Here is a 115,343-nt window from a genome sequence, read left to right as displayed (position 1 = left end):
CATTCTCACACTGGATCTTTCCGGTTACCACCCCGGTTTTTCCGATCACGATCTTTCCGGAAGTCATGATGGTGCCTTCTACTTCTCCATCAATTCTGATATCGGCCTCTGAGGTGATATCTCCTTTGATCTTGGTGTTCTCTGCAATACGGTTGTTTAAAGCGTTGGTAGGTTCCATTTTGGTTTTTTTAGATTCTGCAAACATATTCTCTAGTTTAGATTTGGGGATGGTTGCTCCGAGAGAAGCAAATACGCTTCCAAATTCTTTTTTATCTGAATTACCTTGTAAGCGTCTCGCGAAATTACAAAATTCTCTCTGTCAACCAAATACTCTTTATTAATAGCTAAAAGTTCTGCATACCCTTCTGCCCGCAACCTGGATCCTGCATTGTGAATTACCAGGAACACCAGATCCCTGTTATATACATCTACAGAATAGGTATACCCGCGCACCTCGACCTCCGCCAGGGATCGCTCTACCTTTTTAATCAGCGTTTCCAGGGCTGCGGTATCGGTTTTCTTAAATGGATAAACCACCTTCCAGTGATCAGCAGACTCATCGTTGTCTTCTAAAGAAAGAGCTTCCAATGCCGGAATACTTGTTTCCAGCAATTGTTCTGCCCTGATACCTTCGGGCTTTGAAGGATGGTTCAGGCTGATATCTGTTAATGCCTTCTTCAGGGATTCTACTCCTTCGAGTCTCCCGAGGGCCTGTGCCTTTAACAGATCGAACTTGGCCGCAATGGCCTCTCCATTATACTGACGACTGTATTGTGTGGCTGCAGCAATAACCTGCTCATACCGTTGGTTCTCATACAACCTGTACAAATTCGTATAATTACTTTCGGGATCATCCGCCTCATCGGCTGCAAATCCTTCAGGATCCAGAATAAACCGCGTATAACGGGAATCGGGATAATTGGTTACCAGGTCACTTTTCATTTCTTCAGCCAGGGGTGAACTGGTCTCCAGGTAGATCTGATACAGATTGTATTTAGCAGGTAGTATTAATCGCTCAGCCGGGTAAAAGCTTAACAGGTCCTGCAAGCGCTGAGCAGCAAGGAGGTATTCCCGAAAACGCTCCTTATACAATATCCCCAATTGGTAATAGGCGAGATCTCTCTCTTCCTGGATACTGTCAATCTCTTCCGGCGTATCAGGAAGCTGAGCAAGGTAAAATTCTGCATCATATACATTAGCTGTATTACCCTGAGCAAGATCTTCAGAGATCACTGAAGCTGTATTTCCCAACGGGGCCTGCCCACCGTATTTCCAGTTATCGGTTAGATCGATATTTCCCCAAACACTTTGAAACTCCTGTTTTCCATAAGACACACTGGCCTCATTGTAAAAATAGAATGCATCGGTATTTCCCGATCTTGAACCAAAAGCATTACTGCCCCTCTTATTTTTTTCCAAAGCTGCTGTTCGCTCTCTTTCCCTCTTTAAAGCTTCTTCTTTTTGGATAGAATCTATATAATTTTGGAAGTAAGCCGTTCGCTTTTCAGGCTCCATTCCAAGAACATTCAAAATACTATCGTTGCGCTTTCTCACAGCCTCATAGGTAATGACCTCCTGAAGATTATCTCTTTGCCGTTTCAGCAATCGGAATTCCTTGGTCTTTTCTTCCATCTGGGTCAGGGTACTGTCATAATAGGATCCGGCCAGGGTATAATCCCGGGCGTCAAAGGCCATTTGTCCAAGCGCCCTGTAGTTCTTAGCGTTTAATATTCTGTCCTGCGATTCAGCTCTTAGTGACTTATTGTAATACACCTCAGCCAGGCGCAAGGAGTCCTGATCTTCATGAAATAAGGCTATTTGTCGGTATACAAGACCCAGATAAGGTCTGTTCTCCCGATTCTTTTCCATTTTAGTCAGTAGCTTTAACAGCTCTTCTTTATCGTAGCCTGTATCATAAAGATTCCTGATCTTAAAAATTTTGGCGTTTACATGATAAATTCTGGCGGTTCTCCTGTTCAGATCAATTACCTTATCAAAGGCGTAATTGGCACTGTCTAAATAACCGAGCTCGTTATACAATTGACCAATAATGAACAGGTAACGCCCTTCTTCTTCCTTATTCCGGGTATATAAAGAGGCTGTTTTTAATCGTTGCAGCGCAGAATCTTTGTACTTCAGGTTAATGTAGGCCTGCCCCATCATGGCATTGGCATCTGCATAATCCTGATCGTCGAGGTTGGGGGCGTATTTAAGAAGTTTCTTTAAATTTTCCAGAGCCAACTCCTCATTTTCCAGCCTGATATGGGTTTTTTCTCTCCAGATCATCGCCTGCCCGATAATGTCACTGTCCCTATATTTGTTGAGGATATAATTAAAGGCTTCCAGGGAAGGAATAAATCGCTGATCGTAATACCGGGCCTTTCCCAGCAGCAAATAGGCCTCATCGATCTGAGAATTTTTTTCGCTTCCACCTATATTCATTCCGTGCTTTTGAATGGCTTTGGCAGCCTTTTCTTCGGCCCGTTCAAAGTTAGGAGTCAGTTGGGTTCCGTCGAGGATCACCTCATCTCTCACCTCCATCCGTTCCACCGGGAGAATATCCCAGTAATTATCGCGATAATTGTTTATGAGGTCCTGACGCCCGTCGGCCAAGGCGTTCTTACCATTATAAATGGCATTATACCGGGCATTCATAGCATGCCACTTCCTGTTTATGAAGGCATCTTTCCTGGTAGAGCAGGAAGATATTGCGATCAAAAAGAGGACCGGAACAAATAGTATTTTAAGTAGGTGCTTCACCTGATTCGCTCTGGAGTATTATTAACCGATACGCAACAAATTTATTGTCGGTTCGGGGTAAAAATACATTTCTTTTGCAAGAATAGCGATAAACGCCCAAAAAAGCATATCAGGAAGCCGGTACGTTTTCCTTAAGCTCCCCGGAGAAGAATACTTCAAGCTCTTTCAAAGTCTCGGGAGAGGTCTTGATATCTTTGACCACGACACCCTTCTCCAGTACAACGATCCTTTCGCATACCTCAGTAACGTGCATAAGGTCATGGCTTGAGATCAGTACGGTTACTTCTGTGGTTTCCTTTAATTCTCTGAGAATCTTCTTGAGGCGTATCTGAGTAGTAGGGTCAAGATTGGCAAAAGGCTCGTCAAGAATAATTACCTCCGGATTTCCGATCAACGCAGCCACAATACCCACTTTTTTTTGATTTCCTTTAGAGAGGTCTCGCAGGTATTTCTTCACCCCCAATATCTCCCCATTGAAAAAATCTTCAAACCCCTTCAGCAGTCGGTCTACATCTGCCTTGTTCTGACCGCGAAGCTCTCCGATGAAATAGAAGTATTCTTCAGGGGTGAGGTACCCGATCAAAAAAGACTCATCGAGAAAGGCTGCCGTAAAAGGTTTCCAGGCTTCACTTTGGTCAACACGAACGTCATTGTTCATGATATACCCGGTGGTTGGACGAACCAGGTCAAGCAGCATACTAAACATGGTGGTCTTCCCTGCCCCATTATTTCCTACAAGTCCGAAACTCTGCCCTTTAGGTATTTCAAGTGCTTCCACATCAAGCACGCGTACTTTCTTATATTCTTTTGCTATCTGATTTAAGGTGATCATGTTCAAGTTGATTTTTTAGGATTTTTGTTTGTAGGCTACCAGGGTCTTATACTTCTCTGACTTATATACCTTTTCAATTACATTAAATACGCGGTCTTTAAAAGCAAAACCGGCCAAACCAGCCACTACTACAAGAATATAGCCGAAGTTAGGACCCAGGGTGTAATGTCCGGCGCCATAAAGAAGCAACGGTAGTATCAGTTTCGGTATGGTCAATAATAGGGTCTTTACATTAAATGCCTGCTTATCGCCAAAGGCTTTTTTATTGGAGGTAAGATCTATAGGTGTCTTAATATAGGCGCCACCCCATAACACGACATGGGAGTTCACCCCTATATTATAAATTGCAGAAACAACTATGGCCAGGTATACCTCCCATCCGAAATACAGATAAAAAGAGGCTACCACGGTGGTAAGCAGGGTGGCAATGACCATTAACCACCACTTGCTGTTCAGGTAATCCCTGTATTTGATATTCTGACTCATCATTAACGGATAGTAGGAGCTGTCCCAGCTTGGTACGAATTGCCCGAAGGTAAACAGGAATCCACCGGTAACAAATATCCCGGCAAAGATGCGCCATACCGGTCCCTCATAAACCTCGATACCCCCACTGAAGAACAGCAACCCATAAAAAATAAAGGCAAGACTCATAAAAATAGTGGTGCGGGAACGTTTGTTTCGTTTAATAAGCTTGATGTCATTCTTTAAAAACACCGCCAGGCCTCCAAATCTGTTCAGCCAGGTAAGATCTTCTGAGGTTACCGTACTCGTTTTACCCTTCAACCCATCATCAAGGTACAATCTGTTTCTGAAGTATTTAAAAGCCGTCAGGTATAAACCAACCAGTATAACCACCGGTACTACACTCCAGATTGGGTGGTCATACACCCAGGTAAACACCGGCCCCGTATATTGGGTTATGTCGAAAACCTGATAATACGTAAGACCTGCCAAAAGTAAGAGTGCGGTAAGTACTGTATAGAAAACGGTATCTATATCGTTCAGAAAAACATTGAGAAAATTATTGGAATAGATCAGTGCCGTTACCATAACCAGCCATGCGACCGCATTTGCAGCAGGATACCCTTCGGTTAAAAGTACAATGAAGAAGGGAATAAAGAAAAACGCATGAACAATATTGAAGAATGAAATTACTGTTTTCCAAAGACTGAAATGAACGATCTTGTTCTTGCTGAAAGGCAGAGACAGCAGGGGTTTGATATTGACCACCGGCATACGCTGCATCAGGTACCTCATCACCAGGTCGCCTACCAGGTAGAACACCAGAAAACGATTCAGCACCATTAATGGGTCTTGATTGAGCTGTTCCTGAATGATCTTATAGGAAAAGGCTCCTAACATGGAAAAAACAAAAATGAAATACAGGGCCAGGAATCCCATTAGGATCTTCAGGGCAAGATTTGTTTGAAAAGAAGCCGACCTGATAAAGGAACGCCACTGGAGGGTGATGAATTTTTTAAGCATAGGTTGATGGTTTGCAGGCTATTGGTATAGATGGTAATGAAAATGTTACATCCCGTCAGCTATAAAAGTAAAATTTCATAGTTCATTACTAAAGTTCCTTCTACGAATTGACTTAATAATTCTCTAAAAAACAATAGTTAAAACAAAACACATATCATGTAGATATTATACTAAGGGAAAGTCAACAATTATTTAATGCCTGTATCATAAGCGGTTTACAATGCTTATTTTTGAAAAAATTTTTTCGAATGGACCGATTTAAACATCTTAATATCAACAAGGTTGAACGGCTGACTCCTAATGCCGTCAAGATCGCTTTCGAGATTCCGGAAGCTGAAGCAGAGAACTTTAAATTCACCCCGGGGCAATACATTACCATCAAAACTCAGCTCAACGGAACCGAGGTGAGGCGCTCCTATTCTATTTGTTCGGGAAGAGACGAGCATGAAATTGCCGTGGGTATCAAAAAGGTTCCTGACGGATTATTTTCAAAATACGCCAACGACCAGCTAAAAGCCGGGGTACAACTGGCGGTTCACCCTCCTGAAGGGCGATTTACCTTTAACACTAAATCTGATGACGCCTCCACCATTGTGGCCTTTGCCGCCGGAAGCGGAATCACTCCTATTATGAGCATCATGAAGGAGGTGCTGCATCACACAGATAAGAAATTTATCCTGGTGTTCGGTAATAAGAAGCTGGAAGAAACCATGTTCCATAAAGAGATCGCCGAAATGGTCGCTGCTTATGGAGATCGTCTGCAGGTACAATTCGTATACAGCAGGGAGCAGGAAGAAGATGCTATGTTTGGTCGTATTGAACGTTCTACAGTGAATTACATCCTGAAAAACAAGGTAAGCCAACCTAAAGATTGTCTGTTTTACCTCTGCGGACCTGAGGAGATGATCAACAATGTATCTGATACGCTTGCTACCCAGGGTATCGCCAAAGACAAGATCAAGTTTGAGCTCTTTAATACCTCTGATGAAGGGGGTGAAAAAAGCTCAGAAGACATTCCTGAAGGGAAGACTAAGGTGAATGTACTGGTTGATGATGAGGAATATAGTCTTGTGATGGACAAAAAGCAGCGCGTTCTTGACGCTGTACTCAAAGAAGATATTGATGCGCCTTACTCCTGCCAGGGGGGTATTTGCTCGAGCTGTATTGCACGGGTTACCGAAGGGAAGGTGGAGATGGTAAAGAACCAGATCCTCACCGACAGCGAGTTGGAAGAAGGACTTATACTTACCTGCCAGGCACACCCTGTTTCAAATACATTATCGATAGATTACGATGATGTGTAAATGGATGAAGGAACAAAGACGAACCACCCTGTCTGCCGACAGGCAGGCCCGTCCATGGTATTCACCATGGACACCCCTCCTTTGAAAGGAGGGGGTATATTCCTATCTATGGTTCATCTTATCTAACCGAATAACGGCTTAACGGCTTAACGGTATAACTGAAATAAAAAAAGGGAAGCTCAACGCTTCCCTTTTTTTATTTCCAATACTCAGCCACCCAGGGGGCGGGTCGTACGTAGCGGTACCATTTTCCACGGCCACCTTCAATAGCTTTATGCGGATTGATCTCTCCGTGAAATATAATGATCTTGGCTCCTTCTGGAATGATCGGTTTCTTCCAAAATGCCAGGGGAAAACGCGACACACAGTCATATTTAAAACTCGGGCACCATGGCTTGGGCCAATAATTCAAATACCCTTTTTCGTGCACTGCCCAGGTAAGGTATTCCTGTTCATTGCGATGCTGTTTCCTGATCTCATCAAAGTTCTCTTTGAAGTAGTCGAACACATACCCGTGTTTCCCGATCTCAAAACGATACACCGAAGAGTTTCCGGTAATTCGCCAGGTTCTCCAGGAATGATCTTTGATGATCCGGAAAGGGGCATCATCTTCAAAGAAACAATCAATATTATCAACGATCACTATATCAAGGTCCAGGAAAAGAGCTGTTCCTTCCAGTCCGTAAAGATCAGCTTTAAGGGTGGTTAGTTTTTTCCACATTCTTTCCGGAAGATTCCCGGGAATATCGATCTCCGGGATGGGGAAACATTTGATATCCTCATCGATCCCTTCTTCGTTATCGGTAAAACACACCATGGTAAAAGGCAGGGTTAGATTCCTCTTTACCATGGCGTGCAAGCGATTCACATATTCCGGACCATAGAGGGTGCCCCACTTCATACAGAAGATGTGAATGTTCTTGTCTTGAGCCATAATCGTTTTATTGTAAACCCAATGGGGTCGTTATTTTTTATTCTTGTAAAGTACCGGATTCAGCTCATCATCATTATACATCTTCATTTGCTTGTACACTTTCATGTACTTGTCGCCATTCTCAATATCTGCCAGCAGTTGATCGATGGCTGTAGAAAGATCTTTTTTCTGTTCCAGAAGTACATCCAGTTTGGCCTGACATTTCGCCTTATGGTCTTCTGAAGCACCTTCCCGCTCAACCTCTTCCTGCATGTGGTAGATCTTTAAGGCAAGAATGGATAGTCGGTCAATAGCCCATGCCGGACTTTCAGAATTGATGGTAGCCTCCGGCTTCGGGGTAACATCCTTGTATTTATCCAGAAAATAACTGTCAATATACTCTACCATATCGGTACGATCCTGATTAGAAGCATCGATCTTTCTTTTCAAATCAAGAGCCGCTACGGGGTCGATCTCCGGGTCACGAATAATATCCTCATAATGCCATTGAACGGTATCGATCCAGTTCTTACGATATAAAAGGTGTTCGATCTTGTCGTTTGGATACGGGTTTTCAAAGGATTGGTATACATCATCCTTTATATGGTATTTCTCTATACTCTCCTCAAAAATCCTGAATGCTTTTTCGCTGAACATGTAGTTATTTATTTGGTTACGCAAATATAATTCATTCAACACGTTTTTACCCTGAAATTCCGGAATTAGATACCCAAGGTGAGGTTGTCCACCTATTCAAAGCAGCCACATTAAACACGTGAAAAGTAGTAAGCAGTATTTACAAGACTGTTATTAAATATTTTTACTAATTAATTGTAAATTAGATAGTTATAATTCAAGACTTAAATCCTGCGGTAATGAAGAAGATTTTAAATTTTATAAAAACAACCATCATTGGCGGTATCCTGTTCATGGTGCCCATCGTTATCATTATCATCATTGTCACCAAGGCCTTCCAGATCATGCTCAAAGTGGCCCAACCCATAGATAAGCTTATCCCTATAGAATCTGTTGGAGGTGTTGCCCTTGCCAATCTCATCGCCATTTTCGCTGTTCTTGTTCTGTGTTTTTTGGCAGGCCTGCTTGCCAACGGAAGAAACCTGAAAAAACTTCAACGCACCCTGGAAAGCAAAGTGCTCATCAATTTACCGGGCTATCGATTCGTAAAGGGTATTACAGATGGTATCAAAAGCAATGAAAAGGCCTCCGAGCACTTTCTACCTGTATTGGCCGAATTTGATGATAACGCCCAGATCGGGTTTGAGATCGAACGCACCGATACCGGCCGGGTGGCTGTATACCTTCCCAGCTCACCGAACCCCTGGTCGGGCACGGTGGTTTATGTAGATCCTGAACGCATCGTGAAGCTCGATATGACCCCGAAAGAAGTGATCAAAACCGTACAACAACTCGGGAGAGGGTCGTATCAGTTTGGCACTTTAGATTCGGTTGAAGGGAAGGTGACAGGTGACAAGTAATAGGCAACCATGCCTGCGGCTTGGCAGGCAGGAGACAAGTAATAGGTGACAGGTAAAGAGTGAAAAATCGAGTAATTCAGACCGACTCAGGGTTACACCCTGAGCGCCCTCGCGCCCCCTGGCTCCTTCACTAAAAACAGCCACTGGCTGTTTTCTTAACGTTCGGCCCTCGACTCCCTAAAAAAACCTAACTTTAAGTCATGAAAATTCATCACCTGGCCAAAAGCCCTTCTGTTTTAAACAATTACCTGGCCCAATTGCGGGATAAGGAACTCCAGCAGGATTCCATGCGCTTCCGCAGAAATCTTGAACGTATCGGAGAGATCATCAGCTATGAGATTAGTAAGGAATTGCATCACAAAGAAGAGGTGGTGCACACTCCCCTGGGCAGAAAGTCCACAGTTACCCTTCAGGATCGCATCGTGATCTGTTCTGTATTGCGCGCAGGACTGCCATTGCACCAGGGTATTCTCAACTATTTTGACTGGGTAGAGAATTCATTTATTTCAGCCTATCGCTATCATACCAGCGACACTGAATTTGAGATCATTGTTGAGTACCTGGCTAGTCCCGACCTGGATAATAAGGTTTTGATCCTGGCTGATCCCATGCTGGCCAGCGGTCATTCCCTCGTGGCCACTTTTGAAGCCCTCTCAAGAGTAGGATTGCCTAGAGAGATTCACCTGGTAACAGCCATAGCCTCTCAAGAAGGCGTCGAATACATCAGCAAGCATTTTCCGCGCGGCACCCGGTTATGGGTGGGCGATATTGATGAGGAATTAAACGATTACTCCTATATCGTTCCGGGATTGGGAGATGCCGGAGACCTGGCATTTGGGAGGAAATTACAGAAATAGCACCAGCACCGGGAGTATTAAAAATGCCCATAGAAACGCTTCCTTGAGCCATTTTCTCTTAATGGATTGCAGGTAGTTGGTCATCATTACACAAAGGGGAAAGCCTGCGAAGATCAGTTCTGAGGTATTCGCACTCTCCACCAGGGCTACCAACAAAGCCGCCAAAGCAAAGAATAACAATACCAACCACCCGGGAATACGAGCCTTATACGCCCTTCCTCCTACTTTCATAAAGTAATACACCCCCGAGATAAGGGCGATACCGGAAATAAAAATAACAGGGAAAACAAGTCGCAGATCGGTATATTTATCAAAACTGAGGGTGGGGGTCATATCTACAAACACCCGCCAGTCCAGCTCCTGCCCCATCCACAACTTCCATGTTACGCCCAGGATAGCAACAATAAGTAAGGCTACAAATGGCACCAATAGATTTTTATAGTAATTAACCCCATAAAGGAATATACCCGCAAAGACCAGGATCAAAAAAAGTACAGACCAACTGTAAAACATCGCGGCAACAAACACCCACAGGGAACCATCAAAGATCTTAGAGCGCACATCCTGTCCGCTGCGAATACTGATGATCCTGCGAAAAGACAACAACACAAAAATGTGGGCTACGATCACCTCGACGTCGGCGAAGATCTTCGGAAACATACAGAGATACAGCAGGAAGAAAAAAGTCAGGTACGAATTATCCTTGGTAAGAGTATTCTTCCGATTTATAAATTCAATAAGCAGCATGGTAAAGGTCACCAGGGCTGCGGTGATCAGAAAATCAGGTAATTGAGCCAGGGTAAATCCGTTGGTATTCCCCAGAAAATAATACCCCAGCAGAAAGCATAAAGCAAAAAGAGCCAGAAAAATAAAATTTATAGGTTTAGTTCTGCCGAAAATGCTTGATATCATGGGTGCTTTTTGTATTTTTGCGGGGTAAATTTAATATAACTTTTACTCATGAGTGATTTTTTCTACGGTATCCAGTACTTATTTGAAGAAATATTATTCGCCCCCCTGCATGCATTAAGGGGTATGGAGAATTGGTGGACAGCCAACACCTTAAACTGGATCTTTATGATCATAGGTGCGGTTGCCTTTGTTTACTGGATGGGACAGTTAAAGAAATTTAACGATAACAACGAAGAGAACAAGGATATCACTGCGCATTCTTACCTGTAAGAAAGCCATCCATTATAGCATCTAATCGTATACAAAAAACCCGCAGTTGAAGAAGCTGCGGGTTTTTTTGTTTTTAGTTCATTCATGGAATACTTTACGCTTCCAGGTCAAACCCCAGATCTTTACGGTAATAGATACCGTCAAAACACACCTTATTCAGGCTTTCGTACGATGAATCAAGAGCCTCTCTGAAATTTTTGCCGAACGAGGTGAAGGCCATCACACGACCGCCGGAAGTAACCACCTTATCTCCGTCCATTTTAGTTCCTGCGTGAAACACAATGGAATCGTTTACCTCATCAAGCCCTGATATTTCTTTGCCTTTCTCATATGCTTCCGGGTATCCTCCTGAAACGGCCATTACTGTGGTAGCAGATCGGGTATCAACTTCAAGGGTCTTTTGATTCAAGGTGCCGTTGGCAACTGCCCGAAACAGATCTATAAGATCATTCTTTACCCTGGGTATAACCACCTCAGTTTCCGGGTCTCCCATTCTTACGTTATACTCAATAACATAAGGCTCTCCGGCCACCTTGATGAGTCCGATGAACACAAAGCCCTTATAATCAATATTATCTTTCGAAAAACCTTGAATGGTTGGTTCTACAATACGCTCTTCCACCTTTCTCATAAAGTCTGCGTCTGCAAAAGGTACGGGAGAAATGGCCCCCATTCCACCGGTATTCAGTCCGGTATCGCCTTCTCCGATGCGCTTATAGTCTTTAGCTGTTGGCAGGATCATATAGTCTTTACCATCAGTAAGTACGAAAACGCTTAATTCTATACCACTCAAAAATTCCTCTATGACCACCTTAGCACTGGCATTACCAAACTTAGCGTCTACCAGCATTTTTTTCAGTTCAGCTTTGGCCTCCTCCAGGTTGTCGATGATCAACACTCCTTTTCCTGCAGCCAATCCATCGGCCTTTAATACATATGGAGGTTTAAGGGTTTCCAGGAAAGCATAACCGGCCTCCAGGCTTTCAGCTGTAAAGCTTTGGTAAGCCGCCGTTGGAATATTATGCCTTGACATGAATTCCTTGGCAAACTCCTTACTTCCTTCCAGAATTGCTCCCGATTTTGACGGACCGATAAGATGTACGTATTTCAGAGCTTCATCCTGGGCAAAGAAATCAGCAATACCTTGCACCAACGGATCTTCAGGCCCCACCACAACCATTTCAATATTTTCTTTAAGAACCAGGTCCTTGACCGCATCAAAATCAGTTGGCGCAATGCCCACATTGGTAGCTATGGCCGCAGTTCCCGCATTCCCGGGAGCTACAAATAATTTATCCAATTGATTACTTTGAGCAATTTTCCAGCTCAGGGTATGTTCGCGCCCTCCGGAACCGAGTACAAGGATGTTCATTGAATGTGCTTTTTACGTTGATAATTGCGAGTGCAAAGATAGGGATTTTCAGGGACGAGTTTGAGGAACGAGTTTGAGTTTGAGGGACGAGTTGCAGCGACGAGTTGCAGGGACGGGACGCAATACATACTTAGGCAATGAAAGCCCCTTAACAAAAAATTGGAATTTGGAGTTTGAAAATTTTCCTTTGGGTTTATTCCTGTTCATTAGCCTCGGCGGTAAGGGCCGAATACAAAGGCCGGTCTACCACATCATTTTTCAAGGTCTCTATAGGGGTAAGAAGGGAAATGTCAAGATCATTCTCTTTTAGAATGCGCACTGAAAAATCATACCAGTTCATCACCTCTTCATCACTGAAATGCTTTATTCCATAGGCAGGGGTCTCCTCCATTAATTGGCAGATATAAGCTGCCAGGTTATGAACATCTGTGGGTGTCCCTTTTTGAGAAGTAATAATATTCATGGGTTTCCCCTTCTTCGCATTTTCCAGAATAGTACGGTAAAAATTTTTCCCGTAGTTTCGGTTGTAAAGCCAGGAGGTTCTGACGATATAATACCTGGAACAGTGCTTTTCAATATTTTGCTCACCTTCCAATTTCGAGGCTCCGTATACATTCAAAGGTCGGGGCGCATCGAGAATAGTGTAAGGGGCGTCCTTTTTACCATCGAACACATAATCTGTAGAAATGTGGATCAGGGTGGTTTGATATTCTTCACAGGCCCGTGCCAGGATCCCAGGAGCATCAGCATTCACCTTATAGGCTTTATCTTTCTCTGTCTCAGCCAATCTCACGTTGGTATAGGCTGCGCAATTAATACAGAAATCCGGCTCATATTTCTTAAAAGCATCGGCTATCTGCCCGGGAACAGTAATATCGAGATTTGACGATGAAGTGCATATAACCTTGTAGTTAGCCTTCAATTCCAACAACTCTTTTAAAGCTTGCCCTAATTGACCGGTGGCCCCTGTGATCAGCACTGTCGGTTTATTGCTCTTCATGTAAGAATTGGTTTAAGACCGGGAGTTCCTTGTCTTTTCCGGAAAGTATCAGCTCTTTTTCATTCATCATCCATGGAATGCTAAGTTCAGGGTCATTGTACATAATGCCCGCTTCTGCCTCCGGTTGGTAATAGGCATCACATTTATACTGAAAAACTACCTCATCGGTTAAGGCAAGGAATCCGTGGGCCATTCCTTTGGGAACAAAAAGCTGATAGCCATTCTCTTCACTTAAAACAACAGAGACATATTTCTTGAAGGTGGGCGATTCGGGTCTCAGGTCAACTACCACATCCTGTACCTTTCCCTTAATAACCTGAACGAGTTTAGCTTGCGCGTGGGGCGACCTTTGAAAATGCAACCCTCTTAAAACCCCCTTGACGGAATAAGACAGGTTATCCTGGCAAAAATTTAAAGACCTGCCCAACATCTTCTCATAACGGGCTTTATTATACCCTTCAGAAAAAGACCCTCTTTCATCGTAAAACCTTTTTGGCTTGATCAGGAAACAACCTTCAATCTCTGTTTTTTCTACCTCCAATTCGTTTAAATTTTTATTTCGTTCCAACCTGTTAAGGGGTGACGTACTTACTTCAATCCGAGCAGATACTCTCCATAACCGCTTTTCAACAATGGTCGGGCCAGTTCATCCATTTGTGCCCTGCTAATGAGTCCCATCCTCCAGGCGGCCTCCTCTATGGCTCCGATCTTTAATCCCTGCCGGTCTTCTATGACCTGAACAAACTGCGAGGCCTGCATCAGCGACCTGAAAGTACCTGTATCCAGCCAGGCCGTACCCCTGTCAAGTATACTGACTTTTAACTTTTTCTTCTTCAGGTAGGCCTTATTGACATCTGTTATTTCCAATTCTCCCCTTTTACTCGGGGCAATGGTTTTGGCGATGGCTACGACCTCATTGTCATAAAAATAGATGCCGGGTACTGCGTAGTTACTCTTGGGGTTTTCAGGCTTTTCTTCGATCGAAAGGGCCTCCTTATTTTCATTGAACTCCACTACACCATAGCGCTGTGGATCATTCACATGATATGCATAAACGATACCCCCATCAGGGTCATTGTTTGCCTGCAACAATTCGGCTAAACCGGTGCCGTAAAAGATGTTATCTCCCAGAATGAGAGCCACTTTATCATCGCCAATGAATTCTTCTCCTATAATAAAGGCTTCAGCCAGACCCCTGGGTTGTTCCTGTACGGCATATTCAAAGTGACATCCGTACTGCCTGCCATCCCCGAGAAGGTCTTTGAAAAGAGGAAGGTCTTTTGGGGTTGAAATGATCAGGATCTCCCTTATTCCTGCATAGATCAGGGTAGATAAGGGATAGTAGATCATGGGTTTATCGTAAACCGGCATCAACTGCTTACTCACCGCAAGGGTAAGCGGGTGCAATCGCGATCCGGTGCCTCCTGCCAAAATGATTCCTTTCATGGGTATCTGGTTTAGACCTTTAAAATAAGTTCTTTTCTACAACTTTTGCGGGGGAGGCCATTATATTTCCTCCCGGTAGGTGCCACTGGTGATATCTTTTAACCATTGAGGATTGGCCAGATACCAATCTATGGTTGCTTCCAGGCCATGTTGAAAATCAACAGAAGGCTCCCAACCCAATTCTCTGTGGATCTTTGAAGCATCAATAGCATATCGTTTATCATGACCCGGGCGGTCTTTCACATGGGTGATCAAAGACGCTGCCTTTCCGGAGGGTTGTTGCAGTTTCCGATCCATGATATCACAGAGCAACCTGACCAGGTCGATGTTCTTCCATTCATTAAATCCACCAATGTTGTAGGTTTCCTTATTTCCTCCCTTATGGTATACCAGGTCAATGGCCTTTGCGTGATCGATCACATAAAGCCAGTCACGTGTATAATTCCCGTCCCCGTATACCGGTAAAGGCTTTCCGTCAATACAATTCTGAATGAACAACGGGATCAGCTTTTCAGGAAATTGATTGGGCCCATAGTTATTTGAGCAATTGGAGATCACATAGGGCAGATCATAGGTTTCGCCATAAGCCCTCACAAAATGATCTGAAGAGGCCTTAGATGCAGAATAAGGACTGTTGGGCTCGTACCTGCTTTCTTCGGTAAACAACCCTTCCGGCCCAAGACTTCCATACACCTCATCAGTGCTGATATGATAGAACCTGTTCTTACCTCCCTTCGTCCAAAACTCTCTGGCCGTTTCCAATAGTTGCAGGGTCCCGATAATATTGGTTTGCGCAAAGGCCATAGGGCCGCTTATAGATCGGTCTACATGTGATTCTGCCGCCAGGTGGATCACTCCCCCGGGATTGTATTTACGGAATATTTCATGGAGCAATTCCCTGTCGCAAATATCCCCTTTAATAAATTTATAGTTAGGCTTATCGGCTATATCCCTCAGGTTTTGAAGGTTCCCGGCATAGGTTAATAGGTCGAGGTTGATCACCAGGCAATCGGGATAGGTGTTCACCCAATGTCTGACCACATGAGAGCCTATAAAACCGGCACCTCCGGTAATAAGTATACTTCGTTTTGGTGTCATTCTCAGTTAGGTTTCGCTTCAGTTCAGGAATCTTTTTGAAGGATCTGATCCAGGATCTTTTCAGTGATCAGATAGGTAGGTTTTACCCCGGTGATACCAAGACCCCCTGAAGCCAACGTACTCCCGGTTTCCAAAGGATTATCAGAGGCGTAATAGGCATATCTTACTTTTACCTTATCAGATATACTTTTTCTGATCCTCGAAGCCGACTGAATGGCTTTCTGATAGTGAGCGCCTTCCATTTCAAGTCCGATAACATTCCAGGTACTGTCATGAAAGAATTTCAATATATCTCTGTTTTGAAGCGAAGTGCCCAGTACAGTGATCATGGTTCCTTCAAATACTTTCAGACCATGGCCCTTAAAATCTGCTGCGCAGAGTTCATTGTCAAAAGGATAATTATCGGCTGTTCCTTCAAAGATATGGGCAGTAGGGATCATCAGGTCGCCCTTACCTCCTTCCAGGATGCCTGCCTTACCCATAATAGATACGGAAGCAAGGTTCAGGTACTCCTTTATACCATCATCTTCACGGTATGGTTTCAGGAATTCATCAATGGTTTCATAGGCCTGCTCTCCGAATGCGTAATCCATAACGAATAGTACCGGGATTTCTTCCTCATTGGCAGAAAAATGGCCGGAAACTTTCAGGTCAAATAACTGAGCGTTAATATTTGCACCCGAGGTGTCGGGAATGGAAGTCATCCCATTCTTTTCTGCATAAGCAACCACCTTTGATCGTAACCCCTCATTTTCAGGTTGACTCAGTTCTGTATAGAGATCAAGATCTGACTTATCTTTTACACTATTACCCAACGCCTTTCGGGCAAAAAGTGTATTCATAACCGAATGCATATTGGCACTGATAATATGCAGGGGCCTGTTCTGCATTCCTTTTTTCCGGATGACCTTTTTTATTTCATTGGCCCAGCGTTCACCGTGGATATGGTGCCCCAGCCTTTCGCGAAGAATAGGACTGAAAGTTATGGTTCGCTTATTACCTTCCCTGATCTCTGAAAGTCCGATCTTTCCTAACCAGTAAATGATCTTTAAGAATCGATCGGGTTCTTCCTTGGTTCTGAACACCTTATGCGCATGCTTTAATTCTTCAAAGGTGCGCCCTAAAATATTTGTCATATGACTCAGGGCTACCTCTCTTTCATTAAGTGAAAGTCTTTTTTTCTGAATGGCCTCCTCCAGTTTTTCCCAATCCCTGAGAATGGTCTTGTCTTCTTCATCATAAATCCGGGTGGCAATCTTGTGAGATTCAATGAACATGAAGGTCAGGTGGGTCAGAATATCATAGATATCCGATCGTCCACGGGTGATCTCAATATTCATCTGCTCATCATCAATTCGATAGCAATTACGTCTTCGCTTTGGTGGAATGATCACTTTAAAGCCCGAGTTCTTATACCCCTCATCACTGGTAAGGTTAATATAGCTGCATTGCTCTATGCCGTATGGCAAACGATCCAGGACATAGACCAGGCCGTCGAGCTCTGTTTTTTCTTCAGCCACAGACCCGTAGATCTCCGGACGCAGCTGCAACAGTGCTTCGATCAGGGTCTCTCCTGACACTCCCATGGGTTTATAAAATCCTCTGTTAAAAAGATGGCGCATAGTGATATACATGCGCTCAATGGCCGCTGTAGATTCCTGGGCCCGGGTACGTTTTGTAATGGTACTCATTTCAGATATTTCATCCCAAAAATACGAGTTCTTTTTAAACCCTTATCAAACAAAATGTTAAGGTATTGATATGCAAGGGTGTACTTCCCTTAGGAAGTCACTAAAAATGTTGTTTTCCGGGGGCGGTCAACAAAAAAGGAGGATTTAAAAGTAAAGGTTTTGAATAGTCAAGGGGTCTTCGGTCTTCCATACGAACCATTATTGCTCCAAGGGCTTCACAAAGGGCTTGTCCGGCCGCTGTATCCCATTCCATACAAGGAGCAAATCGCGGATATACCTGGGCTTTCCCTTCTGCGATCATGCAAAATTTAACTGCACTGCCCCGGTACAATAACCTGACCTCCTGCCCTTCCGAATGCTCCTTGATCTGCTCAATGAATTCAAGTGTCTCTCCTTTGAGATGAGATCTGCTGGCTACAATGGTACAATCTTCTACAGGGGTAAGCTTCGGCAAAGATTGCCAGGATGTTTCATGCAGATCAGCCCATTCCAAACGATCAAGGGTAGTCTTCCAACCCTTTTGCTGAAGTTTATCACCGAGATATATTTCTTTTGAACACGGAAGTAACAAAATACCAAGTACGGGCTGGTGTTCTTCCATAAGGGCAATATTTACGGTAAAATCAACCCCCTTATCAATGAATTCCTTGGTACCATCAAGTGGATCTACCAGCCAATACCGCTGCCATTTTTTTCGAATCTCATGGTCGGGGAGATTCATTTCCTCACTGATCACGGGAATCCCGGTGGTTTGAAGGGTTTTTGAAATGATGTCATGTGCCCTTCTGTCGGCCAGGGTTACCGGAGAATCATCGGCTTTCAGTTCGGTTTCAAGCTGCCCTCCATAAACCTCCATAATAACCTTACCGGCCTCAACCGCCGCCTTTAAGGCCGTTTTTACATGGTTAGAAAAAGCACCGTCAAGCCATTTCATGTTTTGAATATTTGATCCTGTCTCAGGCTAAAAATTCGGAGAGTCCATCGGCCACTTTGCGATCATTTGCCAACCGCTGCACCTTATTCTGTCCGCCCAGTTTTCCCATCTTTTTCATAAATCCGTTAAAACCATCATGGCGTACAGGGGTTACCTTTAATGGTTGAAGCACCTTACCTGCTATCAGGTCAAAGTAATACGAGTTCTGCTTTTGCATCTCTTCATCCAGGCGTTTAGCCATTAGGTCCAGGTTTTGCGGAATATCTTCAAACTCAATCAGCCATTCATGGTAGGGCAATACCCCATCTTCAACGTTTAGTTGTGGGGCTACTGAAAACTCTCTCACCTTAACTTCCAGCTCTGCAGATACCACCTTCATAGCCTGTTCTACCTCCTTGGCAATAACATGCTCTCCAAATGCAGAGATAAAATGTTTTATTCTTCCGGAAACGATCACTCGGTAAGGATCGGTGGAAACAAATTGTACCGTATCACCCAGATTATACCCCCAGAGACCGGCATTGGTGGAAATGATCATCACATAATTCACATTTTTCTCTACCTGCCCTACGGTAAGACGCTGCGGGTTCTCATCAAAGAATTCATCAGCTCTGATAAATTCGTAAAAGATCCCACTGTTAAGCAGGAGCAGCATACCCGGATCTTTTTGAGAATCCTGGTAAGCAAAAAATCCTTCACTGGCAGGAAACAGCTCAATACTGTCTACCTTTCTCCCGATCAGGCCTTCAAATCGCTGACGATAAGGTTCAAAATTAACCCCTCCGTAAATAAAGAGATTAAAGTTTGGGAAGATCTCGCCCACCTTTTTCCCGGTTCTTTGCTGAAGACGTTCAAAATACATCTGTACCCACGACGGGATTCCGCTGATCACCGTCATATCTTCCGGCAGGGTCTCATCTACGATGGCTTCTACCTTTGTTTCCCAGTCTTCAATGCAATTAGTGTCCCAACCGGGCATCCTGTTCTTTTGCAAGTACGGTGGCACGTAATGGGCCACGATACCCGAAAGCCTTCCAAGTTTAATTCCATTCTTTTCTTCCAGCACGGGGCTCCCCTGCAGGAATATCATTTTGCCATCAACAAAATTGGCATTCCCGGTTTGGGCAATATAGCAAAGGATAGCATTCCGGGCGGCCTCTATATGAAAGGGCATCGATTCTTTGGTAATAGGAATATACTTGGCCCCGGAGGTCGTTCCTGAGGTTTTAGCAAAATAGATCGGTTTGCCGGGCCAAAGTACATCTTCTCGTCCTTCCACCACCTGGTCTACCCAGGGCCTCAACCCTTCGTAGTCGCGAATGGGTACACGGGCTGTAAAATCTTTATGGGTCCGTATATTTTCAAAATCGTGATCCTTCCCAAAGGTCGTCTTTGAGGCCTGATCTATAAGTTCTCTGAAAACCTTTTCCTGGGTGGCTTCAGGCCGGGAGGCCCATTTTTTAATACGGTGTTTTACGATCCGGGCAAATATCCTGGCTCCAACTGCTTTTATCGACATACTATTCAAAGTCTATATAATCTGACGGATCTACCGGTTGACCTTCACTCCAAAGTTCAAAATGCAAGTGAGGCCCGGTAGTAAACTCTCCTGTATTTCCTATGGTGGCGATGACCTCTCCGGCGATAACCAGGTCACCCTGCTGTTTACCTAAAGAGGCATTGTGTTTATATACAGACAGCAATCCATAGGGGTGTTCAACAATGATCACATACCCGGTTTCGGTAGTCCATTCTGCAAAGATAACGGTTCCGTCGGCAACAGATTTTACCGGGGTTTGGGCAGGAGCGGTCAGGTCTACAGCAAAATGCTTTTCTTCAACATTATAGGCTTGAGAGATCTTTCCTTGCAGAGGAGGAAAGAGTACATAGTCTAATTTAGAGGATGCCTTTTGAAAAAGGTTGTATTTATCTTCCATAGCCACCTTTTCACGTAAGAGTGAATCCTGTTTACTGGGTTCAAGATCAACCTGGGTGGTATCAAGGCGAAAGGCTTCAAAAAGTGAATCCCGGTCCAGCTCTTCAGTATTGATCTCTCCTTTTAATACTTTTTGTATCTCCCCAAAATAGGCTTCATTCACCGCCAGCTTATACTCCAGTGAATCTACCTTAAAGGCCAGGTCGGTTGCCTGGATACGCAGGGCCGTTGAAGAATAACCCGGTATATATTCCTTAAGCGGGGTAAAGGCAATCAGCAAAATAGTACCGGCAATCAGGAAGGTGGCAAAGAGGGTTCCCAATACAAATACATTTAACCGGTTGAGTTTAAAAGAAAGGCGTTCTTCAAAGGTGTCCTCGTTGAGGATCACCAACCTGTATTTGTGCAGGAGCTTCCTTTTAAGTTGTTTCCTTTTTTGTTCCTTTTCTGCCATATCGAACAAATATAATACATCACGAACGTAAATCAACCCGGGGATATCTGCTTTTTATCAGGAAGTATCAGTAGTTTAGACATTAATTCTTACCTTTGTTGCGAACTTAATTTTAATATCATGGCATTGACATTTTTTCTTGCAATTGGTTGGCAACAGGTTCTGATCATAGCAATTGTGGTTTTACTGTTGTTCGGTGGAAAGAAAATACCCGAGCTTATGCGTGGACTTGGAAGCGGTATTAAGGAATTTAAAGATGCTTCTAAAGAAGACAGTACTGAAACTGAAAAAAAGAATGATTAAATCATCATTGAATTCATAAAAAAAGCCTTCCATGTCGGAAGGCTTTTTTATTGCGTTACAGCTATTCTATTCGTTGCTGGCCAACTCACTCTTCCCTTCTTCTTCGGCAAATTCAAGAGTCTTTATAATGGCCTCCAGTTCAAACATATAATCCCTTTTATTGGTGGAGGGGGCAAAGGTAAAGCCTTCCAATACCAGTAGCCTGTCATTCGGCTTGTCTTCTACGATATAATTCAGGAAGGGTCCGGCCATAAAGAAATTCTTCACCTCCCACATCCCTTTGGTCTCAATAGCTTTGCGACCTGCCAGTTCTGCGTCGAAAACATAGGGTGCATATGCTTTTTCTGTGATCATATACATACCCTCTTCTCTTCCGGGCACATATTTCTCACCAATACTGTCGCGCATCTTTATGATGGCCTCTACACGGGTGGAATCATTTGGAATAGACCCTAAAGGCATTTCATAAACCAGGATGTTCATGGTACCCTTATGAATAAGCCTTTCTATCCAGTAAAAGTTATCTTCTTTCTTCGCCATCTTATAAATGGACGGCATGGTGAGCGAAATTCCCAGTTCTTCCAGGTCTTTCTCTTTGTTGAGAGACCGGTTGAATCGTTTCTGAGATTCTTCGAGCTCCATTTGCTTAAACTCTGAAATGATCTGCTGAGAATATTGAGCTACCTGCTCCATCAACCCTTCTTCAGTGGTCGACTTCAGAATAGCTACCTGTTGTGGTTTTGCGAACATATCGTTCTTTATCCCTGCAGATTCGGTAGAATCTACCTTGGCAATAAGCACGTTTCTGCGGGTACGAACAAAGTCGGTAAATACCTCAGGACTTACCTGGCGAATGGTGAATAAGGGTTCGTCCCATGGCAAACCATCTACCGGCGCCGCAAAATATCTTCTTAAGCTGTCGCCCACAGCGCCTTCCCAAAGATCGTTCTCGATCACCAGGGAAATTTCGTTGATAGCACCTACAGATTTTGGCAGCACCTTCTCAGAATCCTGGCAGGCACCCAGGGCTAATCCAAGAAAGAGCAGTATTCCTAATTTTTTCATTGTGATCATTAAAATTTAAAGTTTGGTTCTCATCCGCTTTCCCTGCGAATATCGTTCCATTCTGAATAATACCAGGAACAAATTTAATAAAAAAGGCTTCCATGCCCGAAAAACGGGGCTAAAGGAAGCCTTGTTGCTATTTGTTAGATTCTTACCGAATCTTAGATCCTTCGCGGATAAATAATCAGTCGCTGCCCTTCCCGGATATTATCGCCTTTTAATCCATTCCATTGTTTGATCTGGCTTACCCGAACCCCGTACCTTTTGGCGATGCGCCCGAGATAATCGCCACGCTTCACACGGTATCGTATGCTGGCATTTCGCTTCACTAGTTCCGGAAGCGGCTTTTCTCTTTGAGCCAGCTCCTCTTTTACATGCTCATAGATCAAGGCCTCATTGGCTACAAAAGGCCCCAGCTTGTGTATGGGGAGTCTGAGGGTATAGTTCTTACCCTTAATATGTGGTATGATATTCAGTTTATAGGATGGGTTAAAAAATTCCAGCTCTTCCACATCCATATCGAGTACCTCTGCCACATGATCAAAGGTGATCAAATGCTTTACCTGTACCGTATCTGACTGGTAGTAGGCCCACTTCGGGTTCAGGTCCTGCAATCCGTGCTCTTTGGCATATTCAAAGATATACAGGGTTGCCTGGAAGGCAGGTACATATCCTGCAGTTTCCCGCGGTAAAAAAGGTCTGAGGTTCCAGTAATTCTTACTGCCGCCACTACGTCTGATGGCTTTTGACACGTTACCCGGACCGGAGTTATAGGCCGCCAGGGCCAGGTCCCAATCGCCGAACATATCGTGAAGTTTTTCTAAAAACTCCGCTGCCGCCTGGGTTGATCGTACCGGGTCACTGCGTTCATCAACATAACTACTCACATCAAGATCGTAAGAAATACCGGTGGTATACATGAATTGCCACAGACCGGTAGCACCTACTCTTGACTTCGCCCTGGGATTCAGAGCAGATTCTACAATGGAAAGGTATTTCATCTCCAAAGGAATGTCATGACGATCAAACTCCTGTTCAAAAAGCGGGAAATAGTACTTGCTTAAGGCGATCAATCGGGTCAACTGCTTCTGACGGTGCTTCAGGAAATTGTTGATAACGCTCTCCAGGATAGGATTGTACTCAATATTAAAAGGTGTCTTGCTGTTCAGACGCTCCAGACGCGCTTTAAGCGTATCGGTAGGCAGCTCAACATCGGCTACCTTTTCGAATTCCATAGTCTCAATATCCTTGTAGATGGTATCGAACATGCCCGAACCATAAAACTGTTCGAGCCAGAGACTGTCAACGTTTTTGGCAAAGGCATCATCGGGTAAGACATAACGGCCTCCCTTTTTAGTTAAACCGTTTGCAGTAATGGTATCACCTTTTATCATTTTGATATTGTCGGTGATCTCTAAACTATCTGCCTCTGTTGTTTTAGGATTCTCTGGCGTTGTTTCATTGGCATTTTCCTGAGCCAGCACGGTGGTAAAACAACCTAAGAGCAGAAATATAAAGTAAATGGTTTTTCTCATGATGACGGTACTGATTAGGGCTTGCAAAAATCGTAGTTTTTTTAAAAACAACAAGTTATCTAATGTTAAATAACAAACCCCTGTACCGGGTACAAGGGTTGGTTTGTATTATCAACGCAGAATAGCCTTTCTTATTTTAAGATCGCTGCTATTCCGGGTAAGGTTTTACCTTCCAGGCTTTCAAGCATGGCTCCACCCCCGGTAGAAACATAGCTTACTTTATCTTCAAAACCGAATTGCTTCACGGCAGCCACAGAATCACCGCCACCTACGAGTGAAAATGCACCGTTGGAGGTGGCTTCGTCAATATAGTTACCCACTGCAATGGTTCCTTTGGCAAAATTTTCCATTTCAAAAACACCAACCGGTCCGTTCCAAAGGATGGTCTTTGATTGAAGGATCACCTTTTTAAAATTCTCAAGGGTTTGCGGCCCGGCATCGAGACCCTGCCATCCGTCAGGAATTTCCCCTACCGGACAGAACTTGGTTTCTGCATTGTTATCAAAAGCATCGGCTGCCACCACATCAACAGGAATATGTACATGTACGCCTCTTGCCTTGGCCTTTTCAAGGATGCTTAGCGCCAGGTCTTGTTTGTCATCCTCACAAATTGAGTCCCCGATCTTTCCTCCCTGGGCCTTTACGAAAGTATACGTCATTCCACCACCAATGATCAGGTGATCAACCTTGTCAAGGATGTTCTCTATGATGGTGATCTTAGAGGATACCTTGGCCCCACCTAAAATGGCGGTAACAGGTTTCTCACCGCTCTCCATCACCTTTTTAATCGATTCGATCTCCTTGGCCAGCAGGTACCCAAAACATTTATGATCCGGGAAAAACTGTGCTACAATAGTGGTCGAGGCATGGGCTCGGTGGGCCGTACCGAAGGCATCATTCACATAGATGTCACCCAACTTTGATAATTCTTCTGCAAAAGCTTCATCGCCCTTCTCCTCTTCTGCATGAAACCTGAGATTTTCCAACAGCAACACTTCTCCGGGTTGCAAGGCAGAAACGGCCTCTACTGCCGAAAGTCCCACACAGTCTTCTGCAAATTTTACCTTCACCCCAATGATCTCAGAGGCTTTATTAACGATATGCTTCAGCGACATAGAATCATTCACCTGCCCTTTGGGGCGCCCAAGATGACTCATCAGCACAGCGCTACCACCATCTTCAAGCACTTTGATAATGGTTGGTTTGGCTGCTTCGATCCTTGTGGCATCGGTTACTGCAAACTTGTCGTTCAGCGGTACGTTAAAATCTACCCTGATCAGGGCCTTTTTATCTTTAAAATTAAAATCGTCTATTGTCTTCATAAATGAGCTTATATAAGGCGCAAAGTTACATATTTCTCACAAGGAGAAAGAAGGCTTTACGATAATCTAGTGGTGAGCATCGACAAAGGCAGGGCTCAGCTCAAAAAAAGATCAAATCCTTGTAGATACCCCCAATATCAGTTATTTTTCCGGCTGAAAACCTTCCTTATGCAATTCGAAGATATTACCGGTCAGGAGCACATTATCAACCATCTGAAACAAAGTGCAGACCACGGGAGAATACCTCACGCCCAACTCTTTACCGGGCCTGAGGGGTGTGGACTCCTGCCTATGGCTATTGCCTATGCCAGGTACGTGATCTGTGGGAATGCAGGCGCCAATGCAAGCGCCTGCCAGCTGAAGTTCGATAACTTTGCTCACCCGGACCTGCATTTCTCCTACCCGGTAAATACCAGTGATAAAATAAAAAAAGATCCTACCAGTAAGGATTATGCCAAGGAATGGACCGCCTTTTTAAAAGAGCAGCCTTACGGCAATCTTTTTGACTGGCTTTTGAGCATTGGCATCGAAAAAAAACAGGGAAATATTTCCGTTCACGAGGCCAAAGACATCGTGAAGAATATGTCGTTAAAGGCTTATGAGGGCGGTTATAAGGTAAACATTATCTGGATGGCAGAGAACATGAATATTCCCTGCGCCAATAAGCTGCTTAAACTTATTGAAGAGCCGCCGGCTAAGACGGTATTCATTCTTCTAGCTGAGGATGAGGAAGCCCTGTTGCAAACCATTCGTTCCCGTTGCCAGGTGATCCATTTCCCGCCTCTGTCAGAAGCAGCCGTAGCCGCTGCCCTGCAGGCAAAAGGTATGGAGCAGGCCCAAGCTTTAAAACTGGCTCACCGTGCGGACGGAAACCTGAATAAGGCTTTTGACCTCATGGAGCACCGCTCTGAAGATGAGGTTTTCGAAAAATGGTTCGTTACCTGGGTGCGCACCGCCTTTAAGGCCAAAGGGAATAAGCAGGTGGTGAACGACCTGATCGCCTGGAGTGATGAAGTCGGAAAAACAGGCAGGGAAACCCAAAAGAAATTTATCCATTACTGCATTGAAGTATTCCGACAGGCCCTGGTGTACAATTACAATGCAAAGGAACTGGCCTTTATGGAATTCGATACCGGTTTTCAACTGGAGAAATTTGCGCCATTTGTTCACGGAAACAATATTACCGACATTCATAAGGAGCTTGAAACGGCCCTTTACCAGGTAGAGCGCAATGTGAACAGCAAGGTGATCTTTACCGATCTGTCACTGTCGCTAACAAGATTACTGCATAGAAAGAGTGAATAGCAGTATGAGTTCACCAACCTTCGTTGAAACTACGGTTGGTAAAAGGGACGAGTTTCAGTTTGAGGGAGATCGTCATAACCTGCTTTTCCCCAGCCCGCCGGCAGGCCCCTTCGCTAAAATGGTTCACCGAACCATTTCTATACGCTCGGTCCTCCTTGGGAAGGAGGGGATTAATTCTACAATATGGTTAACTCTGTGGTGGAAGTCTTAAATAAAAATGACTCAAAAAGATTCATTCTCCTTCCCCCTTCGAAAGGGAAGCCTGAAAGGTTGTTAGTTAATCTTCTCCGGTATTCAAATCCTTCAATAATTCCTCTACCGCCCGATCGAGCTGTTGGTCAATACCCTGGTCAATCTGGCCCGGCATATTCTTGACAATAATTTGAGGCTCGGTTTGGTTATTTTCCATCCATTCGTTGGCTTTATTTTTAGCAGATACGGGCACTACTCCCCATCTGGAGCCATTAGGCAACCCTTCCCATCCGGCAAAACTACAGGTGCCCGGCACCGGCATCCCAACCGTTTTACCAATTTCCAGATCAGTGTAACCACTGGCGAAACAATGACCATCAGAATACATGCTCTCATTGAACAGTGCCAGTGTAGGCTTTGTCCATCGCGAAGTAGGCTCTCCGCCAACCACAGCACTTTCAGTGGCATAGGTAATAAAAGGCTCCCCCGTAAAGAACATGGCCAGATCAGCCACCAGGTCGCCTCCACCATTAAAACGGGTATCGATAATTACAGCTTCAGATTCAAAATACTTACCCATCATCTTCTCGAACATATCACGGTAGGGACCATCACTCATGCCGGGAATGTGGACATAGCCCAGTCGGCCACCCGACTTTTCCGACACCTCTTTCTCATTAATGCGCACAAAGCGTTTATACAGCAATCGACTTTCGGCATTCAAAGAAATGGGCTTAACCACTACTTGCTTAGTTTTACCGGCAGGGTCTGTCACCTCCAGGAGAGTGAATTTATCCGCCTTGCGGTTAAGAAGCATCGCCACGTCTATAGACGGTGTGATCTTTTCCCCGTCAATAGCAGTAATCACCATACCTTTCTCGACCTTCAACGCTGCTTTATCCAGTGGGCCTCCTTTGATTACTTCGGCAATTTTTACTCCATCCCCTTGGTGATTCCAGTCCATAAATATCCCCAGAGAGGCGGTCTCATCCGGGTTTGACACTTCTCGCCCGGGATACCGACTTCCGGCGTGTGAAACATTCAATTCACCAACCATCTCAGAAACTAACTCTGAAAACTCGTGGCCATTGCCTATTGAAGGCAGGTACTTTTCGTACTCCGTACGCAGCAACTCCCAATTTACCCCATGAAAGGTTGGTTCATAAAAGATGTTTTTGGTACGAATCCATACATGATCAAACATATGAGCAAATTCAGCCTCTTCATCATAGGTCATCTCTCCTTTAATGGTGACATCCTTCTTTTTACCCTCATCGGGGTCGATCTTGGAAATACGTCCATCACTCAGAAGATAAAGATTCTCTTTTTTCGCATCCCAGGTAAGGCTGCCCCTTTTAGCGTCTAAAGACAGGGCCATTTTTGTTTCTTGCGTTCGAAGATTGGTTACCCAAAGGTTTTGCCCCTTTTCAAAGGCAGCCAGGTAATACAATTTCTCTCCGTCTTTTGACAACACAGCATCGCCTAAATTTGAAGAATGGATCGTTAAACGTACTTTACGTTCCCGCATCTCCTCCCAATCAAAGGTCAATGCTTCTGTCTTTGGCTCCTTCTCCTTCTTATCCTTATTCTTTCCGTTTTTCTTTTCGTTCGCTTTCGCCTCCTCTTGAGATTCCTCAATGGCCTTTTTCAGGTCATAGTCTTCCTTACTCATCATGAATTTATCATATGCTTCCTGTTCAAAGAACATGGCATAAGCATCCATCTCGGTACGGCCACTGGTGGCATAACTTTTTAACCCATTTCGGTTGCTGAACCAGATCATTTGCTTTCCATCATTAACCCATTTCGGACTCGCATCATAAAATCCGCTTCGGGTCAGATTTTCCCTTTTTTCACCGTCTGCCGAGATCAAAATCACTTCAGAATTATTCAGCGATTTTCTCCATCCTACCAGCAACCACTTGCTATCAGGACTCCAGCGATAATATTTATCTCCGTCACGCATATGAATCATCTCGTCTGCCTTAAATAGTATGTTCTCTGATCCTGTCTTCAGGTTGCGTACTACTAAATTTCTTCGGTTCGCAATAAAAGCCACCTTGGTACTGTCAGGAGAAAAACGAGGCAGGTAATTATCTACCTCACTCTCAATCATTGGTTGCTCCTCAATTAGAGTAGCCGCAAAGAAAAAAGGCTCTTCTTTACGCAATTTATGAGATTCATATACAGTCCATTTACCGTTTCTTTCACTCGAATAGACCACCGACTTACCGTCAGCAGAGAAGGTAACAAAGCGCTCCTGCTCTGGGGTAGTAGTAATTCGCTTAGTCAACGAACCGTCGACAGAGGTGACAAACACCTCACCCCTTGCTATAAAAGCAATTTCTTTACCATTCGGGTGCACGGCCATCTCACTGACCCCTCCATTGATGGTGATAAACTTGTCATTATTATGGGCAGACTGCGTTCTGATCGACACCGGTAATTTCATGGGTTCTGCTCCGGCCTTCATAGTATACATTTCACCGTCGTAACCAAACGAAAGGGTCTCATTTGCATAACTCAGAAAACGAACGGGATGATCTGCGAAAGAGGTAATTTGCACAGGATTTTCAGCATCTTCAACAGATGCCTTCCACACGTTGAAGGTGCCACTGCGTTCACTTAGAAAATAAAACTCCTTGTTATTAATGAATACCGGCTGCCTATCCTCGGCATCATGACTGGTAAGCATTTTATGGGCTTTGGTTTCTGTATTGTATGACCAAATATCACGGGTAATCGATGAGGTGTGATGTTTACGAAACTCGTTCTCCCCGCCTTTCTTATCGTGATACAACATGGTTTTCCCATCAGGACTCACCTGCACATATTCTGCAGGAATGGTAAACAGCTGATCTACCCTTCCGACAGACACCGGCACGGAATAAAGCTCAGGTTGGGAGGATGTTGGGAATTGCCTGTGATTGACAGCATCCTGACGCAATCCTCCAAAAATAACCCGGCTGCCATCATGGCTAAAGGCAAATGGCTTTTCCGGATTCGAGTGGTAGGTTAAACGCCTGGCTTCACCCCCCATGGCCGGCATTACAAACACATCAAAATTTCCGTAACGATCAGAAGCAAAGGCTATCTGTTTGCTGTCCGGACTCCAGACAGCCATAAAATCGTGGGCCTCATGAAACGTAATTTGTTTGGCCTCACCTCCGGTTACCGGAATGGTATACAGATCACCTTTATAGGTAAAAGCAATAGTTTTTCCATCGGGTGAAATACTTTGATAACGCATCCAATTGGGTTGTTCCTGAGCCATCACCTGGCAGGCAGTAGCCAGAAATAGCCCTAATACAAAGAAGAGTCTCATAAACAGTTTTATTAAGAGTAATTAAATTTTGATCTAAATGCGGACTTGAAAATAGCAGGGTAGTTAGTAATGTGGCAGTTATCAGGGCTTAAATAAGTTGGGTGCATAAATATATAAAAACATTCAATGTTTGTAGGAAAAATATCATCTTTCAACTTCGTTTTACCGTCAGTCTTAACTCTTCTACGTTCCCGATCTCTCCATCAAAAGGTATTCGCAAAATGGTGAGAAAGGGGTTTGAGTTCGCCAACCTTCGTTGAAGCTACGGTTGGTAAAAGGGGCGAGTTTCAGTTTCAGGGATGGGCGAACCACCCCGGCCTTTCTGCCAGCGCGCCAGCTGGCCCCTTCACTAAAATGGTCCACAGGACCATCTATTAACGCTCGGTCCCGCAAAGACGATTATTCTGTATCACCGGATAACTGTATAACAAAAAACCCGCACTTTTCAGTGCGGGTTTTTTTTTGGAGGCATCGAGCGGATTCGAACCGCTGTACAAGGTTTTGCAGACCTCTGCCTAGCCACTCGGCCACGATGCCCTTTTGTGGTGGGCAAAAATAAGAAATTAATTCTCTTTTATCCAAAACAATTTACACTACCTGCTTAGGGTCATTTCGATGGTCACCTGTTCTACATTTCCACCGATAGGGGGGTTGATCTTGGAAACCGCTACTGTGGCTTCCATGGCAATAGGGATTTCGCCAAAAATCCGGTCGAGCATTCGTTTTGCCACATGTTCCAGCAATTTAGAACGAACGGCCATTTCTTCCTTTACAATACGGTTAATGTGCACGTAATCTACGGTATCCTTCAAGGCATCGCTCTTTGCAGAAGGCTGGAGATTGGCTTTAACCTCCACATCAACCCTGTAATCGCTCCCGATCTTCCCTTCCTCGGTCAGGCAGCCATGATAGGCATATACCTGGATGTTCGTCACCTTAATTGTTCCCACAGGCTCTTATTTTGGGTCAAAAATACGTCAATAAGCCTGTTTGAAAAAGCACAACCCATTTTATCTCATGGTACATTTACAATTACTCACTCCCTGGAACAGGTCTACCCCCACCGTTAACACGTGGGTTCCGGTACTGTAGAGCTGGATCTCGTTAAAGATCACCTGGTAAGAGTACCCTACGTAGAAGCCTCCTTTTTTCAGGCCGCCCATGGGGCCGATATTCCACGGATTCAGGAACTGATCGTTCAGGAAACGATACGTAAGCCCGAACCAGTAGTACTCCTCATCACGCTCATCCTGGAACTTCCAGTAACGTACCTTGAAGTTCACATCGGTACTCGAACGTCCGTCACTCTCAAACAACTGGAAGAACACCGAGGGTTCGTACTCCCAGCTCGAGGTGATCTTCTCCTTGTAGCGATACCCGGTATAGAGGTAGTAGTTTCTCAAACGGTTAGGCTCTGAAATGGCAAATACATTCAGGTCTTTATTCAGAATATTCGCCGCATTCAGGCTCGCAAAGAAGCTTCGGTGACGGTAGAGTAACCCCACATCAAAGTTGTGGTTGGTCGTAGCCCTGTCGTCCGTAATAGAAGGATCGGCATTGGGGTCAAACTGGTTGATGTCTATACGAAACTGGTTTACGTTGTACGACAACCCGAACGAGAGGAACTTATCATCCATATTATTCAGGGTCAGGTGGTGGGCAAACGACAGGCGTGCCCCCATCTGGCTGGTAAAGCCGTTACGGTCGTTATAGAACAGCACCCCGGTACCGGAGCGTTGTCCCAGTCGCACATCTCCAACCAGGGTCTGGGTATCGGGCGCATCCCGGATACCCACCCATTGGGTCAGTGCATTTCCTCTCACCTTCACAAAGTCTCCGATGCCCGCGTAGGTGGGCGAGATCACAAACTCATTGTCTGAGGTGTACTGGGTAAAGGTCGGAAGGGTAAGCTCCTGGGCTGAAGCTGTGGTTGCGAGCAGGGCGATGGCAGCATAACTCAATTTTTTCATCATGGTAATCCTCCTTTCGTTATCTGTATAAGGTAAAATGCCCTACAAATTCCCTGGTATCTTCATCCTCATTAAAGCGGACAACGTACCAGTAGTCTCCTGTAGGCAGCTCTGAGCCGTTATAGGTGCCATCCCAGTATTCTCCAATACGCATCTCCCCCACTACACGCCCGTAACGGTCGTATACAATGGTTTTAATGCTTGGAAAGGCCTCTGTATTATTAGGCCCCCAGACGTCGTTATTACTGTCGCCGTCGGGCGTAAAGAAGTTCGGGATCTCTATATCGTAGAACTCCACAAAGATCGAAGCGCGGTTCTCACAACCATTGGCATCCACCACCACGACCTCATAAGTACCGGTTTCCTGAATACGATAGGTGGTATCGTCACCTACGTATTCCCCGTTCACGTAGTACGTATAGGGAGGTACTCCGCCAACGGCACTCATTTCTATGAGGTTAAACTCTTCATTGGCAAGCGATAGTTCCAGGGGTTCAATAGCATCGATCTCAAAGTCGATGGTTCTCACACACCCCTCATAGCTTGCTGTTATAGTGTGAGGGCCTGGAGCCACATCCACAAAAACAGTTTCAAACTGATCCGGTCCGCCATCCAGGTTATAGATCACATCGGTAATGGATGGATCACTTACACTTACGATCACCTCATTGCTGGAAGTATTGCCTATACAGGTATACACCACTTCAACAAGCGGGTCTAAAGGCACGGGAGCTTGTAAGGTTATAGAAACGTTCTGCTCACATCCATTGGCATCTCTTACAAAAATGGTATAGGTTTCTCCTCCTGAAAGTCCTTCAAACAAGGTCTGTCCTTCCACAAAATCGTCCGGATTATTAGAATTTAAGGAAGTGAAATAGGGAGCTGTACCCCCGGTAATATCCAGTGAAATGATCCCTGAATCTTCCCCTTCACAATATTCCTCTGAAATGATCTCGGGAGTCAATAATAAAGGAGCAGGAGCTACGATATCCACTTCAAAGATAAAAGGCAGACACCCGTTGGAGTCCTGGGCAATAATGGTATAAGTACCCGGTTCCAGGTCATAGAAAACATTCTGATCCTGAAATTGGTCCAAACGCGGAGAGATGGCATATTGATAGATCCCGGTTCCTCCTTCCAGTTGCACCTCTATAGCACCGTATTCTTCTGCACAGGCGGGCTGGGTTACGATGGGTTCACTGGCTGAGATCGGATTTCCTTCTCCCAGTTCAACGCGAAGCACTTCATTACAGTCTTCACTGTCTACCCTTACATAGTACACTCCGGCTAACAGATCATCAAATACATTGGAGGTTTGTGCAGGTCGCACCGGGTTATTGGTATCCATGGTCTCGTCTAGGAGGGTATATACATAATTTCCTAACCCGCCGGTGGCTCTTACCTGGATAAAGCCCGTGGCTTCCTGGTAACAGCTGGCATCGGCAGCGATCTCAGCATCGATCTCGATGGGGGCCACCTCTTCAATACTCACCGTATTGGTTATTTCAGCAATACACCCGTTGGCATCTCTTACAAAGTAGCTGTACTCGCCGGCAGGAACCGTAAGGGTGATGGAACTTCCGGTAAAGGGTATAAAACTACCTGAGGGTGTGGCAGCGTAACTATAGGGGGCGGTACCTCCTGAAGCTGTCAGGGTAATGGTGGCATCATCCAGACAGGTGTTAACCGTTTCCAGGCGAAGCTGTGCCCTTACCTCCTCAGGTTCTGCAATAGTGATCGGAGCCGTTGTATCTTCACAACCCCAACCATCAGTCACGGTAACACTGTAATTCCCAGCCCCCAGGTTCGTAAAGGTTCCGTCAAAAAGCGGTGCTGTACTGAACAGGATGTTTGCACCGGAAGCATCGAGGTAATTCAGCGTATAGAGGTAACGGGCAGCAGGATCCAGTTCGGGCAATCCTCCACTTATACTTGAGGCATCTAAAACTATGGAGGCGGAAGAATCGCCTGCACAAAGTATGGGGGTAGCCGATGGCATTCCTGCTGAAATAGGGTTCGGTGCCACCATTGATACATCCTGAACAACCTCACAGCCTAAGGCATCTCTTACCGTCACCCGGTATTGTCCGCCGGGAAGTCCTGTAAACTCCGAAGCCGGACCAAAAGTCACCACAATGGTTTCCGGCACGGTGGAAACTTCAGAAAGCTGGTATTCATACGGGGCTGTTCCTCCTGAAGCATAGGTGATAATGGCACCAAGCGAGGTACAGGTTGGCGTTTGAGAAACCTCAGCATCCATTGACAGCAGGCTGATTGATTGGGTGATCTCAAACGCCACAGAGCTCACCGAACAGGCATCATAGCTGCCTCCCACCTCTGAAAATAAAATATAATAGGTGCCCGGAGGTAAACCGCTAATGGTTCCTGAAGTGGCCGATCCCGACCTGGGAACACTGCCAACTACCCCGGTGGACGCATTGGTTTCAGGGACAAATACCTCATAGGCAATATCCGTGGTTAAAGAATCATAACCGGTTACGGTGAAATCTACACTTCCGTCGGCAGCACCAAAACAGGTTACGTTTCTCACCAGGTCAAGGGCGTGACTCATAGCAGATGGACTGTCTACAGGTCCGGTTGCTGTTTCAAAATAATAGCAATCTGTTACCAGGTCGTGTACCACAAAGGTATAGGTAACCCCCGGGGTTAACCCGGTAAATGTTTTTATATCCCCTCCGGGGGTATCTGGCACCTGGTAGTTTGTTGAATAAGGTGCGGTATAACTCTCCAGAATAGCAAACTCATAGCTGCCGCTACCTGTCAGGGTTGAGGAGACGCTTACCACCGATGTTCCCCCTGCGCTACAGTCAAGGGTCGGTGTTGAAGTATCTATGATCAAGTCATCCGGCGGCGTGGCGATAATTACTTCTGTTGGCGGTCCTCCAGCACATCCCTGAATATCCGTCACCTCCACATAGTAAACACCATAATCAAGATCTGTAAAGGTGTGTGATTCTGCAGGGGCAGAAACAGTTGTGTAAGACAAATTAAAGCCATCCTGACGTGTCAGGGTATAGGTATATTGAGGAATGCCTCCGTTCACATTTTCTACCGTAATACTTCCCAGAGACCCGGTGGCACAACTTATTTGTTCATCAGATAAAGTATAGGTTATTTCTGTAGGTTGATCTATATCGATAGTTTCGGAAAAGATACACCCATTGGTATCGGTGGCTGTCAAAATGTATTGTCCGGCCGGCAGGTTTTGAAAATTCCCTGAATCATTTCTAAGGATGATGCCATCGGGATATTCCAGCTCATAGGTTTGGCTGTTACCTCCCGTTCCTGCAACTACATCAATGGTTACGTAACCGTTGTCAGCACCAAAACACGTTACGTCACCACTATCAACCGTATATTCTGTTACCGGCGATGCCATGATCTCTACAAGGTTCGAGAAGGCTGCACAGTTGTTTCGGTCAACGACCACAAATTCATAGGTCCCTTCAGCCCCGAGTGCCACCTGAAAATCTTCATTTCTCGTGAAGGCATTCGATGGAATGTCATCTATGCTACTGTAATTAATGGCCGGGGCTGATGCACCGGGGGCAGGGGTATAGCTCCAGACAGCAAAGAAATACGGTTGTAACCCTCCCGTTGCATTCAGCCTGATCAAGCCATTGGCTTCACAAATGATCTGCTGCTCAACCAAAGCAGTTATATCAAGATCAGAATCACTTACAATACTCACATTTTCGGTATAGGAACAACCATCTGCCGTTTCCGCAATGACGCTATAATCACCCACCGCTAAGTTGTTAAAGGTGTAGTTGTTGTCGTTATCAGGTCCAAATACATCAACCGTAACTCCGGCATCATCTAAGAGGGTGTAGGTATACTGGGGTTCGGCATTGTTAATGGTTATCGTGATGCTACCGAATCCCGTGGGACAGGCAGGGTTGGTAACCGCCACATTAGTGATAACGTTTCTCGCTGTGATCGCAATATCAGGGACTGTGAACAGACAAGGCTGTCTTCCGTCAACACCCGGATCATTTCCGGCCTGACGAATAAATACGGTGTACACCCCCGGAGTGGTTATGTCAAAGGTATTTGCCATTTGCCAGTTGGCGGCATTGGCATCAAAACCTGCGGGATCTGCGGTCAAGGCGTACTCATACCCTGCTGGTACATTGGTGATGGTAATGTTACCCGGAGTGGCACAAAGGATGTCTCTGGAGTTGACCTCCGGATCCAGGGTATTTTCATAGGCCTTAAAAGGAAAACGATTAAAACAGCCGTTCTGATAGACTACCACGAGGCGGTATTCACCCGGACCTTCCAGGGTATAATCTTCTTCGGTTGATACGGTGGTCCAGGTACAGGTATTACCACGGGTGGGACAGTCGTCAGAGGCTTCATCAGCACAACCACCGTCCAATCGCTGCCATTCAAAAGACCGGGCATCGTTAAAGGAAATATCTAAGAACCGATCGTCATTGGCCCCGCACAGGTAGAATTTAGGAAGGTCGCTCCCATCGTTCGGACAGGTAACCACCTCATCGGCAATGGCAATAAAAGGATTCACGGCATTGTTGCTGAAGGGTACCACGTTAATGGTCTCCTCGTCAGAGATACATGGTTGTGGGGCGGTCTTTACCACCCTATACGTACCGAACCCTGTAGCAGTAAAAGTTTGTCCGGTGGCTCCGGCAATATCGGTAAAGTTTCCGTTGCCATCACCCCGCTGCCATTGATAGGCAATGTACCCGCTACCTGCAGTCAATTCAATACTGGAGCCACAGAGGTATTCATCTCTTTCAAAGTCACAATCTTCCAGGCCAACCAGGAAGTTGGTAGAGCCCGGGGTAGGAAATCCGCAGTTGTTGAACCGACTCACACTGGGGTCATCGGTGATCTGGTTATCGTTTATTACACCCCGATAGGTAGCGTAGGCCAGGTTCTCTATGATATTAGAACAGGCATCCCGCAACCCATAACAGTCTTCCAATACCTTCACCTTTATCCTGATAGAATAACTGCCATCTTCGATCTCGATATAGGAATCCGGAATTTGAAAGGTCAATTCATGATTCTCCTCGTCGTATTGCACATCAATGACATCCCCGTTGGAATCATAGGCCAGTTCATCCAATAAAGGGTCTACGTTTATGGGGAGCTTGTCTCTTATAGAAAAATCTGTACCGTCATCATTCCCAACATTGTCGAAGGTTAGTACGTAGTACATTTCCTGACCGAGGGTGACATTCCCGCCTGTAATATCATTTCCCGTGAGGTCTTCTACGATCTTGGTAAGCTGAATGTTGGGCTCAATAATATCGATAGAAAGGGTATTCAGAAATACTCCATAACCATCTCCGGTGGTTTCCACCCTCGCTGTTAAACCTGTTTCATCATTACTGATAACACTGTTGTTAGGGTTGTCAAGATCAAAGATATCGGCATCAAAGCCAAGGGCATTTATCCCTGCAGGCTGCCTGGTGGTCACATTATTCCCATCTACGGTAATACTACTGTTAAAGAAGTTGTTGGTTGCACCCACATCATTTCGCAGTGCCGTAAAGGTGGCATTGCCATCGGCCCGAATCTCCATTCGGTCATTTACCTTTCCATAATCGCCTTCCAGGGCTCCAACTCCCAATCGGGCGCGAACCGGACCATTGGGAATGGTTTGAAAACCGCTGTAGCTGAAATCCTGGATATTATTACTCCCACTACCTCCAACCGCAGCATAACCATCAAAGGTTGAGATATATCTTCCGGGAAGGTTAGGGTCTTCATACACCAGTACCAGGATCCATCCTCCTCCTGAACCCCCGTTCTTTGTACCCTGGTTGGCCCGGATATTGGCCAACATATAGGTACCGTTAGGATCCGGTAAGGCCGTAACCACATCGGTTACATCTTTGTAACAAACATAGGATGTCTCGTTAGCCCGGTTGGTGGGAGAGCCATAATACTTCCAATCTGCCAGGAGGTCTATATAGGGTTGACCCGGCACCATGAACTTAACCTGGTCATAATCATCTCTGGGAGGTGTTGATTCATCCATATCGTGAGGGTAGATGGCTGACCAATACAACCCGGCATAAACAATACGGGTACAGCCATCAAGATAAAGATCAGAACTGGATGAGCTGAAGGTGGCAGGGTCACCGTCGATGTCTATATAGGCAACATCAACATTATTGTTGTCCTGATTCCCGTTATAATCTGAATTAGGGTCATTTGACGGATTAAGAATGTTATTGGCCAGCATGACCAATTCTCCTCTCACATTGGTAGTAAAACGCTGTTCAAAGGGTCTTCCGATCTGTGCAGTTAAAGACCCGATTCCCGCCCATAGTAAGCAGGCAAACAGGATCATTTTTTTGAAGTAGGTAGTTGTCGCGTTCATAGCATGATGATTTTATAATCACAAGAGTTGGGGCTTCTTGCAGTTAATGATCAGCATCCATAATATTTTCAGAACGTTGAAGAATCCTTAGACAGGATAAGAAGAAAGTCTTTGTAGGTTCAGGGCATAATGACTAAACTCGACTTACCCTAGTAAAGGAATCATTAATGGCGCAGAAAGAATGGCAGCAGGTTACGGGTAGTGAAATTGCCTGGAAAAGAAGGCAGGACGGTTCACTGATTTGCCATTAACTTCTGATAAAGATTCGTTCCCGATAAAGATTTGTGGATAGCGTAATGTTGTTTATAGGCTTGGTGGTTATGGGTTCATAAATTTAAATCTCTCATTATGTAGTAATTATACGATAATTTTGAGATGTTTAGTGCATTTCGACGTAAGTATTTTACATTTAATCGATGAAATACACTGATCGAACCGGGTGAAAACTTCTTCAAGGGTAAAATCTTACCTGAAGTCATAAAAAAACCCCTCTTTGAAACACAAAGAAGGGTTAAGTATTTAGTAATAAAACTGTTAGTCGTCTTATCAGGGATTATTATCTCATGGTACATTTACAATTACTCACTCCCTGGAACAGGTCTACCCCCACCGTTAACACGTGGGTTCCGGTACTGTAGAGCTGGATCTCGTTAAAGATCACCTGGTAAGAGTACCCTACGTAGAAGCCTCCTTTTTTCAGGCCGCCCATGGGGCCGATATTCCACGGATTCAGGAACTGATCGTTCAGGAAACGATACGTAAGCCCGAACCAGTAGTACTCCTCATCACGCTCATCCTGGAACTTCCAGTAACGTACCTTGAAGTTCACATCGGTACTCGAACGTCCGTCACTCTCAAACAACTGGAAGAACACCGAGGGTTCGTACTCCCAGCTCGAGGTGATCTTCTCCTTGTAGCGATACCCGGTATAGAGGTAGTAGTTTCTCAAACGGTTAGGCTCTGAAATGGCAAATACATTCAGGTCTTTATTCAGAATATTCGCCGCATTCAGGCTCGCAAAGAAGCTTCCGTGACGGTAGAGTATCCCCACATCAAAGTTGTGGTTGGTCGTAGCCCTGTCGTCCGTGATCGAAGGATCGGCATTGGGGTCAAACTGGTTGATGTCTATACGAAACTGGTTTACGTTGTACGACAACCCGAACGAGAGGAACTTATCATCCATATTATTCAGGGTCAGGTGGTGGGCAAACGACAGGCGTGCCCCCATCTGGCTGGTAAAGCCGTTACGGTCGTTATAGAACAGCACCCCGGTACCGGAGCGTTGTCCTAAACGTACATCTCCTACCAGGGTCTGGGTATCGGGCGCATCCCGGATACCCACCCATTGGGTCAGGGCATTTCCTCTCACCTTCACAAAGTCTCCGATGCCCGCGTAGGTGGGCGAGATCACAAACTCATTGTCTGAGGTGTACTGGGTAAAGGTCGGAAGGGTAAGCTCCTGGGCTGAAGCTGTGATTCCGAGCAGGGCGATGGCAGCATAAATAAGTTTTTTCATCATGGTAATCCTCCTTTCGTTATCTGTATAGGGTAAAATGCCCTACAAAATCTCTTGCGTCTTCTTCTTCGTCAAATTTGATCACGTACCAGTAGTCACCGGTAGGCAGCGGTGCACCATTGTACGTTCCATCCCAGAACTCTCCCACGCGCATTTCGCCCACTACTCGTCCGTAACGGTCATAAACACGTGTTTTAATACTTGGGTAGGCTTCAGAATTTCCGGGGCCCCAGACGTCGTTATTACTGTCGCCGTCGGGCGTAAAGAAGTTCGGGATCTCTATATCGTAGAACTCCACAAAGATCGAAGCACGGTTCTCACAACCATTGGCATCCACCACAACCACCTCATAGGTGCCGGTTTCGCGAATACGGTAGTCGGCATCATCGCCACGGTATTCCCCGTTCACGTAGTAGGTGTATGGGGGTTGACCTCCGGTTGCGTTAAAGTCAATGACATTGAGTTGCTCGTTAGACAGCGACAGTTCAAGCGGCTGGTAATCGATGATCTCAAAGTACTCTTCAGCAGGCATGATCTGAGAACATCCTTCATGGAAGATGGTTACGTACTGACCTGCTCCGGCAGGAACATTTCTCACGATTCCTCTTCCGTCTATGATCTCATCAAACAATACAGCCTGGTTAATATCATCGGTGTTCAGGGCGTATAAGACCTCTGAGATGTCCATAGCTGAATTGGTGAGGGTTACCTCTATATAATTCTCCGGAAGGTTGGTAGAACACTCGTAAACCACATTTACAGCAGCGCTCAGGTCCGGTCCGGTTGGTATCATAAAGGTGATCTCATTGGTACAGGTATTGGCGTCGGTTACCACGATACGGTAATCAACATCTCCTTCCAGATCCCAGAAGGTGGCAGTTTCAGCCAGGCCAAGACCACTAAGGCTGTCAACCGGCGTATCACTGTCTGGGTGATACAACGCTGCCGTAAACGGCGCGGTACCTCCTGTAATGTTAAACTCGTAGTACCCGTCAGTAGTACCGAAACATACCACATTTGGCTGATCGGTCGTAGTGATAACAATGGCCGGGGGTTCAGCAACCACGATAGGTCCGGCTATATAATCACAACTCCAGGCATCAGAGATCTCGATATAATACGTTCCTGCAGCCAGATCTGTAAATAAAGGATCCTGAACTGTTTCACTTATCGGATTCTGTCCGGCATCCATCAGGGTATACCAGTAGCTGCCTTCTCCGGCACCTCCCAGTACATTGGTTACAAAGGCCTGTCCGGTAAATGCACCGTTACAGGTAGCCGGTTCAGAACCAAAGTCAGCGGTAATGAACTCGGGTCTTACCAGGGTTTCTTCTACAGTAGTAAAGGCACAACCTTCCTGGTCGGATATAACGGCTGTGTAGATTCCTTCAGAAAGTCCGGTAAATACATACCCGTCAACATTGGTCACACTTTGGTATAACACCCCGTTAAAATACAGGTCGATGTTATAGTATGGGTAGCTGCCTTCGGCATCTACATAGATCTCTCCTTTGTCGTTGGTACAGGTTACATTGGCCACTTCTTCGATGGTTGCCGTAAGCGGAGTCAACGGCTGAGTGATCGAGAACGGCGGTGCTGTTACCTCACAATTCAATCCGTTAATGGTAGCCGTTACCTCATAGTTCCCTGCCGGGAAGGTGTCGGGCACCAATTCTACCGCACCACTACTGGTGTAAGGTCCATATACGGTACCATCATCCATATTCGTGATCTCATAGGTAAAGGCGCCTGCCTGGTCACCATCTCCCTGGAAGGTATCGATCATGGTCAGGGTAACCGTACCGTTGGCCTCACCGAAACAAGCCGGATCGGTTTGCAGGGCGGTCAGCACAAAGGTGTTTGGTTCCTGAACTGTAAATCCTTCTGACACCTCACATCCGGTATCAATATTCCTGATGTTCACGAAATAGGCACCTACCGGGATATTAGAGAATGTTTCTGTAGTATTCGAAGAAACGATCGGGGCGACTGGATTTCCAAAGAAATCATTCGCCGGGTTTCCGGCAGTATCTGTAAGGGTGTATTCCAGCTGTACATTCAAGGGATCTGTAACCGTTACAGATACCTGGATACTTTCTCCTGTATCACAGGTCGCAGTCGACAATGACTGAATAACAGGATTACTGATCGCATTAAATGGCGCTACGGTAGCAGAGGTGGTTCCCAAACATCCATTAGAGTCATATACGGCAACATCTACCGTTCCTCCGGCGAGGTCAGTAAAGATAAATTCAGGGTTGCTGCTATCCTGGGTAATGGTTCCATAGGTAAACACATAACGTACAAATGAAGTGCTGCCTCCTGTTATCAAACTTGGATCTACTGTAACACGGGCATAGTTGGCCGCATTACTTCCGGGATCACACCCGAATGGGGTTACTACCGGGGTCGGCACCACTATAGGAGCCGGAGCATTGATCGTTGCATCTATAGTCACAGGACAGTTATTGGCATCGGTCACGGTCACGGTGTAGGTGATACCTGCGGTTGAACCAGGGAGTCCACTAAAGGTAGCGGTGTTTCCACTGCTTCCGGCGTCTGCAGGGATTGGCGTTGTTACCGATCCATCGCTTGCACTTGTTATTTCAAAGGTAAACGGTGGGGTACCCTGGGTAGCTCTTACGATGATCTCTCCATCGGCACCGGTATCACAGGTCTGATCAGTAACAGAAATAATTTCCAGCAGCGGATCAGGGATCACAGGGATCTCCACATCATAATTTACGGAACATCCCAGGGTCAGGTCACTAACCTCTACGTTATAAACCCCCGGTTGATCTGCGTTTGGCCAGATAATTCCGGTCGATGGCATATTACCGGCATCGGCCCGTGTTCCATCCTCATATTCTATCACATAATAGTAGTTTCCGGAACCGGTTAGATTACTGATCTCAATAACTCCATCGGCAGCACAGGTAATTCCTGAAACCGGGGTCAGATCAAACTCAAAAGGTGTGATGGTTATCGGGGTCGCCACGGCGTCAGTACAACCGTTGGCGTCGATCACCTGAATATCGTGATCTCCTGGGGTCAGGCCTGAAATGGTAATGCTGGTTCCTGAGGCATCCAGGGGCACATTGTTGTACTCGAGGTTGTCTACCATTACCGTATAAGGTGGCAGCCCCAGTTGTAAAGGATCAAGCTCTATGGTAAGATCAAATCCGTTGGTCGGATCACAGCTGTCCGGAACCGAAGTGCCAACAATAGCAGGCGGAAGTGGCTCGGTCAGGGTTACTGTACCCAGATCAAATTCACATCCTTCAGCATCTCTAACCCATACGTAATAAGTGGTAGCCGTTAACGGATTGTCAAGTCTAGGGTTGGCCGTATAGGTTGGGGTTGCCGCAGTACCGATATAGTACTCGTATCCACCCCATCCGCCGGTCACATCAAATATCTCAATGAATCCTCCCTGCTCACAGGTTGGATCTTCATAACGAACATTGGCCTGTAATGGCGTGGCTGGTTCCTCTATGGTAAAGCTATCGGTTTCCACACAAAGTGGGAATGCCGTTTGGGTTACTTCCAGGTCATAATCTCCGGCTGCAACAGCAATTCCGGAACTATTGGTGTTATCACCGGAATCGACAATGTTGGTGGTGCCGGCCTCGTAAATTACCCAATCATAGGTGCCGGTATAATCGGTTACCACGATATCAAGCAAGGCGTTGTCGCCAACACATGCAACCTGCTGGGTTACCTGTGCTTCCACCCCAAACGGATCAGGAGCAGATAGGCTCACAGCTTGTTCGATATAACAGTTGGTAATATCATTAGTAACACGTACTACATAATCTCCGGCAGCAAGTGCGCCAAAGGTCTCTGTTGTATTAGCCGAACCCGTAAAGTCAGCAATTGATGTAGTAAGATCTGAGGTTAAGAACAACTCATACGTAAGTTGAGCTGATGCCGTCGCCGGGTTCAGGGTTACATTCACCTCGATGCTGCCGTCGTTGTTGTTACAGCTTGGGTTTGTTGGAAGAAGGGCAACATCCTGTAGTTCCACGAAAGGCGCAATTGTTGCATTGGTAGAAACCGGACATCCGTTTTCATCAGTTACATTGATGGTAAAACTTCCACCGTTTGTATCCGACCATATCAACTCATTGCCAGGCCCTCTTTGTACTGTTGTACTTGTGGCATCGTTAATAAATTCATAAGTGTAAGTGCCTGATCCGGTTCCTCCTGTTACCCCGGTTACCACAATTCGTGCGGCATTTTCTGAATTCCCCGCTGTACAAGCGAATTCGGTAACTACTGCCGATATTCCAGTAAGTTCTTCAGGTTCTAAAATTGTTTCCTGTACAGTAGTAAAACAGTTGTTGGTTGTTGAGGTTACAGTTATGGTATAAGTAATTCCAGTTAGGCTTCCTGCCAGGTTGGTAAATTCTGCATTATATCCTCCTGCGGTAGCCGGTGCAATAGGACTGGTTACTGAACCGTCAGAAGCTGAAGTGATTGCGAATGTAAATGGTCCTATCCCGTTATCAACAGCGCTTACACTTATTGTACCGTCATCTGCCCCGAAACAAGTTACGTCAGTGTGAGCAATAACATTAGCTGCTGGTTGAACCAAGGTAGGAACGTTCACGGTTGCAGTTACCTGACAGTTGGTAAAACCGTCAACTACTGTAATTAGATAATCTCCGGCAACATTTGCATTGGTAATGATCTCCGGATTGGTCGAGAAGGAAGCTCCGATGATATCGGTATACCCTGCGGGCCCATCGATCGAATAGGTCATATTTGACAGGGTGGCCGAAGTTCCACCACTAATCTCAAAACTGAATTCAGCGTCTTCATCCCCCACTTCACAGTCAAGACCTTCTATTAATACAGTATCTAATCGCAATGGTTCAAAGATCTCTACATCCACTGTGTCGGTACATCCGTTTTCATCTCTTACGGTAACAGTATATGTGCCGGGAGTATTAACGGTAAAGGTACCTGAGGTCTGGAAACCTGTTCCGATGCTGTATTCGAGTGTGCCGAGACCAGTACCCGCAACCTCGAAGGTGTAGGATCCGTTTGCACATTGGTCAGGAGGGGTTAAAAGGCTTATGGTAACATCAGGATCAGCCGCAATGGTAACATCAAGACTTTCTGTACACCCGTTGGTGTCCATCACCCATACATCCCAGTTAATGTTAATCGCAGGATCTAAAACAGCAGAGGCACTAGGGGTATAGTCTCCCGCTACCGGAGCGACTCCATCTTGTACGAAGGCATAGGTATAAGGAGCCGTACCGCCTCTACCACGAACTACAACCTGAGCTCCGATATTACAGTTTGCATTGGTTTGAGATAACAGGTCGATACCGACTGCTGTAGGTTCAGTAATCCTGAAGTCAAATACTGCGGAACACTGGGTTCCGTCGTTTTCAGTTATGATCAGGGTATAATCTCCCGGAGGGATATCATTAATAGTACCTGAAGTGATATTACTTGCGTCAGCCGGCAGGTTACCAATATAGGTGCCTGTTCCGACTACTGGAGTCAAGGTATATCTGTTTACCACCTCATAATTGAGTTGAGTGGTAAATGAATCATAATCTGTTACCTCAAAGTTTAACACTCCATTTCCATTAGTATTACAGGTTACATCTGTTGTTGTACCCGTAATGCTCATCGTAGTTAACGGAGGAATGGCGACTTCTACATAACTCGTACATCCGTTACTATTGTCTGTAGCTCTAAAGGTATAGGTAACCCCTGGCGTCAAATTGTTAAAGGTTGCTGTTTCCTCATTCGGTCCAGGCCCAGCTACTTCAATATCAGGACCTATTCCTGATCCATAAATTTCGAAACTATAATCACTTGATCCGTTTGAAGCAGTGATTTGAGCAGAACCTCCAGTAGGGCAATCCGGCGCGGCTACTATAGCATTAAGTGACAAGAAAGGTGCTGCAAGAACATTGACTGAACCAATGGTACTTTCACATCCGTTGGCATCTTCAACTTGCACATAATAGAACCCGTAATCTAATCCCGGGAAATTTTCAGTAGTATTAGACGAGTTATTGATTTGATTGATCAATGTATTGGTACTGTCGTACAGATAATAGTTAAATGGAGCTGTTCCTCCTGAAGAAATGGTAGCATCAACACTTCCAAGAATATTACCGCTCGGACCACATGTTACCGGATTGGCTGATAAGCCTAACACAATTGGATCAACCGGATCGATGGTAGCATTGCCATCATAAGTACAGCCATTGCTATCTCTTACGGTATAATTATAGGTGCCTGCCGCTAACCCGGTATAAACGGTCTGAGCGGTAAATAGTCCTCCCTCAAAACTTATTTCGTAGGGTGCCGAACCAACAGTGTTATCTACATTGATTATAATGACCCCATCATCGTTGGAAGCACAAGAAATAGGCTCCACTGTTGCCGTTGCAAATGGGTTCGTAATAGGTTCAACAGTAATTACCCCGGTTTCTGTAATACATCCGGCGCTATCAGTAATCTGGAATTGATAGGTTGTTGTGGCTGCAGGATTAGTATAACTGTAGGTAAAGGAGGTGTTCCCGACCCCAACATTTGTAGAAGCACCATAAGGCGCACCGTCAACACTTACCTGGTAACTGAAGTCTGCCAGACCCCCATTAATATTAACGGTGATCTGTCCGTCAGGAGAAGTACTACAATCCAATTCTTTAGTTATAGTAGCATTTGCAGAAATCTGACTAGACAAAGTTACATTCTGAGTGTCCTCACAGCCATAGGCATCACGTACGGTAATAGTATGTGGCCCATCGCCGACATTTGTAAAAGTATGATTTGTGGCATCTACATTTGGTGACACAAAAGGTCCTCCATCGATACTAACCACATAGTTGCCATTTCCGGCAGTGATAGCCACACTTATTTCTCCGGCATTTGAAGGAGTAGCACAAATTACTGGTGATAGAGTAAACGCTACCGCCTCATTGGGGACAATTGTGACATCTGTCGTTGCAACACATCCATTTACATCTCTTACTTCAATGGTATAAGTACCTGCGTTGATCGCGCCTGTGATGTCAAAAGTATTCGTAGTTTGATAGGTTGATCCGCCATCAATACTATATTCGTATGAGCCTGATCCCCCTGTTGCTACTGCAGTAATGGTAGAAACCTCCCCATTGCTACAAGTCATATCTGTTGCGGTAGCTGTAACACTTACGGGGGTTGGCTCCACAATATTTTCATTCAGTGTAATTACACAAGTCCCTGTGATATCAAATTGTACATCAATAGAAACCGGTCCGGCAGATAAGCCATTAATGGTTTCGGAAGTGTTGGTTGAAGCTATCCAGGCCCCACCATTAACCCGGTACTGATACCCCGAGGTTACGGCAAAATTACTTACACCAAATGTCAGGCTCCCATCGGAAAGTCCGTTACAAGAAACATTTGTTATAGCGGTTACTGAAGCTGTAGCATTTTGTCCTGCATTAATAACCACAGGAGCACTGGTCGTACAATTGGGTCCGTAGGTAACCTCAACGTTGTAGGTTCCCGCTGCCTGGGCAGTGAATACATTATTTCCGGGCTGCGTTGCAATAACCCCTCCTGAATTATCATAAAGGGTGTAGGTATATGAAGCATCTGCCGGATCAACGGTAATGATACCGCCTCCCGTACAATCATAACTCACTGTCGGGGTTAGGGTTGGCTCTGCAGGTAAGGGTGCAACGATAATGCTTGCTTGCTCAGAACACGTATTGGCAGCGGCATCTCTAACTCTTATTACATGGGTGCCGTCGGTTACATCGGTAAAGTCGTAGGTAGCTGTTCCGTTAGTTACCCATGCTCCACCATTGAGGCTGAACTCATAGGCCCCGCTGCCACCACCGGCAGTTGCCTGAATAGTAGCTCCATTGTTTGAACAGTCGTAGGCCACGGTTTCAGCCAATCCGATAGTCAGGGCATCTGGTTCGGTGAGGGTGATTCCTTCAGTGATAGAACAGCCCTCACTGTCGGTTACCGTTACCTCATGGTAACCAGCCGAAAGGTTATTGAACACGTCTGACGTTTGAGAAGCTCCGCCATTGATGCTGTAAGTATACGGAGGAGTGCCTCCGGTCAGGTTGATCACCCTAATACTTCCGTTATTACCTCCATTACAATCAATATTTACAGGGTCAAGACCAAAAGTCAAAGCAGGATCCTGGGTCACCTCAACTGTAGTCATGGTTTCACAGAAAACCGGAGTTCCATTGCGATCTCTTACATATACATCATAAAATCCTGCTGCAGTAGCCGAAAAAGTGCTGTTTGAAGCATTGTAATCTGTATCTGCAGGAGTCGTTCCCGAAGGAACCACGGCAAACACATAATTCCCATCACCTCCATTGGCAGAAGCATTAATGTTTACAGACCCTCCACAGGAAGGAAGTACGCCTCCGGTGGCAGTAAGGGTTAAGGCAGGATTCAGCGTTAGGGTTTCTTCATAGGTACAGTTCAACGCATCCCGCACATATACGGTATAGCTTAATTGATCTATATTCTGATCAAAAACGTATTCATTGGGTGTTGCCGGATCTGGAGAAACAAAATTCACTCCATCCAGGCTAAACTCATAATTTCTGTCTTCCGGATTATTTACTGTTACCCTGATACGGTTATCGCTTCCGTTATAGCAATTTTCAGCGACTACGCTTACATCCAGCTGTTCCGGTTGTGTAATGGTGATCGTCTCTGTATCCTGGTTGACACATCCATTGGCATCAGTAACCTGAACATCGTAATCGCCCGGCGCAACATTAACAAAATTAACGGTACCGCTTCCGGTTCGCGGACCAATACTGGCACCTGCAGAATTAACCAGGGTTACCGAATACGGAGGTGTTCCTCCCGTAGGCGTTACTTCGATCACCGCAGACGATCCGTCACACAAGGCTCCGGAGGTGACATCGGCTGTCGATTCAACGGGCTGTGGTTGGACGATGTCAACGATCTGATCGATGGTAAAATCACAGGTAGGATCATCAATATTGCGGACCATGATCTCATATGATCCGGATGTCAGACCGATCCCGACTGTTACCGGTTGTGGTCCTGTCAATGCAGGGTCCAGGGTTATATCATTCCATGTTACCCCATTATCCACACTATACTGGTAAGAAGCGTTGATGTCGTAATTGATCAGATCGAAAGTGATGGTCCCATCATTTCCTCCGAAACAGGTTACATCTTGCGTGCTGATAATAGAACCGGCAAAGGCCTGGTTGTCTTGCACCACCACGGCCACCTCTACAAAGGCGGTACAGATCTCCGGGGTCTGGTAGATCCTTAAGTTGTCAAAAGCCAGGGCATTCGAGGCCGGATCTGTGCAGGAATTACCGTATTTAATTCTGAATTGTAATTGGTTGTTCCCTGCGGTATTCAGGGTTACGGTATTTCGATGCCATGCCTGGTCGTTGGCAATAGCCCCAAGACTCACCTGGTCTACCTGGGTTCCGGTAACATCGAGTACTTCCAGGATCACTTCAGGATCGCAGGCAGATGAAGAGCTCGGCAAGAGGTTGATCGTACTCAGATCGATGGTCAGATCGGCACCCCCGGCAATATCTTCGATCATGCGATCATAGATCACGGCTGCACTACCCTGAATTGAATTGGCGTTAATAGCCAGGTATCTTCCTCCTGAAGGGTCTACTGGGCTGATCAGGGAGCCACCGGACTGTAAGTTGGAAGTAACCACATATTGTCCCGGGCTCAGTTGCTGACCGGCATCCTGGGGTTGGTAAGTATAATCTCCGTTTACATCCAATAGGGAGGTATTACTTCCCGTACCGAAGCTGTTCTCGAAAAGAATACCCGGGGTAGGATTATCAGGCGTGGTGTTTTCGTAGTAAACACGGAACGAATAATTTCCGGGCGCAAGATCAGGAAACACATTATCTGTTACAGGCAGTTGCCCGTTCATGCTGTATTCGTATTCGTAGATCAGACTGGAGTCAGACAAAGTAGCATTAAGGGTAACGGTTCCCAGGCCGTCACAGGTATAGGTCAGATCCGGGGTAATGACCGGGATCTCATCAGCAGCATTTACATCTACAGGCATTTCAAATCTACATCCGTTGGCGTCAACTACGGCTACAGTACCGTCATTGTACATGATGCCTTCATTATCTGAGGTCAGGCCTGTACTTGGAAATTCAAACTGGTAAGGAGGGGTTCCTCCTGTTGGATTGGATATTTTTACGATAGACCCTTGCTCTCCCTGAATACAAGACGCATCGGTGATAACCCCCGCAAAGGCTTCAAGAGGGGCATCGGGTTGATTGATCGTAAAGTTCCTGGTAAAGGTACAAGAGGTGTTGTTCTTGATAAAGATCTCAACCTCCATCTGGTAATCACCTGCCGCCAGGTTAGGAAACACCCCACTTTGGTTGGAGGCACCCAACTGGGTTCGGGTACCGTCTTCGTTCAGCTGAAATAGGGTGGCAATGATCTCTCTTTCCCTGTTGTTATTACCGGTTGTTTGGTTAGTGAACTGAAACTCCACCACCCCGTTTTCTTCCCCATAACACAAAACATCGGTGGTGTCCAGGTAAAATTCATACAGCGGATCCAGTTCTACTGCCAACGCATTAGAAAGTGCGTACTTTCCATTCTTATCCCTGGTAATAAACTGGTAGGTTCCTTCTCCTATGTAGTCAAACTCATAGATGGTGGTTTGATTGGCAGGCAGGGACTCAAAGGGAACCTCTGCCAGGGAGTCGTATAAGGGCACCCCGTTAAAACTCCATACCGCGAACTGGAAGGGGGTCTGCCCGTTTTGATTTAAGAGATTTCTTCGAATCTGTACCTGTACCCGGTCACAGGTTACGTTATTACCACGATCGGTTTCCAGGGTAACCTCAAAAATAATATCATTGTTATCCGGAATAGTAATTGTATCTGTAAAAGAACACCCGGAATCGCTGGTTACCAATACATCATAAACCCCATCGGTTAAACTTTCAAAGGTATGGGTATTCTCTTTGGTGGGCCCGTAGGTAAACGTATTATTGGTCTGGTCTGTTACCGTATAGGTATACTCCGGCCCTATTCCTCCGGCATCGATGGTGATCGACCCCAGGGAAGAGGTAGAATAACTACTATAACTGGTACTTGCATTCAATTGGCCATTGTACACATTAAATTCATAGGTATCCTGACATCCGCCATCAAAAACAATTCTCAACGTATAGCTGCCTTCCTGGCTTACCACGAAGGTGTCGGTGGTTGAAACCACTCCCACCCCTGCCTGGGTCCAGGTAATGCTTTCTGCGGAGTCAGCAAATCCACTAAACAATGCTCTGCTGGTTTCAGTACCACACAATAAAATACTGGGAATACGATCCCCGTTATTCGGGTTGGTATCTATATCATCTGCATAGTTAATAATCGGGTTGGTAATCGTGAGGGCGTCAATGACATTGATGGTCTCGAAATAAGTGAACTGCTGTCCGTTACAGTCATTCACTGTTTTTTCTACCGTAAAAGTGCCTGCCGAGGTTACATTCAGGGTTTGCCCTGCCCCTACCTGGGCGCCATTCCGGGTCCAGATATAAGTGTCAAACCCCGGAGCTGCTGTTAAAGTAGCATTTCCGGCACAGATGGCTTCTGTACGGGTGTAGTTCAATTCATCAGGATTCACATAGAACACCGATGGTTCTTGAGTCGTGGCCGTTGCACTGTTATAACTGTCTTCGGTAAGGCCATTCGAGGTTACTGTAGCCGTATTGCTGATCGCATTGGCACAACCATCTCTGAAGATAGCAGGATCGGCGCTTACCCGTACCCTGATGGATATGGTTCCGCTGGCATTCGCGCCTAAATTCCCCAGATTAAACGTTAGATTTCCGTTGTTGTTGGAGGATGGAGCAGGGCTTGCGCTTACAAACTCCAAACCGGTTGGTAAAATATCGGCAATACTTACTCCGGAAAGCGGACCCCCGGAAATGTTTTCATATTCGAGATTGTAGAGGAGCTCCTGTCCGGGATCGGCATAAAAAAGCTGTCCCCCTCCGGTATTGGTAACCGTTTTGTTCAATCGCACATTAGTAGCAAATAAGGCGGGAGCCGCATTCACTTCTGAAGAGCTCGGTGTAAATACCTCCTTCAGGTTTACAGACTCACTAATCCTGGATAGCCCTGCAGACAGATCGGATGACCAATCTGAAAATTCATCACTAACGGAAGCAGTAAATTCCGTCCATGAAGACCGCTGTTCTTTGGTCAAAAGTTGAGGAGTGACCTTAAACGCAAAAGTGCTTGCAAAAATTATACAAGCAAGCAGCAATAGGTTGGTTAAGCTGGTGTAGTTTCTATTCATTGGGTAATTTTTTGGGGCGGCACTAATTGATCTGGGGGCTTCAATCAGCTGCTCTATGAACTTCCTACCGGCATGATCCAAATGTCTTTGTCATAGGTATAATTGACATTAGATCGGTACGAGCTCATGGCCTTTCGCCAGGAGTCGTGCTTTTGCAGGTAAACGTATTTGTATTTATTTCTAGGGTTAATATAAATGTTCGCTTCTATGCCCTGCTTTTTAAGGGCGTCTACAAATTTTTGAGCATACTCATCGTTCTTGAATACATTGGCAACGATGTAATACCCTTTCTTTTCTAATTTAGGCTGAGGTGCTGTCTCCCTGTTTTCGGCATAGAGCACTTCACGATCTTCACGTTTACGGAAGGTACTGATCAGATTATTTACATACCGATCGGTACATTCAGAAAGTATCGCCCTTTGTTTATTGATGTAATCATTGTACTTTGAATCGCCTTCAGGTGTATTGCCTGTTGTTGCCTGCTTGATGGTCTTAGCCCTTTTACTTGTGTTTTGAGCCAGACGGGTATCATTTTGCACTGCATTGCTGTCTTCGCGAACCTGCAATACCCACGACTTTCCGTCATACAATCCGTTAAGGTCGGTTTTATAGGCCTGTTTCGCAGAGGCGATATCGTCAAATCTTTCAAGGTATACGTAATTCAAACCGTTCTTCTGGAATGACGAGGCTTCAATACCTTGCGCCTTCAGCTTTTTGAGGAAACGCTCCAGGTTACTTTTGCTTCTGAAAACATTTGCTATCAGGTAGTATCCTCGTGAAGCCCCACTCACCCTGTCGGTAGAGGTAGCGGTAATTGGCTTTTTAGCAACCGGTTTTTCTGCCTCAGGTTCTTCCTGGGCTATTCCCATATTAGGATCGTTGGCAGCATAAAGATCTTTTGCGGGATCTTCTTCTTTAGATTGCGTTGATCCTGATGGTTCAGTTGCGGCCAGATCAGCTTTACGGCTATAAGATACAGGTTGTTCCAAAACAGGCTCTCTCTTTTTATACCGATTGGTATCAATGCTCGGCTCCGTGAAGGCAACACCTTCATCCATATCTTTTTTGAACTGTTGCAACTGCTGGTTTATCTCTTCCCGGTTATCCCTGTCTGCATAATCTTTCACGAACTTCTGCATGTAGGCAAAACGGCGGTTGATGTCCTTTTTTCTAGCCTGTTCCATAGAATCCTGACGGAACATCATTTCTTCGATGATCATGTTGTTCTCTTCTACCAGGTCTTTCAGGCGAGCGATCTCTGCATCTTTATCGGAAACCACTTCCTCCTCGGACTCTTCAGAATATACCATTTGGTTTTCTTCCTCAAGATCCTCAAATACACGGTTCTCAGTAAGGGTTGGTGTAAACGAGTAGGCGAAGTTCACCTCATGGGTTACCCCAAGGTTGGCGATCTGATCTTCGATGCCCTTTTCAAAGGTATACCCGATAGAGATCCTGTCGGTCAGATTAAACCCGAGACCGGCAGCCAGTCCGAATACATCATCATAACCGGTTTGTATCCATCCCAGTTTGGGCAGGTCGAGTATAAGGCTTCCCGATAGGTTCAGGTCGTCACCTGCTATACTTCTTGCCCTGGAAAGCATGCTCAACTTTCCGTTCTCAAAAAGGCCGTCATAAGCATTGAATTTACGGGTATACATCAGGTGGCCTGTCCAGGTCTTCTGATCAAATTCAGTAAGCGACTGATTTGTTTTGAGGTTGTAATCAAAAAGGTTTTCGGCATAGACCCCCACGTCAAAACTTCCCAGAGAGAGGTTTACCCCCGGCTGGAAACTGATCAATGAATTCCCGTCTACTGCCAGTAAAAGCGGATCATCGGGTTGGGCGATATTCACATTGCTCTGATCGATACCGCTATCGTAATAAGAAAGGTTAAATCCGAAGGTCAGGTTACTTTTTTCGGCCAGCTTTACCCCATAAGCATAATTGGCCATCACCCCAAAATTGGAGATGGTGGCAAATCGCTGGTGGTATACACTAAGGCCTACTCCCATACGGTCTCCTATTCTCCCGGAGTAACTCCCCAGATAGGTTTGATAGTTATCGTCAAACCGCACCCATTGATTCCGGTGGTAGAGATTCAGGTATGATTTATCTTCCTGAACCGTTGAAAAGGTAGGGTTAATAACAAACCGGTTAAACTTCAATAAGTTTTGCCCGGGTATTTGAATAGTGGCAACAGGCGCCTCCTCCTGGGCGTATACCCAGGCTCCAATCAACATCATCAATATGTAGCTCCACTTTCTGATCATCAAACCAACGCTTCTACTTTATCACTGTTATCGTTCCTCGTTTTACAATGTCTTTCCCTTTACTAATGGTATAGTAATAGATAGGAGGTCGGCCTCCTTTATAGTTCATATTATCTGACGACTGTGGCCAGTTGTTCTGATATTCCAACACATTAAACACCTGTATGCCACTCTCGTCATAGATGGTTACCTGTATATCCGGCTGATATGCATAGGCCGAAGGGAGGATCCACAGATCGTTAAATCCGTCCCCGTTCGGAGTTACGGCATTGGGCACACTATAGCTAAGCTGATAGGTGAGCTCTACTGTTTTTGAGATCTCACAATTGCCCACCACAGCTCTTACCATATACTGTCCTTCCAGCGATAATTCAACAGAGGCAGCAGTACTTAATTCGTTCATGGCTGCATCATACCAAATATAGCTGTCTCCTCCGGTAGCCGTTACCACGCGGGTTTCTCCTTCCGGAATGGAAAATGTTTGAGGTACATCAAGCTGCACCATATCCTGGTTGATCTCTGAAATAGTTACTTCGTTAGATGCTACGCTGCATCCATTAGCGCCAACCTCCAAACGGTAGGTGCCCGGGAGGGTGGTTTGAAGGTTTGGTGAAGCCTCTGTCATGGCCACGCCGTTTCTGTACCAGGTATAGGTATAGGTGGTAGCGGTCATGTTCGAGGTGATGTCCAGCATGGTGCCATCATTACAGGTTACTGCCACAGGAGCAGTAATTACAGGAGATTCGGTAATCCCCATTTTTACATTCAGCACTGAAGAGGTGTAGGCCGTTCCGTTGATCGTAGCGGCTAAAGCATAATTTCCGGAAGCCTCGATCCCACTCAGAGTAATCGTTCTGTTGGTTTCTCCGGCTATGGCTGCTCCTTCTAAAGTCCACTGGTAATTGAAACCGGCCAGCACACTTTCCTGTAATGAAAAGGTTTCTGTTCCTGACACGGCGTCTATTCCTGCAAGTTCCAGGTTCAATGTTCCGGTCATACATTCGGTATATCCCGAAGTATTCAGGTATACAACAAAGGTATCCGGAACCACTACCTGGGCTTCAGGCGTAAATTTTTCTGTAACACAACTTCCGGAACCAATGACCTTAGCTTTATATGAGCCAGGCGTACTCACGATGAGTTGAGACCCGGTCTCTCCCGTCATCAGCACATCATCCTTGTACCATTCATAAGTCGGATTGGTTGCTGTGGTGGTGGTCTCAAGGGTAATACTTTGTCCGGGCAGCAATACATTGCCATTGGGCGTATTTAGTCCGGTCTCGAAACCATTAGAGCCTACCGAAATAGTATTGGAAACCTCGTCACACCCGGTCAGCGTATTTTCAATCACCAGGTAATACTCTCCTTCAAATCCGGTGGTATTACCATCTACCAAAAAGGTATTTTCATTATTCTGTACTACTAACTGACCGTCTTTGTACCATTTGTAGAGCAGGGTATTATCGTTAATATTGGCGGTAAGTGTATAGGTCTCTCCCTGGCACAGGGTAATGTTGGGTTCTCCCATCAGGGTAATACCCAATGAATTTTCTGCATATACTTCCACCAGGTTAGAGGCTGTGTTTACCGAACAATAATCTCCGTAATCAACCTCGGCGAAATAAATACCCGGTTCGGTTACTTCCAGAAAGGCTTCTTTTTCTCCGGGGATTAGCATCATATCCTTGTACCAGTTATAAGCGGCTTCCTCAGGATAATTATCCACACTAAGCACATAGGCAGAACCATTGCAAATAGATGCTTCCTGGTAATTATTAATGACCAGGGCATCGGTAACTGACATGTAGTAGGCAGAAAAGGCGTCGCTTTCGGGACTGGTGAGGCTCGGACTGGTGCTTCGTACTCTTACTTTGTACGAATCTCCTGCCGTATCTTCAGGCCAATTAATGTTGAATTTAAATTCATAGGTTGTATTCTTATCTGACAAAGTGCTCAATACGGTTGGATTGTTAAATGAACCGTTAGCGTCAGATAATTCCAGAATAAACTGGTTGTCAGATGCTACTGCCGGTGACTGCCAAGTAAAGGATATAGAGAAGTCGTTAAAAGAAGCCGATGCACAGGCATAAGTGAAGTCAGGCGTGGGCTTGTTCAAGGTTTGGGCAGCGCAGACAGCGACCCCAGCGAGCGATAGTACGAACGCCAGAAGGAAGTTAATTCGTTGGGGCTGTAAGGCTTTCATTATAAATTAGGTATTAATTTGGGTAATCACAAAGTAACTCTTTTTGCAATAATTATCCTAAAGTTATTAGAATTTTTCAACAATTTTTGGCGAATGTGGTGAAAGCCTCTAAATTATAGGACAACGTTTTGATTATAAGAGTTTTCTGAATAGTGCTAAATTAAAATACCGGTCGGTATTAAGGGTTTCTTTCGATTATTGTTGTTAATAACTCTCCAAAATCTCCATATTTCGTAATTTTGCCGCTATAATTTTTTACAATGGCAGAAGACGTTAAATCACTTAATTTCATTGAACATATCATCGAAGAGGATCTTCGGGAAGGATTTGATAAAAAAGCCCTCCGTTTCCGGTTTCCGCCGGAGCCTAACGGTTACCTCCATATCGGACACGCCAGCTCGATCTGTTTGAATTTCGGACTCGGTCTGGACTATGAGGCCCCTGTAAACCTTCGTTTTGACGATACCAATCCGGAAAAAGAGGAAAAGGAATTCGTAGAGGCTATAAAGCGCGATGTGGAATGGCTTGGATTTGAATGGGAGAATGAATGTTATGCTTCCGATTACTTTCAACAATTATACGACTGGGCTGTAGCGCTGATCAAGCAAAACAAGGCCTATGTAGACAGTCAGGATTCGGCGGCCATCGCCCAGCAGAAGGGTACACCTACCAAGGCTGGAACTGACAGCCCCTACCGAAATCGTTCGGTAGAAGAGAATCTCGATCTTTTTGAACGTATGAAGAACGGGGAGTTCAAGGCAGGAGAACATGTTTTGCGGGCCAAGATCGATATGGCCCATCAGAATATGCTCATGCGCGACCCCATTATGTATCGCATATTACACAAGGCACATCACCGTACCGGGAATGATTGGTGTATTTACCCCATGTACGACTGGACACACGGAGAGAGCGATTATATTGAGCAGGTGTCTCATTCCTTCTGTACCCTGGAGTTTGCTATGCACAGAGAGCTATACGACTGGTTTTTAGACCAGGTATATACCGAGGGGAAGGTACGCCCTAAACAGCGCGAATTTGCCAGAAGAAACCTGAGTCATACGGTTGTGAGTAAGAGAAAGTTACTACGCCTTGTTGAAGAGGGAGTGGTAGAGAGCTGGGATGACCCAAGAATGCCTACCATCAGCGGACTTCGAAGAAGAGGTTATACGCCTGAATCTATCCGAAACTTTGCAGATACCGTTGGAATTGCCAAACGGGAAAACCTGGTAGACGTGTCCTTACTGGAATTCTGCGCCAGAGAGCATCTTAACAAGATCGCCCCAAGAGTTATGGCAGTACTTGATCCTTTAAAGATCGTGATCACGAACTATCCGGAAGGACAGGAAGAATGGCTGGATGCCGAGAATAATCCTGAAGAAGAGGAACTCACTTACCGCAAGGTGCCGTTTTCAAGGGAATTATATATTGAAAGGGAAGATTTCAAGGAAGAAGCCAACAGGAAATTCTTCCGATTAAAGCCCGGCAAAGAGGTTCGGCTAAAGAACGCCTATATCATCCAGGCCGACAAGGTCATCAAAGATGAGGCAGGCAATATTCTGGAAGTTCATTGTACCTATGACCCCTTGAGCCGAAGCGGCAGCGGCACTCCTGAAAGTATGCGTAAGGTAAAGGGTACGCTTCACTGGGTATCTGTAGCTCATGCAGAAACTGCAACTATACGTCTTTACGATCGTTTGTTTAGTGTTGCCGAGCCCGAAGAGAATAAAGAAAAGGATTTTATGGAATTCATTAATCCCGACTCCCTGCAAACCGCCACGGCCTACCTGGAGCCTTCCTTAAAAGAGGCGCAACCCGGAGACCGCTTTCAATTTCAACGTCTTGGATATTTCTGTGTAGACAAGAGCAGTTCAGAAAACGAACTCATCTTTAACAAGACCGTTGGCTTAAGAGACAGCTGGGCCAAGATCGAAAATAAAGGCTGATAATTGTTAAACATCTATTAAAAGAAGCACCCTCATCGGGTGCTTTTTTTATTTCATCGTAATTATCTCATAATTAAGGAATTGCTGTACAAATTCCATGGTATTTGCATTTAAAATTCTTATTTTAACAAGAGAATTAATTAAATGCTATCATTATGAACAACAACACTGGAAGTACTATTGTAGCCCTGTTAACCGGTGCACTGATCGGAGCGGGGATCGGATTGCTCTATGCTCCTGAAAAGGGAGAGGATACGCGAAGAAAGTTAAGAGAGCAGGCCAGAAAAGCCCAGGAAGATATGGAAGCACAGCTCAATAAGACCAAGGCAGACATGAATGCCAAGATCACTGATGCCAAGGCCAAGTTCGATGCTAACCTCGACAAGGCGCTCTCAAGTATGAGCTATAAAACAGAAGATGTTATCGATGCACTGGAGTCCAAACTACAGGACCTGAAAGCAAAGAATGCCAAACTTCAGAAATAAACTGATGGCTTTTGTTATCGTTTACTAAACTAAAACCATACGCGATTTGAATACCATACGGGAGCACGCCGAACATATTAATGAACACGGCCAGGAATACCTTGAAAAACAACTGGAGTATTACAAGCTCAGTCTTTTCAAAAAGATCATGAAAGGCGCCAGTGCCATGGTGAATTTTTTGATCGTAGGAGCAATACTCTTCAATACCGTGATATTTATTTCCCTGGCAGGGGCCTGGCAACTGGCCGGATGGCTTGACAATATTCCCCTGGCCTTCATAATCATGGGGGGCATCTACGTTTTCTTTCTCTTACTCTTCATTTTTGTGATCAGGAAGAAGGTAGAAGGCCGTATGCTGAAAGAATCGTCTAAAATATTTTTTGAATAACACCCGGAATTATGGATAACAGGATATACGGATCTTTTGAAGAGATCGATCTGCAACTGGAGATCTACAAAACAGAAGCCGAACTCGAAAAAGCAAGGATAGGTCATCAACTTCAGGTAGCTAAAGAACAACTGGGCATGTTTTCCATTGTGGGTACGGCAGTAAGTTTCGTTGCCAAACGGGCCCTGCTGCTCAAGATCCTGAAAAAATTCATGAAAAAATAAAGCCCGGTTTCCCGGGCTTTTTCTTTATGATCAATCTTCACTCTTATCGCGGTCTTTATTCTGCCGTTTCATGGCCTCTCCTATTTGATTACTGGCCGTAAAAGAAGCTACCATATTGTTCAGCATGTCACTGCCTGCCTGGGGTGAATTAGGCAGCAGGATCAGGTTGCTGTTGGTTTCTTCACCAATGGCCTGCAAAGTATCGTAATGCTGGGTAACCACAATAAGTGCCGAGGCTTCCTGAGAATTGATACCCACCTTATTCAGCACTTCCACCGATTCTTCCAAACCTCTGGCGATCTCTCTTCGCTGATCAGCAATACCCTGCCCCTGCAAACGCTTGCTCTCAGCCTCAGCCTTGGCTTTTTCCACGATCAAAATACGGGCCGCATCACCCTCAAACTGGGCGGCTATCTTCTCCCGCTCCGAAGCATTAATACGGTTCATAGCCGACTTTACCTGGGCATCAGGATCAATATCAGTAACCAGCGTTTTAATGATATCATATCCGTATTCCAGCATGGCGTCCTGTAATTCGGCCTTTACGGCAATGGCAATGTCATCTTTCTTTACAAATACGTCATCGAGCTTCATCTTAGGTACCTCTGCCCTTACCACATCAAATACGTACGAGGTGATCTGTTCATGAGGATATTCGAGCATATAAAAGGCTTCATAAACCTTGTTTCTGATAACCACGTACTGCACCGATACCTTCAGCTTAACAAATACATCGTCGAGGGTTTTGGTCTCAACGATCACATCCAACTGTTGAATCTTAAGACTTAGCCTGCCGGCCACCCGGTCTATAATGGGGATCTTGAACTGGAGTCCTGAATTTCGTATGCTATGAAAGCGTCCTAAACGCTCCACTACAGCAGCGGTTTGCTGTTTTACAATGAAAAAGACCCCGAATAACAGCAGGACGGTTAGCCCTGCAATAATGGGAAAATAGAAGAAATTCATAGTTATTGTACTTTTTAAAGAAGTTTAAATTACGACATTATGTATCTATATGTAAGAGTTATTCTTTAAAAGTTACACCGGGATCCATAAAAAAAGCCGGAGGTCTTCCCCGGCTTCTTTTCTTTTATATTTCACTGCACTTAGCTGAGCTGGTCGCAAATACGTTCTAAACGCTTCAAAGCCTCTTCCTTTCCTAAAAGTTCAAGAATGTCAAACACATGAGGTCCCTGCATAGCACCCACTAACGCCAGGCGCAATGGGGGCATAACCATTCCGAAGCCAAGCTCCTGCTCGTTGATCCAGGCTTTTACCACTTCTTCGGTATGGGCAGAACTGAAATCCTCTGTTTGCTCCAGTAACTGAGCCACTTCCTTAATATACTGATCGGTATTTTCTTTCCATGATTTTTTAACGGCTTTGGCATCATAGGTCTCCGGGGCTGTATAGAAATAGTTGCCCAGATCCCAAAGATCCTTTACAAAAACAGCTCTTTCCTTTAAAAGGCCTGCTACTTTTTCATTGTACTGAGGGTTTGAGAGGATACCTTTTTGCTCCAGTAAATGGCCGAAGATCTCTGCAACCACTGCATCATCAGTCTTTTGAAGGTAATGCTGGTTAAACCATTTTATTTTTTCAGGATCAAATCGCGCACCTGAACGGTTTACTCTGGCAATATCAAAGGCTTCGATAAGTTCCTTCATGCTGAAGATCTCCTGCTCTGTTCCGGGATTCCAACCCAAGAGCGCCAGGAAGTTTACAACTGCTTCCGGGAAGTATCCCTCTTCCTTGTAACCCATAGAGGTATCGCCCGAAGCCGGATCTTTCCATTCTAGGGGAAATACAGGAAAGCCGAGTTTATCACCGTCTCTCTTACTGAGCTTACCCTTACCGGTAGGTTTTAAAATAAGGGGTAAATGAGCAAATTCAGGAGACTCCCAGCCAAAAGCCTCATAGAGCAATACATGCAGGGCCAAAGAGGGCAACCATTCCTCTCCCCTGATCACATGCGATATTTCCATCAAATGATCATCAACGATATTAGCCAGGTGGTAGGTTGGCATACCATCACTTTTAAATAAGATCTTATCATCCAGCACATTGCTGTCTATTTCCATTCTCCCTCTAACCATATCCTCCAATTGCACCACCCTGTCTTGAGGCGATCTGAAGCGAATCACATAATGATCTCCTTTCTCCAGTCGTTGGGCAACTTCTTCTTTCGATAGTGCAAGAGAATTTTGAAGCTCCATCCTGTTATGCCAATTATAAATGAAGGTTTCTCCCCTTGATTCATAATCCTTTCGAATGGTGTTCAATTCATCAGGAGTATCAAACGCATAATAAGCACTACCGTTTTCTATCAGGGTATCGGCATATTCCTTGTACAGATGCTTGCGTTCACTTTGCCTGTAGGGTCCGAAACCACCATCTTTCCCGGGACCTTCATCAAAAGGCATCCCACACCAATTCAAGGCGTCTATGATATACTGCTCAGCTCCTTCTACATAGCGGTTCTGATCAGTATCCTCAACTCTCAATATAAAGGTGCCGTTTTTTTTCTTCGCGAAAAGGTAGTTAAACAAAGCGGTTCTGACCCCTCCAATATGTAAGGGCCCTGTGGGACTCGGTGCAAATCGTACACGTACTGGCTTACTCATCTCAAAATTTTTGGCAAAGATACGTGTTCAATCTAACATTTGAGAACTCCGGGTTGGGTTAGGCTGCCTGAGGCTTCATATCGGCAGGGATCAACGGATTCATGATGCGAAACCAAAGCGGAGGAAAAAGTGATAACACCATGGAAGTAGGGTATCCGTAGGGCATTTGCGGACTTTCCTGATGGTAATCCAGGAGTTGATATTTTTTGGACGCCCGATAGTGGTGATCACTATGGCGTGTAAGTTCATAAAGCATGATCCTGCCCATCACGTGATTAGAATTCCAGGAATGAATAGTTTGAACCCTCTCATAACGTCCTGTATTCATCTTATGGCGCAACAGCCCATAATGCTCAATATAATTAATGGTTTCCAGCATCAAAATACTGACCAGGGCCATGATCACAGCAAAGAGGGCTATTTGCCAACCTGCCATAATACCTATCAATACTAAATAGACACACTCCAACAGGCCTCCCCATAACATATCATTTTGCAGCGAAAAAAAACCCTTATTATCCTGTTGTAGCAGGCGCATTTGAATTTGCCATGCACTGCGATACTGTCTTAATACAGAAGTGATCCAGAACGAGTATACAGACTGGTTAAACCTTGCCGTTGCCGGATCTTCTTTCGTGGCAGCATGCAAATGATGCCCAAAATTATGCTCTACGTAAAAATGCATATACAAACTGGGCAATAAAAGCACTTTCGCGAGGGTCTTTGATAACCGATCGGGTCGATGACCCAATTCATGAGCCACATTGATACCGTTGGATCCCATCGCTATACCACATGAAAATATGATCCCGGCGATCTCTAAAGGCGTATGTTCACCGAATTTGAGAAGGTAAAGGGTATAGAAAACAATGGCATACACCATAAGAATGTTCAGGTAGAGCAGCAGGTCAAAGAGAACCAGCTTCTTTTTCTGCTCCCGCTCAGTTTGGTTAAGGTTGCCGGTATTAACCGGAAGAATCAGTTCCAATACAGGAACCAGGCCAAAGGTATAAACAGGGGTCAACCAGTAGAAAATACCCCCGGCATAATAGCCAAGCAGTACAGATAGAGGTATACTGTAGGCAGCCAGATATTTAAAATCCATCCATTTCATAGGCTTCTTTAACAGAAACTTAGTCCCTTACAGAAGTAAAGTTCCTGTCTATTATTGTAATTTTAATAGCAATTAGGTTCAAGGTAAATACAAAGATTTGTATTTCTCTAATTTAAAAATTATTCATCACACTGTGATGACATTCTGAATATCACCTTACTATGGAAAGTCAGATCGGGCTCATTAAAAAGAAATTATCAGGATTTCTGAAAAAGTATTACACCAATATGCTCATCAGGGGTGTATTGTTGTTTACGGCTATCGGAGGATGCTATTTTTTGTTCAGCGTTGGAGTAGAGTATTTTCTTTGGCTTTCACCAAACGTCCGTACTGTTTTATTCTGGCTGTTCGTAGCTGTTGAGAGCGTGCTGTTTTACAGGTTCGTGATAACTCCGCTGCTTTATCTCTTTAAAATTAAGCAAGGATTAACAGAGAAAACGGCCTCTAAACTAATTGGGAAGCATTTTAAAGAAGTAGATGACAAGCTGCTGAACCTTTTACAATTGGCTCAACAACCGGAGAAATCAGAATTACTATTGGCAGGTATTGAAAAACGATCCCGGGAGCTCAGCCATATCCCGTTTAACAAGGCAATAAATTTCAGCACAAATACCAAATACCTTAAATTTTTGTCGATACCCCTGATATTAATTCTCTTGGTATGGTTAAGTGGTAAGGCGCTTTCTTTTAAGGACAGTTATAAGCGAATGGTAGATTACACCACCGTATACACCCCACCGGCTCCTTTCAGTTTTAAAATTTTAAACGATTCATTAACCGCTTTAAGCGGGGTGCCCTTTCTGCTTAAAGTAAGTACGGAAGGTACCCTGGCACCGGCCGCAGTACAAATTAAAAACAGGGGAGCTTTCAACTATATGCAGCCTGACGGAAATGGAAATTTTGAATACCTGATTGATCCCGGCCAGGAAGAGCTGTCATTTCACCTCACTTCGAATGACGTAAGTAACGGCCCTTATACCCTTAAGGTGCTTCCGGTTCCTGCCATGCTTAACTTCAAAATGACCCTCGATTATCCTGAATATACCGGGCGCAGAGATGAATCTTTAAATAATACCGGTAATGCTACCGTGCCTGAAGGAAGCAGGATAGGCTGGGAAGTAGAAACCAATAACACCACAAGGGTAGAATTGTTGCTGAAAGATTCGGTAATTCCTTTTGAAGGAACGGAAGATCAATTTAAATTATACCAAACGGTATTTAAGTCTCTTTCTTATGAACTTGCTACCGGAAATGATATATTAAAACAATTTGAAAAGATCGGATTTAATCTAAGGGTTATAAAAGATCAGTATCCAAAAATAACTACAGGTCGTGAATTAATAGAGCAGGATGCAGCCTCCGGCAACATTATTACCGGAGAGATCAGTGACGACTACGGCTTTAAAAAACTCGAATTGGTTTATTATCCGGAGGAAGATCCTGATACAAAAAAACGAGTATTACTCAGTAATCCAAAAGGAAATATAGATCGCTTTCGCTTTAATTTTCCCGGTAATCTCAGTTTAAAGGAAGGGGTAAATTATCTCTACTATTTTTCAGTAACCGACAATGACGCTCTAAGGAACGGTAAACAGGCTAAGAGTGAAGTTTACTCCTATTACAAGCTGCGTGAAAATGAGCTTAAGGCGAAACAACTTGAACAGCAGAAAGAACAAATACAGAAATTAGGAAATACCCTTAAGCAAATAGATGAACAGGAATCAGAGTTACAGGAGCTAAAGAACGTCAATAAACAAAAAGACAATCTTAGTTATAACGACAAAAGAAAGTTGAACAACTTTCTAAAACGACAGGAACAGCAGGAGGAAATGATGAAGTCATTCAGCAAGAACATGGAGCAAAACCTGGAGGAATTTTCAAAAAACCAGAAGGCTGATGACCCTTATAATGATCTCTTAAAAGAACGCCTGGAACGGCAGCAACAAGAAATTGAGAGAAATCAAAAGCTCCTGAAGGAATTACAGGAGTACACTGAAAAAATAGACAAGGAAACCCTAACCCAAAAACTCGAAGAACTGGCTAAAAACCAACAGAGCAATAAAAGGAGCCTGGAGCAACTATTGGAATTAACCAAACGCTACTATGTACAGGCGAAGGCCGAAAATATCAGAAAGGATCTGGAAGAATTAAGTAAACAACAGGATACCCTGAGCACAAAAAGCGAAACCGGAGAAGCTGCAAAACAGGAAGAATTGAACAAAGCATTCAAAGAGATCCAAAACAAAATGGAAGATCTCACCAAAGAGAACGATGCTTTAAAGAAGCCCATGGAGCTCGGCCGCAACAAATCGGAAGAAGAAAACGTCAACCAGGAACAAAAAGAGGCTCTCGAGAAACTTAATGAAGAAGAAAGTCCGAAAGGCAGCGAAAACCAAAATCAGAAAAAGGCTTCACGAAATATAAGAAAAATCGTACAAAATATGCAATCTTCTATGAGTATGGAAGGCGCGGAGATGATCAGTGAAGATGCTGCAATGTTACGACAAATACTGGAAAATCTCATCAAATTCTCATTTGACCAGGAAGATATCATGGAAGAATTAAACCGATTCGACCAAAACAACCCGAACCTACCCTATTATTTAAAGAAACAAAATGATCTGAAAATTCTATTTGAGCATGTAGATGACAGTTTATTTGCGTTGAGTTTAAGAAGGCCTGAAGTAAGTGAAGTGGTAAATACCAATATAACGGAGGTATACTACAATGTAGATAAATCATTAGAGCGCTTTGCCGATAATCAATATTTTCAAGGTATCACCCATCAGCAATATACCTTGACTGCGGCTAATAATCTTTCTGATTTTCTAAGTGATCTGTTAGATCAGATGCAAAACATGATGATGGGATCCGGTAAGGGAAATCAGGATTCTTTTCAATTACCGGACATTATACAATCTCAGGAACAGCTCAATCAACAAATGCAGGACATGTTGTCTAAACCAAAACCCGGAGATTCCGACCAGGAGCAGAATGGGCAGGATGGAAAGGAACAACAGGGTGAAGGCAAACAGGAAGATAAAGAGGGTTATGGAGAAGGAATGTCTGAACAGCTGTATGAGATCTACAAACAACAACAACTGCTTAAGGAATCTTTGCTTCAGCAATTAAGGCAAATGCAGAATGAGCAACAATTGGAAGATGTTCAAAACAAAGAGTCTGCAAAACAGAAAACGGAGGCCTTGGTGCGTCAGATGGAGCGCATTGAACGAGATCTTTTAAACAAGGGTATCAATGAGCAAACTTTAAAACAGATGCAATATTTAAAGCATCAATTACTCAAACTGGAGCAGGCCGAACAGCTACAGGGTGAAAAAAACGAACGAGAAAGTACTACCAACCGTAAGGAATTCACTCAAAACACTTCTAATCAATCATCTGAAGTTCAAGATTCTTTTCAGGAGCTTGAGATATTACAGAGACAAGTCTTACCTTTGCGCGAAATTTACAAACTAAAAGTACAGCGCTATTTCAAAGTCAATGATTGATTTTCATTACGAAACCGATTTCCAGCTGGAAGATGAAAACCGCTATCGCGAATGGATCAACAAGGTGGTCGCCTCTGAAGACCTTCTTCTCGGTCCGGTAAACTACATCTTTTGTAACGACGAATATCTTCATCGTATCAACCTGGAATATTTAGATCACGACACCTTAACCGATATCATCAGTTTTGATTACAGCGAAGGCGATCGTATCAGCGGCGATATTTTCATTTCTGTGGAACGGGTAGTTGAAAATGCCGAAACTTTCCGCACCTCATTTGAGAATGAATTATCACGGGTTATGATTCACGGTATATTACATTACTGTGGTTACAAAGACAAAACAGAAAAAGAAGAATCTGAAATGCGCGCCAAGGAAGAAGAAAAACTGGCGCTGTTTCACGTGGAACCAAAAAAATAAAATTGCCTTATGTTCAATAAAACCTATGATGTTATTGTAGTGGGTGCGGGCCATGCCGGATCTGAAGCTGCTGCCGCTGCTGCAAACATGGGTGCTTCTACCCTGCTTATCACCATGAATCTGCAAAACATAGCACAGATGTCATGTAATCCCGCCATGGGTGGTATTGCAAAGGGACAGATCGTAAGAGAGATCGATGCTATGGGTGGTTATTCGGGGATTGTTACCGATAAAACGGCCATTCAATTCAAGATGCTCAATAAGTCTAAAGGTCCTGCCATGTGGTCACCGCGCGCTCAAAGTGATCGTATGCGATTTGCTGAAGAGTGGCGATTGATGCTTGAACAAACCCCCAACCTGGACTTTTACCAGGATATGGTATCAGGTCTCATCATTGAGAACGATCAAATAAAAGGGGTAAAGACCTCACTCGGTTTAGAGGCGTATGCAAAAACCGTGGTACTGACCAATGGAACCTTTTTAAATGGTCTTATTCATATTGGAGAAAAACAATTTGGAGGAGGCCGTGCCGGTGAAAGAGCAGCAACAGGTATTACTGAAGACCTTGTTAAAATCGGTTTTGAATCGGGAAGAATGAAAACCGGTACCCCACCAAGAGTAGACGGAAGATCGCTCGATTATTCAAAAATGACGGAGCAACCAGGCGACGAAAATCCGGAAAAATTCTCTTTCTCCAACAGTACTCAGCCTTTAAAAACACAAAGAAGTTGTCATATGACCTACACCTCTCTTGAGGTTCATGACTTACTAAGAGAAGGCTTTGATCGATCGCCTATGTTTAACGGACGTATCAAAAGTATTGGTCCGCGCTATTGTCCTTCCATCGAAGACAAGATCAACCGTTTTGCTGACAAAGACCGTCATCAGCTTTTCGTAGAACCCGAAGGCTGGAATACTGTAGAGGTGTATGTAAACGGATTTTCTACTTCTTTACCGGAAGATGTACAATACAAGGCACTGCGATCTGTAGTAGGCTTTGAAAATGTCAAATTCTTCAGACCGGGATATGCTATTGAGTATGACTACTTCCCTCCCACGCAACTTAAACACACCCTGGAAACGAAACTGGTCTCCGGCCTCTATTTCGCAGGACAAATAAACGGAACCACAGGATACGAAGAAGCCGCTGCTCAAGGAATGATGGCTGGCATCAATGCTGCCTTACAAACCCAGGAAAAAGATCCATTTATTCTTAAGAGGAACGAAGCCTACATCGGGGTTTTAATTGATGACCTTATTACCAAAGGAACGGAAGAACCTTACCGTATGTTTACCTCAAGGGCCGAATACCGAACCTTGCTTCGACAGGATAATGCCGATCTTCGACTTACCCCTAAATCTTATGAGATAGGGTTAGCCTCGGAAGACCGTCTGCGACGCATGGAAGAAAAACAACAACAGTCTAAGGCCTTTGTAGATTTCTTTAAAGATACCAGCGTAAAACCAGAAGAGATCAATCCGATACTTGAAGAACTGAAATCTTCTCCCCTTAAACAATCAGATAAGATGTTCAAGGTATTCAGCCGACCCAAGGTTACCTTGAACCACATGCGCAAATTAGCCACGGTGGAATCCTTTATTCAGGAAAACACCCTGGATACCGAGGTACTGGAACAAACCGAGATACAGGTTAAATATTCGGGTTATATAGAAAAAGAAAAGAACAATGCAGATAAGCTTAACAAATTAGAAAGTATTATAATTCCAGATAACTTCGATTATGATAAACTTAAATCTCTTTCATTCGAAGCAAAGGAAAAATTAAAATCTATTAAACCAAAAACACTTTCCCAGGCTTCTCGAATTAGCGGAGTTTCTCCGAGTGATATCTCAGTCTTATTAGTCTATATGGGCAGATAAAAAATCTAAAAATACCATCAATAAAAAAAAGAGCGTTCCACGTGGAACGCTCTTTTTTTTATCCCAACATTATCCTAAGTTTACGCCATGAAAACAGCCTACCCAAAAAATATTAAGGATCATTTTTTAAGTCAGGAAAACTTTCGCCTGGAACAGGATGCTACTTACGGATTTTTGAAAACAGTCCCCCAACCCAGACCAGACAGAATAAAGTTCTATTATGAAAGTGATAAATATCTTTCTCATGACGATAGTGCAACCGGGTTGTTTGCAAGTCTCTATCGCTGGGTGAAATCAATGAACTTAAACCGTAAAACAAGGTTGGTTAATTCTTACCACCCATCCTATAATTCCATCCTGGATATCGGCTGTGGAACAGGAGATTTTCTTGCACAAATACCCGCCAATAAAAAACGTCAAGGAGTTGAAGTAAGTCCCAAGGCGGCATCTATAGCCCGGTCCAAAAACCTGGACATAAAATCTGATCTTGATCAACTAAAAGAACCCTATGACGTGATCACCCTATGGCATGTTCTTGAACATCTTTATGAACCGGACAGGATGATCCAAAAAATTAGCACCCATCTCAAGGATGATGGACTTCTCATAATAGCACTACCCAATTATAAATCATACGATGCTCAACACTACAAATCCTACTGGGCCGGATACGATGTACCTCGACACCTTTACCATTATGATAAAACAGCTTTAACCAGGTTATTGTCTTCCCAAAACTTAAATGTAGTAAAATTCTTACCAATGTATTGGGATGCCTATTATGTAAGTTTACTGAGTGAAGGTTATCTAAAAAACATATTAGCACCTGTAAGAGCTTTCATTATTGCCACTATTTCCAATCTTAGATCACTATACACCAAGCAACCCTCCTCCATCATCTATATTATCAAAAAAAGCTAAAATAAGGCGATTTAATGATGCTGTGGAGTCTCAACTATATATAGACCTTCTTAGAAAGAGAACGTGGCTTATATCTCATTTATACGGGTAGAAAATAATTGAAAACAATTATGGTAATTTAGTTTAGTATAGTTAAAATAAATAACACTTAATAACTAAAATAGATCAGGATAAAAACCCTTCTTTTCCTATTTTTGGCCTTCGAGAACAAATTTTACGACATGAAGAAAATTCCATTACTAATCGCTACAGCCATTATGGCTGTTTCTTGTCAGCAAGACAAAATAGCCTATGTTGACAACACCGAACTCATTAAAGAATACCAGGAAAAAATAGACCTGGAAAATAAATACAAACTGAAATACGAAGAGTTTCAGAAAAAGTACGACAGTGCCTCTACCGCATTCACTAAAGAAGCTGAAGCTTTCCAAAACAGCGCTAAAGGAATGAGCCAGTCCAAACAACAGGAACAATACAATGCCCTGATGCAAAAAAGACAACAAATGGCTCAAACCCTTCAACAGGAAGAACAAGCTATTAACCAACAAAGTGCACAGGAGGTTGATTCACTGGTGAAAAAGATCAGAACCTTTGTAAAAGATTATGGCCAGAACAATGGATATACCTTTATTCTGGCAGAAAACGAAGGTGGTAATGTTTTTTATGGAGAAGAAACTAAAGATATTACAGAAGAAGTATTGAGAGAATTGAACAACAATTACAATAGTAAAAAATAAGGTCTTACCCTCTTTTTTAATTCATATAAAACCCTCATTCTGAGGGTTTTATTTTTTAACTTCAAGGTTCACTTCATTGAAAATGAATCGGACCAGGATTTTAAAGTATTCTATTCTTACCCTTCTCATCCTTGCAGGAAGCCTGCTTTCATTTCTATTTTACAAAATACATCGCATTGAAAAGGACCTTGAAAATCTTCGGATATCTAACTTCCATATACATGCAGATAACCCAAAGCTGAGTTTAATAAAGGGAGAATTACTCAGCGATAAAATTCTAATCAGGGGGCTCCTGGAAAAGGACTCCTTATACATTTCCACGAGCTCTTTGATAATAGAGGGACTGGACATTTTACCGTTTTTAGTAAATAAAGAGATTCTTGTTAACAAAATAAAGATAGATTCACCTACGATAACAGTACAGGCTCTAAATTCCAATTCAACGAAAAAAAGGTTTGTTAAGCAACAAAAAATTAAGGAGGTTCATATTAAACATCTAGAGCTTTCACAAGGGAAATTCTTTAGAACTTCCTTAAATAAAGACACCATACTGACCGCAAAATACCAAATACTTTTATCCAATACTTCCTTTAATCCGTCCATTCAATCTTTTCCCATACCTAAGGAATATAAAATTGAAATGGAACATATAGAATTTGAACCTGACCCCTTAAACAAAATACGAATCCCATCCATTCAAATGGATACTTTGAAATGGAGTCTTTCAGCGTTTCATCTTATACCAAAATTTAACAAAACACAATATTCACGCCAATTGACTAATCAAAAAGACCGTATTGAACTCAAAACTGATACAATAGTTATTCACCACCCAGAATTTGCCAAGGAACCGAATTCCATTTGGAAAAGTTCCTTTGTAGAGATCAACCAATTACATACAGATATTTATAGAGATAAAACCCTACCCCCTGACCTCTCCTATCGTCCTATGATCTCCAAAATGTTACGTACACTCCCCATTACATTAGATATTGATAGTCTTCAGGTAAAAAAAGGTTCCATAACCTATGGTGAATTACTTAAGCATAAAGACAAAGCCGGAGAAATAGCGATCACGAATTTGGATCTAAACATAAGCCGATTGAATAATACTTTTAAAGATACCATGAATATAGAATTTACCGGCTCCTTTATGGACCAGGGTCAACTCTATATTCATTCCAAGATCCCGGTATGGAACACCAATGATTATTTTATTACAAATATTTATCTCAACGATTTTGATACCAAAAGACTGGATGCCTTTACTTCAAAGAATCTTCAAGTGAGGAACACAGGATTTTTGCAACATGCCGTGTTCCAGATAAGCGGTAATGAGAACAACGCCACGGGCACTGTGGTCATGTCATATAAGGATCTGCAGATAAGGGTGATGAATAAAGAAGGATCAAAGGAAAAAAAATTATGGAGTACTATTGCTAATACCCTAATAAGAAAAGAAAATAAAAACCTCAAACAACAAGCATTTGAGGTTACAAGAAATAAAACAAAATCCTATTTTAATTATATGTGGTTATGCGTACAAAAAGGTTTGATAACCAGCATGATCTACTGAGTAAATAAATATAGTCCGAAGAATACCGGAATAAGATATATTACGATCGTTCTGGCACCATCATAATCCTTCGCCAGGCGTTGACCCAGCAATAAGAACAAAAGGGTAACACCCGAAAGCAACAAACTGTATACAGCTAAGGTTTCATTTTCTTCACTTAAAATGAACCATATTCCTCCCACTGCGGTTAAGGCAGCCAGCATTTCCAAAACCAGGATGATCCCAAGGGAAAAAGCTACTTTTCCGTCAAGCAGACTATCTTTAAAATGTTCTTTTAACCATGCTATATTACCCTTCCAATCGGCGATTTTATCCACCGCGCTCTGCAGAAAGGTGATCACTACAAAAAATAAAATCAGGTATTTCAGGTATAACATATATAAAATATTTAGTTGGTTCTAATATCCTCTATCACCCCCTTGATCTTTTCTTTCTCATTCGGAAATAATCCCTGGAACATCAGGAAGAAACCGAAGACCACCAGGATGATACTGATCATGCGTTTGATCCTGAAGATCAGATATGGGGTAAGCCTGTGCTTTAATTGCTTAGCAAGCAATATCTTGATACAATCTACCAATATATAGGTGATCAGGATGGTAGCTATAAAAACCGTGATCCTGTTTTCATCCATTTCCATTCGCGGACCAAAAATAATGATGATACCTAACCAAAATCCCAGGACCCCAACATTTATAAAATTCAACAAAAAACCTTTTAGAAAAAGATTCAGATAATTATTCTTTTTAATAACCTCTTCCACATCCTTATCCAATTCCTTTTTATAGGCTTTACGACTTCTAATGAACGAAATAATACCATAGGTGATCAATAAAGCTCCTCCAAAAATGAAAAGCGAAGGATCATCTTTTATACGTTCCAGGATACGATTGGTACTGAAATAGGCAATTAGAATAAAGACAACATCTCCCAGTACCACTCCGAGATCGAAGCTGATAGCGGCCCTGAAACCTTTTAGTGCACCCGTTTCCAGCAACACGAAAAAAACAGGACCTATAGTAAAAGAAAGCAAAATGCCCAATGGTATGGCAGCAGCAATGTCTTCCAGCATGAGAAGTTTTGGATTTAGTTCAAAAGTATAAAATCCAGCTGTCTTTTCAGATTTTGAGCCCCTATACCTGCAGCGGCTATTGAATTTCTTTTATAGTACCACCCAGAAACTTGGTCTGATCTATAACTCCGGGTTTTCCGTAAATATTGATGTTACCACCGGCATTTACCCTGGCATTCACATACTTAGAAGCTCTGATATCGGCATAGCCACCTGCATTCACTTTTACATCTGTTTGCTCGGTTTCCAGGTTCCCGGCCTCGTAACCCCCTCCTGTATTAACATTCACTTCCTGGTTGGTAGATCTACCTGTAACTCCGATCGTACTACCGCTGATAACCTTGATGCGGAGTATTTCTAAGGCCACATCCAACTGGATCTCTCCTCCCTCCTGTGCCCTGAGCTCAAGATCTACTTGTTTTAAGGTTTCTTTCGAGGTGATCTTTGCGTTTTCATTGACATCAAGTACCGACAGCGGTCCTGAATAGTACAGATCTGCAGAGGTATCGTGATCTTTAAACAGGGTGGTAACTCCCAGCCTTAATTTTAAGGTACCATTGCTGTTCTTTGCTACAACATTTTCTGCGTACTCCCCTGTGATCACTAATTTGTTTACATCTGAAGGAATCAGGTTGACTGAAATACCATCAAATACCTTCAGCTCTGAAAAACGCTCCACATTCATTTCATTCGTCTCCTGGGCACTTCCAATAACAGCCCAGCAAAAACATACCACAGCAATCAAATTTTTCATCATGTAGAATTTAATTCGGTTTATCTTCTTTCTTTCCTATCAGGCTAAAATCGAGATGACGCTTTACAAGGTCCGTATTTTTAACCTGCACATATACTTCATCTCCTAACTGGTATTCATTTTTGGTAACCTCTCCCACCAGGGCATAATTCTTTTCGTCAAAAACGTAATAATCGTCTTTAATATCCCTGATGCGTATCATACCTTCACATTTATTTTCAACGATCTCGACATAAATACCCCATTCTGTTACTCCGGAGATCACCCCCAGAAACTCTTCGTCTTTATGATCTTCCATAAATTTGATCTGCATATACTTTATGCTGTCGCGCTCGGCCTGGGCCGCGAGACCTTCCATATTTGAAGAGTGCCTGCACTTATCTTCATATTCTTCTTCTTTTGCAGAAGCGCCCTTATCTAAATAGTGCTGCAACAACCGGTGCACCATGACATCCGGATAACGCCGTATGGGAGAAGTAAAATGCGTATAATAATCAAAGGCAAGTCCGTAATGACCAATATTATCAGTGGTATATTCTGCCTTACTCATGGATCGAATGGTCAGGGTATCTACCAGGTTTTGTTCCTTCTTTCCCTGAACTTCCTGTAATAAGTTATTTAAAGAGCTTGTAACGGTCTTTCTGCTCTTCATGTTAATACTGTACCCAAATCGCTTTATAACGCCCTGTAGGGTGAGTAATTTCTCTTCATCCGGCTCATCGTGTACCCTGTACACAAATGTTTTCTTCTGCTTTCCGATAAAGGCAGCTACCCTCCTATTGGCCAAAAGCATAAATTCTTCGATCATTTTATTGGCATCCTTAGAAGTTTTAAAGAATACACCTACCGGTTCATTTTCTTCGTTCAAATTAAACTTAACCTCTACCTTATCGAAAGATATGGCTCCGTCCTGCATGCGTTTCTTACGCATGATCTTGGCAAGCCGATCCATATGCAGTACGGCGTTGGCAATCTCCTGATCAACCTCATAGGTTTTTCCGGTCAGGGAAACGTCTGAAGGCACTTTATTCTTACCAGACTCTATCATGGCCTGGGCTTCTTCATAGGCGAATCGCTGATCTGAATAGGTCACTGTTCTTCCGAACCATTGCTTTCTGATCTCTGCTTTACTATTCATTTCGAAGACCGCAGAGAAGGTATACTTTTCTTCATGAGGTCTCAAAGAACAGGCCTTATTCGATAATATTTCAGGCAACATGGGTACGACCCGGTCTACCAGGTATACAGAAGTTGCCCTGTTATAGGCTTCATCATCAAGCAGGGTGCCGGGTTGTACGTAGTGAGAAACATCGGCTATATGTATCCCGATCTCTACCCAGTCGTCTTCCAACTTTTTAAAAGAAAGAGCATCATCAAAATCCTTGGCATCCTTAGGGTCTATGGTAAAAGTAGTTACCGAACGCATATCCCTGCGCTTTTTGATCTCTTCTTCCTGTATAGAGGTATCCAGCTTATTGGCTTCGTGTTCTACCTCCGGCGGAAATTCATAGGGTAAGCCGTATTCGGCCAGGATGGCGTGCATCTCTGTCTGATGATCTCCGGGCTTTCCGAGGGTTTCTATAATGGTACCATAGGGCGAATCGGCATTAGCCGGCCAGTCATTGATCTCCACGATCACCTTATCACCGTGTTCTGCATCCTTGATCCTGTTCTTGGGTACAAAAATATCGGTATACATCTTATAATCAGACGGTAATACAAATCCGAAATTCTTTTGCATTTGCAATACCCCCACAAAGGTCATTTTTTTGCGTTCCAGGATCCTGGTGATCTCCCCTTCCAGTTTTTTGCCTCTGCGCTTTCTTGGAAATACATAAACTTCAACCGTATCACCATTCAAGGCCTTGTTCAAGAGAGATTGAGGTACGAACACATCGGTATCCAGCTCTTCACAAACTACATAAGCATTGTTCCTGCCGGTCATATCAACGACTCCGGTATAGTAATTCTGACTTACGATCAATTTGTATTTACCGCGTGCTACCTCCGCTATTTTTTCGTTGCCTGCTAACTGCCCGAGGCGTTTTATGATCGTATTCCTTCCGGCGGGGTCAGATATACCTAACTTCGAAGCAATTTGTTTGTAGTTAAAACTTTTATCGGGATCACTTTCAAGAACAGAAAAAATTCCTTTCGTAATTTCACTTTTCCGCTGTTTATCTGCTCTTTTTTTTCGTTTTGACATATGTTAATTTTATAGTCCGAAAGTACGAATTAATACGATGGTTTCCTGAAAATCAGGCTGAGTTAAAATAATATTAAATTTTTTGTAACGTTCTCACTATATATCCGTCTTTATATTAAAGCACACTTACATTTTTGAAAAGATTTTATAAGATATTACTCCTCTTTGTCATCCTTTTTCTATTGGGAATAGGTGCATTTGCCGGTTATATAAACTACACCCTGGATAAAAAGGAAAAGGCCAAGGCAGCAGAGATCGAAAAGGTGGCCACCACCCATCACCTTAACGTATAATTCACATTATACCTACTTCTTTTTTTCTTACTTTTACTCTGAATCACAAGACATTAAGCGTGAAAAATTTTAGGCTGGTAGCTACTTTTACTTACCCTCATGAGTACCTGGTACTGAAGTTCCTTCTGGAGAAGGAAGACATTCCATTCGTTTTTGAGAATGAAACCATGGTCGGTATTTCTCCATTTTACTCCAATGCCCTTGGAGGTATACGTCTTTTGGTACCGGAGGCCTACGTAGAATACGTGATCGAACTTATCAACGATCTCAACGCGCCCTCCTCTCCGCTGCGCGTGGTTTAACCCCTTTCCCCTTCAAAAGAACAACAGTCACTTTCTTATCAGATCTCTTTCCAACCCTCCATTGCTCTAATCCAAAAAAGAGATCTCAACCTGAACAGGCTTATTCACTTATTAACCATATTCATATTATTATCTTTTTTCTTTTTTTAAAAATTAAATTTTTTATGGTGTATTATGGCTTGTTAATAACGGGTATAACTTTTTAGAGAATTGTTTGGTAAATCGAACAAAAGAAGGTTAATAAACGGTTATTAACAACTTATTATCGATTTAAGTGATTTATTTTCAGCTCTTAGCCATTTTACATCAACAGTTGTTCACAACAAAATATCCGGAAGATTTTTTAATATCTTAAGGTTGTTAACACTGTTCATTTTACTGCCATTCGGGTTTAAGAATTGTCAATTAAAAAGTAAAATTAAGGCTTGCATAAATGGGATATTTTTACAAATTGAGAACCCATTTTACCCGACCAAATTTATTTAAAAGAAATAACGGTCTACTTATCAACAATTCTGTTGATCTCTTAAGTGTTTCATCTTTAAGTTTTTATGTATTTGCATTTAACACGGCTGTTTATAAGTGTAAAAAAGCCTTATTTACTACCTTTGTCTTGTTATTTAAAACCTCTTATTTATGAAAATTGCCATCGGAAATGATCACGCAGGAACAGCCTATAAGTTTGCCATTGTTGAAATGTTGAAAACTATGGGTATTGAGGTGATCAATTGCGGAACAGATGTTTCTGACAGTGTTGATTACCCTGATTTTGTACACCCTGTAGCTTCTGCGGTAGAAGAAGGAAAGGTTGATTACGGAATTTTGATCTGTGGCAGTGGTAATGGTGTAGCCATGACAGCTAACAAACATGCTAATGTTCGCGCAGGATTATGCTGGACCAAAGAATTGGTAGAACTAACCCGTTCTCATAACAATGCCAACGTACTTTGTTTACCGGCAAGATTTACTGCCAAGGAGCAGGCTCTGGAGATGGTAAAGACATTTTTGGAAACTGAATTTGAAGGAGGAAGACACCAACGCAGGGTAGATAAAATTCCATTAGGATGTTAATATGACCCATCAGCATGACCACAGCTTGCATCAGCCTTTAAAGGGGAGGAATCTTTTGATCTCCATCCTGTTGAATGTGGGTATTACCCTGGCCCAGGTAATAGGTGGTATAGCTTCGGGCAGTCTGGCATTACTTTCTGATGCCCTCCATAATTTCACCGATGTTATTTCTTTGGTCATAAGCTATGTGGCCAACCGGCTGGCGCGCACAAAGGCGTCTACCAATAAGACCTTCGGTTATAAGCGGGCAGAGATCATCGCTGCATTTGTGAATGCTGTTTCACTTATTGTGATCGCTGTTATTCTGATCATTGAGGCGGTTAAAAGACTTCTGAAACCTGAGCCAATAGGCTCTGACCTGGTTATCTGGCTGGCGTTGCTGGGTATCGTTGCCAACGGGATCAGCGTTTTGATTTTAAAGAAAGACGCCGGAAAGAACATCAATATGCGGTCGGCTTACCTGCATTTACTGACTGATATGATGGCCAGTGTAGCTGTTTTGATAGGCGGTATTCTGATGAAGTTTTTCGGCATATACTGGATAGACAGCCTCCTTACTTTTTTAATAGGTATCTACCTCATTTATGTTGGTTATGATCTGCTGAAGAATTCTACAAGAATGCTCATGTTGTTTACTCCCCGTCATATAGATATTAAGGCGCTGGTGCGTTCTGTACATCAATTGGAAGATGTGAACAAACTTCATCATATTCATGTTTGGTGTCTCAATGACGACGAGTTGCACCTGGAAGCCCACCTGGATTTTAAAAAAGATGTTACGCTGAGCAGGTTTAATGAGGTACTCTTGGAGATAGAAACGATTTTAAAGGAAGAATACGGGATCAACCATGTGAATATTCAACCGGAATACAACAAGGAAGATCCAAAAGATTTTATTGTTCAGGATTAATAAAAGTACCATGGAAATACGAGTAAAGACCTTTGAGGAATTATCTATTGAAGAGTTGTATGAGCTGTTACGTCTGCGTTCAGAAGTTTTTGTAGTAGAACAGGATTGTGTTTACCAGGATATTGATAACAAAGACCACAAGGCCTTGCACGTCATGGGGTTTAACGAAGACAGACTGGCCGCCTACACACGTATTTTCCGCGCAGGAGATTATTTTGCTCAACCGAGCATTGGCAGGGTTGTGGTTAGAGCATCACAAAGGGGAAAAGATCTGGGGCATAAAATACTAAGGGCTTCCATCGAAACGGTGGAAACCCGGTTTGGTACAACATCCATTGAGATCTCTGCACAGACCTATCTGGAAAAATTTTACAATGATCATCAATTTCGTGCGGTGGGTGAAACCTATCTTGAAGATGGTATTCCCCATGTTAAAATGATCCGCGGTTAATTGATCTTGATCATGTTCTTTTCCAGGTTCAGGTCGTGTAACATCGTGTTGGTAAACTTGTAATGACCTTTCGTGGTAATGATTTTGAAGCGGGAGGAGTTTCTTTTGCTCAAGGCGTCGAGAAACATCCATTTAGATTTAAGAAGGTTTGGTTTTTCCGATTTTACACTGATCTCAAAATAATGCTTAATGCCCATTTTCTCAGCTACTATATCCGGAGTAACACTTACATCACTCCCTTTTTTAAGGAATGATTTTGGGCTCTCATAGCCCTCTAAAGCGGTTTTGATATTCTTAAATCCGCGGTTCTCCAGATAGTTCACAGTTTGTGTCAAAAAATCCTGATAATTTTTTCTGTCAAGTGCTATCATAACAAGTATGATACAATTTTTACAGCTAAATATCAAGTAATCACAGTGTTAAAATCCTTTAACATTTAGCAGAACCTTCTCAGGTACAGCCAAATAACGACCTTTATTCATCAGGGGCGGTGTGTTGGGAGTCCAGTTCGATGTTAATGGTATCGTAAATTACCTTTTTTACTTTTCTTTTACCCAACACTATAAACAGCAGGTAAAGAAAAATATTTTTAATGACTCCACCTGCTAATCTATTCAGTCGTTTATTCAACAATTTCCCATAATCTTCCCTGAATTTCTTAGGATCAAATTCAGGATGATCGAGGTATTCATTTGCATTCGTAAATTGGGGAAGGGTATCATTTTTACAGGCTTTACGAAGTCGTATATCGGGAATGATGGGAAAAAACGGATTTTCAGCCACCGGTTGCTCCTTATCGGGGTTTATACCAAATCGTAGCATCATAGCGTCATTAGGATCAATTCCAAGGCGTTCAGCTACCATTTCAAGGGGTAAACACAGATGAAATCTCAGGAAGTCCCTACAGTTCTTTCTTCCCAGTTCATAGTCATGTGCACGTCTTTTCTTTTCGATAAATCCTGCAAATCCGCTCAGTGGAGCCGATGCAAGGACGTAATTGTTTTTAGCATCCAATTTCAGGTTGTCTGTACTTTTCTTAGGCGCTATCAGAAACCGGGTGCGGTCTTTAAGGGCAATAGCCTGTACAATACCTTCCTGGTTCATCATAACTTCATTTCTCAGGGCTTTGAACATGGCCATGGCTGTTTTAAATATACCGGAGATGGAGGGATCTTTGGTTTTCGGCTTGGATGAAGGCAGCGGGTCTATCATAATAACCGCATACCGGTTTTCCTTTAATTCAGTCTTACAATTTTCTCCTAATATCTTTACTCCCCATCCATAGGGTTCATTGTTAAGCAATCCCCCGTCTATGCTGTCGAATGTACGGGGCCATTCTACTTTCCAGTTCAGGGTCTCCTCTCCTTTCAGATAGGCATCAAACTTTAAATAGGGTTTATGAGGCAGTTCGGCCTTTTTGGAGGGCAGACCAATAGGAAAGGCCGAAGTACTCAAGGCTGCATTTTTGAGGTAATCAATGGCAGTTTCCCGGGTAAGGTCTATGGTATAATAATCTGCTTCTGCCGGGTTTTCTTTAGTATTGTTTTGTTCACCCAGTTTAAATCGGAATACACTGCTGTGTTGGGTCATAGCATGTCCCTGGTCTTTTTTATCAGCTCCGTTAAACCCGATATCAATTTGCAGTCCGTCAAGATTGGTGGTGGTTAACAATAGCTCTGCCTGCTCAGATACCCAGGAAGGCCTTTTAACGTTTTTAAGGGGTTTAAAATGGCGGTTTGCCAGGTCATTGATCGGCTTGCCATTGAGCAGTGATGACGGAGTTTGGCGGCATTTCAGATCGGAACTGTTCAACAGCTTTTCAAGGGTACCGGAGTGGTCATCATCTGCCATGGTTACCCAGCACTCTTTTAAGATCTTATTATCTTCCATGGCTTCATAAGAAGCATCTAATATCTTTTGCAGGCTCAGGGCTGCTGCGATTCCTCCAGCCGATGCCCCGCTCATTACTTCCAGGCTCACCTCATGCATGGGAATGCTGTGATCGTAATCAGGATGGTCGGTACCCAGTGCGGCGTTCTTTTGTTTTTCTTGCTCCCACAGATCAAGAACATGAAAGAGCTCATCGAGCACCCCGGCGGTATAGGCTCCGGCCGATACGGCCCCTGCCATGGTAAGGCAAAGCTTAAAGGATTTTTCAGACATGGTGGCGATTTTATGTTAAGATAATGGAAATTGGGGATATGGGGATATGGGGATATGGGGATGTGGGGCCAGCTGACGGGCGGGAGGCTGTAGAGCGTAGCAGGGGAAGTGGACTTTTGGTGAAGAAGCCCCCATCCGGCTTTGCATCCCCACACCATCTGGCCCCTCACTATGCAAGGTTCACTGAACCTTGCATAACCGTTCGGTCCTCCCCTTAGGGAGAAGGATTTTAACCTTTGTGGAATCATTTGTTGATGTCTTTGGATACATAATCAACCATGTAAACGAATTAACCCCTCCTTTTTAAGGACGGGTGTACACGACAACAGTCGTGTACAGGGTGGTTTCATAAGATAAAATACATCAGACGTAAGAATCGTGCTCAAATAAAAAACCCGCAACTCTGCTGTTCTGTGTTACGGGTTTTTTTTGCATGGATGCAGATTGTTATTGTAGAATGCCCTGGTATCTTTCGGTATCCTGAAGTACAGAAAGGGCTTCTCCTATGGTCTTATCTTCCTTGAGGTAGTAATTGTAAAGTCCTTCGCGGTAGCCATAGCGTACTACCAGTTCATCTGTAATGTCTTTAATGATTCGGTCACTTGCCGTGTCAAGTGCATTCTTTTTACTGTTGGCAATACTGCTGAGCAGTTCCTGATATTCTTTTTGAACCTCGCTGCCCATCACAACCAATTCCTCAGCATTAAGTTCTGTTTCCAGCACATGTTCTGCCGGTGTTTTGTATTGAAGGTCTTTGCTGTTTACGTACTGTTTAAAAGCAATGTAGTCCTGGGTGGAGAAACTGAACGATTGCAACTCTTTATCGGGATGTTTAAAATAGTAGTCGGTGGCAAAATCAAAGATCAGCATATCGTTATTTAAAGCCTGAGTAAGTGCGTTTTGTTCCAATTCTTTAATAGCCACATCGGGGGTAACCCCACCGTTGTCGAACACACTTCGTCCGTTTCTGGTTTTATATTCCCTGAATGAATTTTTAGATACAGCGTTGCCTTGTTCGTCGCGGTTCCAGTAGTCGGTAGATTGAATACAGCGACCGCTGGGGGTGTAGTATCTTGAAATGGTGACCTTTAACTGGGTGCCATAGGTGAGTTTGATAGGGCGCTGCACCAGGCCTTTACCGAAACTCCGGGCACCTAATACCACTGCCCTGTCGAGATCCTGCAGGGCGCCGCTTACGATCTCACTGGCAGAAGCACTGCGTTCATCAATAAGTATGGCCAGGGGTATTTCAGTATCTACCGGGGTTTTTCGGGTCTTGAATTCCTGGTTGAATTTTTTCACCTTAGAACGGGTGCTCACAATGAGTTCGTCTTTTGGAACAAAGAGATTACAGATATCGATGGCTTCACTGAGCAGCCCTCCCGGATTACCTCTAAGGTCAAGAATGATGTTCTCTGCACCTTGTTCTTTCAGATCTTCCAGGGCTTGTTTGGTTTGTGCAGCGGCTTTTCGATTAAAGCGCGATAGTACTATATAACCGGTATTGCCATCGGCCATTTTATAAAAAGGTACAGCATCTACTTCGATATCCTCTCTTTCTACGGTAGTAGTGTTGGTAGCCCCCTGTCGTTTATAAACCACTTCAACAGTTGAGTTTTTAGCGCCTTTAAGCAGTTCTGTGGCATCATCTTTAAAATCTGACACCTTGATATCTCCGATCTGAACAATCTCGTCTCCGGCTTTTAAACCGGCTCTGTCTGCCGGGTAACCTTCGTAGGGTTCAATAATGAGGAGTTTATCATTATAACTGCGCACCATGGCACCGATACCGGAATACTCCCCGTTGTTATTGATCTTGAATGATTCTACATCCTGCTCGTTCATAAAGCGGGTATAGGGATCCAGATCATCGAGCATACTTTTAATAGCGTGATCCATAAGCTCGGCAGGATTGGTTTCATCAACATAGTTCATGTTGAGTTCCTTGAACATGGTAGTGAAGATCTCTACTTGTTTTGCGATCTCGAAATAGTCGTTGCGATAACTTGTTGCGGTCAGGAGGACAGCTACAACCAGAACAGGGATGAGCAGCTTTTTTTTCATTCTCGTTTGCACTATGATTAATACACCTTCTACTAAAAGTACCAAAATTGATGCTTACTCAAAAAGAATATCCGGCCACAACGGGGTATTTAACGTAATTTTTTAGTTATTATTCGTTGAATATCAAATATTTACGTTGTTCTTGAGAAACTTCTGAAACAATTGCGCCATTTTTTTATTCAATTGCTGTTGTTCCGGCAGGTCCCTGCCGGTATAGATAAAAACGAAGGCGTAAGACTTTTGAAGTTGGGGTAACCATTCCCATTTTTGAAGTCGCCAGCTTTCACGCATCAGTCGCTTGATCCGGTTGCGGTCTACAGCTCTTTTAAAACGTCTCTTGGGTACTGATACCGCTGCCTGAACTGGTACTTCTTCGGGCAGCTCGGCGGGAAGGTAAACCAATTTTAAGGGGTATGCAGATACAGACGACCCTTCAGTGAATACCGCTTCGATGAGTTTTCTGCTTTTTAGTTTTTCTTTTCTGGGGAAGGACCTGTCCATATAAGGAATTAAGGGGTAAAAATAAAAAAAACCTCCCTAAAAAGAGAGGTTTTAAATAGTAATACCTAAGAATGGTATTTAATCATTCTTAGCTGTATCAGGTTGTCTGTAGATGTTGTTTTCTCTGTTGATGTCTGCCATTAATCCTGAAGGATCAAGGTAGATGGTTTTAATTTCTGATGAGTCGCGATCTATGGCAAAAGAATATTCAGGATACACCCATGGCCAGTCTTCCATCACCGTTCTTTCAATATTCTCATAGGGATTATCCTTTTCGCCACGCATCATTCTCAGGGGCGCATAGAAAGATTCTACACTTCCATCTACATACTCTACCATGAGATCAACAGGCATTGGCATTTTCCCTATACGTTCCAGGGTTATCCTGGTTTTCCCTTCATTTTCAGCCTCAACACTTTTAATGCTGTAGTCAATCGTATGTGTGGTTTGTGCCCACTCATTGAGGTACCACCATAATTGCATGCCCGACACTTTTTCTGCTGTTCGGATAATATCATTGGGGGTTGGATGGGTGAACTTAAAATCGTCATAGTATTTTTTCAGGGTTTGCATCAGCTTATCCTGGCCGATCACATATCCCAGTTGACTTAAAAACACCTCCCCTTTACTGTAAGCCGAAATACCATAAACAGTATTCATACTGTAACGATCTGCCTGGGTAGACAGTGGCTCTTGTTTATCTGAGTTTGCAAGTTTCAGGTACCCGTTGTAAGCACCTTCGAACGGATTTTCATTTTCTCTTTCCATCACCTGGTTCTCAGCCAGGTCAGAGATAAAGGAAGTAAACCCTTCATCCATCCACTCGTGTTTGGCCTCATTGGTAGCCAGGATGTGCTGGAACCAGGTATGAGCCAGCTCATGGGCGGTTACCCCTACCAGGCTTCCAAATTTACGCTCCCCGGTGATCAGGGTACACATGGCGTACTCCATACCACCGTCTCCACCCTGTATCACAGAGTATTGTTCCCATGGGTAGGGCCCAACGTTTTTGCTGAAGAAATCCATCAGTTCAGCAGTTTTAGGTTGCAGGTTCTTCCAGTTCTCCCTGATCTCGTCATTGTCTTTGTAGAAGAAATGCAGGGTTGGTCCGTTTTCCATTACAAAGGTATCGTGCACGTACTCAGGGTCTGCTGCCCAGGCAAAATCGATCACATTCGGCGCCTTGAAATGCCAGGTCAGTTTTTCGCCTTTTGGGCGTTTAACCTTCATTCCTTCCGCCTCATAACCATGTCCGATCTCCTGCGGATTCTGAAGGTATCCGGTACCTCCTATCACGTAGTCTTTATCAATGGTGATCTTTACATCAAAGTCGCCCCATACGCCTTGAAATTCGCGGGCGATATACGGGTGGTCCTGCCATCCTTCAAAATCGTATTCAGCCATTTTAGGATACCACTGTGTCATGGAAAGGGCTACCCCTTCTTTGTTGTTTCTACCACTTCTTCTGATCTGTACCGGTACCTGACCTTCAAAATCCATGTTGAAGGTTACGGTTTCTCCGGGAAGAATTGGCTGAGCCAACGCTACTTCCAGGATGGTTCCTTCGGTGTGGTGCTCTATTTCAGTTCCGTTTTGCTTCAGGCTGTTTACCTTTACATATCCGATCTCATCAGGCCCTAACTCGCTGATCCTTGAACCAACACGTCGATCCGGATCGGGCAGATTTCGGCTTCTCACATCCATCTCACTTCCCGGTTGAAAAGCGTTAAAATACAGGTGGTAAAATACCGTTTGGAGGGTGTCAGGAGAATTGTTGGTATAAGCCAGTTCCTGCTCTCCGGTGTAACGGTAGGTTTCTACATCCATATCCACCGACATTTTGTAATCTACATGCTGTTGCCAGTAATACGGTCGTTCATTTTTTTGCTGGGCAAAGGTTGACATTGTAAACCCTAGACTCAGCGCTGCAAATAATATCTTTCTCATAGAATGGTTTTAAGTAAATAAGGCTCATAACTTTTTCCATTGAGCCCGGTAGTCATTATTTGGTATTAGAGTTTAATTTTTTTTCGCGATACCTTGTCGGCCATGATCAGGGCATTGTATAAATTCACCATGTTACCTGACCTTGACAATTCACTGAATTTTTGTTTGTTGTTCGGATCACCGGCAACGATCACTTCCTGATCTGAGGTCAGTCCTGATTCCATGATAATGGCTTTTACCTGGGAGGCTTTTAACTTAGGAAAATACGACCTGATCAGTGCTGCCACCCCTGCTACTCCAGGAGCGGCCATCGAGGTACCCTGAAGGTATTCATAGGTATCATCGGGGGTAGTGGCATAGATCTTTGTACCAGGGGCAAATACATCCACATTGATCTTCCCGTAATTGGAAAACCCGGCTATCATTTGTTCTCCATAAGCCCAGTTCAATGCCCCGACGGTAAGAACATTATCAACAAATTCAGGGCCGTTGTTTTCCTGGTCGTTCGGGTAGTTCTCTACTTCATCCAGAAAACTTCCGTCATTACCGGCCGCATGTACGAATAATACATCGTGTTTTGCAGCGTATTTTAAGGCGTCGTATACCCATTCTTTGTTTGGAGAAAAGCTCTTTCCAAAGCTTCCGTTAATCACCTTTGCGCCATTGTCAACGGCATAACGAATGGCCAGGGCAATATCCTTGTCGTACTCATCGCCATCGGGCACAGCTCTCAGGGCCATGATCTCCACGTTCGTGGCTACCCCGTTCATCCCGATATTGTTATCGCGCTGGGCAGCAATGATCCCGGCTACATGGGTACCGTGTCGGGTACGTTCAAGATCAGTGATCACATCATTGTTTCCGTAATTGGTATCGTTGATGTCATAGGGATCATCTCCTACCTCACTCCTGCCGTCAAAATCAGGGTTAAGGTGATACTCGTATTGAGAGGTCAGAATTTCCATGTCTTTTTCAAGCAGGTCTTTAAACTCTTCCACTGAGCCATATTGCGACATGTAGAATTCTAAAAATCGCTTGGTTTGCATCATTTGCTCGTCCTGGGCATCAATACTTCGCAACTCTTCCAGGGTATAAGCGTCTTTTCCGAGTTCTTTTCTGACAATGCTATCGGTCAGGTCGGTAATGGCCATCATTTCTGCATACCTGTTCAGGGTGTTCTCGGTTTCATTAAATTCCTTATCGTATTGGGCTTTAGCAGCCTTATACATTTCAGAACCGTCATCACCTCGTTTTACGATACGGGTCATTTCCAGGTTTTCATGAACAGCGGTTCCGAGGAAATTCCATCCGTGAATATCATCTACATATCCATTGTTGTCGTCGTCAATATTATTGTTCGGAATCTCATCTTCATTCACCCAGATCACATTTTTCAGATCTTCATGATTAATATCCACTCCTGAATCAACTACCCCCACAATGACCTTCTTTCCTTCTCTTGAGGCTAAGATCTCCCGGTAAGCTTTCATGACGCTCATTCCCGGGATGGTATCTGTAAAAAGGTCGGCATGTCCCCAGTCTTTATACTGTTCTTCAGTAAACTCTTGTTTATTAAGATCTCTCTGACCGGTATTGGTAATAGGATCCAGATCAATAGGAGCTGCCCCGCATCCGGCCAGCAAGCCCATGGCCACTATACCTGAGGCCAATGTATACTTCATGTTCATCATCGTCAATTTAAATTATGTCTTCAAATTTTAAAGTTTTGTCCAGTCTGATCCCTTTTTCGGTTTCCTTTAGGGTACAGATCTCATTATGGGCATCGTGTTCAAGGAAGAGAAAAAACTCTTTATCCACGGCGTTTTTCAAGAATCTGGCCTTTTCATCCAGGGTGAGTAGTGGTCGGGTATCGTAGCCCATGACATAGGGCAAGGGAATATGCCCGGCGGTGGGCAAGAGGTCGGCAGTAAATACGATGGTTTTGCCTTTATAATTAATATGGGGGATCATTTGTTTATCGGTATGTCCGTCAACAAAAAGGATCCCAAATCCAAGTTCAGAAGTTTCAGCAAAATCTCCCCTGGGGGTATCTGTAAAATGCAATTGTCCGCTTTCCTGAAGCGGCAGAATATTCTCAGATAAAAAAGAGGCCTTTTCACGGGCATTAGGGTTTACGGCCCATTCCCAATGGTCTTTGTTGGTCCAAAAGCGCGCGTTTTTAAAGGCAGGCCTGTACCCTTCTCCGTTCGGATGTCGTTCTACACTTCCGCCACAATGATCAAAGTGCAAATGAGTCATAAAGACATCGGTAATATCATCGCGATGAAAGCCGTGTTTGGCAAGAGAGCCATCAAGGGTATGATCTCCCCACAGGTAATAGTAGCTGAAAAACTTATCAGACTGCTTATTGCCCATTCCGGTATCGATAAGAATAAGCCGATCGCCATCCTCGATCAAAAGTGACCGGGCAGCAATATCGATCATATTATTGGAATCTGCAGGGTTGGTTCTCGACCAGAGTGACTTAGGTACTACCCCGAACATTGCCCCCCCATCTAACTTAAAGTTTCCTGTTTCTATCGGGTATAACCGCATAGCGCATTTTTGAGGTTAAAAAAAGGTTATGCAAATTAAGAAAAGCATGATAGAATGGTAAAAAGGCCCATCTTTATTATCCTATTTTTAACATTTTTATATTTTTATAGACCTTAATTTAGACACAGAACCGAACTTATGTTAGAACTCGCGGGTATCATTATATTGGGAATTATTGCACAATGGGTAGCCTGGAGGTTCAAAATACCCGCTATTTTACCGCTTATCCTTATTGGTTTGGCCGTGGGCCCGATCGCCACCCTGTATACCCATGATGGCACAAAACTTATAGAACCGGTTTGGCATCCGGAATACAATAAAGGGCTTTTTCCGGGCGAATCGCTGTTTCACTTTGTATCGCTCGCTATCGCGGTGATCCTATTTGAAGGCGGACTGACCCTGAAAAGAAATGAGGTGCTTAATGTAGGCCCTGTGATCATTAAACTGATCACTGTGGGCACCCTGGTAACCTTTTTACTGGCCGGGGTTGTTTCGCATTTCCTGTTCGATCTCAGCTGGCCCATATCTTTTCTTTTTGCCTCTTTGATCATCGTTACCGGCCCCACGGTTATTACTCCCATCCTCAGAAATATTCCTTTGAAGAAAGATCTATCTGCTGTATTAAAGTGGGAAGGTATTCTGATCGATCCCATCGGTGCAGTAGCGGCCGTATTGGTGTTTGAGTTTATCCGTGTAGGTCAGGGAGAAGAGTATACGCGTCAGGCTTTAATAGAGTTTGGTAAAACAGTGGTAGTAGGTTTATCTGAAGGTTTCTTTTTTGCCTATGCCCTGTATTTTGTGATCAAAAAGAAGATGGTGCCTCATTACCTGATGAATGTATTTACCCTCTCGGTGGTGTTGGGTGTTTTCGTGCTTTCAGAGCAGTTTGCCCATGAATCCGGGTTGCTTTCTGTAGTGGTTATGGGAATGGTTCTGGGTAATATTGACCTGCCTAATATCAAGGAACTTCTTTATTTTAAAGAATCGCTGAGCGTACTCCTGATCTCCATCCTGTTTATACTGCTGGCTGCCAATATTGATATGAATGATCTCTACCTGGTGTATAATTGGGAAACCCTGCTCCTGTTTGCCTCTGTGGTATTTATCATAAGACCGCTTGGGGTATTTTTAAGTACCCTCGGCTCAGGCCTTAAGTTCAATGAACGGCTTTTTATAAGCTGGGTTGGACCCCGTGGTATCGTTGCTGCAGGTATTGCATCGCTTTTTGGTACCCGCCTTGCTTTAGAAGGAGAGCCGGGCGCAGAGTATATTACCCCCCTGGTTTTCGTGATCGTGCTGGGAACCGTATTACTTAATGCTGCTACGGCAAGGATCTTTGCAAAGATCTCGGGGGTGTTCCTGAAAGAATCTACCGGAATTCTCATTGTTGGTTCGTCAAAGGTATCGCGCTTAATAGGGAAATACCTTCAGAAAAATGACCGTCATGTGGTGCTTATCGACAGTAATAAGGAGAATATTGAAAAAGCCAAGGCGATGGACCTTGACGCAGAGGAAGCCAATATATTTTCTGACGAGCTTACCGATAATATCGAGTTCAATGATATCGGATACCTCATGGCATTAACGGCCAGTGAAGAGGTAAACAAACACGCTATTGAGCGTTTCAGGGAGCAATTGGGAGAGAATGGAGCCTTCAGGCTTATTACCTCTGAAGAAATGATGGATCCTTCAGAAGCCAATGACGAGCTCTTGTTCTCTAAAAAAGATGACTACATCAACCTGAGTGAGGTGGCGAGAGACTATCCGAAGATCAATGAGATCGATCTTAATTCAAGAGAGGAGTACCTGGAGTATATGCATCGGCTGAATAATCTAAAAGATTCCATCCCTATTTTTGTAAAAGACCTCTCCGGAGAAATTCATATCATAGCCTCATTTACCGATATGAAAGAGATCGAACCCGGTTATAAATTGGTGTATCTCGGTAAACCGGTAAAACTCATTAAGGAAGAAATTCAGAACGATGTTGAAAACGAATCTGAAGACAAGGCATGATCTATGAAAAATAAAAGTATTTTCCCTGCTCTATTAGCATGCTTCGCCTTGATCATGGTCACTGCCCATATCGATATTTTAAAAGATCAGTTCCTGTTGGATGATGAGGAAAAGCCCGTGGAAAGTACAAGGTTAGCCATTGAAGATCAGGGGGCGTTTGAGTTTAAAAAGACCACAGACATTGTATTATCTAACAGGTTTCGTTTAAAGAACACCATTGTTCATTTACAGGATCATCCGGAGATCTCATACAAGGACCGGGTGTTGAATGCAGCCCGACAACCCATTTATGACAGTATAGCAGAAGTTTATTTTGATGACAAAATACTTCTCAAAAGCAATTCATTAAAGCAGTTAACGACCTCCTATCACAAAGACCCCGATTTTTGGAAAAATGCAGGGCTGGAGAGTTTTGAAGTTGACATGATAAAGAGTGATGCGAACACCCTGGTGTGCCGTTATACGTTTGTGTCTTACAACTTACAAGAGTACAGGGCGTTTGAAATCCGGGTAGACCGGAAGGGAGAAACAGCTATCGAACAAGTATAAAAAAACCCCGGATTTCCGGGGTTTGAAGTTTTAGTCGTTTAGTTTTAAAACAGCCATAAAGGCTTGCTGAGGTATTTCTACATTTCCTACCTGTCGCATTCGTTTTTTACCTTTTTTCTGCTTTTCCAGAAGCTTTCTCTTACGTGAGATATCTCCACCATAACATTTAGCCGTTACGTCCTTACGAAGCGCCTTAATGGTTTCTCTCGAGATGATCTTGGCTCCGATGGCTGCCTGGATCGGAATATCGAATTGCTGTCTCGGAATGAGTTCCTTCAGTTTCTCACACATCTTCTTCCCAATGTTATAGGCATTATCCGTGTGGATCAGTGCTGAAAGGGCATCGACTGAGTTTCCGTTAATGAGAACATCTACTTTTACCAGCTTGGATTCACGCATTCCAATAGGGGTGTAATCAAAAGAAGCATACCCTCTGGAAACCGTCTTTAACCTGTCGTAGAAATCGAAAACGATCTCTGCAAGGGGCAGGTCAAAGTTCAGCTCAACTCTTTCCGGAGTCAGGTAATTCTGATTGGTGATCTCTCCCCGTTTTTCGATACAGAGCGACATGACCGGACCTACAAAATCGGCCTTGGTAATGATGGAAGCTTTGATATAAGGTTCTTCGACTCTGTCAAGCTTTGAAGGCTCGGGAAGGTCAGAAGGATTGTTTACAATAATACGTTCGTCCGGTTCTTTTTTGGTGTAGGCATGGTAGCTTACGTTAGGCACCGTGGTAATCACGGTCATGTCGAATTCGCGCTCGAGTCGCTCCTGAATGATCTCCAGGTGAAGCATTCCGAGGAATCCGCAACGGAAACCAAAACCAAGAGCTGCCGAACTTTCAGGGGCAAACACCAGGGAGGCATCATTGAGCTGAAGCTTTTCCATAGCTCCTCTAAGTTCCTCGTAATCTTCGGTGTCAACAGGATAGATCCCGGCAAATACCATAGGTTTTACATTCTCGAACCCTTCGATCATATTGGCGGTTGGGTTTTCGGCATCAGTAATGGTGTCTCCCACCTTTACTTCTCTTGCATCCTTGATCCCTGTGATCAAATAACCCACATCACCGGTTTTGATCTCCTGCTTTTTAACCTGGGAGAGCTTCAGGGTTCCTACTTCATCGGCATAATAGCTCTTCCCGGTAGCAAGGAACTTGATCTTCTGTCCCTTGGTGATCTTACCATTGATAACCCGGAAATAGGTTTCTACCCCGCGAAAAGGGTTGTATACGGAATCAAAGATCAGGGCCTGAAGCGATTCATCAGGATTCCCTTTGGGGGCCGGAATGCGCTCTATAATGGCTTCCAGGATCTCTCCGATCCCGATCCCTGTCTTAGCACTGGCCGGGATCACATCAGAAGGATCACACCCCAGCAGGTCTACGATATCGTCGGTAACTTCTTCCGGATTTGCCGAAGGAAGGTCAACCTTGTTCAATACTGGAATGATCTCCAGGTCATTTTCAAGAGCCAGGTAAAGGTTTGAAATGGTTTGTGCCTGTATACTCTGGGCGGCATCAACCACCAACAGGGCTCCTTCACAGGCCGCAATAGAACGCGATACTTCATAAGAGAAATCCACGTGTCCTGGAGTATCTATGAGGTTGAGAACATATTGCTCTCCTTTGTAGTTGTATTCCATCTGGATGGCGTGACTCTTAATGGTAATTCCACGCTCTCTTTCCAGGTCCATATTATCGAGCAGCTGATCCTGTTTTTCACGTTCGGTAACACTACCGGTGAAATCCAGCAAACGATCGGCCAGGGTGCTTTTCCCGTGGTCAATATGCGCGATAATACAAAAGTTTCTAATGTGCTTCATAGCCTTACTTAACATCCAATATGACTGCAAATATACGCTATTTTAATACGTAGCATGAGGATAGATTTTTCCAACAGTTAACAATTTAAAAGAGTTGGGTTTGATATTGTTAATAATATGTTATTTTTAAACCAAATTAACCATCAACCTACAGTATGCGCCAACCTCTTCTGTATGCCATTAGCATATTTTTCTTATATATATCTAAGGGTTACGCCCAGGAATATGAGCTTTCCGGCAGGGTGGACGATCAGGAAGGAAGACCGATGTCTTTTGTGAATGTACTTCTGTTGAAAGTGGAAGATTCTACCATGATCAAGGGGGTATCTACCATGGATGATGGGGGGTTTTTGTTTGAGAATGTGGCTAATGGCAATTACCTTCTTAAGTCTTCTTACGTTGGATTTCAGACCGATCTTCGCAACATCACGGTAAACGGAAATACTGATGCAGGAAGCATTTCCTTACTTCCCGCCACCGAAGACCTTCAGGGGGTTACGGTAAGCTACCGGAAACCGAGTATTGAGAAAAAGCCCGACCGACTGGTTTTTAATGTAGCCAACACCACCCTTTCTGCACTTTCCGGTTATGAGATCATAAAGCGTACCCCGGGAGTTATTGTGATGAATGATCAGATCATAGTGAAGAACACCAGCCCTGTAATTTATTTAAATGAAAAAAGGGTTTATCTGAGCGATAATGAGCTTAGAAGTTTGTTAAACGGATATGCCGGGGCCAATATTGAAGCCATTGAAGTGATCACCAACCCACCTGCCCGATATGATGCCGAGGGGAGTGTTGTATTGAACATCATTACGCGCAGCAATGTCTCTATAGGGTATAAAGGATCGTTGGAAGGCAGGGGTACCTACGCCGTATTTCCTAAATACAATTTTAACACCCAACATTACTACAAAACCAAAGGCATAGATTTTTTCTTCAACTATAATTACAATCGTGAAAAGCTAAACAAGAACGATAATAACTATATAAATTTTTCGGACGAAGGTTCTGGGCAGGAGTTCTGGGAAACCGATCTGAACAGGATCACCAGAGTCAACGACCAGAGTGTAAACTCTATCCTGGATATAGCTACCGGCGAAGAAAGCTCATTAACTTTGAGTGCAAACCTGTCCTGGTCTCCTGACAAACGATTCAATAACACCGCTAAGACCGAAATAATCAATGCAGAGGGTCTGACCGATTTTTCTTTTGACACGGAGAGTTTCCTTGAGAATGACACCTATAATTATGTTTTTGGTGCCGAATACCAGTCAAATTTTGGAGAGGGAGCCAACTGGAATACCAGGGCTAACTATATCTATTTTCAACAAGAGCAGTTTCAGGAGTTAGCCACCACTTTTTATGATGCCGGTGATAATATAGCCCAGATAAGTTACTTTGAAACGGACGGCCGTCAGAAGAACAATATTTTCACCCTCCAGTCTGACCTTATCGCTCCTGTGGGAGCAGGTACATTTAGTACCGGACTTAAATATGCAAAGATAGATGGGAGCAGTGGGATCGATTTTACGGGGATCTCAATTCCGAACGGGGCTATTTCTGATGATTTTGAATACGGAGAGAAGACCTATGCCGCTTATATGGATTACAGCTGGTCTGCCGATGCGTGGGACTTTCAGCTGGGAAGCAGGGTAGAGCACACCGATGTCATCGCGAATTCAATTGCCCTGGGAGAAGTAAATACTCAAAAATATTTAGTCTTTGTACCTTCTTTAGGAGTTCAGTTCACCCCTGGTGAACATCAAAGTTATGGGGTGAGTTACGGGCGAAGCATTTCAAGACCCGGCTACCAGAGCCTTAATCCTTTTCGATACTATATTGTTGAGAATCAGTATAGAGAAGGAAACCCATTATTAACAAGGACTTTAGGAGATAAAATAGCATTAAGTTATTCCTACAAACAACTTTCTTTTGAGCTTTCCTATGAACATATTAAGGGCGCTCTGGAACTTCTTCCGTTTCAGAATAACACTTCACGAGAGTTTTATGCATCCCGTTATAATATCGATTATTCCAAATTCTACAGTTTAGATTTTTTAGCACCACTAAGTCTTAACAGGAATTGGTTTGCTGTGTTTTTTGTCTCAGCATTCTACGCTGAAAACAGCTTTCTTGCCAAAGAGAGCGGCAATGTCAACGTACAACTGAATACACCAGGGCTGCAAGCCTATACAAATCATTCTTTTACCCTAGGAAAAAAGCAAGGCCTTACCCTGGATGCCATTTATATATATCTCAGCAATTACCTCACCGGATCCAGGACGTTGGAAAACCAACACTTTCTTAATCTATCTCTACGTCAAAGGTTATGGGACGGGAGGGCATTTCTGTCCTTAGGGCTTGATGATGTATTTAATACCCAAAATGTACCTTTAGAATCCAGGTACCTGAACCAAGACAATGGCTTCTTTGCCCGTGAAGAAACCCGGAGATTCTTCATTTCCTTTCGTTATAATTTCGGGAACTTCAGGCTTGACGACAATAACCGAAATACCGATCCTACTGAGGTTAAACGTGTAAGAGAATAGACGGCCTAAGGAAATCTTAATCTTCATGATATCTCATAAAATCGATTATCTTTGCACCGCAAATCCCTAAAAAAGAGGAAATTGGTAAAGATAGCTGACATAGAATTAGGAGAGTTTCCGTTGTTATTGGCTCCCATGGAGGATGTGAGTGACCCGCCGTTCAGGAAGTTATGCAAGGAACAGGGGGCTGATGTGGTATATACCGAGTTCATCTCTTCTGAAGGACTCATCAGGGATGCAGCCAAGAGCGTTCAAAAGCTTGATATCTATGAAAAGGAGCGTCCCGTTGGTATTCAGATATTTGGGTCTGAGCTCGATTCCATGCTGCAGGCTATCGATATTGTAGAAAAATCAAATCCTGATATTATAGACATCAACTTCGGGTGTCCGGTAAAAAAGGTGGTTTGCAAGAACGCCGGGGCCGGAATTCTTCGCGATATTCCGTTGATGGTAAAGCTTACCGAGGAAATGGTAAAACGCACCAACCTGCCTGTAACGGTAAAAACCCGCCTCGGGTGGGACCATAACTCCATTCAGATCGTTGAGGTGGCTGAGCGTCTTCAGGACGTCGGGATCAAGGCGATCTCCATTCACGGACGAACCCGGAAGCAGATGTATAAGGGAAATGCCGATTGGGGACCTATTGCTGAGGTAAAGAACAATCAACGTATGCATATCCCTGTATTTGGAAACGGGGACGTAAATACTCCTGAAATGGCGGTAAAGATGCGTGATGAGTACGGACTTGACGGGGCCATGATCGGTCGTGCCAGTATCGGCTATCCGTGGTTCTTTAAAGAAGTAAAACACTATATCGCTACCGGAGAGCACCTTCCGGCACCTACTATGGAGGAACGGGTAGATGCCGCCAGACGTCACCTGCAAATGGCGATCGACTGGAAAGGAGAGAAGCTGGGGGTATTTGAAACCCGTCGTCATTACACTAATTACTTTAAAGGTATTCCACACTTCAAGGATTATCGCACCAAAATGGTGACCAGCGATGAGGCTGCCGATGTCTTTGCCACCTTTGATGAGGTACTGGAGAAGTTCAGTGACTTTCAGTTTGCTTAGTTGAGTTTGGGGTTACGAGGTACGGGTTACGGGTGCGTGGGTTTATATAATCGTCTTCGCGAAACCTGCAATGCAGGCCAGTAGCGATCTCCTAATTAAAATCTAAGGTCAATTCGGAAGGCCCTTCTTTTTGCTTTGCAAAACTCAGGATCTAGTGCTTTATGAATGCTCCCGGGAAAGATGCCTATACCACCTCATAACTGCAACAAACTCCTGTTGATCCTTGCAGAAGCGATCTTTGAGGCGATCATCCCTAAAACAAAAATGGTGGCAAATACAATAAGTACATTGCCTAATTGGAATTCTACCGGGTAGGGCAGGGAAGGGGTCAGGCGGATCCACTGAAAAACGAGTTGGCTCCACACCAGCAGAGCCGCCAGGAGAATCCCGAGGATGCCGCCAACGGAGGTAACCAATAAGCCCTGTAAAAAATAGATGCGCCTCAGCTTTTTGACGGGCACACCCAGGCTGAACAGGGTTTTCAGGTTGCTGCGTTTGTCGAGGATCATCATGATAATGGCGCCCACCACATTAAAGAGGGCTATGATTAGTACCAGGGTAAATATCAGGTAGATCACCAGGTTTTCGGTGTTGAGCATCTTGTAGAGAGCATCGTTGAGCTGAGCCCTTGTTTTCATAGTGATATTATCTCCCAGAACCGACTTTATCTCTGATGAGACCACCTCCATATCGGCGGTTGGGTCCAGTTTAAAGTTGATGCCGGTGATCTGGGTGCTGTCTTTTTCCAGTAAGGGCTGCACCACCGCCAGGTTGGCAAAGATGTATTTCTTGTCGAGCTCCTCATTGATAGCGTAGACGCCTGAGAGGGTTACCGGCAGTACATTATAAGGCTTGGTAGCCCCGGTAATGCTTCCTTCTCCCGGTTTTGGCGCGAGGATCTCTACAGGACTCCCATAACGATTAGGTCCGGTATTGAGTTGTTGGGCGATAGTAAATCCTGAAACAACCTGGTAGGGGTCTGAACCAAACCAATTACCTATATAGAGCAGGGTATCTACCTTAACCACCTCCCGGTAGTATTCGTCTACTCCTTTTACCCAGGCCACATAGTTCTTTTGCTCGTGGGTAAGAAACACCCGTTCTTCGATCTCTTTAGAATATGCGGCTACCCCATTAATAGCCTTAAGTTCTTTTTCTTTATCCGGATGGAGAACGAAATACTTCCCTGTAGCGGCCAAAGCTTTGAGGTCGGGGTCGAAATCATTGGCAAAAGAAAGGCTGAAAGTTTTCAATCCGGCGAAGGCCGAAAGTACTATAAATAAGGCTGCAGCCCCGATCACGGTTACCAGGAAGGTCACCATGTTGATGATGTTCACCGCATTTTGACTGCTTTTAGATACCAGGTAGCGTTTGGCTATGTACAGGGCAATGTTCAAGAATCAGCTTTTCTTTCTTTTATCAAGGAGATCAGGATTTTCCAGGGGGTTATCGTCTCCTTTCAGCGATTTTTCAATACGGTTAATATACTCTAAAGAATCGTCAATAAAGAATTCCAGCTCGGGAACCCTTCTCAATTGATTTCGGGTACGCTGCGACAGCTCGTGCTTGATAAGCGGCTGGTTCGACCGGATGCCCTCGAGAAGCTCTTTGCCCTTGTCATGCGGAAAAAAGCTGATATATACCTTAGCGATAGAAAGGTCGCTGGTTACTTTTACCTTGGTCACTGTCATGATAATATTGGTGAGTCCACCACCCTGGGCTGCTCTTTGTAAGATCTCGGCCAGGTCTTTTTGTATGACCCCGGCGATCTTTTTCTGTCTGTTCGTCTCCATGATACAAAAGTACGAAATAAAGTTACGGGGTTATGAAGTTATGAGGTTATATGGTTACGGAGTTACGAGGGGACCGAGCGTTTAAAGGGCCGAACGGCCATGGAAGGTTCTGTGAATCTTTCATAGTGAGGAGCCAGGTGGTGCGAGGGCAAGTGGACCTTTTATAGATAGCGGTCAGCTAAGGCGGCGGTATGTGAACCTTTTATAGTGAGATGCCAGCCAGACGGTTATCTGGAGGAGGGAGGGCAAAGAAAATGAAAAATCGGTTGGTGAGAAGAGCACGCACTTAAAGTGAGGCAGGACCATCGCTCAGGGCGACATAATCGATCAGCAACCGGAAGGATTCATCTTGCTCATTAGAAACGAGGAAGGTATAGTCCTGCAGCTTCTCATTTTTTAAAGGAGAGGTCATCTCCGTAAAAAAACGACATAGAGCTCGAAATTCACCGAGCTGTCATATTCCTTAAAAATAGGCGGTTTTAAGATCGAAGCAGAAAAGAACCCGAGCAGTGGTGGAAATATTAGATGGTAAGGGAAATAGGGAAATAGGGAGACAGGGATGGAGGGAGGGGCCGGACCGAACGGCCATAAAAGATGTTGCAGACTTTTTATAGTGAGGAGCCAGGTGTTGAGTAGGAAAACTCCTGAAAATGCAAACCGCACGCTGCCTTCTAAACGATTTTCAAGATGTAGTTTGATTCCATCCCCTGATGGGGGAAGGTGGCAGCGCGATAAGCACTGACGGAAGGGGCTTCACTGCAACGAACTCCTGGTAAAATTAGCTCCCTGGGGTCGCATAAATAGATTGTTTCGCTAGTGTAAACAGGAAATGGCAAGGTTTGCTGTATAGCTGGTTTTGAAAAGGTAATATATCCCCTCCTTTTCAAGGAGGGGTGGACATGCCAAAGGTATGGACGGGGTGGATTTACCTGGGTTATCGCTCTTTGCCCTTCATAGCTAAAGCGAAGAAGGGCTGCGCTTGATGGGCCAGGGCATCCCTCTCGTGAAAATGCAAACCCACTCCTGCTAACGCAGGATGCGTTTTTTGTTTCCTGTTCGCTTAGAAGAACAAGTTCTTCACGCTTTCAGAAAACAAAAAACCCACACTCTTTACAGAGTGCGGGTTTGCGCTTTAAGTGGTCCCACCTGGGCTCGAACCAGGGACCCCCTGATTATGAGTCAGGTGCTCTAACCAGCTGAGCTATAGGACCAATGTATAAGGTGATTCTGGTTATGGTATGCTGTCATAAACTCATGACAGACACGTTCTCAGTATTTCAAAGCAATCTTCAGATAACTGACTTTCAAAGTACATAATTATTCCGAAAATTGGAGTGCAATATTACTATTAATTATTGAATGGTGCAAAACTTTTACCTCTAGCAATAAGCAGTTGTGGCAGCTTGTTAGGAATCAATATCCTGGCACAATTCTATTAAGACGCCATTGGTATTTTTTGGGTGTAAAAAGGCAACCCATTTATTGTCTGCACCTCTTTTCGGGGTTTCGTTCAACACCACAAAGCCTTCTCCTTTTAATCGCTCGATCTCACTCTGAATATCAGCTACGGCAAAGGCAATATGATGAATGCCTTCTCCTTTCTTTTCCAAAAACTTAGCTATTGGACTGTCTTTTTTGGTTGCCTCAAGCAATTCGATCTTACTTTCGCCCATCTCGAAAAAGGAGGTCTTTACCCCTTCCGAAGCTACCTCTTCTTCCTTGTATGGCGCAACGCCCAGGAGTTTGGTGAATAATTCATTAGAGGCGGCAATATCCTTGACCGCAATTCCCAGGTGTTCTATTTTGTTCATGGAAGGTACTTTTTTTGATCCTAGCAAAATTAGAAAGTTCATGGGAGAATGAAAAGAATTAAAAGCAGTGTTATCAGGTCTTCTACTACGGACGAAGACGTCCGCGGTGGCGGAAGGAAAAGAGTTACAAAACCCCTATATTTGGGCACCTAATTCATCAACTTATGAGATCGATACTTACTACGCTTTCCATCTTTGCATTACTTTCAGTACATGCTCAGAAAAAGGTTCTGGATCATGAAGACCTGGAACGATGGAATTCCATTGAAAATTCAACTCTTTCACCTGATGGCTCCCATGTGGCTTACAGCTTGTTCAAAGGAGAGAAAGACCACTACCTTCACCTGAAAGACGCTTCCGGCAAGGAGGTTTTCACCTACGACCGTGCCTCTAACGGACGCTTTAGCTATGATTCCAAAAGCCTTGTTTTTCGCATCACTGCCTGGAAAGACAGCGTGATGGATATGAAACGCAGAAAGGTGAAAAAGGGAGATTTGCCCAAAGATACCCTGGGTATCTATCACCTGGGCAGCGGCAACCTGGAGAAGATCCCAAACATTAAATCCTGGAATCTTCCACAGGAATGGAGCGGCTACCTGGCCTACCAATATGAGGAGGTCAAGGAAGAAAAAGATACTGCTGCTACTGAGAAAAAAGAAAAGAACGGCAAGAAGGTCAACGGAGATAACGGATACCACCTGGTGCTTCGCGAACTGGCATCAGGAAAAGAAGACACCCTTCGTTATGTAACCGAATATGCCTTTGCCAAAAAAGACAATCTGTTAGCGTGGACCACCACCGGGCCTAATGACAGCGCCAATGTAGCCATGTATGTGATGGACCTGGACGATATGACGCCTGTCTTGTTACACGAGGCAAAGAAAGCTACCTATTCTCAACTCACCCTGAGTGATTCAGGAAAGCGTCTGGGGTTCGTGGTAGATACTGATACCACCAAGGTACAATTGCGCCCGAGAGAACTTTATTATTGGGAAGAAGGAATGTCTGCAGCAGAAAAGATGGTAGACGCCAATACCACCGGAAATGACCTCAGACCTTCGGCTTACCAAAGCATGAGGTTTTCAGATGATGAGTCAAAGCTTTTCTTCGGGCTCGCCCTGCCACCTGTAATCAAAGACACAACGCTGCTTGGGGAGGAGATCGTGAATGTAGAGGTATGGACCTACGATGAGCCCCGTCTTTACACAGTTCAGGAAATGGATATAAAGCAAGACACCATTGCGGCCTACCGTGCCGTAATCGACCTGGGTAAGAAAAAGAAGTTTACTCAGCTTGCCAATGCAGAATGGCCTGATGCCGAATTCACCCCCTCAGCCAATGGGCGTTATGCTCTGCTGAGCAATGCTGTGCCCTACCAATTGGAATCTCAGTGGACAGGAGAAAGAGCCCGTGATTATGCCGTGTTGGATATGAACAAAGGCAATTTAACCCCTGTTCTTGAAAAGGTACCCGGACGAGTGAGTCTGAGTCCGGAGGGGAACTATGTTTACGGGTATAACAATGCAGACAGCCTTTGGTTTACCTATGACATAAAGAAGAAAAAATATATCCCGCTTACAAAAGGAATGGTTTTCTATGATGAACTGCATGACAGTCCGAGTAACCCAAGATCTTACGGAGCTGCCGGGTTCACAAAAGATGACAAGGCCTTGTTGCTTTATGACCGTTATGACATCTGGAGTTTTGATCCGTCAACAGGAGAAGCAACCCGTTTGACACAGGGAAGAGAAAATAAGATCGTTTATCGTTACGTGGAACTGGATGATGACCAGGACTATATTGACACTAATGAAAAGGCCTTATTAACGGTTTTCAATGAGACGGATAAGAGCGGGGGCTATGCCCACTTTGATTTTAAAACAAAGTCATTGACAGACCTTATAGGTGGTCCTTATCGATACAGTACCCCAAGAAAAGCTGAGAAAGCGAATACGCTATTGTTTACCCGGGAGTCATTCCAGGAGTTCCCCGATCTTCGTGTGGCCGACGCCAATTTCAGCAATGTTACCCGCATCAGCGATGCTAACCCCCAACAGTCAGAATACAACTGGGGTACGATTGAATTGGTGAACTGGACTTCATTGGATGGTATTGAACTGACAGGAATGCTGGTAAAACCTGAAAATTTTGACCCGAATAAGAAGTATCCCTTACTGGTTAATTTCTATGAGAAGAGTTCTGACGGACTCCACCGTCACCGGGCGCCACGTGCAGAGCGTTCCAGCCTGAACTACAGTTTTTACACCAGCAGAGGGTATGTGATCTTTAACCCTGATGTGCATTATCGCACGGGGTATCCGGGAGAAAGTGCTTTTAATTGCGTGATACCTGGTGTAACAGCTCTGATCGAAAAAGGATTTATCGATAAAGACAATATCGGGGTTCAGGGTCACAGCTGGGGAGGTTACCAGATCGCTTACCTGGTGACCAAAACCGATATTTTTAAAGCTGCCGAGTCAGGGGCTCCCGTGCCTAATATGATCAGCGCCTATGGAGGAATAAGATGGTGGACAGGGCTTAGCCGACAGTTCCAATACGAACATACGCAGAGTAGAATTGGCGGTACCCCCTGGGAATACCCACAGCGATATATCGAGAATTCACCGATCTATAACCTCGATAAGGTCAACACTCCCCTACTGATCATGCACAACGATGCCGATGGTCATGTGCCATGGTATCAGGGTATCGAGTTCTTTACCGGGCTGAGACGATTGGGCAAACCATCCTGGTTCCTGAATTACAACGGAGAACCACACTGGCCGTTAAAACTTCAGAATCGTAAAGATTTCAATATCCGAATGGCCCAGTTCTTTGACCACTACCTTAAAGGCGCGCCTAAACCCGCCTGGATGGAGCGAGGCGTTCCCGCCAAGGAAAAAGGAATTAACCAGGGTTATGAACTTTTAGACGATAAATAGATAAATAGTCTCTACTATAAAAGCACCATTTTAAATGGTGCTTTTTTTTGGGTCGTTAAAAAGCCTTATTCTTAGAGGCATACATAACGAACTGAACCACTCCTTCCGTCAAAGCTGAAAGCTTTGACCCCTTCCCCTTGGCCAGGGGAAGGGGAAGGTACTTTTAATAGTCATCTTTTTTAAAAGACTTTCACAAAAACATCTACCATGTACTCATAATTACCCCCTCCTTCCTAAGGAGGGGTGTGCACGGCAATGGACGTGCACGGGGTGGTTTATCATAAGCATTCCGTCTGGTTTTGGAATAGGAAACTATAAGGCACAAAAAAAGTCTCAGGGGGCGCTGAGACTTTTAATCTTTTCTATTTCACACAGTAGGTTCATGTGGGTTGATTTGGAGCAGAAACTAATAACACTTTGGGGCTGTAATAGTTCTTAAATATCAACAGTGTAAATGTAAGGGCAGGATGTGTTTAAATGAAATTTATGTTGTAAGAATAAACTTTCTTGTTGTAAACATGGTATTTGTGTGTATTTATAATTGTGGGCAGATAAAAACGATCAAAGGAATAGCTCTTGTTAAAAGTCAGATCAGTAAGAATTTTTGCAAAACATTATCATACGTTTAAGGGTCAACAAAGTATTTTTGAACAAAAAATACTGCTTCTATGAAAATTACTATTGATCGTGGTGGATTCTTTATGCTGATCGCCCTGCTGAGTTTTCAGATGGGTATGGCCCAGGTGAGTACAGAGATCTACGGAACTGTTACTGATGTAAAGGGAGAACCGATCCCTGGAGCTTCGGTATACCTGGAAGGCACTCAACAAGGGTCGCAAACCGATAGTGAAGGTAAATACGCTATTAAGAATGTCGCTCCGGGCTCTTACAACCTGGTTGCGAGTTATATCGGTTTTAAGACCCAAACCCGGTTTAATATTCTGGTGCGTTCGGTAGGAACTCCCGATTACAATTTCATCCTGGAAGAGGATGCTGAAGAACTGGAGCAGGTGGTAGTTACCAATGCCAATAAGATCAGCAGGCCCAGGGAGACGCCATTGTCAACCCAGAAGCTGTCTGCGGTAGAGATCGCGACGTATCCAGGTAGTAATAATGATGTGGTTAGGGTAGCGCAAACCCTGCCCGGGGTTTCTCCCTCTGTAGGCGGCTTCCGAAATGATCTAATCATCAGAGGTGGGGCTCCGAATGAGACCGTTTATTACCTGGACGGGATGGAAATCCCCAATATTAACCACTTTGCCACTCAGGGCAGTGCCGGGGGTCCGGTGGGAATGGTGAATGTCTCTTTTATTGATAATGTAACACTTTCTACTTCTGCATTTGGTGCCCAATATGACAATCCGTTATCCGGAGTGTTGCAATTCAGCCAGCGCAACGGGAACAACAGAAATTTCAGAGGGAATTTCCGGGTGAGTGCCAGTGAAGCGGCCTTAACCCTGGAAGGGCCGCTCTTTAAAGGAAAGAACAATGAGTCAAAAACGACCTTCCTGGCCTCGGTGAGACGCAGTTATCTTCAATTCCTGTTCAAGGCCATTGGCCTGCCCATTAGACCGGATTACTGGGATTATCAATTCAAGATAAATCATGAATTGGATGCCTATAATGAGATAAGCCTGATAGGTATTGGTTCTATTGATGACTTTACCCTAGAGGCTCCTGAAGATTTTGATGCCGAACAGCAGGCGACACTTGATCAGGCACCTTTCATTGAACAGCGAACCAATGCCATTGGGCTTACCTGGAAAAAGAGATTTAAGAACGGTTCAGGGTTTATGCAAACCACCCTGAGCAATAACACCCTGATGAATGATTTTACGCGTTATCAGGATCCGGAAAATGAAGCCGGGGTGATCTTTAATAACGACGCCGTCGAATCGGAGACCAAACTGCGCTATGCGATGACTAATTTCTTAGGAGCATGGAAACTGACTTCCGGGTTGAATGTACAATATTCAGATTATGAAAATGCTACGGTTGATGTAAACAGCAACCTGCAATTTGATACGAATATCGACTTCTTCAAATATGGGTTCTTTTCCAATCTTACCAGATCGTTTTTTAATGATAAACTCGATGTTTCTTTCGGATTCCGAATGGATGACGACACCTTTACCGAGAGTGACAACCTTTTATCAACCTTTTCGCCAAGACTATCACTCTCTTATGAGTTTATTGAAAACTGGCGTGTTAACGGATCGGTGGGCCGTTATTATAAATTGCCTCCGTACACCATTCTCGGGTATCGAGACAACACGGGGAACCTGCTGAATAAGGATGTTGACTATACCCTGAGCGATCATTTTGTTTTGGGCGTCCAACACTATTTCTCGCCCTCATCAACTATTTCTGTAGAAGGCTTCTATAAGCGTTATGACGACTATCCGGTTTCTGTAGTTGACGGGGTATCTTTGGCTAACAAAGGCGGAGGATTTGAAGTATTGGGAAGTGAAGATATTGCAACCGTTGGTCGGGGTCGCAGTTATGGGGCCGAGTTGCAGTTTCAGCAAAAGCTTACCAATAATTTTTACGGCATTTTTGCCTATACCTGGTTCTTTAGCGAGTTCACCGGGTTTGATCGCGATGATTACCTGCCATCGGTATGGGACAGTCGTCACCTGATATCGTTTACAGGGGGGTATAAATTTGGAAGAAACTGGGAGTTCAGTGCCAGGTATCGTTTTGCCGGAAAAACGCCTTTTGTGCCTACCGATCTCGATGCAACCCTGGCCAATTACCCGGAAGTGGTATTGGATTACGACCGATTGGGAGAAGAAAAGCTGGGCACCTTCAGCCAGCTTGACATCCGGATCGATAAAAAATGGAACCTTAAAAAGTTAGCGCTTAATGTGTTCTTTGAAGCTCAGAATGTTCTGGGGCAAACCATTCCGCAACCTACAGAATACGGACTCAACCGCAATCCTGACGGAAGTGTGGTGCAGCCTGAAAGTTTAGTGCCTATTGTAAGTGACAACAGCCAACCGATACCGAGTATTGGGATCGTGGTGGATTTCTAATAAAAAGAGAAAGGCCTTTCCGGAATTACGGGAAGGCCTTTTTATATAATGGTTTGGTAAGGATATTATTTTACACGCTGCATCCAGGCCAAGGGCTCCAGGCTTCCATCTTTATCAATGGCCACCAATCTGCCTTCAGACTTCATCCAGTAACCGTCGTTATTCACCTGAACATTGTCGTTATCAATGTCTTCAATGATGAGTTGTCCGTGTTTGTTGATCTCCCAATAGAGCTCTTCCACATCGGTTTCATCTTCCCCCAGATCGGTATGAACGGTCAGGTATAACACATTGTTTTTTCTAAAATCGAAGGTAATATCGATCTCTTCCATCACCTCTTCAGCCATGCCGGAAAAAGCACGGGCCATCATACCTTCAAACAGGTTCATGTTCTTGGTTTCTTCTTTAATGGCCTGCTGAATGTCTACTTTCAGCTCCCAAGTGCCTAATACGTCTCGTTCCTTTACCCTTTGTTGTGCCATGGTTGCTGTAAGGGTTAACAGCATTAGGAAGGTCATAAATGTCGTTTTCATGTTGATGTGTTTTAAAAGGGAGACGATGAAGTGGAAAAAATGTAACACAGAAAGATCAAAAAGGCATTACTATTTTCTAAAACTGAACCCAAAGAAGCTTAAAATAGAAAAGGGCCTTCTTTTATTGAGAAGGCCCTTGACATGTATTTTTTATAGGCTTAATTCTTTAGTTCTGTTGGTTTTTCCGGGATGGTGCTTTCACGAATAGGATTGCCATCGGCATCGATCTCCACGATATTTTCAAATCCAAGCTCATCCAGTTTGGCAGCGATCTTAGCCTTATCACCCACAATGAACCATCTTACTTCCTCGGGTTTTACCATGGTTTCGCTGACCTTTTTAAGGGTAGCCAGGTCGAGATCCCGAACCTCCTTATCGTAAGTTTGGTAATAATCATCCGGCAGATCGTGATTAACAATATTGGCCACAGAGCTGTTCACAGCCGCATTGGTTTCCCACTGACCGGGAAGCGCGAGTACCCGGTTGGTCTTTACCTTATCCAGTTCTTCCTGGGTGGCAGGGCGAGTACTTACAAATTCGCTGAGCTCTTTTCTTAATTCCAGCACCGACTCGGCGGTTTTATCGGTTTGCACCGGGGCGTATACGATAAAGGGACGTTCGGCTTTGGTATCCATAACAAACCCACCGGCACCATAGGCCCAATGCTTGTCCTCTCTTAAGTTCATATTGATCCTTGAAGTAAATTCTCCTCCCAGGATGTTTACCATTTGTTCCCTGGCGATCTCATTGACGGCTCCATAGGCATCAGTAAGATGTCCGGCGATAATAACCGATTGTTGTGATTCAGGCCGGTCAATCAGGTAAAGGGTGTTTTGATTGGCCAGGGAGGGCTTGTTCATTTTTATTTCAGGGATATCGCCTTTCTTCCACCCTGAAAAGGCTTTCTCCAGTTTTGTGGTAAGGGATTTCATATCCACATCTCCGGTTACCACCAGGGTGGCATTGTTGGGTCGAAGCCAGGTTTTGTGAAAGTCTTCAACGTTATCTAAAGTAATGGCTTCCACCGTTTCTTCATAACCCGATCCGGTATAGGGATTTCCATAGGGGTGATCTTCGCCATACATGTATTTGGTCATACCTCTTAAAGCCATTCCTATGGGTTGAGACTTTTCTCTTTTTATAGTATTGATCTGGTCTTTTTTGAGTCGTTCGAACTCCTTAGCCGGAAAAGCAGGATTTTGGATCACATCGGCAAAAAGATCTAAACTTTCATCCAGGGTGGGCTTCAGGGTACTCATATTTACACTCGAATTATCCAGGCCGGAACCTGTGTACATAGAAGCTCCAAGCATTTGCAGTTTTTCACTGATCTCCAGGGTGCTCATGGTTTTGGTCCCCTCATCGAGCAGGTTCATAGCAAGGGTGGCATTCCCGGGTTTTCCTAACACATCGGTCTTGGTGCCGGCATCGAACATCATCTGCATGGCAATGGTAGGCACTCCCGTTCTGCGTGCTAAAACAATATTTAATCCGTTGGATAGTTTTGCCCGTTCCAGTTCAGGAAATTTCGAGCTCTTTTGTGCTGTTAATGCCGGTAATTTTGATCGGTCTACAGAGGTGTCAGTGATGGTGTATTCAGGAAAAGGATGGCATTCCAGTATGTGCTTGCCTTTGGTGAGCCATTTAGCTGCAACGGCTTGCAGATCGGCAACGGTGGCCTTTTCTGCATATTGCAACATGGTTTTGTAGTAACTCGCGTCGCCGAAATAGGTTTGATTGGAGGCGAGAATGTCTGAAACCCCACCAAAGCCACCAATACGCTCCAGTCCTTTAATGAAGTTGGCAAAATAAGCCGATTTAACTCTTTTCAGCTCCTCCTCCGTAGGTCCTTCAGTAATAAAGCGATCAACTTCTTCCATAAGAACCTGTTTTACTCGTTCCGGATCTTCACCCGGCTTTACATTGGCCTGAATAACATAATTGCTTGCAATTTCTGAAGAAGCTTGAAAGGCAGATACGTTTGATGCGATCTGGTCATTATAGACCAGTCGGTTATAGAGCCTCGAGGTTTTACCACTGCTTAAAATGGCAGAAACAAGATCTAAATGAAGATCCTCTTCCTGACCAAAGGGAGGGGAGATCCATGCAAAAGTGATTCGGCTTTCAGGCACACGGTCCTGGTAAACCTGGTGGGTGTCATAAGGGTGATCAGGAAGGTTGATCTCCTGACGTTCTATGGTAGGCCCTGCAGGGATCTCCCCGAAATACTTCAGGGTTTTTTCATAAGCTACCTCGGGGGTGATATCCCCGGCTATGGCAATTACGGCATTGTTAGGCCCGTAATAACTTTTAAACCACTCTTTGACATCGTCCAGGGTGGCAGCGTTCAGGTCTTCCATTTCTCCTATCACTGTCCAGGAATAGGGGTGTCCTTTCGGAAACATGGCTTTGGTAAGGTAATTCCATTGTTTTCCGTATGGTTGGTTTTCACCCTGTCTTTTTTCATTTTGTACCACCCCGCGCTGTTCGTCTAAAAGCTCCTGGGTAATGGCCCCCAGCATATAACCCATACGGTCAGATTCGAGAAATAACACCTGATCAAGCGCTGAGACCGGCACATTTTGGAAATAATTGGTGCGGTCGCTATTGGTGGTGCCATTTACGTCGGTCCCCCCGATCCTTTCGATAGCCTGAAAATAGTCGTCATTAAAATTTTCACTTCCGTTAAACATGAGGTGTTCAAAGAGGTGGGCAAAACCACTCTTTCCGGGCTTCTCGTTCTTTGAGCCCACATGGTACCACATGTTTACGGCAACAATAGGTGCCTTGTGGTCTTCATGTACCAAAAGAGTGAGTCCGTTAGGCAATACGAATTTCTCATATTCAATATTTATATCCGCAGCTTTGAAGTTCTGCGCACTCAGGGATAGTGTAAACGCCAAAGCGGTTAACATTAAAAATAATCTCATAACTGATTGTTTAAATGATTGTTAGCTTAAAATAGAGAAAATTTACATAAACATGAATAATTTGACTTTCAAGAAGATAAAAGACGAATAATGCCGATAAATGTTAACACTAAATCTTTACCGAAGCCGCACCGGAATCTGAATGGGGCACATTAATAAAGGGTTCAAATGACCTAACGGAATACCCTCTGTGGCATTGGATTTTGGAACAGATCAGAAACAGAGATCATGGCTTTTTGGTGGATGATGGAGTTAATTTTACCATTAAATTAGCCACTAAGTTTTCAATCCAGTATTAGACTAATGAGACCAATGGCCGCAAATACCGAGAAGCTATTTTTCAGAATGGAATTGCAAGATGAATTCTTGCTGCTGAAACCGGCTGCTTCTTCAGATTTTGAAACCTTATTTGCCGTGGCTTCCGACCCGCTCATCTGGAAGCAGCACAACGCTCATGACCGATGGAAGGAAGAGGTTTTTAAACAGTTCTTTGCAGACGGGATGGCCAATGAACTGGGGATGTACCTGATCATAGATAAAAGGACAGGAGCAGTTATAGGTGGAACCAGGTTTTACAAATATGATCCCGGACTAAAGGAGGTGCGTATAGGCTACACCTTTCTGGCCCGTGCATGCTGGGGAACAGGAATCAACCGCAGAGTAAAAAATTTAATGCTCAACCATGCCTTTCAAAAGGTGACCACGGTGTATTTCGATGTCTTTGAAAAGAATTTCAGATCGCAGCACGCTTTGAAAAAGTTGGGGGCCCGGAAGGTAGCTAAAATTAAAGATAAACTTGTTTTTGCGTTAACCCCGAAAGATTGTGGTTAACCCCTTCTGTCAGCGCCGTGGATATGTCTCCCTCGCACCACCTGCCCCCCCAATTATGAAAGGTTCGCATGCCACCGCTCCAGCTGGCAGCTCTCTGTAAAAGGTCTACCAGACCTTTTACGACCGTTCGCTCCTCTCTTTAGGGTGGGGAAGAGAGAAAAGACCATGGCGAATGTCGATGCGCAAAAGCGCAAGCGGAAGGGGATTTCCTTAGCACTTCCGGATAAAAAATAAAATCCGAAATATCCCGTAACTTAGTGAGATGCCATCCTCCTATTTACATTCCATCGTTGAACGTTTCCGGTTCTACAAGCAACTGGGAGAGGATGCCCTGGAACAAATTCCCGATAACCAATTACACTGGCAGGTCAATGAAACCGGCAATAGTGTTTATGTGATCGTGAAACACATCTCCGGAAATATGCTTTCGAGATTTACCGATTTCCTGACGTCTGATGGCGAGAAGCCCTGGAGGGAAAGAGATAAAGAGTTCAAGGTGGAATCAGAGAACAGCGATAGAGCATCTTTAATGATACGCTGGGAAGAAGGGTGGCAGTGTCTATTCAAAAACATCGAACCCTTAGTAGAAGCAGACCTGGAAAGGATCGTATACATTAGAAAAGAGCCCCATACTGTTGTGGAGGCGTTGAACAGACAACTCGGGCATTATGCCTATCACATTGGGCAGATCGTGCTCCTTGCCAAAATGATCTGCGGTGAAAATTGGCGATCCTTGTCCATCCCTAAGGGAAAATCTAAAGAATTCAACAAGGGAATGTTTTCCAAAAATGACTTAAAGGGATAGGTTGTACGCCTATCAATGTATTAATATTTCATTCCCGCCCCCACGATTCTCGACTCTCCACTCTCCACTCTCCACTCTCAAATATTAAAGCGTCCTGAAATACTCCAGCATGGCCCTGGCCTCTTCTTCGGTGATGTTCTGATTAGGCATGATAGATTGATTATATTCCTTTAAAAGGGCATTAGCCAAAGAATCCTTTAGTGCCATTTCCTGTGGATTGATGATCATGTTCATGATCCATTCAGGGGTTCTTCGCCCGGTTATCCCTTTCATGGCGGGTCCTAACATTCTTTGATCTGGCAGGTGACAGGCCAGGCATACCCTTTTAAAGTGCGCCTCTCCTTTTTTAGCCATATCTATGTCGATCTCAGAGGCAATATTTACCTTGCTTACCGGCCCGATACCCTTGGTGCTCAGGTCTACCGTTTCAGAGGGTTTTGAAGCAGGCGCGTCTGGCAGGGTTGTCTTTTTGGAAACGCTTTGTTCATATTGAAAACCTTCTTTTTCCTTTTTTTGCGTGTCGCAATGGGTTACAAAAAAGGCGAGGAGGACAAGCAGTATCAGCTGATGTATTTTCATGATAACCGGTATTTACCTGCAAATTAATGGCTGTATAGGGAAGGGGTAATGACCAATGTCATGATCTGCAGGTTATGGTTGACATTTCTTTTTAAATTTAGGGGAACAAAAATTCCAGCTATGAAAAGAATTCTGTCGTCAACACTCTTGTTTTTCCTGAGTATATCTGTGCATGCGCAAAATAAGCCCACCGATCCTTTTGCTCACACCTTTTCTATTGTGGCCCGCGATGCCAATACCGGTGAGATGGCAGTGGCCGTGCAATCGCATTGGTTTTCTGTGGGTACTGTAGTGGCCTGGGGCGAGGCCGGAGTGGGGGTGGTAGCTACCCAGTCGTTCGTGAACCAGAGTTTTGGCCCCAACGGATTGGCCCTGATGAAAGAGGGAAAGTCGCCCGGGGAGGCTGCAGATGCATTGCTCAATGCAGATGAAGGCCGTGATTTCCGTCAGTTAGCCTTGTTGAATTCCAAGGGAAAAGTGGCCACTCATACCGGAGAAAAATGTATTGATTTTGCAGGTCATGCCAATGGAGAGAATTTCTCTGTGCAGGCGAATATGATGCTCACATACGGCGTAGTGCCGGCCATGGAAGCCTCGTGGAAGGCGAACGCAGAGCTACCCCTGGCAGAGCGCATGGTTGCCGTACTACAGGCAGCTCAAAAAGCCGGAGGCGACATCCGCGGGAAACAATCGGCCGCACTATTGGTAGTAAGAGGAGAAGCCACAGGGGAACCCTGGAGCGACCGATTGGTAGACCTGAGGGTAGATGACCACCAGGACCCTATAGGCGAACTATCCAGGCTGCTAAAAGTACATCGGGCCTATGAACATATGAACCGGGGAGATCTCTATGTGGAAAAAGGAGAAATGAAGGCAGCGATGGAGGCCTACAATGCAGCCATGAATATGTTTCCCGATAACCTGGAGATGCAATACTGGACAGCCATTACCCTGGCGAACGATGGCGACATCGACAAGGCCGTTGAGATGTTGAAACCTGTTTATGCAGGAGATTCAAATTGGCGTGAACTTACCCGCAGGCTACCCAAGGTTGGCTTGTTGACGGTGGATGAAGAGAGCCTTGCCAGGTTGTTGGAGTAATAGTTATACCGTTATGCGGCTATGAAGTTGAAGGGGAATCAATCAAATTCCAAAGCCCACAGCCCAAAATCTATAACCTACCATTTATAATTTATCATCCAACATTCATCTACTCACAATCATTCCTTACTGAATTTCGCAGAAGAAATGTTTTTTAAAGCATCTCGTCGTTTAATCATTGTAAATCAGTGAGTTAAAATATAATTTCTGTAACTTTTTCTGTCAAAAATATCCGGCAGGAATGGTTATAAATAGTCTTCTGCAAAAAATTCTCTTCTTTGTCTTTACTTTCTTTATTGCGATGATTGCTTTGGGACAGGAATCTCAGCAATTTCGTATTGGTCTGATGCTGGAGGTGTCTAGTTCTGAAACCGAAAATCTAATCGAAGAGCTTAAAATGGAGATTCGCAGGGTGGTAGGAGAAGATGCTGAGGTGCTTTTTCCGCCTTCTCTTCTTAAGGTCAACCAACTTGACCTGGAGCTCGCCAGGAAACAATACCGGGAATTGCAGCAGTCTGATGCCGATCTAATTCTGAGCTTCGGCACCATGAATAACAGTTTATTGTTCGATGACCTCCAATTTACGAAGCCTGTGATCTCAATGGCAGGAGTTAATGCCCCGGGGTTAGAACTGCCCTTGAAGGGCGAGGGCTCGGGAATCACCAATTTTCTCTACCTGGTAACTTCACAATCTATGAGTAACGACCTGGAAACATTTCATAATCTGACAAGGTTTAAAAAGGCAGGCATTGTACTCAGGAGGGATTTCTATGAATCACTGGCCTTAAAAAACTATTTCGATGAAATTACCAGCAGATTGGGCATAGACTATGAGCTAATATTTTACAATAATGCAGAAGACGTTGCTGCCCGGTTATCAGATGATATTGATGCTGTGTACCTGGCCGAGGCCTTTTATCTCACCGATAAAGACATAAAATACCTTGCCGACCTTTTTCTGGAAAGAAAACTCCCTTCCTTTACCTCTTCCTTTGCCAATGATGTAGAATCGGGAATATTAGGAACCAACCAGAGTTCTGAGAATTTCACACGCATCTTCAGAAGGATCGCCCTCAGCATTCAGGAGTATATTAGTGGGACTCCCCTGGAAACCATGCCGGTACAATTGGACCTGAGTAAAAAACTCACCTTAAACATCAACACGCTTATCCGGCTGGAATTACCCTTAAAATACAGTTTATTAGCAGGGACTAATATTGTAGGATCTATTATTGAGTCGGGCAGGGTAACTACCTATGATCTGCTCGATCTTATAGACATGACCCTGGTAGAAAACCTGCAACTACAGGCAAGCCAGAGAGATGTCGACCTGCTTGGGCAGGAGGTAAAACTGGCAGCAAGCACCTATTTGCCGGAAGTGGGGGCAGGGGCTCAGGCGAATTACCGGGATGCGGCAAGAACCTTTGAGGTGATACTTCCTGAGTACGCTTTACTGGGCAATGTATTTCTAAATCAACTCGTTTTTTCAGAAGCCGCAAACGCCGGGATCAGTATTCAAAAGCGTTTGAGGGAAGCCCAGCAGGAACGCTTTAACGTGGCCAACCTCGATGCGATTCTACAGGTATCAGCTTTATACTTTAATGCCCTGATCGCTAAGATCAACCTGAACATCCAAAGAGAAAACAGAGATCTTACCCTGAGAAACCTGGAGCTGGCCGAACTGAATTATCAGGCCGGACAATCAGGAAGGTCAGATATGTTGCGATTTCGAAGTGAAATGGCACAAAACACCCAGAACCTTATTGAGGCTACCAATGCCTTGCAACTGGCCTATGTAGAGATCAACCGACAGATCAATATGCCCCTGGAGACTCCGATAACTGTGGCGGACGCCAAATTGGGAGAAGGAATCTTTGAAGCGTATAACTACAGTAACCTGGCTGAAATTTTAGACAACCCTCGCATGCGCCAACCCTTTATTGAGTTTTTAGTTAATGAAGGCAAAACCAACCTGCCTGAATTCAAGGTGATCGACCGGTCGCTTGAAGCCACACAAAGAAACATCAGGTATAACACCACGGGCAGATTATTGCCTGAACTGGGCTTACAAGGGGCTTATAATTATGATTTTAACCAATGGGGTGCCGGGGCAGGCGATATTCGCCCGAAAGGTTTTTTTACCGCCGGCGTCAATCTGAGAGTGCCCATTTTTCAGCAAAATAATTTCAGTATCAATCGTCAGACTGCAGAAATACAGAAAGACCAGCTGGAAATACAGAAGGCAGGCCTGGCCCAGGATAATGAGACTGCCATTCGAGAGGTGGTTTTAAACCTGATCAACCAAATATCCAACATTAAACTGTCAGAGATATCGGCCGATGCCGCCAGGGAAGCCCTTGAACTAAC

General features: G+C 44.2%; 79 protein-coding genes and 2 tRNA genes (2 of these 81 cut by a window edge). 31 read left to right on the top strand and 50 right to left on the bottom strand.

The window, feature by feature from the left end:
- The 4 genes from E7Z59_RS03225 to E7Z59_RS03210 all read right to left on the bottom strand — a co-directional run.
- Positions 1 to 205, bottom strand: the 5' end (the start) of a protein-coding gene (locus tag E7Z59_RS03225; protein WP_136334842.1) for a bactofilin family protein. 206 nt of this gene lie to the left of the window's left edge; the window shows 205 of its 411 coding nt (coding positions 1-205); its start codon is at positions 203 to 205; the stop codon falls past the left edge of the window.
- Between the two features lie 5 nt (positions 206 to 210).
- Positions 211 to 2,760, bottom strand: a complete 2,550-nt coding sequence (porW, locus tag E7Z59_RS03220; RefSeq protein ID WP_136334841.1) for a type IX secretion system periplasmic lipoprotein PorW/SprE — start codon at positions 2,758 to 2,760, stop codon at positions 211 to 213.
- Between the two features lie 109 nt (positions 2,761 to 2,869).
- On the bottom strand, positions 2,870 to 3,592 hold the full coding sequence (locus tag E7Z59_RS03215) for an ABC transporter ATP-binding protein (protein ID WP_136334840.1): 723 nt from the start codon (positions 3,590 to 3,592) through the stop codon (positions 2,870 to 2,872).
- A gap of 15 nt (positions 3,593 to 3,607) precedes the next feature.
- Positions 3,608 to 5,080, bottom strand: coding sequence for a DUF5687 family protein (locus E7Z59_RS03210; RefSeq protein WP_136334839.1), 1,473 nt, complete (start codon positions 5,078 to 5,080; stop codon positions 3,608 to 3,610).
- Positions 5,081 to 5,328: 248 nt separating this feature from the next.
- Here E7Z59_RS03210 and E7Z59_RS03205 point away from each other — a divergent pair, with 248 nt between their 5' ends.
- Positions 5,329 to 6,384 carry a ferredoxin--NADP reductase gene (locus E7Z59_RS03205; protein ID WP_136334838.1) on the top strand — a complete coding sequence of 352 codons (1,056 nt, stop codon included), beginning with the start codon at positions 5,329 to 5,331 and terminating at the stop codon, positions 6,382 to 6,384.
- 196 nt (positions 6,385 to 6,580) lie between these two features.
- On the opposite strand, the gene E7Z59_RS03200 is transcribed toward E7Z59_RS03205, so the two are convergent.
- Positions 6,581 to 7,318, bottom strand: coding sequence for a glycosyltransferase (locus tag E7Z59_RS03200; protein WP_136334837.1), 738 nt, complete (start codon positions 7,316 to 7,318; stop codon positions 6,581 to 6,583).
- Positions 7,319 to 7,348: 30 nt separating this feature from the next.
- Entirely contained in the window at positions 7,349 to 7,954 is a 606-nt protein-coding gene (locus tag E7Z59_RS03195; RefSeq protein WP_136334836.1) for a DUF4254 domain-containing protein, read from the bottom strand.
- A gap of 218 nt (positions 7,955 to 8,172) precedes the next feature.
- Between E7Z59_RS03195 and E7Z59_RS03190 the strand changes: the two genes are divergently transcribed.
- Together E7Z59_RS03190 and upp are read left to right on the top strand one after the other, a co-directional pair.
- A complete protein-coding gene (locus E7Z59_RS03190; protein WP_136334835.1) occupies positions 8,173 to 8,793 on the top strand; it encodes a DUF502 domain-containing protein in 621 nt (206 codons plus the stop codon).
- A 200-nt stretch (positions 8,794 to 8,993) separates the two neighbouring features.
- The gene (upp, locus tag E7Z59_RS03185; RefSeq protein ID WP_136334834.1) at positions 8,994 to 9,650 is read left to right on the top strand and encodes a uracil phosphoribosyltransferase; all 657 of its coding nucleotides are present in this window, start codon (positions 8,994 to 8,996) and stop codon (positions 9,648 to 9,650) included.
- Here the strand turns inward: upp and E7Z59_RS03180 are convergent.
- Positions 9,639 to 10,562: a DUF6427 family protein gene (locus E7Z59_RS03180; protein WP_136334833.1), complete on the bottom strand. Its 924-nt coding sequence runs from the start codon at positions 10,560 to 10,562 to the stop codon at positions 9,639 to 9,641. The genes upp and E7Z59_RS03180 overlap by 12 nt on opposite strands.
- A 48-nt stretch (positions 10,563 to 10,610) precedes the next feature.
- On the opposite strand from E7Z59_RS03180, the gene E7Z59_RS03175 reads away from it, so the two are divergent.
- Entirely contained in the window at positions 10,611 to 10,832 is a 222-nt protein-coding gene (locus tag E7Z59_RS03175; protein WP_136334832.1) for a DUF6341 family protein, read from the top strand.
- Positions 10,833 to 10,926: 94 nt separating this feature from the next.
- On the opposite strand, the gene purD is transcribed toward E7Z59_RS03175, so the two are convergent.
- From purD to E7Z59_RS03130, 9 genes are all read right to left on the bottom strand, one after another.
- On the bottom strand, positions 10,927 to 12,204 hold the full coding sequence (purD, locus tag E7Z59_RS03170; protein ID WP_136334831.1) for a phosphoribosylamine--glycine ligase: 1,278 nt from the start codon (positions 12,202 to 12,204) through the stop codon (positions 10,927 to 10,929).
- A gap of 193 nt (positions 12,205 to 12,397) precedes the next feature.
- Positions 12,398 to 13,204 carry a dTDP-4-dehydrorhamnose reductase gene (gene rfbD, locus E7Z59_RS03165; protein ID WP_136334830.1) on the bottom strand — a complete coding sequence of 269 codons (807 nt, stop codon included), beginning with the start codon at positions 13,202 to 13,204 and terminating at the stop codon, positions 12,398 to 12,400.
- Positions 13,191 to 13,745: a dTDP-4-dehydrorhamnose 3,5-epimerase gene (gene rfbC, locus E7Z59_RS03160; protein ID WP_136334829.1), complete on the bottom strand. Its 555-nt coding sequence runs from the start codon at positions 13,743 to 13,745 to the stop codon at positions 13,191 to 13,193. The genes rfbD and rfbC overlap by 14 nt, the downstream gene beginning before the upstream one ends.
- Before the next feature lie 47 nt (positions 13,746 to 13,792).
- On the bottom strand, positions 13,793 to 14,650 hold the full coding sequence (rfbA, locus tag E7Z59_RS03155; protein ID WP_136334828.1) for a glucose-1-phosphate thymidylyltransferase RfbA: 858 nt from the start codon (positions 14,648 to 14,650) through the stop codon (positions 13,793 to 13,795).
- A 60-nt stretch (positions 14,651 to 14,710) separates the two neighbouring features.
- Positions 14,711 to 15,748: a dTDP-glucose 4,6-dehydratase gene (gene rfbB / locus E7Z59_RS03150; RefSeq protein WP_136334827.1), complete on the bottom strand. Its 1,038-nt coding sequence runs from the start codon at positions 15,746 to 15,748 to the stop codon at positions 14,711 to 14,713.
- Between the two features lie 23 nt (positions 15,749 to 15,771).
- Positions 15,772 to 17,439 carry a DUF6909 family protein gene (locus tag E7Z59_RS03145; protein WP_136334826.1) on the bottom strand — a complete coding sequence of 556 codons (1,668 nt, stop codon included), beginning with the start codon at positions 17,437 to 17,439 and terminating at the stop codon, positions 15,772 to 15,774.
- Positions 17,440 to 17,539: 100 nt separating this feature from the next.
- Positions 17,540 to 18,373 carry a 3'(2'),5'-bisphosphate nucleotidase CysQ gene (gene cysQ, locus E7Z59_RS03140; protein WP_136334825.1) on the bottom strand — a complete coding sequence of 278 codons (834 nt, stop codon included), beginning with the start codon at positions 18,371 to 18,373 and terminating at the stop codon, positions 17,540 to 17,542.
- Between the two features lie 22 nt (positions 18,374 to 18,395).
- A complete protein-coding gene (locus E7Z59_RS03135) occupies positions 18,396 to 19,892 on the bottom strand; it encodes a GH3 auxin-responsive promoter family protein (RefSeq protein ID WP_136334824.1) in 1,497 nt (498 codons plus the stop codon).
- Between the two features lies 1 nt (position 19,893).
- Positions 19,894 to 20,763, bottom strand: a complete 870-nt coding sequence (locus E7Z59_RS03130) for a M23 family metallopeptidase (protein WP_136334823.1) — start codon at positions 20,761 to 20,763, stop codon at positions 19,894 to 19,896.
- Between the two features lie 117 nt (positions 20,764 to 20,880).
- Between E7Z59_RS03130 and E7Z59_RS03125 the strand changes: the two genes are divergently transcribed.
- Positions 20,881 to 21,066, top strand: a complete 186-nt coding sequence (locus E7Z59_RS03125) for a Sec-independent protein translocase subunit TatA/TatB (RefSeq protein WP_136334822.1) — start codon at positions 20,881 to 20,883, stop codon at positions 21,064 to 21,066.
- 66 nt (positions 21,067 to 21,132) lie between these two features.
- Here the strand turns inward: E7Z59_RS03125 and E7Z59_RS03120 are convergent, their stop codons facing one another.
- The 3 genes from E7Z59_RS03120 to E7Z59_RS03110 form a co-directional block, all read right to left on the bottom strand.
- The gene (locus E7Z59_RS03120; protein ID WP_136334821.1) at positions 21,133 to 22,131 is read right to left on the bottom strand and encodes a DUF4837 family protein; all 999 of its coding nucleotides are present in this window, start codon (positions 22,129 to 22,131) and stop codon (positions 21,133 to 21,135) included.
- Between the two features lie 161 nt (positions 22,132 to 22,292).
- Positions 22,293 to 23,666, bottom strand: coding sequence for a lytic transglycosylase domain-containing protein (locus E7Z59_RS03115; RefSeq protein ID WP_136334820.1), 1,374 nt, complete (start codon positions 23,664 to 23,666; stop codon positions 22,293 to 22,295).
- A gap of 131 nt (positions 23,667 to 23,797) precedes the next feature.
- Positions 23,798 to 24,988, bottom strand: a complete 1,191-nt coding sequence (locus E7Z59_RS03110; protein WP_136334819.1) for a phosphoglycerate kinase — start codon at positions 24,986 to 24,988, stop codon at positions 23,798 to 23,800.
- Positions 24,989 to 25,156: 168 nt separating this feature from the next.
- Here E7Z59_RS03110 and E7Z59_RS03105 point away from each other — a divergent pair, with 168 nt between their 5' ends.
- Positions 25,157 to 26,293 carry a DNA polymerase III subunit gene (locus E7Z59_RS03105; protein WP_136334818.1) on the top strand — a complete coding sequence of 379 codons (1,137 nt, stop codon included), beginning with the start codon at positions 25,157 to 25,159 and terminating at the stop codon, positions 26,291 to 26,293.
- A 277-nt stretch (positions 26,294 to 26,570) separates the two neighbouring features.
- Here the strand turns inward: E7Z59_RS03105 and E7Z59_RS03100 are convergent, their stop codons facing one another.
- The 9 genes from E7Z59_RS03100 to E7Z59_RS03060 all read right to left on the bottom strand — a co-directional run bounded on the left by E7Z59_RS03100 (position 26,571) and on the right by E7Z59_RS03060 (position 56,485).
- Entirely contained in the window at positions 26,571 to 29,810 is a 3,240-nt protein-coding gene (locus tag E7Z59_RS03100) for a S41 family peptidase (protein ID WP_136334817.1), read from the bottom strand.
- Between the two features lie 463 nt (positions 29,811 to 30,273).
- A tRNA-Cys gene (locus E7Z59_RS03095) sits at positions 30,274 to 30,347 on the bottom strand.
- Between the two features lie 56 nt (positions 30,348 to 30,403).
- Positions 30,404 to 30,760, bottom strand: a complete 357-nt coding sequence (gene folB, locus E7Z59_RS03090; RefSeq protein ID WP_136334816.1) for a dihydroneopterin aldolase — start codon at positions 30,758 to 30,760, stop codon at positions 30,404 to 30,406.
- A gap of 60 nt (positions 30,761 to 30,820) precedes the next feature.
- Positions 30,821 to 31,780, bottom strand: coding sequence for a PorP/SprF family type IX secretion system membrane protein (locus E7Z59_RS03085; RefSeq protein ID WP_136335501.1), 960 nt, complete (start codon positions 31,778 to 31,780; stop codon positions 30,821 to 30,823).
- Between the two features lie 19 nt (positions 31,781 to 31,799).
- Positions 31,800 to 38,159 (bottom strand): T9SS type B sorting domain-containing protein, encoded by a 6,360-nt coding sequence (locus E7Z59_RS03080; protein WP_136334815.1) that lies wholly within the window; start codon positions 38,157 to 38,159, stop codon positions 31,800 to 31,802.
- Positions 38,160 to 38,715: 556 nt separating this feature from the next.
- A complete protein-coding gene (locus E7Z59_RS03075; RefSeq protein ID WP_136335500.1) occupies positions 38,716 to 39,675 on the bottom strand; it encodes a PorP/SprF family type IX secretion system membrane protein in 960 nt (319 codons plus the stop codon).
- Positions 39,676 to 39,694: 19 nt separating this feature from the next.
- Positions 39,695 to 52,009: a T9SS type B sorting domain-containing protein gene (locus tag E7Z59_RS03070; RefSeq protein WP_136334814.1), complete on the bottom strand. Its 12,315-nt coding sequence runs from the start codon at positions 52,007 to 52,009 to the stop codon at positions 39,695 to 39,697.
- Between the two features lie 53 nt (positions 52,010 to 52,062).
- Positions 52,063 to 54,282 carry a PorP/SprF family type IX secretion system membrane protein gene (locus E7Z59_RS03065; RefSeq protein WP_136335499.1) on the bottom strand — a complete coding sequence of 740 codons (2,220 nt, stop codon included), beginning with the start codon at positions 54,280 to 54,282 and terminating at the stop codon, positions 52,063 to 52,065.
- Between the two features lie 13 nt (positions 54,283 to 54,295).
- Positions 54,296 to 56,485: a T9SS type B sorting domain-containing protein gene (locus E7Z59_RS03060; protein WP_136334813.1), complete on the bottom strand. Its 2,190-nt coding sequence runs from the start codon at positions 56,483 to 56,485 to the stop codon at positions 54,296 to 54,298.
- 260 nt (positions 56,486 to 56,745) lie between these two features.
- On the opposite strand from E7Z59_RS03060, the gene E7Z59_RS03055 reads away from it, so the two are divergent.
- The 4 genes from E7Z59_RS03055 to E7Z59_RS03040 all read left to right on the top strand — a co-directional run bounded on the left by E7Z59_RS03055 (position 56,746) and on the right by E7Z59_RS03040 (position 59,528).
- On the top strand, positions 56,746 to 58,431 hold the full coding sequence (locus E7Z59_RS03055) for a glutamine--tRNA ligase/YqeY domain fusion protein (RefSeq protein WP_136334812.1): 1,686 nt from the start codon (positions 56,746 to 56,748) through the stop codon (positions 58,429 to 58,431).
- 155 nt (positions 58,432 to 58,586) lie between these two features.
- Positions 58,587 to 58,916: a YtxH domain-containing protein gene (locus E7Z59_RS03050; protein WP_136334811.1), complete on the top strand. Its 330-nt coding sequence runs from the start codon at positions 58,587 to 58,589 to the stop codon at positions 58,914 to 58,916.
- A 46-nt stretch (positions 58,917 to 58,962) separates the two neighbouring features.
- Entirely contained in the window at positions 58,963 to 59,304 is a 342-nt protein-coding gene (locus E7Z59_RS03045) for a phage holin family protein (protein ID WP_168731229.1), read from the top strand.
- Positions 59,305 to 59,315: 11 nt separating this feature from the next.
- Positions 59,316 to 59,528 carry a hypothetical protein gene (locus E7Z59_RS03040; RefSeq protein ID WP_136334809.1) on the top strand — a complete coding sequence of 71 codons (213 nt, stop codon included), beginning with the start codon at positions 59,316 to 59,318 and terminating at the stop codon, positions 59,526 to 59,528.
- A gap of 30 nt (positions 59,529 to 59,558) precedes the next feature.
- Here E7Z59_RS03040 and E7Z59_RS03035 read toward each other — a convergent pair whose 3' ends face one another.
- From E7Z59_RS03035 to E7Z59_RS03025, 3 genes are all read right to left on the bottom strand, one after another.
- Positions 59,559 to 60,494, bottom strand: coding sequence for an SPFH domain-containing protein (locus E7Z59_RS03035; RefSeq protein WP_136334808.1), 936 nt, complete (start codon positions 60,492 to 60,494; stop codon positions 59,559 to 59,561).
- A gap of 140 nt (positions 60,495 to 60,634) precedes the next feature.
- Positions 60,635 to 62,152, bottom strand: a complete 1,518-nt coding sequence (gene gltX / locus E7Z59_RS03030) for a glutamate--tRNA ligase (protein ID WP_136334807.1) — start codon at positions 62,150 to 62,152, stop codon at positions 60,635 to 60,637.
- Positions 62,153 to 62,210: 58 nt separating this feature from the next.
- Complete coding sequence (locus tag E7Z59_RS03025; RefSeq protein ID WP_199287160.1) at positions 62,211 to 63,266, bottom strand: alkane 1-monooxygenase; 1,056 nt, start codon at positions 63,264 to 63,266, stop codon at positions 62,211 to 62,213.
- A gap of 161 nt (positions 63,267 to 63,427) precedes the next feature.
- Between E7Z59_RS03025 and E7Z59_RS03020 the strand changes: the two genes are divergently transcribed.
- The 6 genes from E7Z59_RS03020 (at position 63,428) to E7Z59_RS15215 (ending at position 72,308) form a co-directional block, all read left to right on the top strand.
- Positions 63,428 to 66,775 (top strand): DUF4175 family protein, encoded by a 3,348-nt coding sequence (locus E7Z59_RS03020; RefSeq protein WP_136334805.1) that lies wholly within the window; start codon positions 63,428 to 63,430, stop codon positions 66,773 to 66,775.
- Entirely contained in the window at positions 66,768 to 67,193 is a 426-nt protein-coding gene (ybeY, locus tag E7Z59_RS03015; protein WP_136334804.1) for an rRNA maturation RNase YbeY, read from the top strand. The genes E7Z59_RS03020 and ybeY overlap by 8 nt, the downstream gene beginning before the upstream one ends.
- Before the next feature lie 9 nt (positions 67,194 to 67,202).
- Positions 67,203 to 69,074, top strand: a complete 1,872-nt coding sequence (gene mnmG / locus E7Z59_RS03010; RefSeq protein WP_136334803.1) for a tRNA uridine-5-carboxymethylaminomethyl(34) synthesis enzyme MnmG — start codon at positions 67,203 to 67,205, stop codon at positions 69,072 to 69,074.
- A gap of 87 nt (positions 69,075 to 69,161) precedes the next feature.
- On the top strand, positions 69,162 to 69,995 hold the full coding sequence (locus E7Z59_RS03005) for a class I SAM-dependent methyltransferase (protein WP_136334802.1): 834 nt from the start codon (positions 69,162 to 69,164) through the stop codon (positions 69,993 to 69,995).
- Positions 69,996 to 70,216: 221 nt separating this feature from the next.
- Positions 70,217 to 70,732 (top strand): OmpH family outer membrane protein, encoded by a 516-nt coding sequence (locus tag E7Z59_RS03000; RefSeq protein WP_136334801.1) that lies wholly within the window; start codon positions 70,217 to 70,219, stop codon positions 70,730 to 70,732.
- Positions 70,733 to 70,808: 76 nt separating this feature from the next.
- Positions 70,809 to 72,308, top strand: a complete 1,500-nt coding sequence (locus tag E7Z59_RS15215; protein WP_143969376.1) for a hypothetical protein — start codon at positions 70,809 to 70,811, stop codon at positions 72,306 to 72,308.
- Here the strand turns inward: E7Z59_RS15215 and E7Z59_RS02990 are convergent.
- From E7Z59_RS02990 to rnr, 4 genes are all read right to left on the bottom strand, one after another.
- On the bottom strand, positions 72,302 to 72,685 hold the full coding sequence (locus tag E7Z59_RS02990) for a DoxX family protein (RefSeq protein ID WP_136334799.1): 384 nt from the start codon (positions 72,683 to 72,685) through the stop codon (positions 72,302 to 72,304). The two genes, E7Z59_RS15215 and E7Z59_RS02990, sit on opposite strands and share 7 nt — an antisense overlap.
- 11 nt (positions 72,686 to 72,696) lie before the next feature.
- Entirely contained in the window at positions 72,697 to 73,380 is a 684-nt protein-coding gene (locus E7Z59_RS02985) for a LysE family translocator (protein WP_136334798.1), read from the bottom strand.
- A gap of 76 nt (positions 73,381 to 73,456) precedes the next feature.
- Positions 73,457 to 74,137 (bottom strand): head GIN domain-containing protein, encoded by a 681-nt coding sequence (locus tag E7Z59_RS02980; RefSeq protein WP_136334797.1) that lies wholly within the window; start codon positions 74,135 to 74,137, stop codon positions 73,457 to 73,459.
- A gap of 7 nt (positions 74,138 to 74,144) precedes the next feature.
- Positions 74,145 to 76,340: a ribonuclease R gene (rnr, locus tag E7Z59_RS02975; protein ID WP_136334796.1), complete on the bottom strand. Its 2,196-nt coding sequence runs from the start codon at positions 76,338 to 76,340 to the stop codon at positions 74,145 to 74,147.
- A gap of 134 nt (positions 76,341 to 76,474) precedes the next feature.
- Between rnr and E7Z59_RS15210 the strand changes: the two genes are divergently transcribed.
- The 5 genes from E7Z59_RS15210 (at position 76,475) to E7Z59_RS02955 (ending at position 79,367) form a co-directional block, all read left to right on the top strand.
- Positions 76,475 to 76,633 carry a hypothetical protein gene (locus tag E7Z59_RS15210; protein WP_168731228.1) on the top strand — a complete coding sequence of 53 codons (159 nt, stop codon included), beginning with the start codon at positions 76,475 to 76,477 and terminating at the stop codon, positions 76,631 to 76,633.
- Positions 76,634 to 76,692: 59 nt separating this feature from the next.
- Positions 76,693 to 76,935 (top strand): DUF2007 domain-containing protein, encoded by a 243-nt coding sequence (locus E7Z59_RS02970; protein WP_136334795.1) that lies wholly within the window; start codon positions 76,693 to 76,695, stop codon positions 76,933 to 76,935.
- 636 nt (positions 76,936 to 77,571) lie between these two features.
- Complete coding sequence (rpiB, locus tag E7Z59_RS02965) at positions 77,572 to 78,006, top strand: ribose 5-phosphate isomerase B (protein ID WP_136334794.1); 435 nt, start codon at positions 77,572 to 77,574, stop codon at positions 78,004 to 78,006.
- Between the two features lies 1 nt (position 78,007).
- On the top strand, positions 78,008 to 78,916 hold the full coding sequence (locus E7Z59_RS02960; RefSeq protein WP_136334793.1) for a cation diffusion facilitator family transporter: 909 nt from the start codon (positions 78,008 to 78,010) through the stop codon (positions 78,914 to 78,916).
- A gap of 10 nt (positions 78,917 to 78,926) precedes the next feature.
- Positions 78,927 to 79,367: a GNAT family N-acetyltransferase gene (locus tag E7Z59_RS02955; RefSeq protein ID WP_136334792.1), complete on the top strand. Its 441-nt coding sequence runs from the start codon at positions 78,927 to 78,929 to the stop codon at positions 79,365 to 79,367.
- Here E7Z59_RS02955 and E7Z59_RS02950 read toward each other — a convergent pair.
- The 7 genes from E7Z59_RS02950 to E7Z59_RS02920 form a co-directional block, all read right to left on the bottom strand.
- On the bottom strand, positions 79,364 to 79,738 hold the full coding sequence (locus E7Z59_RS02950; protein ID WP_136334791.1) for a hypothetical protein: 375 nt from the start codon (positions 79,736 to 79,738) through the stop codon (positions 79,364 to 79,366). The two genes, E7Z59_RS02955 and E7Z59_RS02950, sit on opposite strands and share 4 nt — an antisense overlap.
- A gap of 103 nt (positions 79,739 to 79,841) precedes the next feature.
- Positions 79,842 to 81,530: a patatin-like phospholipase family protein gene (locus E7Z59_RS02945; RefSeq protein ID WP_136334790.1), complete on the bottom strand. Its 1,689-nt coding sequence runs from the start codon at positions 81,528 to 81,530 to the stop codon at positions 79,842 to 79,844.
- A gap of 447 nt (positions 81,531 to 81,977) precedes the next feature.
- Positions 81,978 to 83,594 (bottom strand): S41 family peptidase, encoded by a 1,617-nt coding sequence (locus E7Z59_RS02940; RefSeq protein ID WP_136334789.1) that lies wholly within the window; start codon positions 83,592 to 83,594, stop codon positions 81,978 to 81,980.
- A gap of 123 nt (positions 83,595 to 83,717) precedes the next feature.
- On the bottom strand, positions 83,718 to 84,095 hold the full coding sequence (rnpA, locus tag E7Z59_RS02935) for a ribonuclease P protein component (protein ID WP_136334788.1): 378 nt from the start codon (positions 84,093 to 84,095) through the stop codon (positions 83,718 to 83,720).
- Between the two features lie 78 nt (positions 84,096 to 84,173).
- Positions 84,174 to 86,042, bottom strand: coding sequence for a M1 family metallopeptidase (locus E7Z59_RS02930; RefSeq protein WP_136334787.1), 1,869 nt, complete (start codon positions 86,040 to 86,042; stop codon positions 84,174 to 84,176).
- 65 nt (positions 86,043 to 86,107) lie between these two features.
- Complete coding sequence (locus tag E7Z59_RS02925) at positions 86,108 to 87,730, bottom strand: S8 family peptidase (RefSeq protein ID WP_136335498.1); 1,623 nt, start codon at positions 87,728 to 87,730, stop codon at positions 86,108 to 86,110.
- Between the two features lie 10 nt (positions 87,731 to 87,740).
- Positions 87,741 to 88,598: an MBL fold metallo-hydrolase gene (locus E7Z59_RS02920; RefSeq protein ID WP_136334786.1), complete on the bottom strand. Its 858-nt coding sequence runs from the start codon at positions 88,596 to 88,598 to the stop codon at positions 87,741 to 87,743.
- A gap of 138 nt (positions 88,599 to 88,736) precedes the next feature.
- On the opposite strand from E7Z59_RS02920, the gene E7Z59_RS02915 reads away from it, so the two are divergent.
- Complete coding sequence (locus E7Z59_RS02915) at positions 88,737 to 90,614, top strand: cation:proton antiporter (RefSeq protein ID WP_136334785.1); 1,878 nt, start codon at positions 88,737 to 88,739, stop codon at positions 90,612 to 90,614.
- Between the two features lie 3 nt (positions 90,615 to 90,617).
- Positions 90,618 to 91,163: a hypothetical protein gene (locus E7Z59_RS02910; protein ID WP_136334784.1), complete on the top strand. Its 546-nt coding sequence runs from the start codon at positions 90,618 to 90,620 to the stop codon at positions 91,161 to 91,163.
- Between the two features lie 30 nt (positions 91,164 to 91,193).
- Here the strand turns inward: E7Z59_RS02910 and lepA are convergent, their stop codons facing one another.
- A complete protein-coding gene (gene lepA / locus E7Z59_RS02905) occupies positions 91,194 to 92,990 on the bottom strand; it encodes a translation elongation factor 4 (protein ID WP_136334783.1) in 1,797 nt (598 codons plus the stop codon).
- 155 nt (positions 92,991 to 93,145) lie between these two features.
- Between lepA and E7Z59_RS02900 the strand changes: the two genes are divergently transcribed.
- Entirely contained in the window at positions 93,146 to 95,542 is a 2,397-nt protein-coding gene (locus E7Z59_RS02900; protein ID WP_136334782.1) for an outer membrane beta-barrel family protein, read from the top strand.
- A gap of 81 nt (positions 95,543 to 95,623) precedes the next feature.
- The gene (gene dusB, locus E7Z59_RS02895) at positions 95,624 to 96,616 is read left to right on the top strand and encodes a tRNA dihydrouridine synthase DusB (RefSeq protein WP_136334781.1); all 993 of its coding nucleotides are present in this window, start codon (positions 95,624 to 95,626) and stop codon (positions 96,614 to 96,616) included.
- Between the two features lie 194 nt (positions 96,617 to 96,810).
- On the opposite strand, the gene E7Z59_RS02890 is transcribed toward dusB, so the two are convergent.
- The 4 genes from E7Z59_RS02890 to mce all read right to left on the bottom strand — a co-directional run bounded on the left by E7Z59_RS02890 (position 96,811) and on the right by mce (position 100,220).
- Positions 96,811 to 98,013 carry an ABC transporter permease gene (locus tag E7Z59_RS02890; protein ID WP_136334780.1) on the bottom strand — a complete coding sequence of 401 codons (1,203 nt, stop codon included), beginning with the start codon at positions 98,011 to 98,013 and terminating at the stop codon, positions 96,811 to 96,813.
- A gap of 3 nt (positions 98,014 to 98,016) precedes the next feature.
- Positions 98,017 to 98,409 (bottom strand): 30S ribosome-binding factor RbfA, encoded by a 393-nt coding sequence (rbfA, locus tag E7Z59_RS02885; protein WP_136334779.1) that lies wholly within the window; start codon positions 98,407 to 98,409, stop codon positions 98,017 to 98,019.
- A 1,137-nt stretch (positions 98,410 to 99,546) separates the two neighbouring features.
- Positions 99,547 to 99,620: transfer RNA gene (locus E7Z59_RS02880), tRNA-Ile, on the bottom strand.
- Positions 99,621 to 99,815: 195 nt separating this feature from the next.
- Positions 99,816 to 100,220, bottom strand: coding sequence for a methylmalonyl-CoA epimerase (gene mce, locus E7Z59_RS02875; protein WP_136334778.1), 405 nt, complete (start codon positions 100,218 to 100,220; stop codon positions 99,816 to 99,818).
- Between the two features lie 164 nt (positions 100,221 to 100,384).
- Here mce and E7Z59_RS02870 point away from each other — a divergent pair, with 164 nt between their 5' ends.
- Positions 100,385 to 103,162 (top strand): alpha/beta hydrolase family protein, encoded by a 2,778-nt coding sequence (locus E7Z59_RS02870; RefSeq protein ID WP_136334777.1) that lies wholly within the window; start codon positions 100,385 to 100,387, stop codon positions 103,160 to 103,162.
- A 668-nt stretch (positions 103,163 to 103,830) separates the two neighbouring features.
- On the top strand, positions 103,831 to 106,197 hold the full coding sequence (locus E7Z59_RS02865; protein WP_199287161.1) for a TonB-dependent receptor: 2,367 nt from the start codon (positions 103,831 to 103,833) through the stop codon (positions 106,195 to 106,197).
- A gap of 65 nt (positions 106,198 to 106,262) precedes the next feature.
- Here E7Z59_RS02865 and E7Z59_RS02860 read toward each other — a convergent pair whose 3' ends face one another.
- On the bottom strand, positions 106,263 to 106,730 hold the full coding sequence (locus tag E7Z59_RS02860) for a hypothetical protein (protein ID WP_136334776.1): 468 nt from the start codon (positions 106,728 to 106,730) through the stop codon (positions 106,263 to 106,265).
- A 158-nt stretch (positions 106,731 to 106,888) separates the two neighbouring features.
- Positions 106,889 to 109,660 carry a M16 family metallopeptidase gene (locus E7Z59_RS02855; RefSeq protein ID WP_136334775.1) on the bottom strand — a complete coding sequence of 924 codons (2,772 nt, stop codon included), beginning with the start codon at positions 109,658 to 109,660 and terminating at the stop codon, positions 106,889 to 106,891.
- A gap of 312 nt (positions 109,661 to 109,972) precedes the next feature.
- Here E7Z59_RS02855 and E7Z59_RS02850 point away from each other — a divergent pair, with 312 nt between their 5' ends.
- Both E7Z59_RS02850 and E7Z59_RS02845 read left to right on the top strand, forming a co-directional pair.
- Positions 109,973 to 110,491, top strand: coding sequence for a GNAT family N-acetyltransferase (locus E7Z59_RS02850; protein ID WP_136334774.1), 519 nt, complete (start codon positions 109,973 to 109,975; stop codon positions 110,489 to 110,491).
- Between the two features lie 262 nt (positions 110,492 to 110,753).
- Entirely contained in the window at positions 110,754 to 111,296 is a 543-nt protein-coding gene (locus E7Z59_RS02845; protein WP_136334773.1) for a DUF1572 family protein, read from the top strand.
- 84 nt (positions 111,297 to 111,380) lie between these two features.
- Here E7Z59_RS02845 and E7Z59_RS02840 read toward each other — a convergent pair whose 3' ends face one another.
- Positions 111,381 to 111,875 carry a c-type cytochrome gene (locus E7Z59_RS02840; RefSeq protein ID WP_136334772.1) on the bottom strand — a complete coding sequence of 165 codons (495 nt, stop codon included), beginning with the start codon at positions 111,873 to 111,875 and terminating at the stop codon, positions 111,381 to 111,383.
- A 120-nt stretch (positions 111,876 to 111,995) separates the two neighbouring features.
- Between E7Z59_RS02840 and E7Z59_RS02835 the strand changes: the two genes are divergently transcribed.
- Complete coding sequence (locus E7Z59_RS02835) at positions 111,996 to 112,976, top strand: DUF1028 domain-containing protein (RefSeq protein ID WP_136334771.1); 981 nt, start codon at positions 111,996 to 111,998, stop codon at positions 112,974 to 112,976.
- A 241-nt stretch (positions 112,977 to 113,217) separates the two neighbouring features.
- Positions 113,218 to 115,343 carry the 5' portion of a TolC family protein gene (locus E7Z59_RS02830; protein ID WP_136334770.1) on the top strand. Its footprint extends 220 nt past the window's final position, so 2,126 of the gene's 2,346 nt are visible here — the first part of the coding sequence; it begins with the start codon at positions 113,218 to 113,220; the stop codon falls past the right edge of the window.

Origin of the sequence: Robertkochia marina (assembly GCF_004799345.1) — a bacterium.
GTDB classification, from domain to species: domain Bacteria; phylum Bacteroidota; class Bacteroidia; order Flavobacteriales; family Flavobacteriaceae; genus Robertkochia; species Robertkochia marina.
The sequence above is the reverse complement of the archived record's forward strand: the minus strand, read 5'-3'. Positions and strand labels throughout refer to the sequence as shown.

What these genes read in the sequence shown, in the direction of transcription:
- E7Z59_RS02945 (WP_136334790.1), bottom strand. Translation starts at nt 81,530, where the DNA reads ATGTCTGAAAAATCCTTTAAGCTTTGCCTTACCATGGCAGGGGCCGTA.
- rnr (WP_136334796.1), bottom strand. Translation starts at nt 76,340, where the DNA reads ATGTCAAAACGAAAAAAAAGAGCAGATAAACAGCGGAAAAGTGAAATT.
- E7Z59_RS02900 (WP_136334782.1), top strand. Translation starts at nt 93,146, where the DNA reads ATGCGCCAACCTCTTCTGTATGCCATTAGCATATTTTTCTTATATATA.
- ybeY (WP_136334804.1), top strand. Translation starts at nt 66,768, where the DNA reads ATGATTGATTTTCATTACGAAACCGATTTCCAGCTGGAAGATGAAAAC.
- rfbA (WP_136334828.1), bottom strand. Translation starts at nt 14,650, where the DNA reads ATGAAAGGAATCATTTTGGCAGGAGGCACCGGATCGCGATTGCACCCG.
- E7Z59_RS02980 (WP_136334797.1), bottom strand. Translation starts at nt 74,137, where the DNA reads ATGATGAAAAATTTGATTGCTGTGGTATGTTTTTGCTGGGCTGTTATT.
- upp (WP_136334834.1), top strand. Translation starts at nt 8,994, where the DNA reads ATGAAAATTCATCACCTGGCCAAAAGCCCTTCTGTTTTAAACAATTAC.
- E7Z59_RS03065 (WP_136335499.1), bottom strand. Translation starts at nt 54,282, where the DNA reads ATGATCAGAAAGTGGAGCTACATATTGATGATGTTGATTGGAGCCTGG.
- E7Z59_RS03080 (WP_136334815.1), bottom strand. Translation starts at nt 38,159, where the DNA reads ATGAACGCGACAACTACCTACTTCAAAAAAATGATCCTGTTTGCCTGC.
- E7Z59_RS03055 (WP_136334812.1), top strand. Translation starts at nt 56,746, where the DNA reads ATGGCAGAAGACGTTAAATCACTTAATTTCATTGAACATATCATCGAA.
- purD (WP_136334831.1), bottom strand. Translation starts at nt 12,204, where the DNA reads ATGAACATCCTTGTACTCGGTTCCGGAGGGCGCGAACATACCCTGAGC.
- lepA (WP_136334783.1), bottom strand. Translation starts at nt 92,990, where the DNA reads ATGAAGCACATTAGAAACTTTTGTATTATCGCGCATATTGACCACGGG.
- E7Z59_RS03040 (WP_136334809.1), top strand. Translation starts at nt 59,316, where the DNA reads ATGGATAACAGGATATACGGATCTTTTGAAGAGATCGATCTGCAACTG.
- E7Z59_RS03195 (WP_136334836.1), bottom strand. Translation starts at nt 7,954, where the DNA reads ATGTTCAGCGAAAAAGCATTCAGGATTTTTGAGGAGAGTATAGAGAAA.
- E7Z59_RS02925 (WP_136335498.1), bottom strand. Translation starts at nt 87,730, where the DNA reads ATGAACATGAAGTATACATTGGCCTCAGGTATAGTGGCCATGGGCTTG.
- rnpA (WP_136334788.1), bottom strand. Translation starts at nt 84,095, where the DNA reads ATGGACAGGTCCTTCCCCAGAAAAGAAAAACTAAAAAGCAGAAAACTC.
- E7Z59_RS02990 (WP_136334799.1), bottom strand. Translation starts at nt 72,685, where the DNA reads ATGTTATACCTGAAATACCTGATTTTATTTTTTGTAGTGATCACCTTT.
- E7Z59_RS02915 (WP_136334785.1), top strand. Translation starts at nt 88,737, where the DNA reads ATGTTAGAACTCGCGGGTATCATTATATTGGGAATTATTGCACAATGG.
- mce (WP_136334778.1), bottom strand. Translation starts at nt 100,220, where the DNA reads ATGAACAAAATAGAACACCTGGGAATTGCGGTCAAGGATATTGCCGCC.
- rbfA (WP_136334779.1), bottom strand. Translation starts at nt 98,409, where the DNA reads ATGGAGACGAACAGACAGAAAAAGATCGCCGGGGTCATACAAAAAGAC.
- E7Z59_RS03130 (WP_136334823.1), bottom strand. Translation starts at nt 20,763, where the DNA reads ATGGCAGAAAAGGAACAAAAAAGGAAACAACTTAAAAGGAAGCTCCTG.
- E7Z59_RS03000 (WP_136334801.1), top strand. Translation starts at nt 70,217, where the DNA reads ATGAAGAAAATTCCATTACTAATCGCTACAGCCATTATGGCTGTTTCT.
- E7Z59_RS02955 (WP_136334792.1), top strand. Translation starts at nt 78,927, where the DNA reads ATGGAAATACGAGTAAAGACCTTTGAGGAATTATCTATTGAAGAGTTG.
- E7Z59_RS03175 (WP_136334832.1), top strand. Translation starts at nt 10,611, where the DNA reads ATGAGTGATTTTTTCTACGGTATCCAGTACTTATTTGAAGAAATATTA.
- gltX (WP_136334807.1), bottom strand. Translation starts at nt 62,152, where the DNA reads ATGAGTAAGCCAGTACGTGTACGATTTGCACCGAGTCCCACAGGGCCC.
- E7Z59_RS03070 (WP_136334814.1), bottom strand. Translation starts at nt 52,009, where the DNA reads ATGAATAGAAACTACACCAGCTTAACCAACCTATTGCTGCTTGCTTGT.
- E7Z59_RS03190 (WP_136334835.1), top strand. Translation starts at nt 8,173, where the DNA reads ATGAAGAAGATTTTAAATTTTATAAAAACAACCATCATTGGCGGTATC.
- E7Z59_RS03005 (WP_136334802.1), top strand. Translation starts at nt 69,162, where the DNA reads ATGAAAACAGCCTACCCAAAAAATATTAAGGATCATTTTTTAAGTCAG.
- E7Z59_RS03035 (WP_136334808.1), bottom strand. Translation starts at nt 60,494, where the DNA reads ATGAATTTCTTCTATTTTCCCATTATTGCAGGGCTAACCGTCCTGCTG.
- E7Z59_RS03135 (WP_136334824.1), bottom strand. Translation starts at nt 19,892, where the DNA reads ATGTCGATAAAAGCAGTTGGAGCCAGGATATTTGCCCGGATCGTAAAA.
- E7Z59_RS03215 (WP_136334840.1), bottom strand. Translation starts at nt 3,592, where the DNA reads ATGATCACCTTAAATCAGATAGCAAAAGAATATAAGAAAGTACGCGTG.
- E7Z59_RS02985 (WP_136334798.1), bottom strand. Translation starts at nt 73,380, where the DNA reads ATGCTGGAAGACATTGCTGCTGCCATACCATTGGGCATTTTGCTTTCT.
- E7Z59_RS03085 (WP_136335501.1), bottom strand. Translation starts at nt 31,780, where the DNA reads ATGAAAAAATTGAGTTATGCTGCCATCGCCCTGCTCGCAACCACAGCT.
- mnmG (WP_136334803.1), top strand. Translation starts at nt 67,203, where the DNA reads ATGTTCAATAAAACCTATGATGTTATTGTAGTGGGTGCGGGCCATGCC.
- E7Z59_RS02950 (WP_136334791.1), bottom strand. Translation starts at nt 79,738, where the DNA reads ATGATAGCACTTGACAGAAAAAATTATCAGGATTTTTTGACACAAACT.
- rfbD (WP_136334830.1), bottom strand. Translation starts at nt 13,204, where the DNA reads ATGAAGAGCAATAAACCGACAGTGCTGATCACAGGGGCCACCGGTCAA.
- E7Z59_RS03100 (WP_136334817.1), bottom strand. Translation starts at nt 29,810, where the DNA reads ATGAGACTCTTCTTTGTATTAGGGCTATTTCTGGCTACTGCCTGCCAG.
- E7Z59_RS02910 (WP_136334784.1), top strand. Translation starts at nt 90,618, where the DNA reads ATGAAAAATAAAAGTATTTTCCCTGCTCTATTAGCATGCTTCGCCTTG.
- E7Z59_RS02840 (WP_136334772.1), bottom strand. Translation starts at nt 111,875, where the DNA reads ATGAAAATACATCAGCTGATACTGCTTGTCCTCCTCGCCTTTTTTGTA.
- E7Z59_RS02855 (WP_136334775.1), bottom strand. Translation starts at nt 109,660, where the DNA reads ATGAGATTATTTTTAATGTTAACCGCTTTGGCGTTTACACTATCCCTG.
- E7Z59_RS02870 (WP_136334777.1), top strand. Translation starts at nt 100,385, where the DNA reads ATGAGATCGATACTTACTACGCTTTCCATCTTTGCATTACTTTCAGTA.
- E7Z59_RS03025 (WP_199287160.1), bottom strand. Translation starts at nt 63,266, where the DNA reads ATGAAATGGATGGATTTTAAATATCTGGCTGCCTACAGTATACCTCTA.
- E7Z59_RS02845 (WP_136334773.1), top strand. Translation starts at nt 110,754, where the DNA reads ATGCCATCCTCCTATTTACATTCCATCGTTGAACGTTTCCGGTTCTAC.
- E7Z59_RS02835 (WP_136334771.1), top strand. Translation starts at nt 111,996, where the DNA reads ATGAAAAGAATTCTGTCGTCAACACTCTTGTTTTTCCTGAGTATATCT.
- E7Z59_RS03115 (WP_136334820.1), bottom strand. Translation starts at nt 23,666, where the DNA reads ATGAGAAAAACCATTTACTTTATATTTCTGCTCTTAGGTTGTTTTACC.
- E7Z59_RS03075 (WP_136335500.1), bottom strand. Translation starts at nt 39,675, where the DNA reads ATGAAAAAACTTATTTATGCTGCCATCGCCCTGCTCGGAATCACAGCT.
- E7Z59_RS03205 (WP_136334838.1), top strand. Translation starts at nt 5,329, where the DNA reads ATGGACCGATTTAAACATCTTAATATCAACAAGGTTGAACGGCTGACT.
- E7Z59_RS03145 (WP_136334826.1), bottom strand. Translation starts at nt 17,439, where the DNA reads ATGAGTACCATTACAAAACGTACCCGGGCCCAGGAATCTACAGCGGCC.
- E7Z59_RS03180 (WP_136334833.1), bottom strand. Translation starts at nt 10,562, where the DNA reads ATGATATCAAGCATTTTCGGCAGAACTAAACCTATAAATTTTATTTTT.
- E7Z59_RS02850 (WP_136334774.1), top strand. Translation starts at nt 109,973, where the DNA reads ATGGCCGCAAATACCGAGAAGCTATTTTTCAGAATGGAATTGCAAGAT.
- cysQ (WP_136334825.1), bottom strand. Translation starts at nt 18,373, where the DNA reads ATGAAATGGCTTGACGGTGCTTTTTCTAACCATGTAAAAACGGCCTTA.
- E7Z59_RS03110 (WP_136334819.1), bottom strand. Translation starts at nt 24,988, where the DNA reads ATGAAGACAATAGACGATTTTAATTTTAAAGATAAAAAGGCCCTGATC.
- E7Z59_RS02865 (WP_199287161.1), top strand. Translation starts at nt 103,831, where the DNA reads ATGAAAATTACTATTGATCGTGGTGGATTCTTTATGCTGATCGCCCTG.
- E7Z59_RS02860 (WP_136334776.1), bottom strand. Translation starts at nt 106,730, where the DNA reads ATGAAAACGACATTTATGACCTTCCTAATGCTGTTAACCCTTACAGCA.
- E7Z59_RS03210 (WP_136334839.1), bottom strand. Translation starts at nt 5,080, where the DNA reads ATGCTTAAAAAATTCATCACCCTCCAGTGGCGTTCCTTTATCAGGTCG.
- E7Z59_RS03050 (WP_136334811.1), top strand. Translation starts at nt 58,587, where the DNA reads ATGAACAACAACACTGGAAGTACTATTGTAGCCCTGTTAACCGGTGCA.
- E7Z59_RS02930 (WP_136334787.1), bottom strand. Translation starts at nt 86,042, where the DNA reads ATGAGAAAGATATTATTTGCAGCGCTGAGTCTAGGGTTTACAATGTCA.
- E7Z59_RS03060 (WP_136334813.1), bottom strand. Translation starts at nt 56,485, where the DNA reads ATGAAAGCCTTACAGCCCCAACGAATTAACTTCCTTCTGGCGTTCGTA.
- E7Z59_RS02960 (WP_136334793.1), top strand. Translation starts at nt 78,008, where the DNA reads ATGACCCATCAGCATGACCACAGCTTGCATCAGCCTTTAAAGGGGAGG.
- E7Z59_RS03020 (WP_136334805.1), top strand. Translation starts at nt 63,428, where the DNA reads ATGGAAAGTCAGATCGGGCTCATTAAAAAGAAATTATCAGGATTTCTG.
- E7Z59_RS02920 (WP_136334786.1), bottom strand. Translation starts at nt 88,598, where the DNA reads ATGCGGTTATACCCGATAGAAACAGGAAACTTTAAGTTAGATGGGGGG.
- rpiB (WP_136334794.1), top strand. Translation starts at nt 77,572, where the DNA reads ATGAAAATTGCCATCGGAAATGATCACGCAGGAACAGCCTATAAGTTT.
- E7Z59_RS02940 (WP_136334789.1), bottom strand. Translation starts at nt 83,594, where the DNA reads ATGAAAAAAAAGCTGCTCATCCCTGTTCTGGTTGTAGCTGTCCTCCTG.
- E7Z59_RS03200 (WP_136334837.1), bottom strand. Translation starts at nt 7,318, where the DNA reads ATGGCTCAAGACAAGAACATTCACATCTTCTGTATGAAGTGGGGCACC.
- rfbB (WP_136334827.1), bottom strand. Translation starts at nt 15,748, where the DNA reads ATGACACCAAAACGAAGTATACTTATTACCGGAGGTGCCGGTTTTATA.
- E7Z59_RS03120 (WP_136334821.1), bottom strand. Translation starts at nt 22,131, where the DNA reads ATGAAAAAATTAGGAATACTGCTCTTTCTTGGATTAGCCCTGGGTGCC.
- E7Z59_RS03105 (WP_136334818.1), top strand. Translation starts at nt 25,157, where the DNA reads ATGCAATTCGAAGATATTACCGGTCAGGAGCACATTATCAACCATCTG.